General features: G+C 54.8%; 92 protein-coding genes, 2 tRNA genes, 3 rRNA genes and 2 pseudogenes (2 of these 99 running past the window's edge). 45 read left to right on the top strand and 54 right to left on the bottom strand.

Annotated features, from left to right (window positions below):
- From ACH518_RS10550 to ACH518_RS10580, 7 genes are all read left to right on the top strand, one after another.
- On the top strand, nt 1-7867 hold the 3' portion of the coding sequence (locus tag ACH518_RS10550; RefSeq protein WP_445372870.1) for a putative Ig domain-containing protein. It extends 3950 nt beyond the left edge of the window; only the last 7867 of its 11817 coding nucleotides appear in the window; the start codon falls outside the window, past its left edge; it ends in the stop codon at nt 7865-7867.
- Between the two features lie 339 nt (nt 7868-8206).
- Nucleotides 8207-10900: an EAL domain-containing protein gene (locus tag ACH518_RS10555; RefSeq protein WP_445372871.1), complete on the top strand. Its 2694-nt coding sequence runs from the start codon at nt 8207-8209 to the stop codon at nt 10898-10900.
- Nucleotides 10901-11369: 469 nt separating this feature from the next.
- Nucleotides 11370-12788: an esterase-like activity of phytase family protein gene (locus ACH518_RS10560; RefSeq protein WP_445372872.1), complete on the top strand. Its 1419-nt coding sequence runs from the start codon at nt 11370-11372 to the stop codon at nt 12786-12788.
- A gap of 227 nt (nt 12789-13015) precedes the next feature.
- Nucleotides 13016-14449 (top strand): glutamate--cysteine ligase, encoded by a 1434-nt coding sequence (locus ACH518_RS10565; protein ID WP_445372873.1) that lies wholly within the window; start codon nt 13016-13018, stop codon nt 14447-14449.
- 89 nt (nt 14450-14538) lie between these two features.
- Nucleotides 14539-15576, top strand: a complete 1038-nt coding sequence (locus ACH518_RS10570) for a M14 family metallopeptidase (RefSeq protein WP_445372874.1) — start codon at nt 14539-14541, stop codon at nt 15574-15576.
- Nucleotides 15577-15691: 115 nt separating this feature from the next.
- Nucleotides 15692-17056, top strand: a complete 1365-nt coding sequence (locus tag ACH518_RS10575; RefSeq protein WP_445372875.1) for a hypothetical protein — start codon at nt 15692-15694, stop codon at nt 17054-17056.
- Nucleotides 17057-17066: 10 nt separating this feature from the next.
- Nucleotides 17067-18533: an N-acetylmuramoyl-L-alanine amidase gene (locus ACH518_RS10580; RefSeq protein ID WP_445372876.1), complete on the top strand. Its 1467-nt coding sequence runs from the start codon at nt 17067-17069 to the stop codon at nt 18531-18533.
- 27 nt (nt 18534-18560) lie between these two features.
- On the opposite strand, the gene ureG is transcribed toward ACH518_RS10580, so the two are convergent.
- The 9 genes from ureG to ureA all read right to left on the bottom strand — a co-directional run bounded on the left by ureG (nt 18561) and on the right by ureA (nt 25190).
- Nucleotides 18561-19178, bottom strand: a complete 618-nt coding sequence (ureG, locus tag ACH518_RS10585; RefSeq protein ID WP_140914399.1) for an urease accessory protein UreG — start codon at nt 19176-19178, stop codon at nt 18561-18563.
- Between the two features lie 88 nt (nt 19179-19266).
- On the bottom strand, nt 19267-19941 hold the full coding sequence (locus ACH518_RS10590) for an urease accessory protein UreF (protein WP_445372877.1): 675 nt from the start codon (nt 19939-19941) through the stop codon (nt 19267-19269).
- Nucleotides 19931-20362 carry an urease accessory protein UreE gene (gene ureE, locus ACH518_RS10595; protein ID WP_445372878.1) on the bottom strand — a complete coding sequence of 144 codons (432 nt, stop codon included), beginning with the start codon at nt 20360-20362 and terminating at the stop codon, nt 19931-19933. Before ureE ends, ACH518_RS10590 begins: the two co-directional genes overlap by 11 nt.
- Nucleotides 20363-20371: 9 nt before the next feature.
- Nucleotides 20372-20596 (bottom strand): hypothetical protein, encoded by a 225-nt coding sequence (locus ACH518_RS10600; protein WP_445372879.1) that lies wholly within the window; start codon nt 20594-20596, stop codon nt 20372-20374.
- 188 nt (nt 20597-20784) lie between these two features.
- Complete coding sequence (locus ACH518_RS10605; protein ID WP_445372880.1) at nt 20785-21315, bottom strand: REP-associated tyrosine transposase; 531 nt, start codon at nt 21313-21315, stop codon at nt 20785-20787.
- An 88-nt stretch (nt 21316-21403) separates the two neighbouring features.
- Nucleotides 21404-22333, bottom strand: a complete 930-nt coding sequence (locus tag ACH518_RS10610) for a hypothetical protein (protein WP_445372881.1) — start codon at nt 22331-22333, stop codon at nt 21404-21406.
- Nucleotides 22334-22740: 407 nt separating this feature from the next.
- Entirely contained in the window at nt 22741-24444 is a 1704-nt protein-coding gene (gene ureC, locus ACH518_RS10615) for an urease subunit alpha (RefSeq protein WP_445372882.1), read from the bottom strand.
- Nucleotides 24441-24758, bottom strand: a complete 318-nt coding sequence (locus tag ACH518_RS10620; RefSeq protein ID WP_445372883.1) for an urease subunit beta — start codon at nt 24756-24758, stop codon at nt 24441-24443. The genes ureC and ACH518_RS10620 overlap by 4 nt, the downstream gene beginning before the upstream one ends.
- A 129-nt stretch (nt 24759-24887) precedes the next feature.
- Nucleotides 24888-25190: an urease subunit gamma gene (gene ureA, locus ACH518_RS10625; protein WP_278212652.1), complete on the bottom strand. Its 303-nt coding sequence runs from the start codon at nt 25188-25190 to the stop codon at nt 24888-24890.
- A 129-nt stretch (nt 25191-25319) separates the two neighbouring features.
- Here ureA and ACH518_RS10630 point away from each other — a divergent pair, with 129 nt between their 5' ends.
- Nucleotides 25320-25571 carry a type II toxin-antitoxin system Phd/YefM family antitoxin gene (locus tag ACH518_RS10630; protein WP_071155240.1) on the top strand — a complete coding sequence of 84 codons (252 nt, stop codon included), beginning with the start codon at nt 25320-25322 and terminating at the stop codon, nt 25569-25571.
- The gene (locus ACH518_RS10635; RefSeq protein WP_064028910.1) at nt 25568-25828 is read left to right on the top strand and encodes a Txe/YoeB family addiction module toxin; all 261 of its coding nucleotides are present in this window, start codon (nt 25568-25570) and stop codon (nt 25826-25828) included. Before ACH518_RS10630 ends, ACH518_RS10635 begins: the two co-directional genes overlap by 4 nt.
- A gap of 405 nt (nt 25829-26233) precedes the next feature.
- Here ACH518_RS10635 and ACH518_RS10640 read toward each other — a convergent pair.
- The 11 genes and pseudogenes from ACH518_RS10640 to ACH518_RS10690 form a co-directional block, all read right to left on the bottom strand.
- A pseudogene (locus ACH518_RS10640) lies at nt 26234-26764 on the bottom strand (REP-associated tyrosine transposase).
- A 1474-nt stretch (nt 26765-28238) separates the two neighbouring features.
- The gene (locus tag ACH518_RS10645) at nt 28239-28505 is read right to left on the bottom strand and encodes a type II toxin-antitoxin system RelE family toxin (protein WP_445372884.1); all 267 of its coding nucleotides are present in this window, start codon (nt 28503-28505) and stop codon (nt 28239-28241) included.
- Nucleotides 28505-28699: a hypothetical protein gene (locus ACH518_RS10650; protein ID WP_445372885.1), complete on the bottom strand. Its 195-nt coding sequence runs from the start codon at nt 28697-28699 to the stop codon at nt 28505-28507. Before ACH518_RS10650 ends, ACH518_RS10645 begins: the two co-directional genes overlap by 1 nt.
- Before the next feature lie 63 nt (nt 28700-28762).
- Nucleotides 28763-29614, bottom strand: coding sequence for an urease accessory protein UreD (locus tag ACH518_RS10655; protein WP_445372886.1), 852 nt, complete (start codon nt 29612-29614; stop codon nt 28763-28765).
- 18 nt (nt 29615-29632) lie between these two features.
- Complete coding sequence (locus tag ACH518_RS10660) at nt 29633-29935, bottom strand: hypothetical protein (protein WP_445372887.1); 303 nt, start codon at nt 29933-29935, stop codon at nt 29633-29635.
- Nucleotides 29936-30026: 91 nt separating this feature from the next.
- On the bottom strand, nt 30027-30800 hold the full coding sequence (locus ACH518_RS10665) for an ABC transporter ATP-binding protein (protein WP_445372888.1): 774 nt from the start codon (nt 30798-30800) through the stop codon (nt 30027-30029).
- Nucleotides 30800-31609, bottom strand: a complete 810-nt coding sequence (gene urtD / locus ACH518_RS10670; protein ID WP_445372889.1) for an urea ABC transporter ATP-binding protein UrtD — start codon at nt 31607-31609, stop codon at nt 30800-30802. The genes ACH518_RS10665 and urtD overlap by 1 nt, the downstream gene beginning before the upstream one ends.
- Nucleotides 31606-32724, bottom strand: a complete 1119-nt coding sequence (gene urtC, locus ACH518_RS10675) for an urea ABC transporter permease subunit UrtC (protein ID WP_445372890.1) — start codon at nt 32722-32724, stop codon at nt 31606-31608. Before urtC ends, urtD begins: the two co-directional genes overlap by 4 nt.
- A gap of 1050 nt (nt 32725-33774) precedes the next feature.
- The gene (urtB, locus tag ACH518_RS10680; protein ID WP_445372891.1) at nt 33775-35340 is read right to left on the bottom strand and encodes an urea ABC transporter permease subunit UrtB; all 1566 of its coding nucleotides are present in this window, start codon (nt 35338-35340) and stop codon (nt 33775-33777) included.
- Nucleotides 35341-35705: 365 nt separating this feature from the next.
- A complete protein-coding gene (gene urtA / locus ACH518_RS10685) occupies nt 35706-37007 on the bottom strand; it encodes an urea ABC transporter substrate-binding protein (protein ID WP_445372892.1) in 1302 nt (433 codons plus the stop codon).
- Nucleotides 37008-37033: 26 nt separating this feature from the next.
- Entirely contained in the window at nt 37034-38290 is a 1257-nt protein-coding gene (locus tag ACH518_RS10690) for a hypothetical protein (protein WP_445372893.1), read from the bottom strand.
- A gap of 179 nt (nt 38291-38469) precedes the next feature.
- On the opposite strand from ACH518_RS10690, the gene ACH518_RS10695 reads away from it, so the two are divergent.
- From ACH518_RS10695 to ACH518_RS10710, 4 genes are all read left to right on the top strand, one after another.
- Nucleotides 38470-39192, top strand: a complete 723-nt coding sequence (locus ACH518_RS10695) for a hypothetical protein (protein WP_445372894.1) — start codon at nt 38470-38472, stop codon at nt 39190-39192.
- Nucleotides 39193-39786: 594 nt separating this feature from the next.
- Nucleotides 39787-40809: a ParA family protein gene (locus ACH518_RS10700; RefSeq protein WP_445372895.1), complete on the top strand. Its 1023-nt coding sequence runs from the start codon at nt 39787-39789 to the stop codon at nt 40807-40809.
- Nucleotides 40810-41373: 564 nt separating this feature from the next.
- Nucleotides 41374-44745 (top strand): hybrid sensor histidine kinase/response regulator, encoded by a 3372-nt coding sequence (locus ACH518_RS10705; protein WP_445372896.1) that lies wholly within the window; start codon nt 41374-41376, stop codon nt 44743-44745.
- Complete coding sequence (locus tag ACH518_RS10710; RefSeq protein ID WP_445372897.1) at nt 44742-45671, top strand: response regulator; 930 nt, start codon at nt 44742-44744, stop codon at nt 45669-45671. The genes ACH518_RS10705 and ACH518_RS10710 overlap by 4 nt, the downstream gene beginning before the upstream one ends.
- 79 nt (nt 45672-45750) lie before the next feature.
- Here ACH518_RS10710 and fabG read toward each other — a convergent pair whose 3' ends face one another.
- From fabG to ACH518_RS10740, 6 genes are all read right to left on the bottom strand, one after another.
- The gene (gene fabG, locus ACH518_RS10715) at nt 45751-46479 is read right to left on the bottom strand and encodes a 3-oxoacyl-ACP reductase FabG (RefSeq protein ID WP_445372898.1); all 729 of its coding nucleotides are present in this window, start codon (nt 46477-46479) and stop codon (nt 45751-45753) included.
- On the bottom strand, nt 46472-47422 hold the full coding sequence (gene fabD, locus ACH518_RS10720) for an ACP S-malonyltransferase (protein ID WP_445372991.1): 951 nt from the start codon (nt 47420-47422) through the stop codon (nt 46472-46474). The genes fabG and fabD overlap by 8 nt, the downstream gene beginning before the upstream one ends.
- Before the next feature lie 8 nt (nt 47423-47430).
- A complete protein-coding gene (locus tag ACH518_RS10725; protein ID WP_278212634.1) occupies nt 47431-48399 on the bottom strand; it encodes a beta-ketoacyl-ACP synthase III in 969 nt (322 codons plus the stop codon).
- Nucleotides 48396-49424, bottom strand: coding sequence for a phosphate acyltransferase PlsX (gene plsX / locus ACH518_RS10730; protein ID WP_260839273.1), 1029 nt, complete (start codon nt 49422-49424; stop codon nt 48396-48398). The genes ACH518_RS10725 and plsX overlap by 4 nt, the downstream gene beginning before the upstream one ends.
- A 202-nt stretch (nt 49425-49626) precedes the next feature.
- Nucleotides 49627-49809 carry a 50S ribosomal protein L32 gene (rpmF, locus tag ACH518_RS10735; protein ID WP_054763470.1) on the bottom strand — a complete coding sequence of 61 codons (183 nt, stop codon included), beginning with the start codon at nt 49807-49809 and terminating at the stop codon, nt 49627-49629.
- 1 nt (nt 49810) lies between these two features.
- Nucleotides 49811-50329 (bottom strand): YceD family protein, encoded by a 519-nt coding sequence (locus ACH518_RS10740; RefSeq protein WP_278212630.1) that lies wholly within the window; start codon nt 50327-50329, stop codon nt 49811-49813.
- 57 nt (nt 50330-50386) lie between these two features.
- Here ACH518_RS10740 and ACH518_RS10745 point away from each other — a divergent pair, with 57 nt between their 5' ends.
- Nucleotides 50387-50989, top strand: coding sequence for a Maf family protein (locus ACH518_RS10745; RefSeq protein WP_140912152.1), 603 nt, complete (start codon nt 50387-50389; stop codon nt 50987-50989).
- Here ACH518_RS10745 and ACH518_RS10750 read toward each other — a convergent pair.
- Genes ACH518_RS10750 through dusA form a run of 7 tightly spaced genes read right to left on the bottom strand, consistent with a single transcriptional unit; the run spans nt 50986 to nt 57813 of the window.
- Complete coding sequence (locus ACH518_RS10750) at nt 50986-51834, bottom strand: HDOD domain-containing protein (protein ID WP_445372899.1); 849 nt, start codon at nt 51832-51834, stop codon at nt 50986-50988. The genes ACH518_RS10745 and ACH518_RS10750 overlap by 4 nt on opposite strands.
- Nucleotides 51835-52410: a lytic transglycosylase domain-containing protein gene (locus ACH518_RS10755; protein WP_140912154.1), complete on the bottom strand. Its 576-nt coding sequence runs from the start codon at nt 52408-52410 to the stop codon at nt 51835-51837.
- 25 nt (nt 52411-52435) lie between these two features.
- The gene (gene purT / locus ACH518_RS10760; RefSeq protein ID WP_445372900.1) at nt 52436-53632 is read right to left on the bottom strand and encodes a formate-dependent phosphoribosylglycinamide formyltransferase; all 1197 of its coding nucleotides are present in this window, start codon (nt 53630-53632) and stop codon (nt 52436-52438) included.
- The gene (locus ACH518_RS10765; protein WP_445372901.1) at nt 53629-55221 is read right to left on the bottom strand and encodes a MutS-related protein; all 1593 of its coding nucleotides are present in this window, start codon (nt 55219-55221) and stop codon (nt 53629-53631) included. Before ACH518_RS10765 ends, purT begins: the two co-directional genes overlap by 4 nt.
- A gap of 32 nt (nt 55222-55253) precedes the next feature.
- Entirely contained in the window at nt 55254-56231 is a 978-nt protein-coding gene (hemH, locus tag ACH518_RS10770; protein WP_445372902.1) for a ferrochelatase, read from the bottom strand.
- A gap of 4 nt (nt 56232-56235) precedes the next feature.
- On the bottom strand, nt 56236-56781 hold the full coding sequence (folE, locus tag ACH518_RS10775) for a GTP cyclohydrolase I FolE (RefSeq protein WP_140912158.1): 546 nt from the start codon (nt 56779-56781) through the stop codon (nt 56236-56238).
- Between the two features lie 39 nt (nt 56782-56820).
- Complete coding sequence (dusA, locus tag ACH518_RS10780; RefSeq protein ID WP_140912159.1) at nt 56821-57813, bottom strand: tRNA dihydrouridine(20/20a) synthase DusA; 993 nt, start codon at nt 57811-57813, stop codon at nt 56821-56823.
- 430 nt (nt 57814-58243) lie between these two features.
- Here dusA and ACH518_RS10785 point away from each other — a divergent pair, with 430 nt between their 5' ends.
- Entirely contained in the window at nt 58244-62095 is a 3852-nt protein-coding gene (locus tag ACH518_RS10785; protein ID WP_445372903.1) for a DUF1631 family protein, read from the top strand.
- A gap of 60 nt (nt 62096-62155) precedes the next feature.
- Here ACH518_RS10785 and ACH518_RS10790 read toward each other — a convergent pair whose 3' ends face one another.
- The 3 genes from ACH518_RS10790 to ylqF form a co-directional block, all read right to left on the bottom strand.
- On the bottom strand, nt 62156-64147 hold the full coding sequence (locus tag ACH518_RS10790; protein WP_445372904.1) for a HAMP domain-containing methyl-accepting chemotaxis protein: 1992 nt from the start codon (nt 64145-64147) through the stop codon (nt 62156-62158).
- Between the two features lie 258 nt (nt 64148-64405).
- On the bottom strand, nt 64406-65047 hold the full coding sequence (locus ACH518_RS10795) for a DUF2076 domain-containing protein (protein ID WP_445372905.1): 642 nt from the start codon (nt 65045-65047) through the stop codon (nt 64406-64408).
- 153 nt (nt 65048-65200) lie between these two features.
- Complete coding sequence (gene ylqF, locus ACH518_RS10800; protein WP_445372906.1) at nt 65201-66109, bottom strand: ribosome biogenesis GTPase YlqF; 909 nt, start codon at nt 66107-66109, stop codon at nt 65201-65203.
- A 190-nt stretch (nt 66110-66299) separates the two neighbouring features.
- Here ylqF and gap point away from each other — a divergent pair, with 190 nt between their 5' ends.
- The 3 genes from gap (at nt 66300) to ACH518_RS10815 (ending at nt 70593) form a co-directional block, all read left to right on the top strand.
- Nucleotides 66300-67313, top strand: a complete 1014-nt coding sequence (gap, locus tag ACH518_RS10805; protein WP_140912164.1) for a type I glyceraldehyde-3-phosphate dehydrogenase — start codon at nt 66300-66302, stop codon at nt 67311-67313.
- A gap of 9 nt (nt 67314-67322) precedes the next feature.
- Nucleotides 67323-68756, top strand: coding sequence for a pyruvate kinase (gene pyk / locus ACH518_RS10810; protein ID WP_140912165.1), 1434 nt, complete (start codon nt 67323-67325; stop codon nt 68754-68756).
- A gap of 409 nt (nt 68757-69165) precedes the next feature.
- Nucleotides 69166-70593, top strand: a complete 1428-nt coding sequence (locus tag ACH518_RS10815; RefSeq protein ID WP_445372907.1) for a tyrosinase family protein — start codon at nt 69166-69168, stop codon at nt 70591-70593.
- 95 nt (nt 70594-70688) lie between these two features.
- Here the strand turns inward: ACH518_RS10815 and uvrD are convergent, their stop codons facing one another.
- On the bottom strand, nt 70689-72851 hold the full coding sequence (gene uvrD / locus ACH518_RS10820) for a DNA helicase II (protein ID WP_445372908.1): 2163 nt from the start codon (nt 72849-72851) through the stop codon (nt 70689-70691).
- A gap of 103 nt (nt 72852-72954) precedes the next feature.
- On the opposite strand from uvrD, the gene ACH518_RS10825 reads away from it, so the two are divergent.
- Nucleotides 72955-73209, top strand: a complete 255-nt coding sequence (locus tag ACH518_RS10825) for a YgaP family membrane protein (RefSeq protein WP_140912168.1) — start codon at nt 72955-72957, stop codon at nt 73207-73209.
- Between the two features lie 51 nt (nt 73210-73260).
- On the opposite strand, the gene ACH518_RS10830 is transcribed toward ACH518_RS10825, so the two are convergent.
- Nucleotides 73261-73698, bottom strand: a complete 438-nt coding sequence (locus tag ACH518_RS10830) for an FxsA family protein (RefSeq protein ID WP_445372909.1) — start codon at nt 73696-73698, stop codon at nt 73261-73263.
- 70 nt (nt 73699-73768) lie between these two features.
- Between ACH518_RS10830 and cutA the strand changes: the two genes are divergently transcribed.
- The 19 genes and pseudogenes from cutA (at nt 73769) to rrf (ending at nt 92487) form a co-directional block, all read left to right on the top strand.
- A complete protein-coding gene (gene cutA, locus ACH518_RS10835) occupies nt 73769-74086 on the top strand; it encodes a divalent-cation tolerance protein CutA (RefSeq protein WP_445372910.1) in 318 nt (105 codons plus the stop codon).
- Nucleotides 74068-76293: a protein-disulfide reductase DsbD gene (locus ACH518_RS10840; protein WP_445372911.1), complete on the top strand. Its 2226-nt coding sequence runs from the start codon at nt 74068-74070 to the stop codon at nt 76291-76293. Before cutA ends, ACH518_RS10840 begins: the two co-directional genes overlap by 19 nt.
- Nucleotides 76290-76820 (top strand): TlpA family protein disulfide reductase, encoded by a 531-nt coding sequence (locus tag ACH518_RS10845; RefSeq protein ID WP_445372912.1) that lies wholly within the window; start codon nt 76290-76292, stop codon nt 76818-76820. The genes ACH518_RS10840 and ACH518_RS10845 overlap by 4 nt, the downstream gene beginning before the upstream one ends.
- A gap of 114 nt (nt 76821-76934) precedes the next feature.
- Nucleotides 76935-77396: a type II 3-dehydroquinate dehydratase gene (gene aroQ, locus ACH518_RS10850; RefSeq protein WP_140912173.1), complete on the top strand. Its 462-nt coding sequence runs from the start codon at nt 76935-76937 to the stop codon at nt 77394-77396.
- Complete coding sequence (gene accB, locus ACH518_RS10855; protein ID WP_445372913.1) at nt 77386-77829, top strand: acetyl-CoA carboxylase biotin carboxyl carrier protein; 444 nt, start codon at nt 77386-77388, stop codon at nt 77827-77829. Before aroQ ends, accB begins: the two co-directional genes overlap by 11 nt.
- Before the next feature lie 20 nt (nt 77830-77849).
- Nucleotides 77850-79193: an acetyl-CoA carboxylase biotin carboxylase subunit gene (gene accC, locus ACH518_RS10860; RefSeq protein WP_140912175.1), complete on the top strand. Its 1344-nt coding sequence runs from the start codon at nt 77850-77852 to the stop codon at nt 79191-79193.
- Between the two features lie 57 nt (nt 79194-79250).
- Complete coding sequence (gene prmA / locus ACH518_RS10865; RefSeq protein ID WP_445372914.1) at nt 79251-80135, top strand: 50S ribosomal protein L11 methyltransferase; 885 nt, start codon at nt 79251-79253, stop codon at nt 80133-80135.
- Nucleotides 80136-80138: 3 nt separating this feature from the next.
- Nucleotides 80139-80237 (top strand): annotated as a pseudogene (locus tag ACH518_RS10870) (zinc-ribbon domain-containing protein); the annotation flags it as partial.
- A gap of 126 nt (nt 80238-80363) precedes the next feature.
- Entirely contained in the window at nt 80364-80777 is a 414-nt protein-coding gene (locus tag ACH518_RS10875; RefSeq protein WP_445372992.1) for a DUF3426 domain-containing protein, read from the top strand.
- 6 nt (nt 80778-80783) lie between these two features.
- The gene (locus tag ACH518_RS10880) at nt 80784-81980 is read left to right on the top strand and encodes a class I SAM-dependent rRNA methyltransferase (protein ID WP_445372915.1); all 1197 of its coding nucleotides are present in this window, start codon (nt 80784-80786) and stop codon (nt 81978-81980) included.
- 177 nt (nt 81981-82157) lie between these two features.
- Nucleotides 82158-82703, top strand: a complete 546-nt coding sequence (locus tag ACH518_RS10885; protein ID WP_445372916.1) for a hypothetical protein — start codon at nt 82158-82160, stop codon at nt 82701-82703.
- 186 nt (nt 82704-82889) lie between these two features.
- Nucleotides 82890-84497, top strand: a complete 1608-nt coding sequence (xrtD, locus tag ACH518_RS10890) for a VPLPA-CTERM-specific exosortase XrtD (RefSeq protein ID WP_445372917.1) — start codon at nt 82890-82892, stop codon at nt 84495-84497.
- 86 nt (nt 84498-84583) lie between these two features.
- Nucleotides 84584-85705, top strand: a complete 1122-nt coding sequence (gene gmd / locus ACH518_RS10895; protein ID WP_445372918.1) for a GDP-mannose 4,6-dehydratase — start codon at nt 84584-84586, stop codon at nt 85703-85705.
- A 7-nt stretch (nt 85706-85712) separates the two neighbouring features.
- Complete coding sequence (fcl, locus tag ACH518_RS10900; protein ID WP_445372919.1) at nt 85713-86684, top strand: GDP-L-fucose synthase; 972 nt, start codon at nt 85713-85715, stop codon at nt 86682-86684.
- A gap of 434 nt (nt 86685-87118) precedes the next feature.
- Nucleotides 87119-88654: ribosomal RNA gene (locus tag ACH518_RS10905) — 16S ribosomal RNA — on the top strand.
- A 60-nt stretch (nt 88655-88714) separates the two neighbouring features.
- Nucleotides 88715-88791, top strand: a tRNA-Ile gene (locus ACH518_RS10910).
- A 108-nt stretch (nt 88792-88899) separates the two neighbouring features.
- Nucleotides 88900-88975: transfer RNA gene (locus ACH518_RS10915), tRNA-Ala, on the top strand.
- A 341-nt stretch (nt 88976-89316) separates the two neighbouring features.
- Nucleotides 89317-92210, top strand: a 23S ribosomal RNA gene (locus ACH518_RS10920).
- A gap of 161 nt (nt 92211-92371) precedes the next feature.
- Nucleotides 92372-92487: ribosomal RNA gene (gene rrf, locus ACH518_RS10925) — 5S ribosomal RNA — on the top strand.
- Together the 16S, 23S and 5S rRNA genes with 2 tRNA genes alongside form the textbook arrangement of a ribosomal RNA operon.
- 91 nt (nt 92488-92578) lie before the next feature.
- Here the strand turns inward: rrf and ACH518_RS10930 are convergent.
- Nucleotides 92579-93139 (bottom strand): DUF1415 domain-containing protein, encoded by a 561-nt coding sequence (locus ACH518_RS10930; RefSeq protein WP_445372920.1) that lies wholly within the window; start codon nt 93137-93139, stop codon nt 92579-92581.
- 42 nt (nt 93140-93181) lie between these two features.
- Here ACH518_RS10930 and ACH518_RS10935 point away from each other — a divergent pair, with 42 nt between their 5' ends.
- The gene (locus ACH518_RS10935) at nt 93182-93979 is read left to right on the top strand and encodes a thermonuclease family protein (RefSeq protein WP_445372921.1); all 798 of its coding nucleotides are present in this window, start codon (nt 93182-93184) and stop codon (nt 93977-93979) included.
- 2 nt (nt 93980-93981) lie between these two features.
- On the opposite strand, the gene ACH518_RS10940 is transcribed toward ACH518_RS10935, so the two are convergent.
- The 14 genes from ACH518_RS10940 to queF all read right to left on the bottom strand — a co-directional run bounded on the left by ACH518_RS10940 (nt 93982) and on the right by queF (nt 106070).
- Nucleotides 93982-94290: a hypothetical protein gene (locus ACH518_RS10940; protein WP_140912407.1), complete on the bottom strand. Its 309-nt coding sequence runs from the start codon at nt 94288-94290 to the stop codon at nt 93982-93984.
- 301 nt (nt 94291-94591) lie between these two features.
- Complete coding sequence (tpx, locus tag ACH518_RS10945) at nt 94592-95089, bottom strand: thiol peroxidase (RefSeq protein WP_445372922.1); 498 nt, start codon at nt 95087-95089, stop codon at nt 94592-94594.
- 27 nt (nt 95090-95116) lie between these two features.
- Nucleotides 95117-96508: a ribosome biogenesis GTPase Der gene (gene der, locus ACH518_RS10950; RefSeq protein WP_278212587.1), complete on the bottom strand. Its 1392-nt coding sequence runs from the start codon at nt 96506-96508 to the stop codon at nt 95117-95119.
- Between the two features lie 4 nt (nt 96509-96512).
- Entirely contained in the window at nt 96513-97724 is a 1212-nt protein-coding gene (gene bamB, locus ACH518_RS10955) for an outer membrane protein assembly factor BamB (RefSeq protein ID WP_140912404.1), read from the bottom strand.
- Between the two features lie 28 nt (nt 97725-97752).
- Nucleotides 97753-98406 carry a YfgM family protein gene (locus tag ACH518_RS10960; protein ID WP_445372923.1) on the bottom strand — a complete coding sequence of 218 codons (654 nt, stop codon included), beginning with the start codon at nt 98404-98406 and terminating at the stop codon, nt 97753-97755.
- Nucleotides 98407-98430: 24 nt separating this feature from the next.
- On the bottom strand, nt 98431-99726 hold the full coding sequence (gene hisS / locus ACH518_RS10965) for a histidine--tRNA ligase (RefSeq protein ID WP_445372924.1): 1296 nt from the start codon (nt 99724-99726) through the stop codon (nt 98431-98433).
- A gap of 15 nt (nt 99727-99741) precedes the next feature.
- Complete coding sequence (gene pilW / locus ACH518_RS10970; RefSeq protein ID WP_445372925.1) at nt 99742-100500, bottom strand: type IV pilus biogenesis/stability protein PilW; 759 nt, start codon at nt 100498-100500, stop codon at nt 99742-99744.
- Nucleotides 100490-101602, bottom strand: a complete 1113-nt coding sequence (gene rlmN / locus ACH518_RS10975) for a 23S rRNA (adenine(2503)-C(2))-methyltransferase RlmN (RefSeq protein ID WP_140912400.1) — start codon at nt 101600-101602, stop codon at nt 100490-100492. Before rlmN ends, pilW begins: the two co-directional genes overlap by 11 nt.
- Nucleotides 101577-102008, bottom strand: a complete 432-nt coding sequence (gene ndk, locus ACH518_RS10980) for a nucleoside-diphosphate kinase (protein WP_140912399.1) — start codon at nt 102006-102008, stop codon at nt 101577-101579. The genes rlmN and ndk overlap by 26 nt, the downstream gene beginning before the upstream one ends.
- 135 nt (nt 102009-102143) lie before the next feature.
- Complete coding sequence (gene secD, locus ACH518_RS10985) at nt 102144-103991, bottom strand: protein translocase subunit SecD (RefSeq protein WP_445372926.1); 1848 nt, start codon at nt 103989-103991, stop codon at nt 102144-102146.
- A 76-nt stretch (nt 103992-104067) separates the two neighbouring features.
- The gene (yajC, locus tag ACH518_RS10990; RefSeq protein WP_140912397.1) at nt 104068-104412 is read right to left on the bottom strand and encodes a preprotein translocase subunit YajC; all 345 of its coding nucleotides are present in this window, start codon (nt 104410-104412) and stop codon (nt 104068-104070) included.
- A gap of 115 nt (nt 104413-104527) precedes the next feature.
- Nucleotides 104528-105388, bottom strand: coding sequence for an archaetidylserine decarboxylase (gene asd / locus ACH518_RS10995; RefSeq protein WP_445372927.1), 861 nt, complete (start codon nt 105386-105388; stop codon nt 104528-104530).
- Nucleotides 105385-105669, bottom strand: a complete 285-nt coding sequence (locus tag ACH518_RS11000) for an EscU/YscU/HrcU family type III secretion system export apparatus switch protein (RefSeq protein ID WP_140912395.1) — start codon at nt 105667-105669, stop codon at nt 105385-105387. The genes asd and ACH518_RS11000 overlap by 4 nt, the downstream gene beginning before the upstream one ends.
- An 11-nt stretch (nt 105670-105680) precedes the next feature.
- Nucleotides 105681-106070, bottom strand: coding sequence for a preQ(1) synthase (queF, locus tag ACH518_RS11005; protein WP_140912394.1), 390 nt, complete (start codon nt 106068-106070; stop codon nt 105681-105683).
- Nucleotides 106071-106344: 274 nt separating this feature from the next.
- On the opposite strand from queF, the gene ACH518_RS11010 reads away from it, so the two are divergent.
- A complete protein-coding gene (locus ACH518_RS11010) occupies nt 106345-106701 on the top strand; it encodes a hypothetical protein (protein ID WP_445372928.1) in 357 nt (118 codons plus the stop codon).
- Nucleotides 106702-106796: 95 nt separating this feature from the next.
- Here the strand turns inward: ACH518_RS11010 and ACH518_RS11015 are convergent, their stop codons facing one another.
- Complete coding sequence (locus ACH518_RS11015; protein ID WP_445372929.1) at nt 106797-107981, bottom strand: GGDEF domain-containing protein; 1185 nt, start codon at nt 107979-107981, stop codon at nt 106797-106799.
- 218 nt (nt 107982-108199) lie between these two features.
- Here ACH518_RS11015 and smc point away from each other — a divergent pair, with 218 nt between their 5' ends.
- The 5 genes from smc to ACH518_RS11040 all read left to right on the top strand — a co-directional run.
- Entirely contained in the window at nt 108200-111700 is a 3501-nt protein-coding gene (gene smc / locus ACH518_RS11020) for a chromosome segregation protein SMC (protein WP_445372930.1), read from the top strand.
- Nucleotides 111700-112431 (top strand): cell division protein ZipA C-terminal FtsZ-binding domain-containing protein, encoded by a 732-nt coding sequence (locus ACH518_RS11025; protein ID WP_445372931.1) that lies wholly within the window; start codon nt 111700-111702, stop codon nt 112429-112431. Before smc ends, ACH518_RS11025 begins: the two co-directional genes overlap by 1 nt.
- 67 nt (nt 112432-112498) lie before the next feature.
- Complete coding sequence (gene lepA / locus ACH518_RS11030; protein WP_278212566.1) at nt 112499-114298, top strand: translation elongation factor 4; 1800 nt, start codon at nt 112499-112501, stop codon at nt 114296-114298.
- 12 nt (nt 114299-114310) lie between these two features.
- A complete protein-coding gene (gene lepB / locus ACH518_RS11035; protein WP_278212564.1) occupies nt 114311-115087 on the top strand; it encodes a signal peptidase I in 777 nt (258 codons plus the stop codon).
- A 78-nt stretch (nt 115088-115165) separates the two neighbouring features.
- Nucleotides 115166-115343, top strand: the 5' end (the start) of a protein-coding gene (locus ACH518_RS11040) for a DUF4845 domain-containing protein (RefSeq protein ID WP_140912387.1). The gene runs 200 nt beyond the window's last position; 178 of the gene's 378 nt are visible here — the first part of the coding sequence; its start codon is at nt 115166-115168; the stop codon falls past the right edge of the window.

The raw sequence follows: 115343 nt of genomic DNA on the forward strand, positions 1-115343 counted from the left end.
CGAACAAATCAGCCTGACCCTGCACGGCACGGGGCTGAGTATCGCGGATGTCGATGCCGGTAGTTCCAGCGTGCAGGCAACCCTATCGGTGGTATCCGGCACGTTGACGGCCGGCGCCGGCACGACGGGGGTGACCGTGTCCGGCTCCGGCACCGGTTCAATCACTTTGACCGGCAGCCTAAGCCAAATCAACAATCTGCTGGCCGGTAATGCCAGTGGTTCGTTGAGCTATATCATCAATTCCGATACGCCACCCGCCACCGATACCTTAACTCTGAGCGTTAACGACCAGGGTAACACCGGCTCGGGCGGTGTGCTGACTGGTTTTGATGTCGCCACGATTAACATCACGGCGGTCAATGACGCGCCCAAGCTTGATGCAGGTAGCAGCCCCGCGCTGAATCCTCAAACCGAGGACGCCGGTTATCCGGCGGGTGCCGTCGGCACGCTGGTGTCCGACCTCGTCGACTTCGCATCGCCAGCGGGACAGGTCGACAACGTGTTCGATGCAGACGCCGGTGCCAAAACCGGTATCGCCATTACCGCTGCGGACACAACCAATGGGCTTTGGTTTTATTCGACTGACAATGGAACAACATGGAATGCCCTTGGTGCGGTAAGCGGCTCGAACGCGCTGTTGCTGGCGGCCGATTCAGCCACACGGCTTTACTTTCAGCCCAACGCCAACTTTACCGGCACCATTGCCCAAGCAATTACCTTTCACGCCTGGGATCAAACAACGGGGATCAACGGAGGCAGAACGAATATTGCCGACGGCACCGCGTCCGATCAATTCAGCACCGTTTCATACAGCAACAACAATGGCACAACCCAATGGCGCAGCAATTGGGTCGAAACGGACAGCAATGGTGGCGGAGCATCTGGTGGTCGAATTTTGGTGCGCTCGGCGGGTGATCTGGAAATCCGCGCACGTACGGTTGGTGACAATATTTATCGTGAAGTCGATCTCAGTGGAGCCAGTTCAGCATTACTGAGATTCGATTACGTCAACTCACTCGGAAGTGGCGACACGATCGTCGTGCAAGTCTCCAGTAATGGTGGCAGTAGCTATACGACACTGGCTGGAGGGACGTTCTCGTCATCTTTGAATTCCGGAAGTGGAACATTCAGCCTTGATATTTCAGCCCATGCAGTCTCCAATACCAGAGTTCGTTTTTACGTCTCCGCTACCGGCGACGAAAATCGGCTTTATATAGACAATGTACAGGTGTTGACCCCTAGCAATGATACGGGCGGCACCACCGCCTTCAGTGTGGACTCGGATACAGCGGCGATCACGGTCAATGCTGTCAACGATGCACCGACGGTCGTCAATCCCATCGCCGACCAAAGCGCCAGCGAGGACAGTGCCTTCTCGTTCCAGGTCCCGGCCAACAGCTTCGCCGATGTTGATGTCGGCGATGCGCTGAGCTATACCGCGACTTTAGCCGATGGTTCGGCGCTGCCGGCTTGGCTGTCGTTCAATGCAGCCACGCGGACCTTCTCCGGCACACCCGCCAATGCCGACGTGGGCTCGCTCAGTGTCCGCGTCACCGCTACTGACAGCAACGGTGCCACGGTTTACGACGATTTCGCCCTTAGCGTGGCCAATGTCAACGATGCGCCAGTGCTATCGGCCATCGAAGCCACGACATTGAGCTATACCGAGAACGGTAACGCCACGGTGATAACCGCGACCCTGGCTTTGAACGATGCCGACAACGCCAACCTGACCGGCGCCACGGTGCAAATCACCGGCAATTACGCGTCCGGACAAGACGTGCTGGCATTCAGCGATCAAAACGGCATCACCGGCAGTTGGAATGCTACTACCGGCACGCTGACCTTATCCGGAACGGCCACCGTCGCTCAATATCAGACCGCACTGCGTTCGGTGACCTATCAAAACACCAGCGATGCGCCGTCCACCGCCAGCCGTACCGTGAGTTTCAGTGTCACCGACGGCACGACATCAAGCAACACCGCAACGCGCAACGTCTCGGTGGCGGCGGTCAACGACGCGCCGACGGCAACGATCACTCCGAGCAACTACAGCGCTACCGAACAAACCAGCCTAACTCTACACGGTACCGGGCTGAGTATCGCCGATGTCGATGCCGGTAGTTCCAGCGTGCAGGCAACCCTATCGGTGGTATCCGGCACCTTGACAGCCAGCGCCGGCACGACGGGGGTGACCGTGTCCGGCTCCGGCACCAGTTCAATCACTTTGACCGGCAGCCTCAGCCAAATCAACAATCTGCTGGCCGGGAATGCCAGCGGATCGCTGAGCTATATCATCAATTCCGATACCCCGCCGGCCACCGATACCTTGACCCTGAGCGTCAACGACCAGGGCAACACCGGCTCAGGCGGCGCACTGACCGGTTTTGATGTAGCCACGATCAACATCACGGCGGTCAACGATGCACCGGTCAATACCGTTTACGGCGATGGCACCATTGTGCCTGAAGACTCGGTGATTCAATTGCTGGGCTCGGTGGTGATCGCCGATGCCGACAGCGGCTCGGGTACCATGACGACCACTCTATCGGTCAGCGCCGGCGCCGGTGTGCTTTCCGCAACCTCCGCCTCCGGTGTGACGGTAAGCGGTAGCGGCACCAATACTTTGGTATTGTCCGGCGATGTGGCGTCGATCAACGCCTATTTTGCCTCGGCGGCCACCGCGCCGGTGTTCACCGCAACGGCTGACTATAACGGCGCGGTTTCTTTTACCGTCGTGACCACGGACAACGGCAATTCCGGCAGCGGCGGCGCCTTGTCGGATAGCGATACCATCAGCGGTTCAATCTCGGCCGTTGCCGATATCGTTAACGACAGCGTTACCACCAATGAAGATACCCCGGTGACCTTCAACCCGCTGGCTAACGATACCTTTGAAAATGCCGGCCGCTATATTTCGGCTATCGACGGCACCAGCGTCAGTAGCGGCCAAACGCTCGCCATCACCGGCGGCAGCGTCGCACTTAATGCCAACGGCACCTTGACCTTCACGCCCACCACCAACAGCAACGGCGCGACCAGCTTCAGCTATACCGTGACATCCGGGGTTACCACCGAGACCGCGACCGTTGCGCTGACGGTTAATCCGGTCAACGATGCCCCGGTGTTGACCAGCGCCAGCCTCACCTTGAACGAGGGCCAAACCGTCACCCTGACGGCGGCCAACTTCGGCGTGACCGATCCGGATAACAGCAGTTTTACCTACACGCTCAGCAGCATCTCGGGTGGCTATTTCCAGCTGAAAACCAATCCCGGCGTCGCCGTTACCAGTTTCACCACCGCCCAACTCGGCGCTGGACAAGTCCAGTTCGTCGATGACGGCAACGAAGTCGCGCCTAGTTTCAGCGTGACCGCGAGTGATGGCGTTTTGGATTCCAACACCCTGGCAGCCACGGTGAACTACACCTCTGTCAACGACGCGCCTCATGTCACCTGGGCAGGTAATTATCCGTTCGGCACCGATGAAGACACCGCTTCCGCAGGGATTAGCGTCAATACCTTAATCATGAACGGACCTGTCGGTTCAGTCGGATATAGTGATGCGGATGGCAGTTCTGTGAAGGGTATGGCGGTCATCGCGAAGACGGGTAGTGGCAGTTGGGAGTATTCGACTGACGGCGTAAGCTGGAACGACTTTGGTGCGGTATCCAACACCCATGCCTTGCTCTTGGAAAGTAATACCCAAGTTCGGTATGTCCCGAACGGTTCCGGTGCAGAGGTAGCCCAACTTCAAATTCGCGGCTGGGATCAAACGACGGATACTGCATCCTCAAATCTTGCCGCATCCTATGGCAATGCATCGATCAACGATTACGATCATGCCTATTCCTATGAAATTGCAACGGTGACATGCACGGTTTCAAGCATCAACGACGCACCGACCCTAGCGAACGCCATCGCCGATCAGAACGTCACCGAAGACAGCGCCTTCTCGTTCCAGGTTCCGGCCAATAGCTTTGCCGATATCGATGCGGGAGATAGCTTGAGCTACAGCGCCACGCTGGCGGATGGCTCCGCGCTGCCGAGTTGGCTCGCCTTCAACCCGGTTAACCGAACCTTCAGCGGCACACCGTTGAACGCTGACGTCGGCAGCATCAGCGTCCGCGTCACCGTCACCGACAGCAGCAACGCCAGCGTGTTCGATGACTTCACGATTACCGTCGCCAACAGCAACGACGCACCAACCGTGGCCAACCCCATCGCCGATCAGAACGCCAGCGAAGACAGCGCCTTCTCGTTCCAGGTTTCGGCCAACACCTTCGCCGATGTCGATGTCGGCGATGCACTGAGCTATACCGCGACCTTGGCCGATGGCTCGGCACTGCCGAACTGGCTGACGTTCAATGCAGCCACGCAGACTTTCTCCGGCACTCCCGCCAATGCCGACGTGGGCTCGATCAGCGTACGCGTCACGGCTACCGACAACAACGGTGCCACGGTTTACGACGATTTCACCCTGACCGTGACTAATGTCAACGATGCGCCGGTTCTGAATCTGACTAACACCGTATTTAATTTTGTGGAGGGGGCCTCCCATGTCAGGATTGGCAGCAGCGCCACGCTGGCTGATGTTGACTCGTCCGATTTCGCTGGCGGGACCTTGACAGCGACTATATCGGGCAATGGCACAGCGGATGACCGACTCTTTTTAGTCACCCAAGGAAGCGGCCCCGGCCAGGTCCAAGTCGTCAACGCCAATGTTTTCATTGATGGAAATTTGGTTGCTACCACGGTGGGCGGAGCAGGGGCAGGAAGCTCGTTGGTGGTATCATTTACCGCGAATGCCGATGCGTCCGCCGTGCAGGCGGTCGCGAATCGTGTGAGTTTCCGCAATGTCAGCGAGAACCCCAGCGGCTTACAACGCACGGTGGAGATGGTGGTGACCGATGGTGATGGCGGCACCAGTAATACCGATTCGGTGCTGATCAACGTCACCCCAGTCAACGACGCACCAGTCATTACCGGTGCATCGCTCACACTGAACGAAGGCCAGACCGTCACGCTGACAGGTGCCAACTTCAGCATCAGCGATCCTGACAACACCAGCTTCATCTACACGGTCAGCGGTGTTACAGGCGGTTACTTCCAGTTGAGCGGCAATGCCGGTGTCAGTGTCACCAGATTCAGCAGCGCGGATCTGACCGGCGGTCTGGTGCAGTTCGTTGACGATGGCAACGAGGTCGCGCCGAGTTTCAGTGTCACGGTCAATGATGGCGCCCTCGACTCCAATACTCTGGCCGCTACGATCAATTACACGGCCGTCAACGACAATACCCCGGTGATCAGCTCCGGCAGCAGCGCCAGCGTGAATGAGAACAGCACCGTCAACACGGTGGTTTACACCGCCAGCGGCAGCGATGCCGACGGGGATAGCCTGAGCTGGAGTCTGAGTGGAGCTGACGCGGCCTTGCTGAGCATCGACGCCACCACCGGCGAAGTGACCCTCAACGCCGCGGCGGATTACGAAAGCAAAACCAGCTACAGTTTCAACGTCGTGGCCAGCGACGGCACGTTCAGCAGCAGTCAGGCCGCTACTTTGACGGTCATCAACCTAAACGACAACACTGTCAGCACCATCACTGATAGCAACGCCACGGTCAACAGCGTGACTGAAAACGCCGCCAACGGCACGGTCGTCGGCGTTACGGCTCTGGCGACCGACGCCGACAGCGGCGCGACCATCAGTTACAGCCTCAGCGACGATGCCGGCGGCCGCTTTGCCATCGACAGCAGCACCGGTGTCGTCACCGTGGCCGACGGCAGCTTGCTGGATTACGAGACCGCCACCAGCCACAGCATCACGGTGCTGGCGACCAGTTCGGATGGTTCGACCAATACTGAAAGCTTTACGATCAATCTCAGCAACCTCAACGACAACCCGGTCGGCACCCTCACGGACAGCAACGCCACGATCAACAGCGTGGCGGAGAACGCCGCCAACGGCACCGTGGTCGGCATCACCGCCCTGGCGACCGATGCCGATAGTGGCACCACCATCAGCTACAGCCTGACCGACGATGCCGGCGGCCGCTTCGCCATCGACAGCAGCACGGGTGTCGTCACCGTCGCCGACGGCAGTTTGTTGGATTACGAAACGGCGACCAGCCACAGCATTACGATACTGGCAACCAGTTCGGACGGTTCCACCAACAGTCAGACCTTCAGCATCGCCGTGACCAATGTCAACGACAATCCGGTCAGCATCATCACCGACAGCGATACTGCTCTCAATACAATCAGTGAGAACGCCGCCAATGGCACGGTCGTCGGCATTACCGCCCTGGCGAGCGATGCCGATGCCGGTGCCTCGATCAGTTACAGCCTCAGCGACAATGCCGGCGGCCGCTTCGCCATCGACAGCACGACCGGTGTCGTCACCGTGGCCGACGGCAGCTTGCTGGATTACGAGACCGCCACCAGCCATAGCATCACGGTGCTGGCGACCAGTTCGGATGGCTCGACCAACAGTCAGACCTTCAGCATTGCCGTGACCAATGTCAACGACAATGCCCCGGTTCTAAGCAGTGCCGATATGACGTTAAGCGAAGGTCAGACTGTGACTCTTGCTGTATCCAACTTTGGCGTCAGTGATCCGGATAACACCAGTTTTAGCTATATTGTGAGCAATGTTAGCGGCGGTTATTTCCAAATAGCCAGTAATCCAGGTGTCGCCATCACCAGCTTCACAACCGCCCAGCTAGCCTCCGCTCAAATTCAGTTTGTCGACGATGGCAATGAAGTGGCGCCGAGCTTCAGTGTTACGGTCAATGATGGCGCGTTGGAATCCAATACCGTGGCCGCGACGATCAACTATACCGGCGTCAACGATGCGCCAGTCATCGGTAGCGCGACACTGACCTTGAGCCAAGGCCAGACCGTTACGCTGAGTGCCGCCAATTTCGGCGTCAGCGACCCTGATAGCGCCAGCTTCACTTACACAGTCTCCAGCGTCAGCGGCGGTTACTTCCAATTGACCGGTAACCCCGGTGCCAGCGTCACCAGCTTCAGTAGCGTCCAGTTGGCTGCCGGCCAAGTGCAATTTGTCGACGACGGCAATGAGGTGGTTCCGAATTTCAGCGTCACCGTCAACGATGGCGGCGCGAGTTCTAACCTGGTGAATGCCGAAATTACCTACTCAAGTAGTGACGATAACACAAACGGTTTTCGTGAAATAATTAGATACAATCAGACAAATGGTTCGGATCGTAAAGATCAAACCGAGCAGTCTGTAGGCGATAAAGTTCTAAGTTCCGTCGCTATTTTCGATCAAGTTAATAATGTTTTTGGCGAAAGTGTTGCTGTTAGTCAAATAGTCAATAACGAGATTGAAGGGATAAATAATGTTGATATTTTAGTTTCGGTGGATCAAGGCTCATCGGAAGTTGACAAAAGTAATGTCAAGTTATCAGGTTATGTGCCGGATAATCTATTGCAGGAACAGCGTCGCGATAGCGTCAGAAAACAGAACTTTCAATTAAAAAACGCCGCTTTGGAGCAATACAGCATCGATACCGAATCTGTCCTGTCCGAACAAGAGGAAATAGAGTTTTGGAATAGATTGGATCACATTCGCCAGCAGATGAGCGATCCTGACGCCGTTGCGGATGCTAACCCGGTAAACGTTAAAATCATACTGGGTACTAGCGCGAGCCTGACTGCCGGTTTTGTGAGCTGGATACTACGCGCAGGATCGCTGATGGCGAGCTTTATGTCTACCGTGCCGTTGTTAAAACGGTTTGATCCTTTGCCGGTTCTAAGATCCGCCAGGAAAGATTCGGATTCTGTAGCCGGAAGCAAAAAAGATCAATCATCAAACCCGGCCGACTCGGAAGATAGCGATAAATAAGTATCGATTTATTTGGGTTTAGTATTTTGCCGTAGTTTTTTTAATATCATGGATTCAGTAAAAAATACCATTGGCGTTTTGTTGCCGGCAATGCGAATAAGTTTTGCATTGGTAATGCTGGCAATCTGCTTGTTATTTGCAGCGGAAATGCTGGGGTTTATGCCTGATAAGTCTAAATTTCTATTAGAATCGCGCAAGCATGTTAGCGAGTCTTTGGCGATTCAGTTTTCCACTTTGGCTGCTGATCAAGATCCTCAAAAAATAGAGAGGATGCTCAATTTATTGATTAAGCGTAATTCCGATATTTTATCTTCCGGTATTCGGCTCCAGAATGGAGAATTGATTTTTCAAACTGGGGGCCATAGTCAGGAGTGGCGCGATTACGATAGTCAAAAATCGACCTCGACTTATTTGGTGGTTCCAATTTATCGAAATTCTGAAAAGTGGGGCGAAATCGAATTTAAATTTGTACCGATATCCGGTGAGTCGTTATCGGATTTTCTTGAACACCCCAGCTTTAAAATAGCGATATTTTTTCTGGTCGTCGGCTTCTTTATTTATCTGGCGTTCATGCTCAGAACTTTAAAAATGCTTGATCCGAGTGCCGTGATTCCGGATCGGGTCAACGCGGCTTTCGATACGCTGGCAGAGGGGGTCATTATCATCGACGAGCGGCAGCAAATTGTTCTGGCGAATCGCTCGCTGCTGCAGAAGATCGGCAGTCCTATCGGTGCCTTACTCGGCAAAAATGCTTCCAAACTGAATTGGAAAAGTGCGGATGAAACCGACTCCGAGGTTTATTTACCTTGGCAAACCGTGCTGAAATCAGGGAAAAGTTCCAAAGGCGCTCATCTGAAGTTGGTGAATCCCAACGGCGAAAGCTTTAAATTTGCGATCAACGCCTCGCCGATTTGGGGTGGGAACGATACCGCGCAAGGCGTGTTGATAACACTCGACGATATTACGGAGTTGGAGGAGCGTAACAGTCGACTACAGACCATGGTCAACAGGCTTGAAGAGAGTCAGGCGCAAGTCCAACAGCAGAATAAGGAATTGCATTTTCTCGCGACCCGCGATTCGCTGACTGGCTGCTTGAACCGTCGCGCTTTTTTCGAACTTTTCGATAAATCCTTTAACGAAGCCTTACAAAACGACCTTGAGCTGTCTTGCGTCATGGTGGACATTGATCACTTCAAGGCGGTAAACGACAACTACGGCCATGCGACCGGAGATGTGGTCATCAAGCTGCTGGCCGAGGTGCTGACCACCAATACCCGCAAGGTCGACTTGGTGGGGCGCTATGGCGGCGAGGAATTTTGCCTGGTGTTGCCCGGTTTGAGCGTGCAGGAGGCCGTTACGGTTGCAGAGCGTATTCGTCTGCGGATTAAGGCTGAATCGGCCGCCCGTTTCGAAAATGGACCCTGGGTTACCGCCAGCCTGGGGGTGGCCGGCATTGTCGATAAACCGATCGATCCGGCGGAATTGAACAAGTTTGCCGACGAGGCGCTCTATGTTGCCAAGGAATCCGGTAGAAACAGAGTCGTGCGCTGGCAGTTAAAAAATCAGTTTTCCGAAAATGCGAAACCGGAAACGCCTCTCCCAGAGAGCCAGCCGGCTACCGGCAACGATACCGCTTTAACAAGCGGCACCGTTTCCGAGTTGCAATCCCGTGTCGACGAACTGGAACTGATCGCGTCGCAGATTTCCAGCGAACTCGATTATTCCAAGCACTATGACCAACTGACCGGTTTGCCCAATCAGGTTTTGTTCTACGACCGGGTGCGCCAAGTCATCGAGCGGGGGCAACGCTATAGTCATTTGGCGGCGATATTCGTGGTCGATATCGGTATGTTCGGCATGATTAACGCATCCTTGGGGAATGTTGCCGGCGACCATATTTTGCAAGAAGTTGCCAATCGGCTGAATTCTACCTTCAGAAAAAGCGATGACATCTCGCGGCTAACGCTCTCTCGGATCGGTGGGGACGTGTTTGCGGTCTTGATCCCCGAGTTGCCCAATAAAGAGGTCATCACTTGGATGGTCGAGCGCTTGATGGCGGCCTTGGCGACGGCGATCGAAGTCGATCAAACCAGTATTTACCTTACCAGTCACGTCGGCATCAGCGTATATCCCGCCGATGCCAGTACGGTAGACAGCTTAATCAACAACGCGATTGTCGCGAAAACCTTTTGCAAAAAGACAACATCCGAAACCGGTTTCCAGTTTTTCGACAACCACATGCAGGATTTGTCGATCCGGCATTTGCGTCTGGATAAGGAGATACGCAACGCGATTCAAAACCAGGAATGGGAGTTGTTCTATCAACCGAAAATGGACATCGCCAACAAAACCATTGTCGGGGTGGAAGCTTTGATTCGTTGGCGGCACCCTAGCCGTGGGCTATTGGCGCCGTTCGAGTTTATCGATTTTGCCGAGCAGCGGGGTTTGATTGTCGCGATTGGAGAATGGGTGATCCGAGCCGCGTGCGAAAAGTTGAAGTATTGGAGCGAACTGGGATATTCGGACCTTTGTATTGCGGTGAATTTATCCCCGGTGCAACTAAAGCAAGACGATTTTGTTGACAGGGTTTTTGCCATCATTGCGGAGTATCAGATTTCGCCGCGGCAACTGGAATTAGAAGTAACCGAAACTACCCTGATGAGTAACTTTCAGGCGGCATTGACCTCGCTAAAGCGGCTCAGCAGTAGAGGAATTGCAATATCGATTGATGATTTTGGCACGGGTTATTCCTCTCTCAGCTATCTGAAAAATTTGCCGGTCGATAACCTCAAAATCGATCGCTCTTTTATCAAAGATCTATGCCACGACGAGAATGATCAAAAAATCGTCAAGATGTTGATTAACATTGCCCACTCAATGAGTATGATCGTGATTGCCGAAGGCGTGGAAACACAGGGCCAGTTCGATATTCTGGCCGACTACGGTTGCGACGAAATTCAGGGATATTTGCTCAGCCAACCAGTACCTGCCGGGGAAGTGATACACATGTTGGCTAAAGGACGGCCCAAGTAGGCACCTGATTTCACCGGCTAACATCGCTCGGCCGCTCTGGACAACAGACGACGTTCAAAATCGGCGATTGGCCCGGATTGAACGAGCGCTTATCTCGGTGCCCATGAGTTCCTTACCCGACCCTGTTTCAACACTGGATTCCGTTGGGCTGCATGGGGCCAAGCCCTGAGGCCAATGTCGTTAAGTTAAGCCGCTCGTGGTGAACTTGTCGAACCATGAATGGCTTAACCATTCGCCCTTCGACGGGCTCAGGTCGAACGGTTAAACCTAAACTTAACGACATTGGTCCTGAGGGGGCGTCTTTCGACAGGTTTAGCCTCCGCAAAAGCGCAAAGGCAATCAGTATTCCGGGCCGGGTGAATCGTGAGCCAAGCGCAGTCGGGGGACGGAAACCGTCACGCCGATGTAACAAACGCCGGATAAAGTTGAGAATCCGATCACAAGATTTTCAACCATTCAGGAATCCGTTATGCGTGTTACACCCAGTTTGCTGATGGCCGGTTTGCTGCTGGCCGATACCGTTTCCGCCGCGCCGACCTTTGTCAACGGTTTGGCAATTTCCGGCGCTACCGCCGACCAGTTCGGCAGCAGCGTCAACGACGGCCGGGTCGGCTTCTTTTCCGACATTTATTACGACACCCACCGTAACGAGTGGTGGGGCCTGTCCGATCGCGGTCCGGGCGGCGGCAGCTTGAACTACGAAACTCGGGTGCAGCGCTTCACGCTGGACATCAATCCGGTATCCGGTGCGATTTCGAACTTCCAGATTGCGCAGACTTTGAAACTCAGCAAAAACGGTGCTGCCCTGAACGGCTTGGCGCCCAATCCGACCAACGCACTGGGTAACGCTTTCGATCCGGAAGGCATTGTGGTCAATCCCAAAAACGGCAATTTACTGGTGTCCGACGAGTACGGCCCGTCGCTGTACGAAATCGACCGCAATAGCGGCGCCGTCGTCAAAACCTACGCCACACCGACCAATCTGATGCCGCGCAATGCCGCCAGCGGCGTCGCCAATTACGCCGCCGATACCGGCAACAACGCCGGCAAACGCACCAATCGCGGCTTCGAAGGCTTGGCCGTCAGCCCGGACGGCAAATATGCGTTTGCAATGTTGCAAAGTGCGATTTTGGACGAAGGCGCCAGCAGCGGTTCCGTTAACCGTATCGTCAAATTCGATACCGCGACCGGCGAGGCCGTAGCGCAATACGCCTACCAAATGAAACGCTCCGGCCAAGGCCAGGGCGTGTCGGCGCTGGTGGCCCTGAACGACCACGAGTTTTTGGTGTTGGAACGTAACAACCGCGGCATCGGCGTCGGCGCCGATCTGGCGACCGCCGACAAGGAAGTTTATAAAATCGATCTGGCCGGAGCCACCGATGTGTCCGGTATCGATCTGGATGCGGTCGGCGCGGTTTACACCAAGGTCGCCAAATCCAGCCAATTCCTGGACCTGGACGCCAATACCCTGGCCGAACTGGGCAATAAGTCTCCGGAAAAATGGGAAGGCCTGGCGATCGGGCCGAAACTGGCCGACGGCAGCTACCTGTTGCTGGCCGGCACCGACAACGATTACAGCGTCACCCAAAATGCCGGCGGCACCCAGTTCGACGTCTATTTCCGCTTCAGCGATGCCGACCCTTACGCCGGCTCGATTCAATGCCCGTTGGGCCAGACCGAGGCCTGCGTCTGGACCGCAAACGGCAGCGCGGCGACGCTGAGCGCCGAGTACCAACTGCTGCCCGGCGTGCTGCATGCTTATAAAGTATCCGCGGCCGACTTGGGCAATTACGCGGCGCCAGTGCCGGTCCCGGCGGCGGTGTGGTTGTTCGGCAGCGGTGTGCTGGGCATGTTGCGCCTGACCGCCAAACGTAAAGTCGCCGCGTAACGGCTGTACCCCGAGCCTTGCGCGCCGCCGGTCAAACCCGCGGCCGCAAGCTTAAGCTCAGCGAACTGTGGCGCTGAGTACAGCTTTGGTGACGCGATTTACAAGGATGTGTTATTCGCACCGTATTAGACCAGTCGCCCGCACCCCTAACGCGGCTCGAGAAGATTGACCGGCGCGAGCCGGGGCCTTTACTATCTGTATCTTCCGCCACACCGCCGGACTTAACTATGGGCCAAGAAACCCGCGCCGCTGCGTATCAGGAAGCCGATTTCGACCGGTTTTGCCGGCGTTTGCAGACCGAGACCGAATTGCTCGGTCGTTTGATCCGCGACAAAGCCTGTGCGGAAGCTGCGCCGGTGGCCGGTTTCGAGATAGAAGCTTGGTTGTTGGACGGCGATATGCGGCCGGCGCCGGCTAACCAGACGTATTTGCAATCCTTCGGTCAGCCGCTGCTGGCCGGTCCGGAGCTGGCCAAGTTCAATATCGAACTGAACACGCCGCCGCAAGCCTTGACCGGCGCTGCGTTCGGCGCGATGCACAAGCAATTGCAACAGACTTGGCAAGACGCGGCCGGGCATGCCCGGCAAATGGATTTGCACCTATTGGCGATCGGTACGCTGCCGACCTTGGAACAGTGCGATTTGCATCTGGGCAATATGTCGGACATGAACCGTTACCGGGCTTTGAACCAGCAGATTTTGCAAAACCGCGGCCGGCCGATTTGTCTGGATATATGCGGTCACGAGCATCTGAAACTGGAACACCACGACGTGATGCTGGAAGCGGCCACTACCTCGCTGCAGTTGCATATCCAGTGTCCGCTTAGTCAGGCCCACCACATTTACAACGCCTCCATCATTGCCTCGGCGGCGATGGTGGCGCTGGCGGCGAATGCGCCGTATCTGTTCGGCAAGGATTTATGGGCCGAGACCCGGATTCCGATGTTCGAGCAGGCCATCGCTGCCGGCGGTTATAGCGGTGCGGCGGACGGGCCACTGCACCGGGTCGGTTTCGGTTCGGATTACGCCCGGCACTCGATCCAGGAATGTTTTATCGAGAATTTGCAGCATTTTCCGGTGCTGTTGCCGGAACAATTCGACGATGCGCCGGAGGCGTTTCGCTATCTGCGCCTGCACAACGGTACCATCTGGCGCTGGAACCGGCCGCTGGTGGGGTTCGACGCCGACGGCACGCCGCATATCCGTATCGAACACCGCACGCCGGCAGCGGGGCCGACCGTGATCGATATGGTCGCCAATGCCGCGTTTTTCTATGGGCTGGTGAAGAATCTGGCCGACGAACGGGCGGAGGGCGGGGCGGCATTGCCTTTCGCTCAAGCCAAGGACAATTTCTATCAGGCCGCCCGCCACGGGCTGGATTGCCATGTGGTCTGGTTCGGCAACCGCAAGCAGCGGCTGGCCAAGCTGATCGAACAGGAATTGCTGCCGCGCGCCGGCCTGGGGCTGGACGCGCTCGGCATCCGCAACCGCGACGCGTTGGACTACCTTGGCATCGTCCGCCGCCGTGTCGCCAGCCGGCAAACCGGCAGCCAGTGGCAGCGGCGCTTTATCGAAGCCCATCCCGGCGAATTTAGCGCAATGACGCGGGAGTATTTGCTGCGCCAGCTCGGCGGCGAGCCGGTCTCGGGCTGGGGGCTCTGAGCGTCCGCCGCCGAACGGCGCATTGCGGTTGCTCTCGGCCGACTATTCAGGCATGTTGAGTCGCTGAACGGACTTTGGACACCTCGGCCATGCAATCGAACCTCTCCGCACATTCTGCTCTGAAACAATTCGACGCCCTGCCGCCGGGTTTGCTGGACATTCCGGTCGAAGCCCTGCATACCCTGGTGCCGGAACCGGCCTTGTTCCATCTGCCCGGCAAGCGGCCGGAGACGCTGTTCGTGTCGGTGCTGCTGCACGGCAACGAATCGACCGGCTTTCTGGCCGTGCAACAGTTATTGCGCAAATACCAAGGCCAAAATTTGCCGCGCGGGCTGACCCTGTTTTTTGGGAATACCCAGGCCGCCCGCCACAATCTGCGCCGACTGGACGGCCAGCCCGACTTCAACCGGATCTGGCCGGGTAGCGGCCTGGCACCGTCGCCGGAAACGGCTTGGGCGGCGCAGATTTGCGAGATCATGCGCCGGCGCGGCGTGTTCGCCAGCGTCGACGTGCATAACAATACCGGCCGCAACCCGCATTACGCCTGCATCAACAAACTGGACCGGGAGTTTCTGCATCTGGGGGCCTTGTTCGGCCGCTTGCTGGTCTACTTTACCCACCCCAAAGGCATCCAATCCGGCGCGTTCGCCGAGTTTTGCCCGGCCGTGACGCTGGAATGCGGCCGTCCCGGCCAGCCGCACGGCACCGAACATGCGCTCGAGTTTTTGGATAGCTGTCTGCACTTACACGAATTTCCGGCGCATCCGGTCGCCCGCCAGGACGTGGACATCTACCACACCGTGGCCCAGGTCTGTATCGCCGAGGATGCCAGTTTCAGCTTTACCGAGCGCAGCGCCGATTTGCTGCTGGACAGCGGGTTGGAGCGATTGAACTTCACCGAAATTGCCGTCGGCACCGCGTTCGGTAACATCTCGACGGCGCGCGTGCCGGTGGTCGCCAGGGATAACGCCGGGATACCGGTCACCGAGCGGTTTTTCGAAATTCGGGACGGGCAGTTGGTGTTGAAGCGGCCGACGATGCCGTCGATGTTGACCTTGGACGAACGGGTGATCCGCCAGGATTGCCTGTGCTACTTGATGGAGCGGCTGCCGCTGGAGGGCGTCTGATTTTGGCGATTGGGCCGAATGGTCTAAGCTTTACGGTTTATGCTGCGGGCTGCTGCCGACCAAAGCTTCGGTTGCGGTTGCAGCGGACCGTCTAACGGGGTAGGGGAGAAAACTGATGTTGAAGTCCTTGGATATATTGCTGGGCTTGTCGGTGGTGATGCTGATCGCCAGCATGGCCGTTACGCTGATCAGCCAGGCCATACTCAAGCTGCTCGCCAGCCGCGGCCGTAACCTGCACCACGGTTTGACCGATCTGCTGGAAGTGCTGGACCCGCGTTTGGCGCGGACCGACGCGGCAGCGATCGCCGGTAAAGTGTTGAGCCAACAGACCATTGGCGGCCGGTTTCGCAGTTGGCTGCCGCCGCGGCTGCGTTTCTTGTCTTATGGCGAGGTGATCCACCGCGAAGAATTCGTCAAAAGCCTGCTGGAATTGGCCGCAGCCTACGATGCCGGCATCAAAGCCGAATTCGACCGGGTCAACGCCGAATTGGCGAACGGGGCGATTACCGTCAACGTCGGCTTGGCGGCACTGGAGAACAAGTTGCGCGAGTATCCGGCGTTTTTGAAGAGCCTGGAAGCCGGCCGGCTGATCCAGCAGGTCAAGACCGAAACCGGCGTCAATAAACAAAAGCGGCTTTATCAAAAATTGAAAGGCATCATCGCCAAGCACATCGATTTGGCGGAAAAGCTGGGGCAGGCATTGGGCAGCAATGGGGTCGAGAACCCGACCGCGACGTTGAAAAACGTGAGAATGCTGGCACTGCAATTCGAAAAATCCAATCCGGAACTGGCGCAGGACGTGCGGGAAGCCAACGCCTTGCTGCAAGAGGCCGCCAGCGAGTTTTTGGCGGTGATCCACATGAATTTCGACAATTTGCTGGATCGGGTCGCGGTGCGTTTCTCGTCGACGGCGCGCACGGTCAGCGTATTCAGTGCGGCTTTGCTGGCGGTCGGATTACAACTGGATGCGCTCGTCATCATCAATCGCTTGGCCATGGACGAACAAATGCGCAGCGCCTTCGTGCAATTGGCGCCGACCTTTGCCCAGGACGAGACCATCAAAGCCAAGGTGATGGCGGACGCCAAGAGCCAGCCCAAAACCGGAGCAAGCAGTGATGCGTCGGCCGAACCGGTCAAATCCGCCGCCGGCATCGAAACCGAAAAATATTACTTGAACGTGCTGGCCGACCGCGGCCTGATCACCTGGCCCAAGGATTGGCAAGCCTGGCGGGACAATTGGCAGCAGAATGCCAGTGTCCCCGGCGTGGTGTTGTCGATGTTTCTGTTAAGCATGGGCGGGCCGTTTTGGTACAACGTGTTGAGCAAACTGTTGCAGTTGCGTTCCGGTCTGGCGCGCAAGGACGACGAGCAAAAAGCCATCCGTCAAAGCTCCCAGCTTGCGGCGACTGCGGATGCGTTGTCGCCGACTGCCGCCAACCCGTTGCAGGGCGAGCGCGGCGATTTGAAGGCGTTGGGCTGAGGAGGGCGGTATGCAAATCGACTGGATAGGCTGCGCCGCCGACAATTTCCGCCCCGGTCGGCCCGGCGGATTCAAGCCGGATGCGATCGTGTTGCACAGCGTCGCCGATCTGGCCCAGGCCGAAACCGGTTATCGCAGCGGCGGCAGCTTGGTCTCGACCCACTATGCGATCGCCGGCGACGGCCGGGTCAGGCAGTACGTCGACGAGAAAGACACCGCCTTTCACGCCGGCTTGGTGGTCAATCCCAGCGCGGCCTTGGTCCAACAGCGGCCGAACAGCAACCCGAACTATTATTCGATCGGCATCGTGTTGGAGATGGCCGCCGGCCAAGGCTTCCCGGCCGGGCAGCAGGCGGTTTGCGCCCGGCTGTTGCGCGAGATTGCCGACCGCTGGCGCATCGAGCTGGATACCGAGCACGTGTTGCCGCACAGTGCCATCCGGGCCTCGGCAGCTTGTCCGGCGACGGCGTTGAATCTGACCGAACTGCTGGCGGCAGCGGTACCGGAACCTGAGTTTGCCGGCCTGAGCGGCAAGCAAATCGGCCTGCTGGTGAACGTCAAATTGCGGGAAAGCCCGGCCTTGAGCGGCGCGCTGGTCAAAGTATTGCCGGCCGGCAGCCGGGTGGAGATCAGTGGCTTTGCGGTTGGCGAAACGGTATCCGGCAATAGTTTCTGGTACCGCGATTTGGACGGGCATTTTTTCTGGGCCGGCGCCAGCGAACGGCCCAATCCGCGGGCGCTGTTGGCTACCGATCCGGCCGGACTCAGCACCGATACGATGCCGCCAGCGACAACAGTAAGTGCCGCACCGGCGTTGGCGATCAACCGCAGCCGCTTCCGGTTGCCGGCCGGGCAATATTACAGCGACCGGCCGCACAAGGATTTGATCGTGCTGCATTTTACCGCCGGCTCCAGCGCCAAATCGGCCTTCGATACCTGGAACGGCGACGCCGGCCGTATCGGCGCGGCCTATCTGGTGGATGTGGACGGTACGGTGTACGAAGTATTCGACCCGGCGCAATGGGCCTACCATCTTGGAGTCCAGGGCAGCGGCGGTCGCCACGACAAGCGCTCGATTGCGATCGAAATCGCCAACGTCGGCCCGTTGCGGCCGGCGGCGGATAATCCGGATATTTTGAACTGGTGGCCGCCGAAGCGGGGCGACACCGCGCCGTTCGGCACCCGCTACTGCGAACTGAGTCAGACCGAAAAATACCGGAAACTAAGCTTCCGCGGCGAGCATTATTTCGCCGCCTTTCCGGCCGGGCAAACCGAATCGATCCGGCTGTTGATGCAGGACTTGTGCGCCCGCTTCAATATCCCGCGCACCTTGCCGCCGACGGCGAAACAATTCGAACGCGATCCGGATTTCTTCCAGAACTACAGCGGCATCGCCAGCCACATCAATTTTCGGCAGGATAAGTGGGATATCGGGCCGGCCTTCGATTGGCCGGCCTTGCAAATCCCGAATGCCTGAGGCGGTTTAACCTGGGTTTGCGCCGGCTCAGGCTGCGGCCAGCATGCCTTGGCGGACGATGAAGTCGATAATCCGCTCCAAGCCGTGGCCGGTTTTGATGTTGCTGAACACGAACGGCCGCTCGCCGCGCATCTTTTTCGCATCCCGGTCCATCACGTCCAGCGACGCGCCGACATAAGGTGCCAAGTCGATCTTGTTAATCACCAGCAAATCCGATTTGGTGATGCCGGGGCCGCCCTTGCGCGGAATCTTGTCGCCGGCCGAGACGTCGATCACGTAAAGCGTCAGATCGGCGAGTTCCGGGCTGAAGGTGGCACTGAGATTGTCGCCGCCGCTTTCCACCAACACAAAGTCCAGTTCCGGGAAACGCTCGCACAACTCGTCGACCGCCGCCAGATTCATCGATGCATCTTCGCGGATCGCGGTATGCGGGCAGCCGCCGGTTTCCACGCCCAGAATTCGCTCTTCCGGCAAGGCCTGGCTACGAATCAAAAACTGCTGGTCTTCGCGGGTGTAAATGTCGTTGGTCACGACGCCGATTTGGTAATCGTCGCGCATGCGTTTACACAAGGCATCCACCAGCGCGGTTTTGCCGGAGCCTACCGGGCCGCCGACGCCGATTCTCAATACGTGTTTGTCGTTCATGTTTTCTCCAGTAGTCCGGATGCCATCCGGGGTTAAGGTTGCTCAAACCTCGATTGCGCTTGCGCTGCATCGAGGCATTATTGTTATTTCACGATCGGAACAGCCGCGAATACTGCATCTCATGCCGGCTGCTGGCCAGGGCCAGCCCGAAACAACTGCCGCCGATCTGGTCGTCGGTCATGATCAGGGTTTGCCCAACCAAAGCCGGCAATTCGCCGGCCAGACGCTGTAATAATTGCTGCCCGGCGACTTGCCCCAACGGCACCAATTTGATCGCGCCCAGCACCTGGTTTTCCAGCCAGCCCCACAGGTAACCGCTCACCGTGTCGGCCTTGTCGATTTGCCAACGCACCGCCGCCAAGCCAAACAAAGTCGCCAGGGTCGCGTCCGGCCGTTTCTGCCAAGCCTGCGCTTCCGGCATCTCCAGATTGACCAGCAAACGCGCCAAGGCTTGGCCGGTCTGCTTGTCCTCGGCGCGCAATTCGGCGGTTTCCCGATAGGCATTAAGAGTCTGGCTCCAGTGCTCGACGGCTTGCATATCGCCAGCTTGCCAGGCATCGTACAACCGCGCCAGCAGTGGCGCATCGACCTTGCCCAAAGCGTTGTGCAGCAAACCGCGCAGCCAGTCGCCGGTTTGCTCGGCGTTGGTCACCCAACCGTCCTGCACCGCAGTTTCCAGCCCCTGCGAATAGCTGTACATGCCAATCGGCAAACTGGGGCTGACCAGTTGCAGGAGCCGCAGCAACGACAGATTAGTGACCATGGCTGTGGTACGCGCCGGCTTCCGGTTCGAACGGCAGGGTGTGATGTTCGACGGTCAACCCCAAACCGACCAACATTTGATCGAGTACATGATCGGCCAGATAACGCAGTTCGTCCGGCAGAATTTGCAGGGCGATGTGGCGGTTGCCCAGGTGGTAGCAGGCGCGGGCAAATAACAGCGGGTCGCTGCATTTGACGACCGATAATTGTTCCGGCGCCGCATCGATGCGCACTTTAAAGCCTTGGCCGTTGGTCAGGATTGCGCCGTGTTTCAGGGTTTGGCCCCTGGGTAAAAATACGCCGACTTGGATGCCGCCTTTGGTAGTCGCCGGTTGGCGAGATTTTTGGCGGGCGTCGTAAGGCAAGGTCAGGGTGTCGTCTGGCTGGTCTTCGGTGTTAGTGGTTTCGGTGAGTTTTAGCATTGTTTTATTTTATGTAGGTTGGGTTAGTGAAGCGTAACCCAACACGACGGCTTTTGGATTATTTGATGTCTTTTGGTTTTGTTGTGTCGCTGTCGCGACGGGTGTTTTCAATGTCGGTTCGCGGACCGACAACCGCGATACTTTCTTTTGCGTGGCGAGCCACAAGGATGTGGCGAATGCCGAAAACGCAGGAGCAATTTTCTGCCAAAAGAAAGTATCCAAAGAAAAGGCCACCCGACATTCCGCCTTAATCCTGCCCCTCCGAAAACGAGCGGCATCCCTGTCGCTCCCCTGCGGGCTATTCTCGCCAAAAGCTCCGATACTCGGGGCGGAATAACGGGAGGAAAACCACCTCCAATTTTAAAAGGTACTACAAAAATCTCTTTCGTAGGTCCGATTAGCGAAGCGTAATCGGACGCATGTTAATCATCTCCATCCACGGTTATATCCAAATCCCCTCCCCAATGCGCCGGATAAACACCCTTTTCAACATAGCGATGAAAACTGGAATACGGCCAATCCTTAACTCTGGTAACTAACCCATGTTTAAGCGGATTAACGTGCACGTAATCGACATGGCGTTCAAAATCTTGCTCGTCACGAATGCAATGCTCCCAAAGATGCCGCTGCCAGATTCCACGCTCACCCGCCATCTTTCGAACATTCGACCGATACTCTGTTTTCGGCAAGGCCCGCGAAAATCCGCTTTTTATCAATCGCCAACGCTTGCTGAAATCCGCATCACCGGGTGGCAATGTCCAGACGGCATGCATATGTTCCGGCAACACTACCCACGCGTCGATTTGGAATGGGTAGCGATTTCGTACCGCCCGAATAGTTGCCCGCAGCAAATCGATTTCGCGAACCAACAAATCGTTGTTTTTACGCTCCAGCAAATTCACCGTAAAAAACCATGTGCCACCGGGAATAAATGAGCGTCGGTAATTGGGCATGGCTTATTGCGATTTTTAAATATCGTTTGGTCACCTTCGTCCGATTACGCTGCGCTAATCGGACCTACGCCGGCTCAATGTTTATAATTTAGAACGGAATGTCATCATCAAATTCATCAACGTACGGATTAAAGCTTTTTCCATAGCCTAACTCATCGAGCTCTATTTCATCTGAAATACGTAAGCCGCAAAATTCGCAACGAATGAGCCTTACAAATTCCCCAGCGACCAATTTTTCGGCATTTTCCAAATCAACTATATAGTCAGCCTCTGCAAAAAGCACAGCACTCTGATTACAGGCTGGGCAAGTAGTTTCGTACCTACGAACAGACTCCAAAAGCTCATCGGTTCTAGCTCTCATTTGATTGATTATTTCTTGGTTTCGGCTGATAGAATTCCATTTCTTTTCATATTCTTCTAGCTTTATTCTGAGGAGATTCGCTCTGTCTTCTTGGTATAACTTTGAGATTTCTCTTATTCTATCCTCGTTATTACCAAAAAGATCCTTTCTTGGAATGCCAATCTCATCTGAAAAATCAAGCAAGATAAAATAGAAATCTCTTTTCATTAATAAGCTAGCTTTGGCTTTATCTATCCAGTCTAAGTCGTTATGTACAATAATATCTCTGAGGTTAGACAGGCCGAATAAACGGTTTTTATTTTTCTGAGTCGCTCTAGAAATTTCAGCAGCTCTTAGTAATGAATTTTTAAAAGTTATTACGTCAGCAGTTGGTGTGTTTGCTAAGATAGAATCTCTTTCATTGTTGTTAATGATTTTGTCTTTGTATAAAACTCTTAAGGAATGGTTAAATTCAGGAGTAACAAGTATATAGGTAGGATTTATGCTAAAAATTATCCCTTTAAGTAAACGTTCCATACCGATCGCAAAATTTAATACGGACTGAAAAATATCCATATTTGTCATTTTCTCGTTTATCCGAATTGCGCTTTCTTGAAAAAAGAGATGTGCACTTTCCGTATATTGATTTTTTGCTGTCTGTAACATTTTATGTTTCACTGAAATAGGCTTTGGTGACACCGACCCTAGGCATGGTTTTAAACGTAAAACCCAGCAATATGGCTAAATTACCTTTGCTACACGAAATAACCGTTGGAGCAAGCATTCCCGTTATTCCGCCCCGAGCATCGCAGCTTTTGGCGAGATCGGCCCACAGGGGAGCGGCAAGGATGCCGCTCGTTTTCGGAGGGGCAGGAAGCCCCTTCCGAAAACCCTCGCCAAAAGCTAGAAGCGCAGGATTAAGGCGGAATGTCGGGTGGCCTTTTCTTTGGATACTTTCTTTTGGCAGAAAATTGCTCCTGCATTTTCGGCATTCGCCACATCCTTGTGGCTCGCCACGCAAAAGAAAGTATCTCGGCTGTCGGGCCGAGACCCGACTTCAAATAAACCGCGCCAGCGACACCAAACTAAAACAAAAAATACCGCTGCGCCATCGGCAACACCACCGCCGGCTCGCACGTCAACAACACCCCGTCCGCCCTGACCTGATACGTCTGCGGACAAACCTCCATCACCGGCTGGTAGTCGTTCAGCTTCATATCGGATTTACCGATGTTGCGTGTATTCCGAACCGTGCCCACCCGCTTTTGCAAACCCAATTGTCCCGCCACGCCGGTAGATACGGCGGCTTGCGGCAGGAAGATCATCGAGGTATTGGCGGCGGTGCGGCCAAAACTGCCGAACATGGGGCGGTAATGCACCGGTTGCGGGGTGGGTATCGAGGCATTGGCGTCGCCCATCGGCGCGGCGGCGATCAGGCCGCCTTTGATAACCAGGCTGGGTTTGACGCCGAAAAAAGCCGGTTGCCACAGGACCAGGTCGGCCAGTTTGCCGGCTTCGATGGAGCCCACTTCGTGAGAAATGCCGTGGCTGATCGCCGGGTTGATGGTGTATTTGGCGATGTAGCGTTTGATGCGCTGGTTGTCGCTGGTGGCCGGGTCGCCGGCCAGCGCGCCGCGTTGCACCTTCATTTTGTGCGCGGTCTGCCAAGTGCGGATGATCACTTCACCGACCCTGCCCATGGCTTGCGAGTCGGACGAGATCATCGAAAACGCGCCCAGGTCTTGCAGAATGTCCTCGGCGGCGATGGTTTCGCGGCGGATGCGCGATTCGGCAAAGGCCACGTCTTCCGGGATGCTGGGGTCGAGGTGGTGGCAGACCATTAGCATGTCCAGATGCTCGTCGACGGTGTTGATCGTGTAGGGCCGGGTCGGGTTGGTCGACGACGGCAGCACGTTGTTCAGGCCGCAGGCTTTGATGATATCCGGGGCGTGGCCGCCGCCGGCGCCTTCGGTGTGGTAAGTGTGGATGGTGCGGCCCTTGAAGGCGGCGATGGTGTCTTCCACGAAACCAGATTCATTCAGCGTGTCGGTGTGAATGGCAATCTGCACGTCGAAACGCTCGGCCACGCTCAGGCAACAATCGATCGCCGCCGGCGTGGTGCCCCAGTCTTCGTGCAGTTTCAAGCCCATCACCCCGGCCTGGATTTGCTCATCCAAGGCGCCGGGCAGGCTGGCGTTGCCTTTGCCGAGCAAACCAAAGTTCATCGGCAAACCGTCCAGCGCTTTCAGCATTTGTTGGATATGCCACGGCCCCGGTGTGCAGGTGGTGGCGTTGGTACCGGTGGCTGGGCCGGTGCCGCCACCGACCATCGTCGTCACGCCGGAACACAGCGCTTCTTCGATTTGCTGCGGGCAGATGAAATGGATGTGGGCGTCGATGCCGCCGGCGGTGAGAATCTGGCCTTCGCCGGCAATGACTTCGGTGCCGGGGCCGACGATGATGTCGACGCCGGGCTGCACGTCCGGGTTGCCGGCCTTGCCAATTTTAAAGATGCGGCCGTCCTTCACGCCGACGTCGGCCTTGACGATACCCCAGTAATCGATGATCAGCGCATTGGTAATCACCAAATCCACGGCCTGATCGTTACCCAGCTGACTTTGGCCCATGCCGTCGCGAATCACCTTGCCGCCGCCGAATTTCACTTCGTCGCCGTAGACGGTGTAATCGGCTTCCACTTCCAGGATCAAATCGGTGTCGGCCAGCCGTAGCCGGTCGCCGGTGGTGGGGCCGAACATGTCGGCATAGGCTTGTCTGCTGATTTTGCTCATGCGCTTTTCTCCAACGGGCCCATCACTTCCCCGCGAAAGCCATAGACTTTACGTTCGCCGGCAAACGCCACCAACTGCACCTCGCGCTGTTGGCCTGGCTCGAAACGCACGGCGGTGCCGGCCGGAATATCCAGCCGAAAGCCCAGAGCCACGCTACGGTCGAAATGCAAGGCCGGGTTGGTTTCGTAAAAATGGTAATGCGAGCCGACCTGAATCGGCCGGTCGCCGCTATTGGCGACCAGGACTTTGAACGTGGCGCGGCCGGCGTTGAGTTCGATGTCGCCAGCGGCGGGGAAGATTTCTCCGGGGATCATGGGGGCTCCTGTTAAATTTGGTTTTCCGCGTGGGCACGATAAATCGTGTCCACCCTACATGTTGGATTTTCTTTGCTTTCTGACAGATTTTCGTAGGGTGGGCACGTGCTTTTTGTGCCCACGCGATGACTATACAATTGGGTCATGCACTGTTACCAATTTGGTGCCATCCGGAAACGTTGCCTCCACCTGCACGTCGGGAATCATTTCCGCCACGCCGTCCATCACGTCGTCGATGCTCAATAGCGTCCGACCATAAGCCATCAACTCGGCCACGGTCTGGCCGTCACGAGCACCTTCCATGATCGCGGCGGAGATATAAGCCACGGCTTCCGGGTAATTGAGTTTCAAACCTCTGGCTTTGCGGCGCTCGGCGAGGAGGGCGGCAGTGAAGAGGAGGAGTTTGTCTTTTTCTCTGGGGGTTAATTGCATAGTCGTTTCGTTAATGTGACGTTTTCGTAGGGTGGGCACGTTTAATCGTGCCCACGCGTGTTTCCAATTTGCAGTAGCCAACCGTCGACGTTAAGCTATCGTACACTTTTTTGTACAACAGGAGCATCAATGGACGCCATCAGTTACAGCGCCGCTCGCGCCAATTTGGCTAAAACCATGGACAAGGTTTGCGCCGACCATGCCCCCATCATCATCACCCGCAAAAGCGAATCCCCGGTGGTAATGCTGTCTCTGGAAGACTACCAAGCCATGGAGGAAACCGCCTACCTGCTACGTTCCCCAGCTAACGCCCGCCGCTTGCTGGAATCCATCGCCGAGCTGGAATCCGGCCAAGGCACGGAGCGCGAATTAATCGAGTGAAAATCACTTTTTCCTCCGACGCCTGGGATAGCTATCTCTACTGGCAAGCCACCGACAAGGCCATTCTTAAGCGTATCAACCAACTGATCAAGGAAATCCAGCGCCAGCCATTCGAGGGCATCGGTAAGCCGGAACCTTTGAAACACGGCTTGTCCGGCTATTGGTCGCGGCGGATTAACGACGAGCATCGGATCGTTTATAAAGTTGCCGGGGATACCTTGTTGATTGCGCAGTTGCGGTTTCATTATGAGTATTGAGCTTGTTTTGTGTCGCTATCGCGACGGTTGTTTTTAATGTCGGGTCTCGGCCCGACAGCCGAGGTACTTTTCTTTGGACGGCCAAAGAAAAGTACCCAAAAGAAAGGCCGCCCCATGCCGCTTTTATCCTGCGCTCCGAAGGGTTTGAACGGGGTTTTCGGAAGGGCTATCCATAGCCCTCCGAAAACGCGATGCATCCCTGCATCGCCCCTGCGGGCTGCTCACTCGGTACATCCATTTACCTCGCCCTTCGGGTGCTGCGCATGCAAATCGGCTATCCTGCCGATTTGTCCGTCCAAACCCTTCGGTGCTCGGCGCGGCATCAGGGGATCAAAACCATCCCGAAATTAAAGGTTCAAAATCAATCTCGGTAGGTCCGATTAGCGAAGCGTAATCGGACGCATGTTAATCATCCCCTTCCACCGCCAAATCCAAATTTCCACCCCAACTTGGCGGATAAATTCCCTTTTCCACATATCGATGGAAACTCGAATACGGCCACTCGACGGCTTTGGCGACATGCCCATGTTTAACCGGATTGATATGCACATAATCAACATGGCGTTCAAAATCTGTTTCGTCGCGTATCGAATGTTCCTAAAAATGTCGCTGCCAGATTCCACGTTCGCCAGCCATCTTTCGAACATTCGACCGGTACTCGGTTTTTGGCAATGCCCGAGAAAATCCGCTTTTGATCAATCGCCAGCGTTTGCTGAAATCCGCATCACCCGGCGGCAACGTCCAAACCGCGTGCATATGTTCCGGTAATACCACCCAGGCATCAATTTGAAAGGAGTAACGCTTCCGCACCGCCCGCACCGTGTCTCGCAATAAATCGATTTCCCGGAGCAACAAATCGTTATTCTTTCTCACCAACAAATTCACCGTAAAAAACCAGGTGCCACCCGGAATAAAAGCGCGTCGGTAATTGGGCATGGTTTTTTAGTGTTTTAAGAGTTTGAGTGTTTTTTAGGTTTAAACATTCGTCCGATTACGCTTCGCTAATCGGACCTACGGCCTTCGGTACATCCATGTACCTCGCCCTTCGGGTGCTGCGCATGCAAATCGGCAATCCTGCCGATTTGTCCGTCCAAACCCTTCGGTGCTCGGCGCGGCATCAGGGAATAAAACCATCCTGATATTTTCAGCACATCAATATTTGGAAATCAATTGGCTGGGTTTCATTTCATTTACGCCAGCCTATTGGGCTTTCGTCTACCATAAATTGCGCCACATAAGTGAATGCTATCTGGTTCCATACCATTGGAATCATAATAAGCAGACCTTACTTTATTATTAACTCTATCAATATATTTAACATGAATAAACGTTAATCCAAATCGGGGGTTTCTAATTTCTCGACATGAAACTATATTTTTCAATTCTATTTCTGTCTTGAAAAAATACCCATTAACTCTAAGGCTTTCTCTAGACAAAATGAAACGTGGTGTCATTTTAAATAGCTGTGACAACGAATAAAAGAACAAACAACCGTTAACGACTGATAAACCTATATTTATCGCATCATACAAAATTCCGAGCTGTACTCGACTGAAAACAAGAAAAATCAAAAAGCCTATAAAACCGCATAAGCTTAAAAGAAAATATCCAACTCGACCATTAAGCGAAATATTAAATGTGACGGGCTTAATTAATGAATACATCAAATTGAACCTATGCTTTTGTCGTAATAGCCGAAGCCACACCAATGTTACCGTCAACGATGTAATACTCTTTTGCCTCCTGCCCACGCAGCACGTAGGATGTGCTGAGCCAAAGTGAAGCGCATCGTTCGCGACAGATGCGCCTCCTATCGTCGGCAGCATCCTACAATAGAACTCGAAACCTAAAACACAAATTTATCTAATAAATTTTCTTCGCGCGAGGGGTTCTCTTCCCCTTTTGCCGCGCAGAGCACCGGAGGGTTTGGGCGGACAAATCGGCAGGATTGCCGATTTGCATGCGCAGCACCCGCAGGGCGAGGTACATGGATGTATCGAGTGAACAGCCCGTAGGGGCGATGCAGGGATGCATCGCGTTTTCGGAGGGCTATGGATAGCCCTTCCGAAAACCCCGTTCAAACCCTTCGGCGCGCAGGATCAAAGCGGCATGGGGTAGCCTGCTGACTCGCGCCGTCCGGGCGCTCGCACTTCGTGCGCCGTTGGCGTCCAAATCCGCTCCCGGCGGATTTGTCTTTGGATACTTTCTTTTGGCCGAAAATTGCTCCTGCATTTTCGGCATTCGCCACATCCATGTGGCTTGCCAAACAAAAGAAAGTATCTCGGCTGTCGGGCTGACAAATCGGCAGGATTGCCGATTTGCATGCGCAGCACCCGCAGGGCGAAACACATGGATGTGTTTCGTGAAACCGACATTAAAAAAGCCGTCTCGGCAGCGACACCAATTTGACTTAAGGAAAGAATTTATATATTTCCTTCCTATGCATCACCGTCGCCACAACCACTAAATCATCCTTAACAATCAATCCCACCCGATAATCGCCAAACCGTACTTTATAAAACCCAACATAACCCTGCATTTTCTCGATTTTTCCCAATTCAAAAATGCTATTTGCTTGGGCTAAGTCCTCAAATACAAATTGCTCAATTTTCGGTCGAACCGAGGCCGGCAAATCGGCCAATTGCTTTAAAAACTTTTTGCGATATTCAACCTGCATCAAGCCTTATCCAGGCTGGCGTAATACTTTTTAGCATCCGCGATATTTAATGTTTCGCTGTCGTCGGCATTTATTAATTGCACCAAGGCGTAATTTTCCAGAACATTTTCAATCTTTTCGAAGGTGTCAATATCCAGCTGTACAGCGACTCTTTGGCTGTCTTCGTTAACGATATATTGCCTTTTAAATTCCATAACTGTCTCCCAGGAAAGGTGAGTGGTCACGATACCCATCCACTAGAGAAAAATCAAACTGGCTTAGGTCGCCCAAATTCTCGGCGCACAAACCGCTTTCCCAATAACATCCCCCCGCACCAATCCCCAAACCGCCTCAAAAAACGATTTCAACAAATCCGCCCGTCTATCTAAACCCCGACAAATCAACAAACCCTCAATAAAAGTCACCCCACGATTAGCCTCATCGCCAATCAGTTCCTGCACCGCCGCCAACTGCAAAGCCGAAGCTGGATATACAAACATCGTCCCGCAAGCCGAATGCCCGAATAAACCCCAGCGGGCCTGAAACGCTTCGGCATCCAGGCGCAAGCGTTCCAGGTAAAACAAACGCCCGGCGCGGCTGATGTGCCAATTCAAGGTGGCGGTGCCGTTGGCAAAGCCCTCGCCGGCCGCCGGGCGACCTAGAGCCAAGATTTCCCAGCCGATGAAGCGGGCGTGCTCGGCCAACTCGATATGCATGCTGGAATTTAAGCGCGCGCCTTCGTAAACGATGGTTTCCTGCGGCAACCATTCCAGGCCGGCGTGTTCTGAAACCTTGAGATTGACGGTTTGCCGGGCTTCGCCGCCGCCGCTGCGGTAAAACTTGCCGGCGGCGGGCGTGGTGATGAGTGCTTGGGCTGTGGTGTCCACAGCGGCAGTAATGCTCAACTGATCGCCGGCCACCACGCCGCCGGGCGGATGCAGCAGATAGACGTGGCAGACACCGCCTTCCGGGTAGAAGGGTCGCTGCACGGTCAAAGGCCCGCGGTGCTCGCTGTTAGCCAAGACGGTTTTGTCGCCGCGTTGGCTAAAGCCCAGCCTTAACTCGGCCTCCCATGCTGCTGGTTCTGAGGTGGCATCGGGAATGGATGAAACGGCGAGGTTTACAGGCATGGATGAGCGGCAGCGTTATCAGTTTTTGGATTTCGGCGTGATCGCCGATTTTTCCGACAACAGCGGTGGCTCAGATTTTTGAGCGTGCCGTTGCCGGGCGAGGTGCAATATAACCGGGCCAAATACAAATCCCAAAATTAATACGCTAATCAACAAAGCGGGTAAATTGGGGATTTCGAAAAAGGGATGCAGGGCGGCATGGGTCAACTGCATCAGGTTGCCGCCTGCCATCACGGCTTCGTAACTGCCATGCGCCTCGCTCCGCATCGACCAAACCAATAACAATGCCCCGACCGCCAGCCAATATTGTTCGGATTTCATGTCTATTTCTCCTTGATCCTGCTGTGAGTTTGAATGATGGCCGATGCCCGTTTTTGCCCAAGTCCCTTTTTTTGAAAGGGGCTTGGTTGGGTCACACCGTCAAATACCGTTTCACCATGTCATCCGCCAATTCGTCCATCGCGCCCACCGCCACATGCCGCCCCCGGTCCATGATGCAGAATTGATTGGCCACCTTGCGCGCAAACGGTAGTTTTTGTTCGACCAGCAATACCGTCACGCCCAGTTCTTTGTGGATGCGATCGATGGCTTGATGGATTTCGCCGGTTTCCGGTTTGGGCACGGCGACAGGTTGGCCGCGCGACTTGTTCAGACGAATAATCACATCGCCGATTTCGCTGACGATGTTGGGCTGGATGCCTTCGGTGGGTTCGTCCAGGATCAGCAGGCGTGGGTTCAGCACCAGCGCCCGGCCAATGGCTAATTGCTGTTGCTGGCCGCCGGACAGGTCGCCGCCGCGGCGTTTCAGCATTTGTTTCAGTACCGGAAAAATCTCGAAGATGCTGTCGGGGATTTTTTTGATGCCGTGTTTGTTGGCCGCGCGTAGGCCGGTTTTCAGGTTTTCTTCCACAGTTAATAAGGGAAAGATTTCCCGGCCTTGCGGCACGTAACCGATGCCCAGTTCGGCGCGAGACTCTGCCTTGGCCTTGGCCAGTTCCACGCCGTCGAATTGGATGCTGCCGTCGGCCACCGGCAGCAGGCCCATGATGGCTTTCAGCAAAGTGGTTTTACCGACGCCGTTACGGCCCATCAGACAGACGCAAGACCCGGCGGGTACGTTTAAATCCAGGTCCCACAGGGTGTGGCTGGCGCCGTAGTATTGTTGCAATGCGCTGATATTTAACATTATCCCCCCAGGTAAACTTGGATCACGCGAGTATCGTTTTGGACTTCGTCCATCGTGCCTTCGGTCAGCACAGAGCCTTCGTGCAACACGGTGACCTTGCGAGCGATGCTACGCACGAATTCCATATCGTGCTCGACCACCACGATGGAGTGTTTGCCTTGCAGGGACAGCAATAGTTCGGCGGTGCGTTCCACTTCTTGATGGGTCATGCCGGCGATGGGTTCGTCGACCAGCATCACTTTCGGATCTTGCATCAGCAGCATGCCGATCTCCAGCCATTGCTTTTGCCCGTGCGACAGCGCGCCGGCCAGTTGCCGTTGTTGGGCGGGCAGGGCGATGGTTTGCAATACATCCTGGATGCGGTCGCGCTGCTCGCCGGTTAATTTATGAAACAAGGTCGGCCAGGTGCGTTTGTCGGTTTTTAAGGCCAGTTCCAGGTTCTCGAACACGGTCAAAGCATCGAACACGCTGGGTTTTTGAAATTTGCGGCAGATGCCGGCCTGGGCGATGGCCGGTTCATCCAATTCCAGCAGGTCGATGGTCTGGCCGAAAAACACCGAACCGCTGTCGGGCTTGGTTTTGCCGGTGATGACGTCCATCAGCGTGGTTTTGCCGGCACCGTTGGGGCCGATCAGGCAGCGCAGTTCGCCGTCGTCGATGTACAACGACAGATGGTTCAGCGCGCGGAAGCCGTCGAAGCTGACGCTGACGTCTTCCATGTACAGAATCGGGCCGTGGCGGGCGTCGATTTCCCCGACCAGCGGCAGGCTGGCGCCGCCTTCGGTGGTGGTTGCAGCCGAGATCATCATGCCGGTTGTCCTCCGGTAGCGTTAAGAGTGGGTTTGGGTTTAATCCGCCGGCGCAGCAGGCCGACGATGCCGTCTGGCATTAATAGAGTGACCAAGACAAACGCGCCGCCCAAACAAAACAGCCAGGCGTCCGGCATCAATCCGGTCAAAACGGTTTTCGCGTAATTGACCAGCACCGCGCCGATGATGGCGCCATATAAAGTGCCGCGACCGCCGACCGCGACCCAGATAACGATTTCCAGCGAGTTGAGCGGCGAGAATTCGCTGGGGTTGATAATGCCGACCTGCGGCACGTACAGCGCGCCCGCAAGTCCGGCCAACATCGCCGCGAATACGAACACCCAGAGTTTGAACAATTCCACCCGGTAACCCAGAAAGCGTACCCGCGATTCCTGGTCGCGAACCGCCGTGACCACCCGGCCCAACTTGCTATTCACAATCCAGCGGCACAGCAGTAGTGCGCCGATCAGGCACAGGCCGGTCATCAGTAATAGAACCGAACGGACTGCTTCGGATTGGATGTTGAAACCGAGGATGTCTTTGAAATCGGTGAGGCCATTATTGCCGCCAAAGCCCATTTCGTTGCGGAAAAAGGCTAGCAACAGCGCGTAAGTTAATGCTTGGGTGATGATGGATAAGTAAACGCCGGTCACCCGAGACCGAAACGCCAGCCAACCGAACACGAAAGCCAGCAAGCCGGGGGCGAGGAACACCATCAGCATCGCGAAACCGAAATTCTCGAAGCCGTACCAGTACCAGGGTAGTTCGGTCCAGTTCAGGAATACCATGAAGTCGGGTAGTTCGGCGTTGCCGTAGACGCCGCGAGTGCCGATTTGCCGCATCAGGTACATGCCCATCGCGTAGCCGCCCAAGGAAAAGAAAGCGCCTTGGCCGAGGACCAGAATCCCGGCGTAGCCCCAGACTATGTCGAGTGATAAGCCGAGGAGGGCGAAGGTCAGGTATTTGCCTATCAGGGAGACTGAGTAGGCGGAGAAGTGCAAGGCCGAATCTTCGGGGAAGATTAGGTTGCAGAGGGGGATTAATAGGGTGACGCTGACTAGGGCTACTAGCACGGTAGTGTAGGTTTTGTCTTGGGTCAGATTAGCGATATTCATTTTTTCACTTCCGTCTGTTTTAAAGTGTCGCTGTCGCGACGGCTTTTTTGGAGTCGGGTCTCGGCCCGACAGCCGAGATACTTTCTTTTGCTCCGCCAAAAGAAAGTATCCAAAGAAAAGGCGGCCCGGATGCCGCTTTGATCCTGCGCGCCGAAGTTTTTGAATGGGGTTGCCGGAAGGGGCTTCCTGCCCCTCCGTCAACGCGATGCATCCCTGCATCGCCCCTGCGGGCTATTCCATTCAAAAACTCCGGTGCTCGGCGCGGCATACGGGACACCCCCTCAGCCGCCCGTATTTGCTTAGCGTGGGTAACTTTGCCCACCGTTGGCTGTCGTTTCGCGTGGGCACTCAATCGTGCCCACCCTACGACTACTTTGCCTACTTGTGGCTAACGCTTTCGGTGATGCAAGTACCAAAGTAAGCAAACAGTCATAATTCCAAAAAATATCCAAAACCATTGCCGCAACCCCCATTCTTCTGAATTAAGAGGCGGCAAACCTCTGGACCATTTCATGCCGAATAGGAAAAGATCGAAGATAAATTCCAGGCCGCCACCGGTCGATATCCTAAACACGTTTATTTCTCCTTAAGAAATGGGCTTACAAAATGGCTCAAATCTTAGGACACATTTCCGAGATGTTTCGGCGCTGTTAATTCCGCAAACTTAAAACTACGACCGAAATTCAGCGTGTTGCTTTTGATTTCGTGACGGGTTTTCTCCCGTTATTCCGCCCCGAGCATCGCAGCTTTTGGCGAGATCAGCCCGCAGGGGAGCGGCAGGGATGCCGCTCGTTTTCGGAGGGGCAGGAAGCCCCTTCCGAAAACCCTCGCCAAAAGCGAGAAGCGCAGGATTGAGGCGGAATTCCGGGTGGCCTTTCTTTTGGTGACTTTTCTTTGGCCAAACAAAGAAAAGTCACTCGGCTGTCGGGCCGAGACCCGACTTCTAAACAACCTGTCGCGGTAGCGACACAACAAAAACCAAAGCCATCAAATAATCCAAAAGCCTTCGTGTTGGGTTACGCTTCGCTAACCCAACCTACGCGAATCACATTAAGACTCGGCAGCTCTCCCCTTCTGCGGAAACAACCCCCTAGGCTTCTTCTGAATAAATAAAATAATAAACACCAGCACTAAAATCTTCGCCAACACCGCACCCGCATAAGGCTCCAACACCTTGTTGGCAATCCCCAACGAAAACCCAGCTACCAAGGTGCCGAACAAATTACCGACCCCGCCAAACACCACAACCATGAACGAATCAACGATGTAAGCCTGACCCAGATTCGGTCCGACGTTGGTGATTTGGCTCAATGCCACGCCTGCGACGCCGGCAATACCGGAACCCAAGCCAAAGGTCATCGCGTCGACCCGTGCGGTGGGGATGCCCATCGCCCTAGCCATGCCGCGATTTTGCGCAACCGCGCGGACTTCCAATCCCAATTTTGTCCGTTTCAAAATTTGCAGTAAGGCGGTAAATACCAATAAGCAAAAGATCAGGATGTAAAAGCGATTCCAGGTCAGTGAGAGAAAGTCGTTAATCTGCCAAGAGCCGCTCATCCACTCCGGGGTGGAGACGCTGCGGTTCAGCGGCGAGAAGATGGAACGGACGGCTTGTTGCAAAAACAAACTAACGCCGAAAGTCGCCAACAGGGTTTCCAGCGGCCGGCCGTATAAAAAGCGGATGATGCCGCGTTCGATGGCGATACCCACCAAAGCGGCGACGATAAACGCCACTGGAATGGAGACGATCAGCGCCGTGCCCAAGTAATTGGGCATAATTTGTTGCATCACGTAGGTGGTGTACGCGCCTAGCATCATCAGTTCGCCGTGGGCCATGTTGATCACGCCCATCACCCCGAAGGTGATGGCCAAACCGATGGCTGACAAGACCAGCACCGCGCCCAAGCTCAAGCCAAAAAACACGGTCTCGGCAACTGCATAGGCTTGCATGCGCTCGCGAATTTTGATCAATGCCGCTTCCGCCAGGTTACGCACGTCGCTGTCCGCTTCCAGAAAATTACCGTCGCCGTCCTTGTCGATCAGGGCTTGTAACTTGTTGACCACATCTTGGCTATCCAAGTCTCTTAGAGCGGTGATAGCGGCTATGCGTTGGTCTTTTTCCGGGCTGTTGATGTCTTGCAATAACAGCATCTTGTTAATCGCGGTTTTGATGTCGGCGTCGGTTTCGTTGATCAGATGATCGCGTAATAAAATCACCGCTTTGTCGTCTATTTCATTGGCTAATGCTTGCACTGCAATCAGGCGCAGCACCGGATCGGCGTCGTTCAATTGCAGTTGCGCGATGGTTTTACGCAGCACGCCGCGCAATTTGTTGTTTAAGCTGATTTTGCCTACCGCGCTACGCTCCACATCCGCCAAGGCTGCACCGCTAAGCGGGTCGCTGAGTTGATAGCCGAGCGGGCTTTCCTGGCCGATAACCAATTTGGACTCGGCTTTGAAATCGAATAGCTTGCCATCTTGCAGGGCTTGCAGAAGCTTGAGGTTATTGCTGTCGTTACCCAGCGTTTCGATGGCTTGCTCTCTATCCTGCATGCTGCCTTGTCTGAGCTGATCCAGGGAGCTGCCGGCGTCTTGGGCCATGACCGGCTGAGTCATGACAAACATCAGCGATAGTAACCAAGCTGCAAGACGTGGAAGCCATTTAAAAACGCCGCCAGCTGACAATCCGGCCTGAGTAGAAGCTGTAGTCAGCAGGCTCAAGAGATTGTCCTTGGGGGAACGGTAAGCCGGGTGCGCAGCAGACGGCGTTTTCGAATGGGTTCTATCGGTTGGGCCCTTGACCGTTCGCTCTGCGCTGGTCGAAGGGCTTGCCCTACTCGGGTTCGACAAGCGGATCCCGAGCGGGACACCGGTGTTATGCAGGGTGAGGTTAATAAAACGGGGGATATACATGCTCTGTCCTATTGTGGGGGGCGAGGCCCGCGGCATCCTGCCGTGGGCCTCGCTGGTAACATCCGCTGTTAGTAGTTCTGTCCTGAACACTTTTTGGTTTTGGTGTTGTAGTTGCCGCAACTGATCGGTGCGGTCCAGTCGGCGATAATCGGTTTGCTGTCCGGCAAGAAATCGGACCAAGCATCGCCGTCGACGACTTTGTTGGTTTGCCAGACGGTGACGAATTGGCCGTCGTCTTGGATCTCGCCAATCAACACCGGTTTGCTGATGTGATGGTTAGGCAGCATTTTCGACATGCCGCCGGTCAGGTTCGGGAACTCTACGCCGATGAGGGCTTTTTGTACTGCGTCAGGATCGGTGGTGCCGGCTTTCTCGACCGCTTTCACCCACATGTTAAAGCCGATGTAATGCGCTTCCATCGGATCGTTGGTGACGCGTTTCGGATTTTTGATGTAGTCCTTCCATTGTTGGATAAAGGCGGCGTTTTTGGTGGTATCGACGCTCATGAAGTAGTTCCAGGCTGCCAAGTGACCAACCAACGGTTTGGTATCCATACCGGAAAGTTCTTCCTCACCCACAGAGAAGGCGATGACCGGGATTTTCTCGGCGGAGATGCCTTGGTTGCCCAACTCTTTATAGAACGGGATGTTAGCGTCGCCGTTGATAGTAGAAACCACAGCGGTTTTCTTGCCGGCTGAGCCGAATTTTTTGATGTCGGAGACGATGCTTTGCCAATCAGAATGACCGAATGGGGTGTAGTTGATCATGATGTCCGCCGGTTTAACCCCTTTGGATTTCAAGTACGCTTCCAGGATTTTGTTGGTGGTGCGGGGGTAGACGTAGTCGGTACCGGCCAACACCCAACGCTGAACTTTCAAGTCGTTCATCAAATAATCGACCGCCGGAATCGCTTGTTGGTTAGGCGCGGCGCCGGTATAGAACACGTTTTTAGAGGACTCTTCCCCTTCGTATTGCACGGGGTAGAACAGGATGCTGTTTAACTCTTCGATGACCGGCAATACCGATTTCCGGGAAACGGATGTCCAGCAGCCGAAGATGGACGCCACTTTATCCTTGGTGATCAGCTCGCGGGCTTTTTCCGCAAATAACGGCCAGTTGGAAGCAGGGTCGACGACCACCGCTTCCAGTTTCTTGCCGAGCAAGCCGCCTTTTTTGTTTTGCTCGTCGATCAGCATCAACATGGTGTCTTTCAGAGTGGTCTCGGAAATCGCCATCGTGCCGGACAGGGAGTGCAGCACGCCGACTTTGATGGTGTCTTCGGCGTGCGCGGAGGTCGCGGTGCCGAACAGTGCAGCCGATAGGGCCGCAGCGGTCGCCAGTTTGCGGAAGGTGTGATTCAATAAATTCATCGTGATTGTCCTCTGTTATAAGATTCTTATATTTGCCATTGGAAGCCAACCATGATCTGGCTGGCGTTCTCACCGGAGGCGGTGGATTTGTAATTCAAGCCTTTGGTCAACAAATCACCGTATTGGTAGCTCGCGAAAATTTTGGCGTTGTGGCCGTCGATGATGTAGTTGACGCCGCCTTCATACACTTCGCGGTTGGGGCTGTTATCGGGCGATACATTCACGTAGCGCAAATAAGGTTGGAACTGGCCGATGCCGATTTTTTGCGGGAATAGATACATACCGCTGACGTCGTAAGCGTTGCCTTCGAACATCGAGAACTGCGCCGGTGCGCCGACGGAGCCTTCCGCGTCGCGAATGGTTTGGCTATACGGGCCGGTAATGCCGTAGTTTTTGTACTCGCCGTTGAAGGTAACCACGCCGCCACCCGGCAACACTTTTTCCATCAACACGTCGGCGGTGGTGCCACGGAAGCTGCCAGGCGAACCCAAGGCACCCGCACCGTCTTCCTGATATTGATTGGCTACGCCGACGGTCAAAATGTCGCCGCCTTTGCCGTAGTAAGTGCCCGAGGTGTAATAGCCAGGATTTTTTTCTACGTCCCAAAAGTTATAGGCAAAGCGTTGTGCGTACATGATGTTGTCATCGACGTTCGCACCGCCGCGCAGGCCGCGGAAAAAACCGACCGCGTATTGGAAGCGACCATCGAAAACCGCACCCCAGAAAGTCGCACCGTCGTCACGGCCAAAAGAACCTGCCGAGGTGCCGTCGGATTTGATGGTCAGGTTGTAGTCGGATGGTTCGAATGGTGTGCCGGCCGAGAAGATGTTGTAAACCGCGCTGTAGAACGGACCGTTCATCTCGCGGCGCTCCGCAGGTACTAACATCCGGCCTACCCACAAGTTGGCGTAGGGCGTAACCTCAAACTTACCGATGGCATCCAGTACCCGTACCTCGCCGCCATTGCCGCAGGTTTGGCAGTCGGTATTGAATTCGACTTTCAGATATTTATGAATCTGACCGTTGATGTACAAACGGATATTGTCCAGGTTGAAATCGTTGCTCCACTTGTCTGCGTTAGCGCCGACGGAGCCTTCCTGAGCGCGGAAGCTGGTCCGCAAACCGGCACCGACGCTGACCCATTTGGTGTCGTCGATCTTGAAGGTGGCGCCGGCTGTCGCTTCCGGCGCCTGGCTCAGGCCGATGGCACCCAAGGCCATACCGCTCAGCAAGCCGATGGCCCGGCTGCCGGTTTTTTGTCGATTAAAACCCGTCATTTGCATTCCCCTATCTAGTTAAAACTTGCCAGAGCCGGCGGCCGTGGCGCTCGTAAACTTCGGGGAAATTTTTAAATTTTGCGCGGTCCTGCCACAATCGGGCGAATGACTCATCAGTCATTTGACGTATGGCCGGCAACTCGCGGCGTCCGTAGAGTGGCAAGCAACTTGGGAGAGAGAAGACTATGAAAAACTTTTTTGTTTTGGCTGTCGCCGCACTGGGTTTTGCCGGTGCGGCAGGCGCGGCCGAGCCGGAACCGGTCAAGCCGCTGCAAGCGGTTGCATTCGAACTGGCCGACGATAATCTGAGCCAGTTCGGCATTGGATTGGACCCGGCGAATCTGGCTGAGCGGGTACGGAACAATCTGGCGGAATGGCAGTTTCCGCTCAGCGCCAGCGGGCCGTTCAGCCACCGGTTGCAGGCCAGGCTGGGTAAAGTGGCGCGGCGGGAAACCCCGGTCGGCTTTTCCTTTTCCTCCGGCAACTCCGACCCGCGCGCCGTCGATTTCCAAAAAGCCGACGTATTGCCCGTGACCTGCAGTTTGCGCGATGCCGGCAATCAGGCGGTTTTGGTCGAACGCGAATCGACTTTCAGCGCCCATGCTTTAGACAAAGACGTTGCCCCGGCGCGGATCGCCGACAAACTGGTCGACCAAATCGGCACCGCCTGCCTGGACGTGCTGGAGCAAGCACCGCTGCCGAAGCAACCCGGCCGAGTCAGAACCGAGTTGTTCAAACCGAAATGGATGCCGGACGTGCGGGTGGAGGTTCGGGAGATTCCGGCGGCCGGCTCCGGTGCCAGCGGGTCGGCGCAACCGGCGGCGATAGGCGACGAGCCGAAGAAGGAGGTGATTATTCATAATCAGGGCAATCCGGTGATTTTTCAGTTTGGGCATGAGAGGAAGTGATGGGTTGTCTTGCTCGCGGGGAGGCGGGGGTCTAGGTCTAGGGTCAGGGATGGTGGCTTTGGTTGATGTGTCGCTACCGCGACGGGTTTTGTTGAAGTCGGGTCTCGGCCCGACAGCCGAGATACTCTCGCTACGAAAACCATCCATGGTTTTCGCCCTGCGGGCCAGCCTATCGGCTGTTCAAATTCGCTCCAGGCGAATTTGTGCTTGGCCAAAAGAAAGTATCCAAAGACAAATCCGCCGGGAGCGCATTTGGACGCCAACGGCGCACGAAGTGCGAGCGCCCGGACGGCGCGAATCAGCAGGCCACCCCGATGCCGTGTTAATCCTGCGCTCCGAAGGGTTTGAGCGGGGTTTTCGGAAGGGCTGTCCTAGCCCTCCGAAAACGCGCGGCATCCGTGCCGCGCCCCTATCGGGCTGTTCCGCCCAAACCCTTCGGTGCTCGGCGCGGCAAAAGGGATTAGCCCGTCGCTAAAAGGGTAACGATCTTTTGGACATTGTTATGTATTTTTTTGACAAAATAATGTCCATATTGGACATATCGGTGTTTTTTTGGTACATTGCTCTCTGGTTCAATCTTTGAGGGATTTTTTTATGGCCATAAAATATTCATTTTGGAACAACAAAGGTGGCACAGGTAAAACTAGTTTAGCCTTTCAAGCAATTACCCGTTATGCAGAAGTAAATACAGATAAGCGAGTTTTGGCCGTAGATGTTTGTCCGCAGGCAAATTTATCTGAACTGTTACTTGGTGGATTGGATAACAAGGGTAGTGAGAAATTGTTGGAGAGACATGGTCAAGTTCCTCGTTGTAGCATCGGAGGGTATTTCCAACTGCGGCTACCATCTCCTTACACGCCCCCGACATTCGATGCCCATGATTTTATTACCAACCCAAACGATTACAACAAAGAAATTCCGAAAAATCTTGATTTAGTTTGTGGGGATCCATTGCTTGAGTTGCAGGCAAATGCGGTTAATACACTTGCTAATAACCAAATTCCGGGAACGAACCCGTGGATAGCGGTAATAGATTGGTTAAATGATTTTCTCACTCAGGTGTCTGGATATTACGATACGGTATTCTTTGATTGTAATCCGAGTTTTTCGCTATATACCCAAATAGCATTAGCTACCAGTGACCTGATCGTATTACCAGTTATGGCTGATGATTCATCAAGAAGAGCAATTCAAAATGCTTTTTCACTAATCTACGGATTGAAACTTCCGTCGGAAATTTATACTGCGTATGCTTTTGCAACCAAACTAAAAAACTCTGGTCGGGCGTTACCTAGAGTGCATTTGTTAGTTAAAAATCGACTTACTCAGTATATGGGAGCAGCTTCGGCTTATGCCGCTGTATTGCATGCTATAGAAAATGACGTCAATAAATTATTAATTTCAAATCCTGAGATTTTTAATTTTGACTCTGTCTATGAAGGATTTGTAGAAGTTCGAGATTTTCAAACAACAGGTGTCGTTGCGTTTGCTAAAGGTCTACCTTTTTCCAAATTGCAAACAGGTAAGAAATCAATCAATGGGCATAGAGTTCAGGTTAAAGATGAGTATCTGAAAAATGCAAAAGATGCAATCAATACATTAGTTGGAAGATTGTGATGTTGCGCTTTTTGGGTTTAATCAAGCCATGTAGGCCGGAATAAGCGTTAGCGTTTCCTGCAAACGTTGAACGCCAGAAACGCCTAGCGGCTTATTCTGGCCTACGAATTTGTTTTCGTTGATTGGACCCAATACGTTTTGATAGCGGGATGGTTTTCGTCCCGTTATTCCGCCCCGAGCATCGCAGCTTTTGGTGAGAATAGCCCGATAGGGGAGCGGCAGGGATGCCGCTCGTTTTCGGAGGGCCGAGGATGGCCCTTCCGAAAACCCTCACCAAAAGCGACAAATTTGCCTGGAGCAAATTTGAACAGCCGATAGGCTGACCCGCAGGGCGAAAACCACGGATGGTTTTCGTAAAGCGGAGGATTGAGGCGGAATGTCGGGTGGCCTTTCTTTTGGTGACTTTTCTTTGGCCACGCACAAATTCGTCTGGAACGAATTTGAACAGCCGAAAGGCTGGCCCGTAGGGCGAAAACCAGGGATGGTTTTCGTAGCAAAAGTCACTCGGCTGTCGGGCCGAGACCCGACTTCAAATAAACCCCGTCGCGGCAGCGACACAACCAAATGAAAACCATCCACCAAAACATCACCAAAATCCGCCGCGACTACAACGCCCTGGTCGCCAACGAAACCCTGGAAGACTACGCGTTACGCTATGCGCCGCGCAGCTTTCGCAAATGGTCTGAATTCCAGGTCGCCAATACTGCGTTTGGCTCGACCTCGTTTTTAGTTCTTGAAGCCATCGGCGGGTTTTTGTCGATCAACTACGGCTTTACCAACGCTTTCTGGGCCATCATCGCCGTCGGCATCGTCATTTTCATCACCTCGTTGCCGATCAGCTATTACGCCGCCCGCTTTCATATCGACATCGATCTGTTGACCCGTGCCGCCGGTTTCGGCTACATCGGCTCCACCGTTACCTCGCTGATTTACGCTTCGTTCACCTTCACGCTGTTTGCGTTGGAAGCGTCGATCATGTCGCTGGCGCTGGAATTGTATTTCCAGATTCCGTTGGCTTACGCCCATGTGGTCAGCGCGGTCATCGTGGTGCCGTTGGTCACCTTCGGCATTACCACCATCAGCCGGATGCAGCTTTGGACCCAGCCGGTCTGGCTGTTGTTGTTGATCGCGCCGTATGTCGCGGTGGCGCGGGCCGAGCCGGAGGCGTTAATGACGTTGGAAACCTATTTCTGGATTGCCGGCAGCGGCCAGGGTTTCGATTGGTTGCTGTTCGGCAGCGCGGCGACGGTGGCCTGTTCGATGGTGGCGCAGATCGGCGAGCAGGTCGATTTTCTGCGCTTCTTGCCGGATAAAACCGAGCAAAACAAATGGCGCTGGTGGGCGGCGATGTTGGCGGCCGGACCGGGTTGGGTGGTGTTCGGCGTGGTGCGGCAGTTGTTGGGGGCGTTGTTGGCGCACTTGGCGATCCGCCACGGCATTCCCGCCGAGCATGCCCACGAGCCGACCCAGATGTATCTGGTGGCGTACAACGAGCTATTCGACAATCCGGAATGGGCGTTGGCTGCCACCACCTTGTTCGTGGTGCTGAGCCAGCTCAAGATCAACGTCACCAACGCCTATGCCGGCTCGCTGGCCTGGTCCAATTTTTTCTCGCGTCTGACTCACAGCCATCCGGGACGGGTAGTATGGTTGTTGTTCAACGTGCTGATCGCGCTGCTGTTGATGGAATTCGGTGTGTTCGGCGCGCTGGAGAAAGTGCTGGGTTTGTTTTCGAATATGTCGATCGCCTGGATCAGCACCGTCGCCGCCGAATTGATGATCAACAAGCCCTTGGGCTTGAGTCCGAAGGAAATCGAGTTCAAACGGGCTTATCTGTCCGATTTGAATCCGGTCGGTATGGTCTCGACTTTCGTCGCGTCGCTGGTATCGATTCTGGCTTATGTCGGTCTGTTCGGCGAGTGGCCCAAAGCCTTCTCGGCTTTGATCGCGCTGGGCTTGGCCTTTGCGCTGGCGCCGGCGCTGGCTTGGTTCAGCCAGGGCAAGCATTATCTGGCGCGCGACCGCGACGAGCGCAACCGCTACGCCCGTAACACCTGTTCGATTTGCGAGAACGAGTTCGAGCACGACGACGTGGCTTATTGCCCGGCTTACGGCGGCAGTATCTGTTCGCTGTGCTGCACGCTGGACGCCCGCTGCCTGGATAGCTGCAAGGTCGGATTCCGCTTCGACGATTACCTGGAACGGATGGCCAAATACGGCCTGCCCGAATTTCTGAGTCTGCATGCGCGGATGCGTTTGTTGCGTTTCGGTTTACTGTTCGGCTTTCTGGCGGTGTTGACCGGCATTTTCATCAGCATCATTTATTACCAGGATTTGCTCAGCATCCGCCGCGACGCCGGTGCGTTTCAATTGCTACTGCATAATTTTCTGAAGATCTACGCCTCGCTGTTGGTCTTCATCGGCCTGTGCACCTGGTGGCTGATTCTGAACGGCGAAAGCCGGCGCGTCGCCCACGAGGAGACTGCGAAACAAACCCAGTTGTTGTTGCAGGAAATCGACGAGCACAAGAAGACCGACAGCAAGTTGCAACAGGCGATGAAGCTGGCCGACAGCGCGAATCAGGCCAAAAGCCGCTTCCTGAGCAGCATGAGCCACGAGATCCGCTCGCCGCTGAACAGCATCATCGGCTACGCCCATATTCTGCATCAGGACCCGGAGATTCCGCCGCACCGCAAACAGGCCGTCGAAACCTTGAAGCGCAGCGGCGAGCATTTGTGCGCGCTGGTCGAGGACATCCTGGACATCGCCCGGATCGAGGCGCGCAAGTTCGAATTGAAATATCAAACCTTCAATTTCCCGGAGTTTATCGAGCATTTGGTGCATACCTATCGGGTCCAGGCCGAGGATAAGGGTCTGAGTTTCAATTGCCAGATCGGCAACCAGTTGCCGCAGCGCGTACGCGGCGACGAAAAGCGGGTGGGGCAGATTCTGATCAATCTGCTGGGTAATGCGGTCAAGTTCACCGAGCGAGGCGAGATCGTGTTTCGCATCGGTTATAGCGGCGGCGTCGCCAGTTTTCAGGTCATCGACAGCGGTGCCGGGATTGATGAGGAACATTTGCAGAATATCTTCCAGCCGTTTACCCGCGTCAGCCAGCCGACTGGCAACGCCGTGGCCGGTGCCGGGCTGGGCTTGACCATCAGTAAAATCCTGACCGAAGTGATGGGCGGGGAATTGACCGTGAAAAGCCAGGTGGGACAGGGCTCGACCTTTACCGTGCGCTTGCTGCTGCCCAGTCAGGGTGCCGATACCGAGCCGGATCAAGCCGCCGCGATCGCTGGCTACCGGGGCGCCAGACGCAGAATCATGGTGGTCGACGACCAGCGCGAGCACCGCGAGTTGTTGCTGGACATGCTGGAGCCGCTGGGTTTTTATCTGAGCGAAGCCGATTCCGGCGAGCAATGTCTGGAAAAAGTGGCCGAAGAGCGGCCGGATTTGATCTTGCTGGATATTTCGATGCGCGGCATGAACGGCATCGAAACCGCGATGCTGTTGCGGGAAGGCGGTTGCAGTATGCCGATCGTGATCCTGAGCGCGAATGCCTACGCCAGCGACCGGATGGCGGCGCTAAATGCCGGCTGCAACGATTTTCTGGCCAAGCCGATCCAGGTGCGGGAACTGATGCACAAGCTGAAGCTCTATCTGGCCTTGACTTGGCTGTATCGCGACGAAGCGGTGCCGGCCGCCGATGCCGAGCGGGCGCTAGCGGTGCCGCCGGCGGAATTGCTGGCCGACTGCATCGACTGCGTGCGGATCGGCGATTTGATGGGCCTGAAAAAGGTGTTGCAACGTCTGTCGGTGCAACAACCGCAATATGCGTTGTTTTTTGCCAAGTTGCTGAATCTGGCCAACGAATTCAAGTTGGGCCAAATTCGGCAATTGTTGAATATGAACAAACAGGAGGCAGGGCGATGATGGAAGCGGCTCTCAGCAACGGCACGGTATTGATCGTCGACGATACGCCGGGTAATTTGGCTTTGCTGTCCGATACGCTGTCGGAAGCCAATTACCGGGTGCTGGTCGCTACCGACGGCAGTTCGGCGCTGGAACAAATCCAATACGTCAAACCCGACATCATTTTGCTGGACGTGATGATGCCGGGCATCGACGGTTTCGAAACCTGTAGCCGGTTGAAAGCCGATCCGGCCACGGCGGCGATTCCGGTACTGTTCATGACCGGCCTCAGCGAATTGGAAAACTTGCTGCGCGGCTTCGGCGAAGGCGCGCTGGATTACATCGTCAAGCCGATCCGGCCGGCCGAAGTCTTGGCGCGGATCGAAGTGCATCTGACCCAGACCCGCAACCTGCTCCGAGCCGAACAATTGCTGAACCACGGCGAGTTTGCCGCGCTGGCGGTCGATGCCGGCGGCCAAATCCATTGGCGGACGCCGGCCGGGGCGCAATGGCTGGCGGATTTCAAGGCATTCCAGGGTCTGGACTTAGCGCTTGCCGGCGACAGTGTCTTGCCGGAGGGCATGCTGGGCTGGTTTCAACGCTGGTTGCGCCAGTCCGGCCGGACTGAGGCCGACTCGGAACCGCATCGGCTGGTGCCGGGATTTGCGGTCACAGTCAATGCCTGCGAACAGCCGGGGGAGTACCTGCTGCTGTTGCAGCGCGACGATGCGCAGTGGAGTCCGCAGACGCTACGTGAAAAACTGAAGCTGACTTTTCGCGAAGCCGAAATTCTGATGTGGATCGCCCGCGGCAAGACCAACAAGGAGATCGGCATCATTCTCAGTACCAGTCCCCGCACCGTGAACAAACACCTGGAGCATATCTTCGAAAAACTGGGCGTGTCGACCAGGGCGGCGGCGGTGGCGATGGCGATGCAGCAAGGTTGAGATGTTCGGCCGACGGGCAATAAAAAGGCCTGAAGCCTTTTCGGCGACAGGCCTTTTTGTCAGGCTTGACCGGCTGCTGTTAAGGCATGTACATGCCGCCGTTGACGTGCAGGGTCTCGCCGGTAATGTAGGAGGCTTGCTCGGAGGCCAGGAAGGATACAGCGTGGGCGATTTCGTCCGGTTGGCCGAGGCGGCCCAGCGCGATTGAGCCGAGCAGGGCGGTTTTGATCTCTTCCGACAATTCTTTGGTCATGTCGGTGTCGATGAAACCCGGCGCAACGGTGTTGACGGTGATGCCGCGCGAACCAACTTCCTTCGCCATCGATTTGGCGAAGCCGACCATGCCGGCCTTGGCTGCGGCATAGTTGGTCTGGCCGGCGTTGCCGGTCGAACCGACGACGGACGAGATATTGATGATGCGGCCGTAACGGGCTTTCATCATGCCGCGTAACACGGCTTTGCTCATCCGGAAGATCGAAGTCAGGTTGGTGTTGATGATGTCGTCCCATTCCTCGTCTTTCATCCGCATCAACAGGTTGTCGCGGGTGATGCCGGCGTTGTTGACCAGAACCGCTGGCGTGCCGTAGGCGTCACCGGTGGTCTTGATAAAGGCTTCGATGTCGGCGGCGTCGGCCACGTTCAGTTTATAGCCTTTGCCGTTGTCGCCCAGGTAGGCGGAAATAGCCTCGGCACCGCTGTCGGAGGTGGCGGTGCCCAGTACGTAAAAGCCGTCTGCGACCAGTCTTTCGGCAATGGCCCGGCCGATGCCGCGGCTGGCGCCGGTAACGATGGCGGTTTTCTTATCCACGGAGTTGCTCCACAACGTTGTTGATGGTTTCGATGTCGTACAAGGTGAAGTGGGCGGCATCGGCGGCGATGCGCTTGTTCAAGCCCATCAGCACTTTACCGGGGCCGCACTCGACGAAGGCGGTAACGCCTTGCTCGTGCATGAATTTGATGCTTTCCACCCAGCGCACCGGTTTGAATAATTGTTCCTTCAGCGCGTAGCGAATCACTTCCGGCGAGCCGTGCGATTTGACGTCGGCATTGTGAATCAGCGTGGTATTGGGCATGTCGACGTTCAGGCCTTGCAGAATCTCGTTGAGCTGGTCGGAGGCCGCTTCCATCAAGGCGCAATGCGACGGTACGCTGACCGGCAGTTTCAAGGCGCGCTTGGCGCCCAGGGCTTTCAAGGCCTCAATGGCGCGGTCGACGGCGGCGGTTTGGCCGGCGATGACGACTTGGCCGGGCGCGTTGAAGTTGGCGGCGGCGACGATCTCGCCGTGGGCGACTTCAGTGCAAGTGTTGACCACTTGGTGGTCTTCCAGGCCCAGGATGGCGGCCATTGCACCTTCGCCGGCCGGTACCGCTTCCTGCATCAAGCGGCCGCGGGCGGCAACTAATTTGATTGCGTCGTCGAAGCCCAGTGCGCCGGAACACACCAGGGCGGTATATTCGCCCAAGCTGTGGCCGGCCATCCAGGCAGGGCGGATCGCCGATAGCTCGCACCAAGCCCGCCAGACGGCCACGCCGGCCGCCAGCATGGCCGGTTGGGTATTGTGAGTTTGATTGAGATCGGCTTCCGGGCCGTTGGCGACCAGATTCCACAAATCGAAACCCAGCGCGTCGGACGCTTGTTCGAAGGTTCGTTTCACCACCGGGGTGGCTTCCGCCAACGCGCCGAGCATGCCGACGGCTTGCGAGCCCTGGCCGGGAAAGACGAAGGCCAGGTTGTAACTTTGTTCGTTGATTGTCATCGTTAGTACCTCAGTAATGCGGAGCCCCAGGTGAAACCGGCGCCGAATGCTTCCATCAGCACGGTCTGGCCGCGTTGGATGCGGCCGTCGCGCACGCCTTCGTTAAAGGCGAGTAGCACCGATGCCGAGGAGGTATTGCCCTGGTTTTCCAAGGTCAGAATCACTTGATCCATCGACATGCCGAGTTTTTTCGCGGTGGCGGCAATGATGCGGGTATTGGCCTGATGGGGCACCAGCCAGTCGATATCGCTTTGCTGCAAGCCGTTTGCGGCCAGGGTTTCATCGACAATCCGGCCCAGCGTGTTGACCGCAACTTTGAACACTTCGTTACCGCGCATACTGATGAAGGCCGGCTCTTGCTGTTTGGCTTCGGCTGCCACTTGCGGGTTCGGGCAATACAACAGGTCTTCGTAACCACCGTCGGAGTGAATATGAGTGGACAATATGCCGGGCTCCGCGCTGGCCGTCAGCAGGATCGCGCCGGCGCCGTCGCCGAACAGAATGCAGGTGCTGCGGTCGCTCCAGTCGACAATCCGCGAGCAGATTTCACTGCCGACCACCAGGACGTTTTTGGCGAAGCCGGTTTTGATGTATTGGTCGGCGATGCTGAGGCCGTAAACCGAACCGGAGCAGGCGGCCTGAATATCGAAGCCAACGCAGTGTTTGATGCCCAGCCGTTCCTGCAGCAGGCAGGCGGTGCTGGGATAGACCCGCTCCGGCGTGCCGGTGGCGACGACGATCATATCGATGTCGGTCGCGGCGATACCGGCCATGGCTATGGCCTGGCGGGCGGCGATTTCGGCCATGCTGGAGGCGGTTTCCTCCGGGCCGGCGATGCGACGGCTTTTGATGCCGGTACGTTCGTAAATCCAGCTGTCGGAGGTGTCGACCATGTTGGAGATATCGTCGTTGGTGCGGACGATCGGCGGCAGATAGCCGCCGGTGCCGATTACCTTGGTCCAGCGGCTCATGAGGCGACCTTCTGCGCGAGCGCGACTTCCAGTTTTTCGCTGATTTTACGGATAACGCCTTGCGCCACTTCCAGTTCGGCCAGATGAATGGCAGTCTCGAAGGCCAGGGCGTCGGCGCCGCCGTGGCTTTTGATCACCAGTCCGCGCAAGCCGATGAAGCTGGCGCCGTTGTAGAGGCGCGGATCGATGCTGTCTTTGAATTGTTTCAGAACCGGGTAGGCCGCCAGACCGGCCAGTTTGGTCAGCCAGTTTTTCGAGAAACTGTCTTTCAATTTGGAACCGATCATTTTTGCGGCGCCTTCGATCGATTTTAAGGCGACATTGCCGACGAAGCCGTCGGTGACGATCAAATCGACTTTGACGTTGCCGGCGTTGATCGAGTTACCTTCCACGTAGCCGATGTAATTTAGCGAGGAATTTTCCAGTAATTTGGCGGCAGCTTTGACTTGCTCGTTGCCTTTCATGTCTTCCTCGCCAATATTCAGCAAGCCGATACGCGGCCGCTCGATGTTCTCCACCGCTTTGACGACTTCCTCGCCCATCACGGCGAATTGATAGAGATGTTCGGCGCTGGAATCGACGTTGCCGCCCAAGTCCAGCATGTGGGTATGGCCGAAGGTCGAAGGCAGGGTGGAAATAATCGCGGGACGATCGATACCGGGGATCATTTTCAGCACGAAACGGGCGGTTGCCATCAGGGCTCCGGTGTTGCCGGCGCTGACGCAAGCGTCGGCTTTGCCTTCCTGAACCAGGTTGATCGCTACCCGCATCGAAGAATCTTTTTTGTTCTTCAGCGCTTTTTGCGGCGTTTCGTCCATTTCCACGACTTGTGAGGCGTGTTGAATGCTGATCCGGCCGTCAAATTCGGCAAGCGCCGGTTCCAGCAGTTTGCGCAGAACCGCCTCGTCGCCAACCATGATGAGATTCAGATCCGGATTTTTTCTTAAACAGGCCAGAGAGGCGGGAACCGTTACTTGCGGACCGAAATCCCCGCCCATGGCGTCGATTGAGAGAGTTGAGCTCACGCTTATGACTAACCCCATAAGTTAAAAGAAGCCAACTGTTGCCGAACAACAAGTTGGCTTTACCCAGAGACTATCGTGCTGCCGAAATGCGCCGTTTGTTTCCCCGGCCGCCGAGACCGAAAGCGCCGGTCCCGGTTTGCGGACCGGAGCGGTTTATTCGGCATAAATCCGGCGCGGGTCGATACCCGGCGGAGCGCTACGATTAATCTTCTTCGTGTGCGCCGACGATTTGACGGCCTTTGAAATAACCGTCGGGTGTCATGTGGTGGCGCAGATGGGTTTCGCCGGTCAATGGATCCTGGGCCAGGGTTTTGCCGACCAATGCATCGTGTGAACGACGTTGACCGCGTCTGGAACGCGATACTTTGCTCTTTTGTACTGCCATTTCAATCTCCAGTTTTTTTAAGTTTTGCTAAAACAGAAAAAGGGTTGTTCGCCTTGATCTGACTATCGGTCGCGCCGTATTCGGCGTCTTCGGAACGGTTGCGTTCGATGCAGTCGAACGGGTGTCGCGGATAATCCGGCAACGCCAGTAGAATTTCGTCCTCGACCAAGGCGGTTAACGAAATCGTATCGCCGTCCAGCATTAACGGCTCGGAATCGTCCAGTTGCTTGGCTTCCTGTAGCGAAGACACAACAGACAATTTAAAGCTGATATCTACAGGCCATGCCAGCGCCTGCAGGCAGGATTGACACTCCAATTGGAGGTCGCCCCCTATATGGCCGGACACGGTAACCCGTTTACCCTCTTTGCCGAACTCGATGCGGACGGCCAAGACACCGCTACGGTCAACTACGCTATCGGCCAAGCGTTCGAGCGTAGCGATATTCAATTCTCCGGCCAATACGCTACGTCTTTCAGCGAACAGCAGAGGATCAATATGGTCGGGAAACTTATCTGACATAACTGTACAATGATACAGATATCAGACTGTTGCGTCAAACTGACAACTTGCTATTCCATGACCGAGACTAGTTCCATCGTGCTGGCATCCAGCTCCGCGTACCGTCGAGAGCTATTGAAAAAATTGGCTGTCGACTTCAATTGTTGCCCGGCGAACGTCGACGAAACGCCCCGGCCAAACGAGCCGCCAACGGATTTGGCGCTGCGTTTATCCGTCGAAAAAGCGCTGGCAGTTGGCAGTATCCATCCCGCACATCTGGTGATCGGCTCAGACCAGGTGGCAGCGTTCGACGGCGAAATCCTGGGAAAGCCGGGGAATCGGGAGCGGGCAGTTGCCCAACTGCAGCGCCAATCGGGCAGAGTGGTGTCTTTCTACACCGGGCTTTGCGTATTGGATAGCGCCAGCGGACAGTATTTTACCGATCTGGTCGAGTGTGAGGTGCACTTCAAATCCTTAAGCCTGCAGCAGATCGAATATTACTTGGACATCGACCGTCCCTACGATTGCGCCGGCAGCTTCAAATCCGAATCCCTGGGTATCGCCTTGTTCGATAAAATTTGCGGCGAAGATCCGAATGCCTTGGTTGGCTTGCCCTTGATTAAATTGGCCGGTTTGCTGAAGAAATTCGGCGTCGACGTGCTGAACCCGGCGGCGGGTTAGGGCGGGCTGAATAAATCCAGCATTTGCGCTAAGTCCTGGTCGACTTGGTCGGCGATTTCCAGAATCTGTTCGCGGCTAATCCGGACCAAGACCAGCGTTTGCTTCGCAAAACCGGCCGCAGTGGCTTGACGTTCGGCGGCCGATTTGCAGTCGGCCAGTCGGCAAGCAATGTGCAGTAGGTGCGCGTCCAGCTTGTGCAGTAAAGCTTGCTCCGGTTCCAGGTAACAGCCTACTGTCTCGTACAGGGATTCGGGCAGGCCCCAGTTCTTCAATAATTCGCGGCCAACCTCGGCATGGGTGAAGCCGAGCAGGGTTTGTTCGAGGCCGGGAACCAAACGGCGGTCGCCGTTGGCGGCCAGCAGCGCCTGGCGGCTGGGTTCCGCCAAGCGGTGATAGAGCAGCAGCGAGCCGATATCGTGCAGCAGGCCGGCGATAAACAGCCGTTCGGCGTGCAAAACCGCGCAGCGCTTGGCCAAGGCCCGCACCAAAATCGCACAGTGGATGCTGCGGCGCCAGAAACTGGCCATGTCCACCAATTCGCCCGGTATTTGCCGGAACCGGTCGGCGATGCAGGTTGCCACGACCAGACTGTACAGGTCGTCGACGCCGATTACGGTAATGGCTCGCGACAATGTGTCTATCCGGGCCTGGAAGCCGTAGAAAGGACTATTGACGACGCGTAGCAGCCGCGCCGCAAGTACGGGGTCTTTTGCGATCACCGCGCCGATGTCGGCTGGCGAATACCGCGAGTCCCGGATCATTTCATTCAGTTGGAAATAGATGTCGGGCAACGAGAACAGGTTTGTCGCGTCGGCGACCAGTTGCCTGATTGCGGCGACCTTCACTCAGCTTTTCCGATATAGCGACAGTACGTGCTGTACGTAGTTGCGGGTTTCCGGGTAGGGCGGCACGGCGTTGCCGTATTTCATCACCGCACCCTCGCCGGCGTTGTAACCGGCTACGGCCAAGGTCAAATTCGAGTTGAACATGGCCAGCAGGTCTTTCAAATAACGGGTGCCGCCGTCGACGTTCTGTTCGGCGTCGCGCCGGTCGGTGACGCCGTAGCGACGGGCCGTGTCAGGCATCAGCTGCATCAAGCCCACTGCGCCGGCAGAAGATACTGCGTGCGGGTTGTAGGCCGATTCCGCTTGAATTACGGCGTGCAGCAGTTTCGGGTCCATTTGGTGTTTGGCTGCGGCTTTGGCAATCAAATCGTTGAATTTGAGTTTGTTGCCGGACATGTACTTCAAGTCGCGGCTATAGGTGCGCGGCCGGGTGCGGATGATCAGGCGGTAATCGAAGCCTTTTTTCGGCTCGTCGGTGTAATAAACCCGGCCGTCCGGGTCAACATATTTATAGATATCCGCCCCGGAGTCGGCGATTGGCGCGAAGGATAAGATGGCGATCAGCAGGCGTTTCATCGCGTTACCCTCCCGAAATATCAGATCATTGCTCAACCGCGACCGAGCTGGCGGCCTGTACGGCCTTGGCCCGCGCCGCTTCGACCGTCTCGCCGGTCGCCAGCGCGACGCCCATGCGCCGGGCGGCGAAGGCTTCCGGTTTTCCGAACAGGCGGACATCGGTATCCGGTATTGCCAAGGCTCGCTCTAATCCCTGGTAGCTAACTGCTTTGGCGTCGATGCCGCCCAGAATCACGGCGCTGGCAGCGGTTCTGTCCAGCGCTGTATTGACCGGTAAACCCAAAATCGCCCGGGCATGCAGATCGAATTCGCTCTGGCGTTGGCTGGCCATTGTGACCATGCCGGTATCGTGCGGCCGCGGGCTGACTTCACTGAACCAGACCTGGTCGCCGGCGACGAACAGTTCCACACCGAACAGGCCGAGTCCACCCAAGGCATCGGTGACTTTGCCGGCGATTTGTTGCGCCAGCGCGATGGCATTTTCGCTCATGGCTTGCGGTTGCCAGCTCTCCCGGTAGTCACCGTGTTCCTGACGGTGGCCGATCGGTTCGCAAAAATAAGTCTGCACCCGGCCTTCTGCATCCAGCGCCCGTACCGTCAATAAGGTGATTTCGAAGTCGAAGTCGATTTTGGCTTCGACGATGACTTTGCCGGTATCGGTGCGGCCGCCGGCTTTGGCGTAATCCCAAGCCGCTTGCAATTGGTCTGCGCTTTTCACCATCGACTGGCCCTTGCCCGATGATGACATGGTCGGTTTGACGAAACAAGGGTAACCGATGCCGCTATCCACGGCGGCTTGCAGTTGGGCGAAGGATTCGGCAAAGGCGTATTTCGAGGTAGGCAAGCCCAATTCCGCGGCTGCCAGTTGGCGGATGCCTTCCCGGTTCATCGTCAATTGGATGGCGCGGGCATTTGGTACCACCGTGGTGTGCCCGGTTCGCTCAATTTCGGCTAGTGCATCGGTGGCGATCGCTTCCAGTTCCGGCACGATGAAGTGCGGTTGCTCCTGCGCGATCAAGGCCTTGACCGCCGCGGCATCGGTCATGTCGATCACATGGCGGCGGTGGGCCACCTGCATTGCCGGGGCGCCGGGGTAGCGGTCGACCGCTATCACTTCCACCCCGTAACGCTGCAGCGAGATCGCGATTTCCTTGCCCAGTTCGCCGCTACCGAGCAGCAGGGCTTTGGTGGCGGAGGCAGTGTCGGGTGTACCTATGTTCATGAATTGGCTAGATAGTTATCGATATCTTGTTTGGAAAAGCCGATTTTCTTTGCTACCCGATCGGCATGGCTGACGCGGGAAATGCCGTCCATCAGCTTGAAGGTCGGCATGTCGTCGGCGAATTCCACTTGTTTCGGCGTCGCCACCCGCCGATTGACGAACACGTCGACCAATTGGTGGTTATGCGTAATCAGGATGGTGCTGTTCCCTTTGCGGTAAAAGCCGTCCAGCACGTCGATCGACGATTGCATTTTCTCTTCAAAAGTAGTGCCTTCCGCCATTTCGTCAAGCACGACCAGGCTGTTGCTGCTGGCTGCCAGGAAAATGTCGCGGGTGCGTTTCAACTCGGTGCCGAAGCGGCCTTCGCCGTCGTCGAGATGGCTGATTTCCGGCGCCTGGTAAAAAATCCGATCCGCTACTGTCATTTTGGCGGCCCGGGCCGGCACGTAGCAGCCGATTTGCGCCAGCAATTGAATTTGAGTGACGGTTTTGCAGAAGGCGGTTTTACCGCCGCTATTCGGCCCGGTGACGCAGACCAGCCGTTCCTCGCTCATGCTGAAATCGTTGTCGACGTAGTTTGGATTTTTGTGGCCGAGCACCGGATTCTTCGCGTCGTGCAATTCAATCGAGTGGCGGTCTCCCGCGGTCAAGTCGGGCAATACGGTTTCGCTGCCGTAGTTCTCGGCATACTTGATAAAGGCTAACAGTTCGTCGAGCTGACCCAGGCCGTCCAGCAATTCGCCGAGCGCGGCAGAGTTTTTGTAGATCTCGCGTAGCGGAATGATGCAGTTGTCGCGGTCGTAGCCGCCGACCACCGGAATGTAAGCCAAGGCCAACGGCAGGAAGAATACCGAGGCTACAGACAGGCCGTCGCGGGTGACCTGGAACATGTCGCTGGGGAAAATCCGGGTCAAGCCCCAAATTGCGGCAACCAACATTGCGATCAGTAACGGTTTGAATAGTGTGGGCCGGAAAATCGTGGCCGGAGCAAACGAGTTTTTACGTTGTTCCTTGCTTTGCAGGCCTTTTTCGCTGTTGTAGACCGGGCCGACCATCAGCGAGTATTCGTTGCTTTGGGCGAAATTACCGATTTTGTCGAATACGCTTTGCAGATAAGGGCTTTGCGGCCGGCCGGAATTGTAAATGGCGCCGACCAGATTCAGCACCACGCGAATCCCGCGCACGTATTGTTTGTAGCCGTAGCCCTCGATCTGATTGTCTTCGCGGGCGGTGCCAAAACCGCCCAGGAATTCGCCGAACAGTAGCAGATACAAGCGGTTTTCGCCGGCGGCGGCATTGGCGACGATATTCTCGATGTTTTCCCGGACCGCAGGGTTGTCGCGAATTTCGCGCACGGCGTCCTGTTTGGCGGCAATGGCTTCGCGGTCGTGCATGGGCTGGGCCAGCGAACGGTAAAGCACGGCTTGGCCGGCCAGGGTGCTGGCGTAATTGACATTGTCGAACAGTTCGTCGACCTCGATCGTATTGAAGGCGCCCGGGTCGATCACTCCGGCACCGGTTGCCAGCGGTTCGGTAGAGCGGGCCTTCGGCCATTCGCCGTTCCAACTTTGTAGAATGTTCTGTTGCATGCTGCCTCCCCCGTTTTTTATCGGCCGCAACGTCAGCGTGCGGTTCTTATTAACTCTAGCATCAGCTCGACGTGGGCGTCGCTGTCGTTCAGGCACGGAATGTAGCGGTAGCTTTCGCCGCCGGCTTCCAGAAACAGTTCGCGATTAGCGATTGCGATTTCTTCCAGCGTTTCCAGGCAGTCTACCGAAAATCCGGGACAGATCATGTCAATTTGGCGGATACCTTGTTTGGGTAATTCCTCCAGCACTTCTACGCAATAGGGTTTCAACCATTCCGCACGACCGAATCGCGACTGAAACACCAGTTTCCATTGCGTTTCGGTCAGGCCCAATTGCTCGGCAATCAAGCGGGCGCTGGTCTGGCATTGGTAATAGTAAGGGTCGCCCCATTCGGTCAATTTGGCCGGCAAGCCGTGAAAGGACATTACCAGCAATTGCGCTTGGCCATTTTCCTGCCAATGTTGTTGCACCGACGCGGCGACAGCAGTGATATAAGCCGGGTGCTGGTGAAAATCGCTGATAAAACGCAGGCCGGGCATATGCCGCCAGTCGACGAATTCGTCGGCGACGATGTCGAAAATCGAGGCCGTGGTAGTCGAAGAATACTGGGGGTAGAGCGGTAATACCACGATTTCGGTGACGCCTTGTTTTTTCAGATCCCTTAATTTGTCCCGCAAGGCCGGTTTGCCGTAGCGCATCGCGCAGTCGATGGCTAGCGACGGTCCGCCGTAACGCGCTTTCAGTTTTTCGGTCAATTGCTGGCTGAACACGATCAGCGGCGAACCTTGCTCGGTCCAGATCGATTGGTAGGCATGGGCGGATTTGCGCGGCCGAAACGGCAGCACGAACAGATTCAATATCAGCCACCACAGCGGCCGCGGCAGGTTGACGACCCGTGGGTCGCCCAGGAACTCGCGCAGGAAACGCCTGACGTCTCCGGTTTTCGGCGAAGCCGGCGAACCGAGATTGACCAGCAAGACGCCGGTTTTGTTGGCAGGAGTTTCGCTCATCGGGCTATTTTCGGTTGATCAGATTGAGGAACTCGGAGCGGGTGCTGATTTCCTGGCGGAAAATGCCGCTCATCACCGAGGTGGTCATCACCGAGTTTTGTTTTTCGACGCCGCGCATCATCATGCATAAATGTTTGGCTTCGATCACGACCGCGACGCCACGGGCGTCGATAGCGGTTTCCACCGCGTCGGCGATTTGCCGGGTCAGTTGTTCCTGGATCTGTAGCCGGCGGGCGTACATGTCGACGATGCGCGCCAATTTCGACAAGCCCAGTACCTTGCCTTGTGGCAGGTAACCGATGTGGCATTTGCCGATGAAGGGCAGCAGATGGTGTTCGCACAGCGAATAGAGTTCGATGTCCTTGACGATGACCATGTCTTCGGTATCGGCTTGAAAAATGGCCCCGTTCAAGACGTCGTCCAGGTTTTTTTCGTAACCGTTGTTCAGGAACTTAAAGGCTTTCGCGGCCCGTTTCGGCGTATCGCGCAAACCTTCCCGGTTCACGTCTTCGCCTATTGCCTGAATGATTTTGGAGAAATATTCTTCCATCGCCGCCCCTGGGTAAAAAAATGCCGTGAGTATACAGGATCAAAAAGTAAATGCCAGAGCGTCCAAAATCACCTCAAAACCGGCGCCGGGTTTGCCGGCATTCTCGCTCAGATGCCGGCGCCAGGCCCGGGCCCCGTCCACGCCGTGGAACAAGCCGAGCATATGCCGGGTGATGTTATGCAGACGTTGGCCTGACCGAATTTGCTGTTCTATGTAATCCTGCATCGCCATCACGATCTGCTGCCGGCTGGGTAGCGGCCGTTCATCCCGGAAAATCCGAGCGTCGACCTGCACCAGCAGGAACGGGTTATGGTAAACCTCGCGGCCGAGCATGATGCCGTCGACTTGGCTCAATAAGGCTTCGGCCGCATCCAGAGTATTAATGCCACCATTTATCACAATCTCAAGTTCCGGAAAATCTTGCTTCAACTGGAACACCACGTCATAACGCAAGGGCGGAATCTCGCGGTTTTCTTTCGGCGACAGCCCGGACAGCCAAGCCTTGCGGGCATGGACGATGAAGGTTTTACATCCGGCACGGGCGACTGTCGCGATGAAATCGACCAATTCGGTATAGGAGTCGCGGTCGTCGATGCCGATGCGGGATTTGACCGTCACCGGAATCGAAACCGCATCGCGCATGGCCGCGACACAGTCGGCGACCAGTTGCGGTTCGGCCATCAGGCAGGCGCCGAAGCGGCCGTTTTGCACCCGGTCGCTGGGGCAGCCGACGTTTAGATTGATTTCATCATAGCCATAGCGGGCGCCAATTTTGGCGCATTGCGCCAGTTCCTGTGGATTGCTGCCGCCCAATTGCAAGGCAACCGGGTGTTCGGCTGCGTCGAATTGCAAATGCCGTTCGGCATTACCTTGCAATATTGCGCCGGTGGTCACCATTTCGCTATACAGCAGAGCATGCCGGCTTAATAAGCGGTGAAAATAACGGCAATGGCGATCGGTCCAGTCCAACATCGGCGCGACGCTGAACCGGGATGCCGCAAACGGCGGCGGGACGGACGGGGTATTTGTCATACTGTGTTTGGTTAATTTCGGCTGGAATCAGGGTTTGCTCCAGCGGGCGGCGGGGTCGTTTCGGCTAAATTTTTACAAAGGCATTCCTGCGGCTACCGACTATTATTGTACACAGTAGATACGGGATTTTTTGGGTTAAGATCGATGCATGACGGAGCGATGGGCCCACTTGTGGTGCCGGGTTAAGTCTTTAGGCTTAGCCATGAGGAGGCGTTTTTGTGCGGCTTTGCCCCCATTTGTGCGTTCCGGAGAGCTGATGTAGTATTCGATTTTAGAGTTAGCGCCCTTGTTAGACGCTTTACCCCGGCTGGTCCAGTATCGCTCGAGTCCGGTACCTGGTGCAGTCAGCCCGGACGGGGTGCCCAAGTCGATCTTGTTCGATCCCCGCGGCGGATTTTCGCGATCGATAGAATTTCAATTTTCGCTTTACATGCCTACCAACATTAATAAACAAAAACAGCGCAGGTACATTCGCTATCCGATCGAGCTGGAGGCCGTGTTGGTGGTCGATAACCGTTTGCAGTTCGACGCGGTGATTTTGGATTTTTGCTTGGGCGGATTTTTCTTGGCGCTGAAGGCGCCCGAGCAAATACCATTGGACAAAGCGGTGAAAATCCAGTTTTCCCTGGATTCGGCGGTCAACGGCGAGAAATATCGGATCGATGCCCGCGCCTTACATGTTGCCGGCGGTGGCATCGGCGTCGCGGTCGAGGATATGCCGCGGGATACGTTTAATGCATTGAAAAAATATGCCAGCGCGCCATTGAATGCGTTGTTGGCGCCCGGCAACCAGATCCAGCCCGGCAAGTTGGATCAGGAGAAGTTGAGAAATCTGTTCAAGGTGTTCTTGATCGAAAACCTGCCGCCGGTGCTGAACCACTATTACGAGATGGTGGGCAACTATATCGCCGACTCCAGTCAATACAGCGAATGCTTTACCAATCAGTCGATGCTCGACGATTTAATCACGGTATTGAAAACCGGGCGGGAAACGTTTATCAGCGAATTCTGTACTTCGGTATTGTCCCATGTCGACGGCATTGCCCGGAACGAGCCGGATAAAGAGCGTTTGATTCCCGACTACAACGTGCTTTCCCTAGTCGAGAAAGAAGACTTCGAAGACTGGCTGAATATGTCGTTGATCATCAGAAAGCTGGCTAACCATTACGACGAGCAAATCAATCTGGTCGCCGGCGAGATCGGCCGGATATTCGGTTTCAGCGAGAGTGGCGTCGTTAACCCCCTCAGCCCAGCGGTGTTGTGCGACAGTTTTCGCGAGTTGGTGATCCAGCTGGATTTGACGCGGAAAATCAATAGTCTGGTCTATAGCGCATTCGGCAAGGTGCTGTTCAATGACTTGAACGGCGTTTACCAGAAAACTTACATGTTTTTGTCGCGGAACCAATCTGCGGACAAGAGAACTCCGCGGCAGTCGCATTGGAGCGATATCGGCAAATCCAGGGGGCTTGGCGGCGGGAACGTCGCCGACCGCTCAGGGCTCGGCGAACAGCAAACGCCCACTGAATTGAGCCAGGTAATGGGAGGCGGCGACACGCGGGAACGGCGGCCGCTAGGCCAGGTCGCGGCGACGTTGCTGGATTTGTTGACCGAGACCGGCATCGACTATCCCGAGCTTGCCGCACCTGCCGCGACCGCGCGCCAGGCGTCGGCCGCGGCGCTGTTCGACCGCGACGAAATTGCCACGGCCATCGCCCGGTTGCAGGAAAATCTGGCCGGAGAACCCAAGTTGCACTGGGATGCGTCGCTGCTGAAAAAACGCTTGCAGGATACGCTGAGCGGCTTGGGGCTGGGGGCGAAATCGATTTCCGCGTCCGATATGCAACATCTGGATCTCTATGGCCGGTTTTTCGAAACCTTGTTCAACGACGTGGCGCCCGAGTCCGAGATCAAACCGGCGCTGGAACGTATCCACTTGCCTTTACTGTCTCTTGCATTGCGCGGCGACGATTTTTTAAACGCCGATTTACATCCGGTAAAAAGCATTTTGAACCAATTGTCGGTATTGGAGCCGGCGGTCAAAAGTAATCGGGTGGTAAAAAATATCAATATTAAAACCGCGGTAGACGATATTGTTGCCCGGATCAATAGCGAATCTCAAACCAACCCCGAGGTCTTCAAGCAAGCCGAGCGCGAGTTGGGCGAACTTACCCGGCAAGTGACCCGATCGGTCGATACCAATGTCAAACGCATCATAGAAACTTACGAAGGCCAACAGAAGCTGGAAAAGGCCCGGCATTCGGTACAGGACGAAATCGACAAGCGTATTGCCGGCCGGGTGGTGCCTAAAGTCATCCCGGAATTATTGCAATACGGCTGGCAACACCTGCTGCTGATCGCCGAATTGAACTGCGAACGTAAACCCGAGGAAAAACGCACCTATTTGAAGGTGTTCGACGATCTATTGTTCTGGCTGTTCGAACAGGATTCGATGCTGAAAATTCAGGCGGCGACGATCCAGACCACGCTGGATTACGTCAAGGAGCAGTTGACCTCGGTATGTACCAACGTGTTTTTACTGGACAGTGTGGTCGATGAATTGACCGCGTTGTTGCTGGGTAGCGGCGACCCGAAGGTACGCAAACCGGTCGAGACGGTCAGAATTCCGCCGGCCGATACCGGAAGTCATAAAGAACGCCCGCTCAAGGAAGACGCCTGGATGGCGCAGGTCGAGCAGCTCAGTGTTGGCGATTGGTTTACCTTGCTGCGCGACGGCCAAGGCTTCGAATCGATGAAATTGGTGTGGGTCGGTGATTTGTTGCAATTGTATGTGTTCGTTAATCGAGACGGGCTGAATAAATTGGAGTTGAGCCGGGAGGAGCTGGCCGACCTGATGCGTAAAGGCGAAGCCATAAAAATGGAAAGTCTGGATTCGCCCTTGGTCGACAGAACGACCAATTTGATGCTGCAGAAGATGCATGAAAAACTGCTGTTCAATGCCACGCACGATCCGGTGACCGAACTGTTTACCAGGGACGAGTTCAGTAAGCAGCTCAAAAACGAGACCGCCAGAATCGGTGAAGCCCACCATATGCTGTGTCATATGGAAGTCTTGGATTTGCGGGTGATCGCCAATATTTGCGGCACTGCCGGGGTCGAGCAATTGTTGAAGAGTTTGGCGGCAACGCTATCGCAACACGTCGAACACAACGATTTGCTGGCGCGGTTGGGCGATGAATCGTTCGCGATTTTGTTCAAAAACTGTTCCGCGGCGGAGGGTTTGGCGTCGGCGCGTAAGCTGGTGAAAGTGGTTAACGAGGCACATTTTCAATGGCAGGAAAGCAGCTTTTCGATCAGCGTCAGCCTGGGTTTGGTGCCGTTCGCCGCCGAATGCTACGACGTACAGGAATTGCTGCGGCGGGCGGATTCAGCCAGCATGTCGGCCGAACGCTCAGGGCCGAACAATGTATTGGTGTTTTCCAGCGACGACGAGAATTTGCGTTATCAGGAAAAACTGCACGAATGGATCGGCCGGATCGACAAAGTTTTTGCCGAAAACCGTTTGTTTGCCCGTTGCCAGATGATCGCAGGCACCGATCCCGTCACCGCCAGCCATTTGCATTACGAGATATTGCTTGGCGTCACCGGCGAGGACGGCAACGTCATTGCCCCCGACCATTTCATCCCTGCGGTGGAACGTTGTCAGCGCATGCCGGAAATCGATCAATGGGTGGTCAGCAATGTATTCGACTGGATCGGTAACAATCGCGAGTTATTCAATAGAATCGACGGTTTCTCGATCAATCTGTCCGGGCAGTCGATCAATAGCGAGGATTTTCTGGAGTTTCTGAAATCGGTGTTGGCGGCAGGCAGCGTACCTTGCGAAAAAATCACGTTCGAAATCACTGAAACCGTGGCGGCGGAGAATTTGGGATTTACCAAGAAATTTATCGGCGCGATCAAACAGTTCGGCTGTAAATTTTCGCTCGACGATTTCGGTTCCGGATACTCGTCCTATTCCTACCTGAAAAATCTCAACGTCGATTATCTGAAGATAGACGGCGCTTTTGTCAAAGACATGCATAACAACAAGGCCGATGTTGCCATTGTCAAGTCGATGAACGAAATTGCTCATTCCATGGGCTTGCAAACTATCGCCGAATACGTCGAGAACGACGAAATCAGGACGCTATTGAAAGGGATAGGGGTGGACTTTTGCCAGGGCTACGGCATCGAAAAGCCGATCCGGCTGCTGGAATTGAGCGAAAAGCTGCCGCCCAGCGAGTCGTTTTCGTTCGAAAACGTCGAATTTTGGGGATTTTGATCGCTGTGAAATCCGCCAGTTACCGGCCGGCGGAACCCTGTCGCGGCCGGTAGTTCGGGCTTATACCTTGAATTGCGACACCGCTTGTTCCAGTTCCTTGGCCAGATCGGTCAATTCTATGCCGGATTTCAGCGAGGCCCTTGCGGTATCGACGCCGGTTTCGGCGATCTCGGTGATCTTGATCACGGTATGGCTGACTTCCTCGGTCACCGCATTTTGTTGCTCGGCAGAGGTGGCGATCTGGGTGTTCATCGTGCTGATGGTCGCCACCGACTGGGTAATTGCGCCCAGGGCCTGACCCGATGCCTGAGCTTTTTCCACGCTCTGTTCGGCCAGTGTTCGGCTGGCATTCATCGCGACGACGGCTTGTTTCGAGCCTGATTGCAGCTTTTCTATCATGCTCTGGATTTCGCTGGTCGATGACTGCGTGCGACTGGCCAGCGTACGCACTTCGTCGGCGACCACGGCGAAGCCGCGGCCATGTTCTCCGGCCCGGGCCGCTTCGATCGCCGCGTTTAGCGCCAGCAGATTGGTTTGTTCGGAAACGCTGCGGATCACGTCCAGAATGCTGCTGATGTCGTTGACGTGGCTTTCCAGATTGCTGACCGTTCCCGCCGCATCGGCAATTTCTCGGGCCAATGCGTTTATCGAACCGACTGCCTGCTGCACCACAGATTGCCCGGCGCGGGCTTGGCGGTCTGTTTCCGCTGCAGCTCCGGCCGCCTGCGACGCATTGCGTGCCACCGCTTGCACCGCTGCAGCCATTTCCCTCATGGCCGACGCCACCTGTTCGATATATTCTTTTTGCGACTGGGCCCCGGCTGAGTTGTTCTCTACGGCCCGCAGCAGTACTTCGGCATTCCGTTGTAAGGTTTGCGAGTAGCCGCTGACCTTGCCGACAATTTTGTGAATACTTTCTGCGGCGTGGTCGAAGTCTTGTGCCATGACGCCGATTTCGTCGCTGGGCGAGAACCGGGTGCGGACGGTGAGGTTGCCGGTGCCGAAGGCTTTGGCGAATTTGCTGAGCGCATTGATCGAGTTGACTATGTTAGTCGGCACGGTGAACGCCATGCCGACACCGATGACAATGCCCAAGATCAGACACACCACGATGATGGTATTGGCCTGGCCCACCAGCGCCACGGTTTTGCCGGCGATTTCCTGAGCTTTACTCCAGCCGTCCTGTTCCGCGGCGGCGGCCGATTGTCGGGCGCTGGCGGCGATTTGGTCCATTTTGGCGACGATTTGTTTCAGGCGGGTGTCGTTGTCGATCCATTGCGCCGCGGCGTTTTGGTATTTTGCGGTTTCGGCCCGAGCTTTATCGATGCGTTCGTGTTCGGTCGGTTCCGGCGTAATTGCGGCGAGTTTGTCGTACAACACCATCAATGCCGGTAATTCCTGCTGCATTTGTTGGTAATACTGGCGATCCTTGTACAGCCGTTCTTCCTTTTCGTGTTGAATGATGGTCTGCGCCAGCGACTTGATGCGGTTGACCAGAATGTATTTTTGTACCTTGCCGTTCAGTTCGGTCTGGCTGGCGCCGTTTTCCAAGAGTTTGGCATATTCCGTTTCTTGCTTTTCGGCAAAGGCGTCGGCTTCGGCAAGTACCGCTCTGCCGCTGTTGACCATGGTGTCGACCGCTTGCCGATTGTTTTTCAATGCGGCGACGCCATTATCGTATAACTCGCGGAAATCTTTGACATTGTTGCGCACTGAGGCCGATTGTTCCAACAAGGCTTTATCGGAGAAGGTGTTGCCTATCCTGTCGACTTTGTTCAGGTTATCGTCCATGGTGTTCAACACCTGCTTGGCGCGGGTATAGGTTTCCTCGCGTTCGTAGAGCAGGTAATTGAGCTGTTCTATCGTCGCGTCGTAGGCGCCGGCGTGCACGTCGACGGCCAGTTTAACGGCCGGCACCTTCCATTCTGCGATTTCGTCGAGACTTGATCCCAACCGGCCGATATAGATCCAGGCTAACAGCCCGAATATGACTAAGATCAGGACCAGAGCCGAAAAGCTGGCGATCAATTTGTTCCGTATGGTTAGTTGCATTAAAGATTTTCCAAAGGTTGAAGGCGTATCAGACGGCTGCTAGGCTAGACAATTCGCCGGCTTGCGCCGGTTTTTCGAAAGTGTAGACCATATTTTTGGGGAAGTAAGGCGGTGACGCGCTCAGTCACAGCGAGCCTCCGCCTTGCTGGGAGTTGAGGGCGGAGCGAGGTTGGCGCTAGTGGTTTTGGGGCTTGGCAGGTGGCTGACGCGCTGGCCCGGGCCGATACTTCAAGGTTTCGGCTCGGGCCAGTGCATGGGTTAAATCCAGTCGGAGTCGTCGGAGCCGGCGGTATCGAAGTCGTTCGATCCGTCGCTGGCATAATCGTTCGGCTCGTCCGCGGTCGCGGCGGCAATCGCCTCGTCGCCGTAGTAGTTGTTGATGACCGTCGGTTCCGCCAAGCTATCGTGCGAGGGTTGGCTCCACAGCGATTGGCCGCCGCCGTGGTGGCCCAATAGGCTTTCGATGCCTTGATATAGAAACGATCCGGCGACGACGCCGGCGGCAGTGGTGGCGATGTTGCCCAGAAAGCTCGAGCCGCCGCCGAACGCGCTGGCTTGTGGCGGCATCGGCGCGTTGCGCGGAATTTGGTAATTGCCGGCGCCGGGTACGCCGCCGGCAGCCGGTGCTGGCGCCCACGGATCGTTGCTCAAAAATCCGCCGCGCGGTGCCGCCGCGGCGCTATTTTGCAATTGCTGTTGCAGGTCGGCGATCTGGCTTTTGGCGCTGTTCAACGCTTGTTCCAGTAACATGGCCCGTTGCACCAGCAGGTAGGCGGCATCGGGTTGTTTGGCGACGCCATCGGCAATCAACTGCGCGGCTTCCGCATCTTTGGCGCTGATTCTGGCCTCGGTCAATTGTTTTAAGAACAGGTTGAGTTGATCGCGTTCTTGAGGATTCATTCGAATGGCTCCGTTTTTGAGAATATTGGCCGCTCAGCGGTTGCGCAGCAGACCCCAGGGGTAGCTTAAAGGTTCCGGAACGATGTGGGGCAAGCTGCGCCGATTTTCAACGCCTGAACCGTCGGCCGCGGCCCGATTGCGCATTGGCGCCGGTCAGGAGCGCTGTCGGCGCGCTTCGCGCTCGGCGGCTTTTTCGGCCCGGATAGCGGCCAGTTCAGTCATTTCGGCTTCTATCATCTCCGGGGTTTCCAATGTGATTCGGCCTATGGTGCCGGCACGCAACTCGGTCAGCAGTAGTTTGGCCGCCTTGTCCAGTTCGACGATGCCGCCGGCGCGCAAGCAGCCGCGTTTGGCACCTATCGCTTCCAGCAAGGCCTGCGATTCTTCCGCTAGGGTTTCCATTCGATAGCGTTGGCGCATTAGTTCCGGATACACACGACGCAGGTAATCCAGCGTATACAAAGCAATATCGGCGTGTTCGAACGCGGTATCCTTGACGGCACCGGTGGCGGCCAGCCGGTAACCGCTGTGCCGGTTCTCGACGTTAGGCCACAGCACGCCCGGCGTGTCGGACAGCACGATATTCTTGCCCAGGTTGATGCGTTGTTGCTGTTTGGTCACGGCCGGCTCGTTGCCGGTCTTGGCGATGGTCCTGCCGGCCAGCACGTTGATGATGGTCGATTTGCCGACATTCGGGATGCCCATGATCATGGTTCTGACCACTTTGCCGGCGGCGGTTTTGTCCGGTAGCATTTTGCCGCACAGGTCTATGATCTGTTTGATTTTGTCGGGTTGTTGCGTGGTTACCGCCAGGGTTTTCACCGCTTGCTCGCGTTCCAGATACGCCTGCCACTGCTTGGTCAGTTCCGGATCGGCCAGGTCGGTTTTGTTCAATACCCGGATACAGGGTTTGCTGCCGCGCAGTCTGGCCAGCATCGGGTTTTGACTGCTGTAAGGGATGCGGGCGTCGAGGATTTCGATCAGCAGATCGATCTCAGGCAGCGCATATTTGATTTCTTTGCTGGCCTTGTGCATATGGCCGGGGTACCACTGGATTTGCATGAGCGGTTGTCTGCGGTCGGGAATGGAGCGCAATTGTAACGTAGTTGCGTAGGTGCGGCAGCGGCGAGCGGCGCTAATCCGGTCTCGGCGGTAGACGTTGTTTGCCAGGGTTTGCTACAATCTGCCGAATTTTTGGTGCTTTCGGCACATCTCAACCCCAGTCCTTCACAATCATCCCGGAGAAAATTCTATGGCAATTAAAGTTGCAATTAACGGTTACGGCCGTATCGGTCGCAATGTTCTGCGCGCACTGTACGAGGCCGGTCGCACCAACGAAATTCAAGTGGTTGCGATCAACGATTTGGGCGATTCCAAAACCAATGCGCATTTGACCAAATACGACACCGTTCATGGCAAATTCCCGTTTGATGTGACAGTGGATGGCGATTACATTGTGGTTAATGGCGACCGCATCCGGGTTTTCGCCGAGCGCGATCCGGCTAAATTGCCTTGGGGTGAACTGGGCATCGACGTCGTGCACGAGTGCACCGGTTTCTTTACCAGCAAAGCCAAAGCCTCCGCGCACATTTCTGCCGGCGCCAAAAAAGTCATCATTTCCGCTCCGGGCGGTAACGACGTCGACGCCACCGTGGTTTACGGCGTCAACCACCAAACCCTGAAAGCGTCCGACACCGTGATTTCCAACGCGTCTTGCACCACCAACTGCTTGGCACCGCTGGTTAAACCGTTGATGGACACCATCGGTGTCGACCACGGTTTGATGACCACGATCCACTCGTACACCAACGACCAAGTGCTGACCGACGTTTATCACAGCGATTTGCACCGCGCCCGTTCTGCGACCCAGTCCATGATCCCGACCAAAACCGGCGCCGCTGCCGCAGTGGGTTTGGTATTACCGGAAATGAAAGGCAAACTGGACGGTTTCGCCATGCGGGTTCCGACCATCAACGTTTCCGTGGTCGATTTGTGCTTCCAGGCCTCGCGCAACACCACCAAGGAAGAAATCGACAGCATTCTGCGCGAAGCGGCTAACGGTTCTTTGAAAGGCATTTTGGCGATCAACGATGAGCCGTTGGTGTCTTCCGATTTCAACCACAATCCGCACTCGTCGATTTACGAAGCGGGTCTGACCAAAGTGACCGGCGGTAACTTCGTTAAAGTCTTGTCCTGGTACGACAACGAGTGGGGTTTCTCCAACCGTATGTTGGACACCACCATTGCGCTGCATAACGCCAAATAAAGGGATTACATGCTGTTACGAAGAACCAAAATCCTGGCGACGCTGGGACCCTCCACGGACAAGCCGGGCGTACTCGAGGAATTGTTCGACGCGGGTATCGATGTCGTCCGTTTGAATTTCTCGCACGGTTCCGCTCAGGATCATATCGACCGTGCCAACCGCGTGCGGGAACTGAGCAAGAAAACCGGCCGCAGGGTCGGTATTCTGGCCGACCTGCAAGGCCCGAAAATCCGGATCGAGCGTTTCAAGGAAAACAAAGTCTGGCTGGACGAAGGCCAAGACTTTGCCCTGGACATCAATCTTGGTAAATACGACGGCGACCATACTCAGGTCGGTATCAGCTACGAGCCGCTGGCGCGCGAAGTCAAGCCGGGCACTCGCCTGCTGCTGGACGACGGTCGGGTGGTGCTGGACGTGGTCAACGTCGAGAACGGCACCCGCGTCAACACCAAAGTGGTGGTCGGCGGCGACTTGTCCAACAACAAGGGCATCAACCTGCTGGGCGGTGGTTTGTCGGCGGCGGCGTTGACCGACAAGGACAAAGAAGACATCAAAACCATCGCGGTGATTCAGGCCGACTACGTGGCGATTTCGTTCCCGCGCACCGCCGACGACATGCACGAAGCCCGTGCCTTGTTGGAAGCGGCCGGCTCCTATGCCGGTTTGGTGGCGAAAATCGAACGGGCCGAAGCCATGGACGTGATCGATGAGATCATCATGGCCTCCGACGCGATCATGGTCGCCCGCGGCGACTTGGGTGTGGAAATCGGTGACGCCAACTTGCCGGCGGCGCAAAAGCACTTGATCAAACGTTCGCGCGAATTGAACCGGGCCGTGATTACTGCAACGCAGATGATGGAGTCGATGATCGAAAACCCGATCCCGACCCGCGCCGAGGTGTTCGACGTTGCCAACGCGATTGTCGACGGTACCGATGCGATCATGCTGTCGGCGGAAACCGCTTCCGGCAAGCATCCGGTGAAAACCGTGCAAGCCATGGTGCGTATCTGCTGGGAGACCGAAAAGCAACCGAGCGTGACTCATTCACATCACCGCATGACCGATAGCTTCTCGGCGATCGACGAAGCCATCGCGATGTCGGCGATGTACATGGCCAACCACACCAAGATCAGCGGCGTGGCCTCGTTGACCGAGTCCGGCTCGACCCCGTTGTGGATGTCGCGGATCAACTCCAACATCCCCATTTATGCGTTCAGCAGCCACGAAAAAACGCTGGGCCGGGTGACGTTGTACCGCGGCGTATTCCCGATTCCGTTCAGCCGTGAATCGATGGAAAAAGCCGAAGTCAACAAAGCCATCATCGATAAGCTGCGTACCCGCGGTGTGGTCAACAAAGGCGATACCTACATCATCACCAAAGGCGACGCGACCGGCCATCAAGGCGGTACCAACTCGCTGAAAGTGGTCACCGTAGAAGACTGATCGGTTTTTGCCCTAAATCAAAACGCGGCGTTCCGGCTTCGGCCGGGCGCCGCGTTTTTTGTTTGTGGGATCGGCGAGCGGGAGTGTGGGGATTGGATTTTTCTATGAACCATTAACTCGGTACTTAAATACCGGTTGCCCTGCACGTGTCGAAGATCACGTCTCCGCTGGTTTCGATCAGCTTAGCCCGAACGGAATTCCAGGATAAATTCGGCGAATCATTACAGCTTGGCAAATTATTCACTGGCCAGACCGAGGCACGAACCACCGAATATCGCGTTGTAAGTTCATAGATTTACCAGGTAATTTCGTACCGGTACGCGGGTGTCATGACAAGTCGCGACGATTGTTTTACAGTGACCATGCTCAAAATGTGAGCTTACCGTAGTTACTCAGAGGAGGATCTGCCATGGGTATCCGAAAAAATCACACCACATTAACGCCGGACGAAAAGGCGCGTTTCATTGCCGCTCTTTTGCAACTCAAAGCTAACGGCGTCTACGACCGATATGTGCGTCATCACCGTGAGCTATTCAACAGTGGGATTCATCGCAGCGTGTTGTTTTTGCCATGGCACCGGGAGTTTTTGCGGCGACTTGAACTTGACCTGCAGGCTATTGACGCCTCAGTAAGCTTACCCTATTGGGATTGGACTACCGACCGTAACGCCAACTCGAGTCTTTGGGATGATGATTTCATGGGCGGCAACGGCGTTCCGCGCGGCGGCGCAGTGCAAAACGGCCCGTTTGCATTCGGTAGCGGTCGGTGGCCGTTGACTGAGCGCGATTCCCCCAGCGATCCCGTCGAACTTACTCGCGACCTGCAACTCAGTCAGTTACCCACCGCCAATACAGTGCGTGCCGTATTGGCTAGCGTGCCTTATCGAGTATTCGTGCGTAACGCGGAGAACCAAAGCCATAACACGGTGCATACGTCGGTCGGCGGTGCCGCGGGTACCGCCAGTTCGCCCAACGATCCGATCTTTTTTCTTTTGCATTGCAATGTAGACCGGCTTTGGGCGCTGTGGCAACGCCAACACCCGGATCAGGCAGCGTTCCAAGGCGATGCCAATTTCAATTTGAACACGCCGCTAGAGCCCTGGCAAAATGAAGTTTCGCCACCGACGCCGGGGAGTGTTATTAACCATACGACCCTGGGATACAGCTACGACGACGAATTGGCGCAACCTCAGCAAATTATCGATTTGACGGTGGGGGCGGCTCCGCGGCCGGCCAATATCGGACTCGCCAGCGAGCGCGACTGGTATCGCTTTTTGGCGCCGACAGCCGGGATCTATACGCTGGAAACAAGTGGGCCAACCGATGTATTCATGTCGCTATTCGGGCCTAACAATCAGACCGATCTGGTTACCAGCGACGACGATAGCGGCCCTGAAACCAATGCTCTAATCGAAACCCAGTTATCGGCAGGTACCTATTTTATCGAGGTGCGCCATTATCAGGCTGGCGGCACCGGTCCATACGGCGTTGCAGTGGGTGGCAATGTATCGCCCAATCCGCCGCCTGGGTTGCCGGAAATCTTGGTCAACGGCCCGGTGGTGCAAGGCAATATCGCCGCTGCGAACGAAAGCGATGTATATACCTTTATGGTTTCCGCTGCCGTCAGCCATACGATTACGACATCCGGTTCGACAGATACCTTTATCAGCCTGTATGGACCCAACAGCCAAACCAGTTTTGTGACGCAAGACGACGATAGCGGACCCGGCACTAATTCGCAAATTGTTCGGGTCCTGCTGCCCGGTCAGTATTTCGTTAGGGTGCGTCATTACAGTCCAACCGGTACCGGGGCTTACGGAATTTCGGTGACTCACTAGCGAGAGCGGAATTGGAAAGGTACCGATGCCGGAATTAACGCTTCTTCCGAACTAAAATTGACCAGGCGTTGGCATCAATTCTGCGGCAAAATCGCTTATAGCCTGTCTAATTTGGCATAAGCCAACATCAGCCACTTCAAGCCGGCGTTGCGGAAGTTGATTTGTACCCGCTCTTGATCGCCTTCGCCTTCGGTTTGCAGCACGACGCCTTCACCGAATTTCTCGTGGCGGACGGTTTGGCCGAGTTTGAAGCTGCCGCCGCCCAGAGTGGCGGATGCCGACGGCGCAGCGGCGGCAGGGCGGGTGACGTTGGCGCGCAAGCGGATTTCCTGTATCGATTCCTGCGGCAGTTCGCGCAAAAAGCGCGAGGCCCGCGGATAGCTGTCTTTGCCGTACAGGCGGCGCGATTCGGCGTGGGTCAAATAGAGTTGTTGCATGGCGCGGGTGATGCCGACATAGCATAGTCTGCGTTCTTCCTGTAACCGGCCGGGATCGTCCAGTGCCTGTTGCGACGGAAACAGGCCTTCTTCCATGCCGACCAGAAACACCAGCTTGAACTCCAGGCCCTTGGCGGAATGCAGCGTCATCAACTGCACGCAATCCTCGTCGGCTTCGCCTTGCATTTCGCCGGCTTCCAGCGCGGCGTGGGCCAGAAACATGTCCAGCTCAGACAGGTTTTCCGCATTCTCGCGATCATAGTCGAACAATCGGGCGGCGTTGACCAACTCTTCCAGGTTTTCCACCCGGGCTTCGCCTTTATCCTGCTTTTCCTTTTTATACAGTTCGATCAGGCCGCTGGTTTCGACGATATGTTTGACGGTTTCGTGCAGACTCCAATCTTGTGTAGCCCGGCCCAGCTCAAGCACCAGATTCATGAAGCCGCGCAGCGCGTTGGCGGCACGGGCCGGCAACTGGTTTTGTTCCAGAATGGCCTGCGCCGCCTGCCACAAGGACAATTGCTTTTCGCGGGCCAGGAGTCGCATGTCGTCCAGGGTTTTGGCGCCGATGCCGCGGGTCGGCGTATTGACGACCCGTTCGAACGAGGCGTCGTCGTGCGGGTTGCTGGACAAACGCAGATAGGCGAGGGCGTTCTTGATCTCCATCCGTTCGAAAAAGCGCAGGCCGCCGTAAACCCGGTATGGGGTGGCGGTGGTCATCAAACGTTCTTCGAACTGGCGGGATTGGGCGTTGGAACGGTACAAAATCGCCGTTTCGCTGCGTAGGCCGCCGTCGCGCACCCATTGCCGGATTTTTTCGACGACGAAATAGGCTTCGTCCTGTTCGTTGAACGCCGAGTACAAGGCCAGAGCGTGGCCGTCGCCGGCGTCGGTCCACAGTTCCTTGCCCATCCGGTTGTCGTTGTTGGCGATCAGCGTGTTGGCGGCTTTCAGAATATGGCCGCTGGAGCGGTAGTTCTGTTCCAGGCGGATCACGCCGTGTTGCGGATAGTGTTTTTGGAAGGCGTAGATATTTTCGATTTTGGCGCCGCGCCAGCCGTAAATCGATTGATCGTCGTCGCCGACCACGAACAGGTTGTTGTTGCCTTCGGTCAACAACCGCAGCCAGGCGTATTGGATGGTGTTGGTGTCCTGAAACTCGTCGACGTGGACTTGCTGGAACCGCTCGCGGTAAAAGCTCAATAAATCGGCATTGTCGCGCAGCAGTTCGTGGGCGCGGAGCAGCAGTTCGGCGAAATCGACCAAGCCGGAGCGATCGCACAATTCCTCGTAAGCCAAATAGATCTGGCGCATCTGCCTCAGGTAAAAATCGCCGCTGTCCTGCATGTGGCGGGCGCGGATGCCTTCGTCCTTTTGCCCATTGATGAACCATTGCGCTTGTTTCGGCGGCCATTTGCTGTCGTCCAGGTTCAGATTCTTGATCAGGCGTTTGACGATGCGCAATTGGTCGTCGCTGTCCATCACTTGAAACGTTTCCGGCAGTTTGGCTTGCTTGGCATGTTGCCTGAGTAATCGGTGGGCCAGACCGTGAAAAGTGCCGATCCACATCGAGCGGGCAGAGGTGTTCAGCAAATCCTCGATCCGGCCGCGCATCTCGTTGGCGGCCTTGTTGGTAAAGGTTACCGCCAGGATGTGGTAGGGCGAGACGTGGTTGATCTTGATATGCCAGGCGATGCGGTGCACCAGCACCCGGGTTTTGCCGCTACCGGCGCCGGCCAGCACCAGCATGGCTTGGGAAGGGGCCGAAACGGCCAGACGTTGCTGGTCGTTTAACGGGGCAATGATAGAAGAGACATCCATTTTTTATAGCTTGCAGATTTCGGGGAGCTGTGTATATTTGCTTGCCTTTAAAGGGAGAGCCTTGCGTCAGGACTAAATAAATACAACACAGAGAGGATTGGAAATGAGCTTCGATTATAAACGTTTGGTCAAGTTTGAGCACAACATCGGCGATAAAGACAAAAAAGTGCGCATGGTTTCAGGAGTGGTTTTGCTGAGCGTGTCTTTGTTTACCGCCAGCGTGTTAATGCTGCTGGTCGGTTTGGTGTTGGTCGCCACCAGCTACTCCGGCTGGTGCCCGGCGTATTCAGGTTTTGGAAAAAACACGCTGAGCGGCGGTTTTGCCGCCACCGATGCCAGCACCGACAACGGCCAATAAATGCGGGGCAGCCTGAATTCGCGATAGCGAGAATTCAGGCTGCTGTCATTTTTAGTGTTTCTCGTATTCGCCGTCAATCACAGACCGGTCGCGGGTAGTGTGTCGGAATATCGAACCAGCCTGGGTGGTGGATAAATGCCGCTCGATCAGATAATCGGCTATTTTTCGCCGGACCGCCGGAATCAAGCAGGCGAAGCCGCATAAGTCGGTAAAGAATCCCGGCGTCAGTAATAAGGCCCCACCGACCAACAAGACCGGGCCCTCCACCATTTCATAAGCCGGAATTTCTCCTTGTCTCAAACCGTTCTGGAACCGGTTCCAGGTTGCAAAGCCTTGTTGCCGTAATAGCCATGCTCCCAAGGTCGCGGTCAACACCACCAAAAGCACGGTCGGAAAGGTGCCTATGACGCTACCGACCTGCAACAACAGGTAAATCTCCACAAACGGTACGATCAGAAAAGTCAGAAACAGGGCGTGCATGATTTTCATGGTGAGCTGGCCGGGAAAAAAGCGGCTAATACTAAGAGCATCCCAGTAGAAATTCCAGGATAATATCGCGATGTACCAATTGATACTCTGTACCTGTCCCAATGCGGATTGCGCCGAAAATTTGGCGCATGCGCTCATCGCCGAAAAGCTGGCGGCTTGCGTCAACATCGTGCCCGGCGTCCGTTCGGTTTACCAATGGCAAGGCCAAATAGAAACCGCTCAGGAACATTTGCTGCTGATCAAGAGTCGGCAGGACCGTTATCCGGCGATCGAAGCTGCCGTGAAAAAACTCCACCCCTATGAAGTTCCGGAAATTATCGCGCTCGACATTGAACGCGGGTCTCAGGATTATTTGCAATGGATAAATTCATGTTTGATTGGCGTTTGATTTTTTTCTGGGTTTTAGTCGCGTTGTCATCGCTGGTCGCGGCTGAAGACAGCCAGGATTTTTTGCCGGCGGAGCAGGCGTTTAAATTAAGCGCAAGCGCTCAAAGCGGCAATAGTATCGAGCTTAACTGGCAGATCGCCGACGGTTACCACCTGTACCGGGACAAGACCAAGTTTCAGTCGCAGACCGAGGGCATCGTGCTGGGTCAGGCGCAAATGCCCGAAGGTGCTAGTGAACACGATCCGAGCCTGGGCGATGTCGTGGTCTACCGCAATTCGTTGCAGGTAGGGTTGCCGCTGGTAAACGACAAGGGTTTGCCTCAGCTCAAACTGCTGGTGAAGTATCAAGGCTGTGCCGACGTCGGCGTTTGTTACCCGCCGCAAAAAGTGGTGCTGGATATCGGTTTGCCGGCAGCGCCAACGGCGGCGGTCGTCGGCGGCGAAACGGTGCAACAATTCGTCAAGGGCTTGAAAGGTTTGACGGCCAATGTATTTTCCGCAGACTTGTTGCCGGCCGAACAAGCCTTCAGGTTTTTTGCCAGCGTCAAGGATGGGCATACCCTGCAGGCCTCGTGGCTGATTGCGGACGGTTATTACCTGTACAAGGACAAATTGTCGTTGGCGCTACAGGTGCCGACGACGGCGCAATTGGGCAAACTCCCGCTGCCGGAAGGCGATGCCTACCACGATGCCGAATTCGGCCAGGTGCAGATCTACCGTAACCAGGTGAATGTCGATGTGCCGTTAATACGCGGCCAATCGGCGGCCGAAACCGTCCAATTGCTGGCAAAATTTCAGGGCTGCGCCGACCGCGGCGTCTGTTATCCACCGATGCAGCAGACGGTCAGTCTGGATTTGCCGGAGGCGGGTTCGTTACCGGTTGAACCGGCGGCAGCCAATCCGCCGGAGTCGGAGCAAGACCGGATCGTCAATGCTTTGCGCCACGACAGTCTGGCGTTAACCTTGCTCAGCTTTTTCGGCTTCGGTTTACTGCTGGCTTTTACCCCGTGCGTGTTTCCGATGATCCCGATTTTGTCCGGGATTATCGTTGGCCACGGCCATCAGGTCGGCGTCCGCAAAGGGTTTTTGTTGTCGCTGAGTTACGTCCTAGCCTCGGCGTTGATGTACACCGCATTCGGCATCCTGGCCGCGCTGTTCGGCAGCAATTTGCAGGCAACTTTTCAAGAGCCCTGGGTGCTTGCGACCTTCTCCGGCTTGTTTGTGTTGCTGGCCTTGTCGATGTTCGGTTTTTACAATTTGGAAGTGCCCAAGTCGATTCAAACCATGCTGCATCGCTCTAGCGATCGCCATCGAGACGGTTCTTATTGGGGGGCGGCAATCATGGGCGCTTTGTCGTCGCTGATCGTCGGGCCGTGTGTGGCGGCGCCGTTGGCAGCGGCATTGATTTACATCGGCCAGACCGGCGATGCGGTGCTGGGCGGAGCGGCCTTGTTCGCGATGGGCTTGGGCATGGGGGCGCCGTTGTTGTTGCTTGGTGCGTCGGCGGGCAAGTTGTTACCTAAATCCGGCAGTTGGCTGAATTCGACCAAGGCCGTGTTCGGTGTGGTGATGTTGGCGGTGGCGGTCTGGATGCTGTCGCGTATTTTGCCGGCCTCCGTGGCGATGCTGTTGTGGGCTTTGCTGTTGGTGATTCCGGCTATCTATCTAGGCGCGATTGAGCCATTGCCGGAAGCCGCCGGCGGTTGGCGCAAGTTATGGAAAGGCCTGGGTTTGGTCATGCTGGTGTTCGGCATTTTGCAACTGATCGGCTTGAGCGCCGGCAATTCCAATCCATTGCAGCCGCTGCAAGGCTTGGCTGGGGGTGGTGGCTCGAAGTCCGAACCGGAGGGGCTGCACTTTGAGCGAGTGGCGAACCTGCCGGAACTCGAGCAGCGGATTCAGCAAGCCGCTGCCAGCGGCCGTAGCGTGATGTTGGATTTTTATGCGGACTGGTGCGTGTCCTGTAAAGAGATGGAAGCTTATACCTTCACCGATCCGCGCGTAAAACAACGCTTGGCCAATACCGTGTTGTTGCAGGCCGATGTCACAGCCAACAACGAAGCGGACCAGGCCTTGTTGAAACGTTTTGATCTGATCGGGCCGCCCGGCATTATCTTCTTCGGCGCAGATGGCCATGAGCGTAGCGGCATGCGCGTGATCGGCTATCAGGATGCCGCCACTTTTTTGAACACTTTGCAGCAATTATGAAGCGGAAAATACTGGTTTTTTGTTTGGTCGCGTTAATGGCCGTCGTCGCGGGTATCGCCTTTTACGGGTACCGGGAGCAAGCCCCGGCTGCAACAACCGAGCCCGGACCGGAGTTGAATTTCAGCCTGCCGGATTTGCAGGACGTGCCGCAGTCGATAGCGCAATGGCGCGGCAAGATTTTGCTGGTCAATTTTTGGGCGACCTGGTGTCCTCCCTGTTTGAAGGAGATCCCCGAGTTCGTTAAATTGCAGGCCGAATATCAAGATCGCGGCGTGCAATTTGTCGGTATTGCCCTGGAAGATAAGCAGCCGGTGTTGGACTACCAGAGTCGGGTGAAGGTCAATTATCCGCTGCTGATCGGCGGCGAGGACGCGGCGATGTTGGCGCAGCGCTTGGGTAACTTGATCAATACCGTGCCGTTTACCGTGATTGTCGATCCGCAAGGCAAAATCGTGCACCGCCAATTAGGCGAATTGTCCAGGGAAAAAATCCTGGAAGTCATTGAGCCGCTACTGCCGCCTAATTAACGCCAAATACAGGGAAAGCGTTGCTTAGACGGCTAGAAAGCGGTTTATCTGGACAAAAACCTGCGAATTAGGCAGAATTTCGCTTTATTTGATTCTTTCTTGTTCGATATTTTCATGGCGATCCTTACCGTTCTGAACGGACCCAATTTAAATATGTTAGGCGTTCGGGAACCGGGGTTATACGGCAGCAAAACTTTGCAGGATATCCAGGGCAGCGTTGAGAGTTTGGCGCGGTCGTTGGGGCATCAGCTGAGTTTTTGGCAGAGCAACGCCGAACACGAAATCGTCGAACAGATTCATCAAGCTTACCGGCAAGGTGTGGATTTCATCATCATCAATCCTGCTGCGTTTACCCATACCAGCGTGGCGATTCGCGATGCCCTGCTGGCTACCAAGATTGCATTCATAGAAGTTCATTTATCGAACGTGCATGCCCGTGAGCCTTTCAGAAGACATTCTTATTTTTCGGATATCGCCGTCGGCGTTATCTGCGGATTAGGGGCTACCGGTTACGAATTGGCTGTCCAAGCCGCTCATCAGTTATTACAAGAGAGAACTCAGAACGATGGATATTAGAAAAATAAAAAAATTAATCGATCTTATCGAAGAATCCGATATTGCTGAGATAGAAATTAGCGAAGGCGAAGAGTCGGTACGCATCAGCCGCTACTCCGCGGCTGCGCCGATGCAATATGCAGCTCCGGCGCCGGTAGCGGCTACACCGGCTCCTGCAGCGGCAGCGCCCGCTGCGGTTCCGGCGGAAGAGAAAATCAGCGGCCACGCCGTCAAATCGCCGATGGTCGGCACGTTCTACCGTTCCGCTTCGCCCGGATCGGCTGCGTTTGTCGAAGTCGGTCAAAGCGTTAGCGTTGGTCAAACCCTGTGTATCATTGAAGCGATGAAAATTCTAAATCAGATCGAAGCCGACAAAAGCGGCAAGGTTAAGCAGATTCTGGTGGAGAACGGTCATCCGGTCGAGTACGGCCAGCCTCTATTCATTATCGAATAACCTGTTTCGAGGCTTGGCTTATGTTTGAAAAAATTGTTATCGCCAATCGTGGCGAGATTGCATTGCGCATTTTGCGGGCTTGCCGCGAGTTGGGTATCAAAACTGTGGCGGTCTATTCCGAAGCGGACCGCGACCTGAAGCATGTGCGTCTGGCCGACGAAGCGGTTTGCATCGGCCCGGCGGCTTCTTCCGGCAGCTATTTGAACATCCCGGCCATCATCAGTGCTGCCGAAGTCACCGACGCCGAAGCGATCCATCCTGGATACGGATTCCTGTCGGAAAACGCCGATTTTTCCGAAAAAGTCAGTCAGAGCGGATTTGTATTTATCGGGCCCAAGCCGGATACCATTCGGATGATGGGCGATAAAATCTCTGCGAAGAAAGCGATGCAAGCGGCCGGTATTCCATGCGTTCCCGGTAATGGCGACCCATTGGGCGACGACGACGAAACCAACCTAAAAATGGCGCGGGAAATCGGTTATCCGGTGATTATCAAGGCTGCGGGCGGCGGCGGTGGCCGGGGCATGCGTACAGTGCATACCGAAAGCACCTTGTTGAACGCGATTGCGATGACCAAGGCCGAAGCCGGTACCGCATTTGGCAACAGTACGGTGTATATGGAGAAGTTTTTGGAGGATCCGCGCCACATCGAGTTTCAAGTGCTGGCTGATTCGCACGGCAATGCCATCCATTTGGGCGAACGCGATTGCTCGATGCAGCGCCGCCACCAAAAGGTAGTCGAAGAAGCGCCGGCGCCGGGCATCACCGAGGAACAGCGTCAGCTGATGGGCGAACGTTGTGCCAAGGCTTGCCGGGAAATCGGTTATTTGGGGGCCGGAACTTTCGAGTTTCTGTACGAAAAAGGCCAATTTTATTTCATCGAGATGAATACCAGGGTCCAGGTCGAACATCCGGTCACCGAGATGATTACCGGTTTCGACATCGTCAAGGAGCAGTTGCGAATTGCCGCCGGCGAGCCTTTGTCTATCACTCAGGAGCAGGTTACGTTCACCGGCCATGCCATCGAGTGTCGCTTGAACGCCGAAGATCCGAAAACCTTTATGCCGAGTCCGGGCCTGATCGAGCAATTCCATATGCCGGGCGGTCCTGGCATTCGTTGCGAGACCCATATTTATAACGGGTATCGGGTACCGCCGTATTACGACTCGATGATCGGTAAACTGATCGCGCACGGCGATGATCGAGCCAGCGCAATTGCCCGGATGAAGACGGCGCTGAGCGAAATGGTGATCGACGGCATCAAAACCAATATTCCGCTACAGCAAAGCATCATGGCAGATGCGGCATTTGCTCAGGGCGGACAAAATATCCATTATTTGGAAAAGAAACTGGGCATCCACTAAGCCGTAAATGGCCAAGGCAAAGCGTACGCCGTTTAATTCTCCAGTCAGGGCTTGTTTATGGCATGGCATCAGCTTTCGGTCGTAACCGACGAAACCACCGCTCCGGAAATCTCGGACTTCTTTTCCGAATTGGGAGCGGTTTCGGTAACCTATAGCGATGCGGAAGACGAGCCGGTTTACGAACCGGCTATCGACCAAACCAAAGTTTGGAGCCGTACGCGGGTGACGGCACTGTTCGAATTGGACTCGGATCCGGATATCGTGCAGTCACTGTTGTTCAATCAATTCATCGGTCAACCTTTGCAGGAGTGGTCGGCGGAAGTGTTGCAGGATCAGGCTTGGGAAAGGGCGTGGATGGAGCATTTTCAGCCGATGAAGTTCGGCGGCAAGCTTTGGATTTGTCCCAGTGGGCAGGAGAGAGCGGAGCCGGATACGGTATGCATGACCTTGGACCCGGGGTTGGCTTTCGGGACCGGAACCCACCCGACCACGGCCTTGTGCCTGGAATGGCTGGCTAGTCACGAATCTAACGGCAAAGTCTTGATCGATTTTGGTTGCGGTTCCGGCATATTGGCGGTAGCGGGCTTGTTATTGGGCGCAGGATACGCGCACGCCATCGATATCGATCCGCAGGCCTTGACTGCCAGCCGTTACAATGCCGAGAAGAACGGGGTGCAAGACCGGATCAGCTATTATCTGCCGGAACAGTTCTCGGCGTTTGCCGCGGATGTGGTGCTCGCCAATATTCTGGCCAAACCGTTAGTCGAATTGGCGCCTGTGATCGCCGAGTTGGTCAAACCCGGCGGCCAACTGGTGTTATCGGGGATTTTGAACGAACAGGCCGAAGTGGTGGCCGGCGCCTACCGCGCGCTCGGTTTGTCGGTTGCCGAACCGGTGAGTCGTGAAGATTGGTGTCGGCTGGACGTTTGCAAGCCCGGTTGACGAATGTTCACCCTTTGTCCGAATTGCCAAGCACCACAAGCCGTAACGGTCCGGCAATTGCGTCGGCAGCGAGGATTGTTGACCTGCCCGAGTTGCGGTCAGCGTTTCGACGGTCTGGCAGAGTTAAGCGAGGACGGCAGCGAAGCGTCGGATTTTTCTAGAGAGCCAAATGGGATCGTTGCGAAACCAGGACAGTCAAGTTTCAAGGGCTGGCGATGGGCTGGCGCGATGGCATTCGCTGTATTGATCGCTCAAGTTTTTTATTTCGAAGGCGAAAAACTCTACCGCTTGCCTACCGTTGCCGCGAATTGGCAGCGATTGTGCGGAATGGTCGGTTGCCGACCTCCCGGTTATAACAATGACCTTGAGTTATCGGTATCGCATACCGATTTACAGCGCCAAGCCGACAATAGTTACGTTTTCAGCGCGGCAATCACCAATCATGCCGTTTTGTCGCAGGAAGGTACGATGTTAAGGTTGACTCTGCTCGGCTTTAACGGCCAAGCGATTGCGGAGCGGGCTTTTTCATTGTCGCAACTGGCCGGTGTCGCTGCGCTAAAGCCGGACCAGACATTGCCGATTCGATTGCATATCGCCGCACCTGCGGCTCAGGTGGGCGGTTATGTTTTTAAGTTATCGTAAATAAGCATGAGTTATCCCGAACTGTTTCTGAAAAAGAACGAAGACAAGCGTTTGCGCCAAGGCCATTTATGGGTGTTCAGCAATGAGGTCGATTGCCGGCGTTCTCCGTTGGAGCAATTTAGTCCGGGCGACTTGGCTACCGTATGCGATGCCGAGGCTAAGCCGATCGGACTAGCCTATGTCAATCCCAATGCTTTGATTTGCACGCGGTTGTTGACGCGTAAAAGCAATCTGAAAATCGGCGAGAGTTTTTTCAAATCCCGGCTAAGCCAGGCGCTGAATCTGCGTCAGCGTTTGTTCGACAAACCGTTTTACCGGTGGGTGTTCGGCGAAAGCGATGGGCTGCCTGGTTTGGTGGTGGACCGGTTCGGTTCGGTATTGTCGGTGCAAATCACCACGGCCGGCATGGAGCGACACAAAGATTTAGTGGTCAAGGTTTTATGCGAGTTGGCTGAGCCGACAGCGGTACTGTTGAAAAATGATACCGGCCAACGGCAGCTTGAAAACTTGTCTCTGGTGCCGGAGTTGGTTTTTGGGGAATTGCCGGAGCATTTGGTGGTCGAGGAAAACGGTTCCCGATTTTTGGTGAATGTTGTCGAGGGTCAAAAGACGGGCTGGTTTTACGATCACCGGGAGAACCGTGCCCGGCTGGCAAAGTTGGTGGGCGGGATGCGAGTGCTGGATTTGTTCAGTTACGCCGGGGCCTGGGGCATTCCGGCAGCAATGGGCGGGGCGGCCGAAGTCTGTTGCGTCGATAGCTCTGAAAGCGCGTTGAAACTGGCCGAAGCCAGCGCCGAGTTAAACGGTGTCGCCGGTAAAATGCGTTTTGTGCGCAGCGATGTGTTTGAGTTTTTAAAGCAGGCTCGAGAGCAACGTGAACAGTTCGACGTCATCATATTGGATCCGCCAGCCCTGATAAAACGCAAGAAAGATTTCAAATCCGGTTATGAAGCTTATCGACGCTTGAACCATTTGGCGTTACAGGTCTTGTCCGGCAGCGGTATTTTGGTTTCGGCGTCTTGTTCTCACCATTTGAGTCGGGAAAATCTGCAAGAAATTTTGCGATCGTCGGCACGGCATATTGATCGGCATTTGGTGTTTTTTGCCGCCGGTGGCCAAGGCCCGGACCATCCGATACATCCGGCGATGGCCGAAACCGAATATTTGAAAGCGTTCTTTTGCGCGGTTAGCGCACGTATCTGACCAGATGCCGGCGCAGAAATCGGGCTGCGATCTGTGCGGGCAGCCGGTGTTGATTGGCGGATTCAAGTTGAATACCGTGCAAGGGCCGAAAAAATTCTGCTGCGAGGGCTGTCGCAGCATTTTTCAATTGCTCAATGCCGAGCAAATAATAATAACGACAACAGAGGAGAAACAAACATGACTACCCAAGGGGGCATAAAAGCCTGCGAATCGTGTACAGACCGCGTCAATATCGGTTGCCATCATAAACAGATGCCGGTGTGGTCCAGGGCGCTCGGTTTGTTGTTCATCTACTTACCGATTCTGACTTTGCCTTTTGTCATTGCCAGTGCTTATCTCACCTACTTCAGTCTGAAATTGGTCGGTGCGCAAAATGTCAAAACCTGGGGCGATTTTTTGCCGGCCAGATCGAGTCATCGCTATGATCTGAAAAGCCAGATTACGATGGACGGCTCGTTCAAGTTGAGTATGTCGCAGTCCAAGCTATTTTGGATTTTAAATTGCACCTGGTATTGCCCTTACAGCGTGGGTTTGTTTGAATGGCATGCCTACATGGTGAAAGTGGTGGAAAATTGGTGGTGCCCGTTTACCCATGATCGTAAAAACAGCTACACCCAAGGCGCGATTGACCAGTCTTTTTGGCACATTTACCCGGAGGAGAAGGCCAAGTTGCATGAAGAGGATAAAAACAATCCGATTTTTACCGCCGACCCGGATGCCTAGTGATTCCGCGATTGTCACAGTGCCTTAATCCGGCCCAGGGATAATGGCGGGTCGGTCTGGTGCTGGGGTTATATAGTTTTTCGGCACTTGACCGGGATGGGGGCTCGAGAAGGCTGGTTAAATTCATTAGCCGCAAATTCTCATAACCTACAGAGTCTAAAAACCAATTCTTATTGTCGACACGGAATGAATACAGAGAATACTAAAGCGGCCGTTGTGTGGTCTTGTTGGGGTGCAGCTTTTCTGCTGCTGTGTTTGGTCTTTCGCGATAGCTTGGGCGAAATGGTTAACACCTGGATTGGGTTAGAGGAATATAGCCATGGCTTTTTCATTCCGTGTATCACGGTTTATCTGATCTGGATGCGGCGTAGCGAGCTGAGCTTGGCGCAAAACTTCAGAGAGTCGGCGCCCGGGTTGGCTGTCATTGTTTTGGGCCTACTGATTTTTATACTGGGTGGTCTGGCGACAATCAAGACGATGGAGCAATACGCGTTCTTGATTGTATTGACCGGCATGTTTGTGTGTGCACTCGGTCTAACAGGGTTAAAGACTGCCTCTGTACCTTTATTGTTTTTGGTTTTTATGGTGCCTTTCCCGGCATTTATTCTGAATAATTTGTCATCAAAATTGCAGCTAATATCCTCTTGGCTCGGTGTTGAATTTATTCGGGCTTGTGACATCATGGTGTACCTTGAAGGTAACGTGATCGACTTGGGCAATTATAAGTTGCAGGTGGTTGATGCCTGTAGTGGTTTGCGCTATCTGTTCCCCCTGGCCAGTTTGGCGTTCTTGTGCGCCTATCTGTTTAAAGGGCCGTTTTGGCAGAAGCTGCTGATTTTTTTGTCGGCCATGCCGTTGACTATCCTCATGAACAGTTTTCGTATCGGCGTGATTGGTGTGTTGGTCGATAATTGGGGTACTGAGATGGCGGAAGGCTTTTTGCACGATTTTGAGGGTTGGGCTGTATTTCTGCTGTGCATGGTGCTGTTGTTCATCGAGATGTGGATTTTTAGTCGGATCAGCGGCAGAAAGCTGGCATTTGGTGAATTGGTGCAGATCCCCGCTGAATGGGGGAAGGCTCCGGTCATTGGCTCTTCCGTCGGGCAATTGAATCGGTCGGTATTTGTAGTTGCAATATTGCTTGTTACCGGAGCCAGTGTCGCGGAAATGTCCAAAGGTAGGGAAGATGTAATTCCGCAGCGTAAAGCGTTCTTAAATTTTCCGACTAAGCTAGGCGATTGGCAGGGCCGCAACGATTATTTAAGCCAGTTCTATTTGAACGAGTTGAAGTTGACCGACTATGTGATTATTAATTTCAACCAATTGGGTACCCAAAACAGCGTCAATTTTTACAGCGCTTACTATCAGTCTCAGCGTAAAGGCGCTGCGGTGCATTCGCCGCGCAGTTGTATCCCGGGCGACGGTTGGCAAATTACTAGCTACAGTCAGAAAGAGTTTCCTGAATTTGCCTTGGACGGCCATTCGCTTGAATTGAACCGGGCTGTTATTCAAAAAGGCGACAGTCGCCAGTTGGTGTATTTCTGGTTTCAACAACGGGGTAGAACGATAACTAACGAATACATGGTCAAATGGTATTTGTTTTACGATGCTATTATGATGAATCGGACGGACGGGGCGTTGGTAAGATTAGTCACTCCGGTGAATAAGGCTGAAGACATAGCGTTGGCCGACAGTCGCTTGCAAAGTTTTTTGCGCGATTTATTACCTGAGTTAGGAAATTATTTGCCTGGGAAAACGATAGTTCCAGCTACAGATGTTTCTACTTCAGGTTGATTGAGCAAGAACAGCCGCGTCGGTTCTAAAGTGGCTGAGTCTAAATTGGATTTTTCGAATGTTGTCCTACAGAAAAGGAGCTTTAAGTGAGTACTAAAAAAGCGTTGATTACCGGAATTACCGGCCAGGACGGGTCGTATCTGGCTGAGTTTTTATTGGAAAAGGGTTATGAGGTGCACGGTATCAAGCGACGGTCTTCGCTTTTTAACACTGAGCGCGTCGATCATATTTACCAAGATCCTCATATCAGGGATCCGAAGTTTTTTTTGCATTATGGCGACTTAACCGATACTTCGAATTTGACGCGGATTCTCAGCGAGATCCGTCCCGACGAAGTCTACAACTTGGGGGCGATGAGCCATGTTGCTGTATCGTTCGAGTCTCCCGAATATACGGCCGACGTCGATGCAATAGGTACCCTGAGGTTGTTGGAAGCTATTCGATTTTTGGGATTGGAGAAAACTACTCGGTTTTACCAAGCATCGACTTCCGAGTTATATGGCTTGGTCCAAGAAATCCCGCAGAGAGAAACGACGCCGTTTTATCCTCGTTCGCCCTATGCGGTGGCTAAGCTGTATGCTTATTGGATTACTGTCAATTACCGCGAAGCCTATGGTATGTATGCTTGCAACGGTATTCTGTTCAATCATGAGTCGCCACGTCGTGGCGAAACGTTTGTAACTCGGAAAATTACCCGAGGTCTCAGCAATATAGCCATTGGTTTGGATCAATGCTTGTACATGGGCAATATGGACTCTCTGCGTGACTGGGGGCATGCTAAGGACTATGTGCGGATGCAGTGGATGATGCTGCAGCAGGAACAGCCGGAAGATTTTGTAATCGCTACCGGCGTGCAATATTCGGTGCGACAATTCATCGAAATGTCAGCTAAAGAATTAGGGGTAACCGTTCGCTGGGAGGGTAAAGGCGTTAGCGAAAAAGGGTTTGTCGAGACTATTACCGGCGACAAAGCCCCGGCAATGACGGTCGGCCAAAACATCGTGGCGATAGATCCCCGTTATTTCAGACCGGCAGAAGTTGAAACCTTGTTGGGCGATCCAGCTAACGCCAAAAACAAGTTGGGCTGGGTGCCGCAAATTACGCTGCAAGAAATGGTCGCGGAAATGGTCGCGTATGATCTGGAGCAGGCGCAGAAGCATGCCTTACTCAAAAAGCAAGGGTATAGTGTAGCCGTCAGTAGGGAGTAAGTTTGTAATGGATAAAAATTCGAAAATTTATCTGGCAGGTCATCGCGGTATGGTTGGATCGGCCATATATCGCCAGTTTTCGGATGCCGGCTATCAGAATATTGTGGTTCGAACCCATGCGGAATTGGATTTGACTGATCAAGCCGCTGTTCGCGAGTTTTTGGCGTCCGAGAAACCCGATTGGGTGGTATTAGCTGCCGCCAAGGTTGGCGGTATTCATGCCAACAACGAGTATCCGGCTGAATTCATATACCAGAATTTGATGATTGAGGCTAATGTCGTCCATGCCGCTTGGTTGGCGAATTGTCGTAAGCTTTTGTTTTTAGGTAGTTCTTGCATATATCCGAAGTTTGCGGAGCAGCCTATGCGGGAGGAGGCGTTGCTAACCGGAGTGCTGGAGTCGACTAACGAACCTTACGCGGTTGCCAAAATCGCTGGGATCAAATTGTGCGAATCGTACAACCGCCAATATGGCGTTGATTACCGTTCGGTCATGCCGACCAACCTATACGGCGAGAATGATAATTTTCATTTGGAGAATAGCCACGTTATTCCGGCCTTGGTCAGGAAATTTCACGACGCAAAAATAAACAATGCTCAGATGGTCGAGGTGTGGGGAACTGGCAAGGCTATGCGCGAGTTTTTACACGTCGATGATATGGCGGCGGCTTGTATACACGTCATGGGCTTATCCGAGGCGGAATACAAGTCTTGCACCGAGCCTATGTTGTCGCATTTGAATGTTGGCACTGGGACGGATGTGACTATTCGAGAACTGGCAGAGACTATCGGTCGAGTCGTCGGTTTTCAGGGCGAAATTAGTTGGAACACAAGTAAGCCTGACGGTACGCCGCGTAAGTTGATGGATGTATCCAAACTGAAGTCTTTGGGGTGGGAGCCCAAGATTGGTTTGGAAGAAGGTCTAAGCAGTACCTATAAATGGTTTTTGGCTCATCAGGGGCACTTTAAGAGTCATTAGCCGTCTCTCGCCGCACCTTAACGGCTAAAATTAAGTTAAGTGTTGACAGGGTGGAGAGGTGTGGTTAGAATGAGCGGCTCTTCACTGCTGACGGTTTTGGGATTTGAAGGTTGAATCCTGGTTTGGTGGTGGCTTTGCTGGCTCTGTTGTTTTGGGGTCGGTAAGTTGGCGATTTCGATTTGGGGAGTTTGAATCGAAAGCCGCTGAAAAAGTGGTTGACATGATTTCTGATTGCTGTAGAATATGTCGGCTCAACAGGGCGAAATGCTCTGGCTCTTTAACAAACTGAATCGAAATAATTTGTGTGGGTATGTGTAGCGATCGATTTCTGTTAGAAATTATCGGTACAGACCACGTCAATTTAAGCTTATAAATTACGTTCTGTAATCGAGTCAAGATTGGTCGCTAATCTTTCTTAGCGACAAACCAAAATTAAACTGAAGAGTTTGATCATGGCTCAGATTGAACGCTGGCGGTATGCTTAACACATGCAAGTCGAACGCTGATAAGGTGCTTGCACCTTTGATGAGTGGCGGACGGGTGAGTAATGCATAGGAATCTGCCTATTAGTGGGGGACAACGTGGGGAAACTCACGCTAATACCGCATACGATCTACGGATGAAAGCAGGGGACCTTCGGGCCTTGCGCTAATAGATGAGCCTATGTCGGATTAGCTAGTTGGTGGGGTAAAGGCCTACCAAGGCGACGATCCGTAGCTGGTCTGAGAGGATGATCAGCCACACTGGGACTGAGACACGGCCCAGACTCCTACGGGAGGCAGCAGTGGGGAATATTGGACAATGGGCGAAAGCCTGATCCAGCAATACCGCGTGTGTGAAGAAGGCCTGAGGGTTGTAAAGCACTTTCAATGGGAAGGAATACCTATCGGTTAATACCCGGTAGACTGACATTACCCATACAAGAAGCACCGGCTAACTCCGTGCCAGCAGCCGCGGTAATACGGAGGGTGCAAGCGTTAATCGGAATTACTGGGCGTAAAGCGTGCGTAGGCGGTTGTTTAAGTCAGATGTGAAAGCCCCGGGCTTAACCTGGGAACTGCATTTGATACTGGATAACTAGAGTTGAGTAGAGGAGAGTGGAATTTCAGGTGTAGCGGTGAAATGCGTAGAGATCTGAAGGAACACCAGTGGCGAAGGCGGCTCTCTGGACTCAAACTGACGCTGAGGTACGAAAGCGTGGGTAGCAAACAGGATTAGATACCCTGGTAGTCCACGCCGTAAACGATGTCAACTAACTGTTGGGTTCTTAAAGAACTTAGTAGTGGAGCTAACGTATTAAGTTGACCGCCTGGGGAGTACGGCCGCAAGGCTAAAACTCAAATGAATTGACGGGGGCCCGCACAAGCGGTGGAGCATGTGGTTTAATTCGATGCAACGCGAAGAACCTTACCTACCCTTGACATCCTCGGAACTTGTCAGAGATGACTTGGTGCCTTCGGGAACCGAGAGACAGGTGCTGCATGGCTGTCGTCAGCTCGTGTTGTGAAATGTTGGGTTAAGTCCCGTAACGAGCGCAACCCTTATCCTTAGTTGCCAGCGAGTAATGTCGGGAACTCTAGGGAGACTGCCGGTGATAAACCGGAGGAAGGTGGGGACGACGTCAAGTCATCATGGCCCTTATGGGTAGGGCTACACACGTGCTACAATGGCCGGTACAGAGGGCAGCGAAACCGTGAGGTCAAGCAAATCCCACAAAGCCGGTCCCAGTCCGGATCGCAGTCTGCAACTCGACTGCGTGAAGTCGGAATCGCTAGTAATCGCGGATCAGAATGCCGCGGTGAATACGTTCCCGGGCCTTGTACACACCGCCCGTCACACCATGGGAGTGGGTTGCAAAAGAAGTAGGTAGTTTAACCTTCGGGAGGGCGCTTACCACTTTGTGATTCATGACTGGGGTGAAGTCGTAACAAGGTAGCCCTAGGGGAACCTGGGGCTGGATCACCTCCTTACAAAGACAGAATCCCGTTACACGTATCCACAACAAATTATTTCGATTGAAAGACGCACCTGGGTCTGTAGCTCAGTTGGTTAGAGCGCACCCCTGATAAGGGTGAGGTCGGAGGTTCAAATCCTCCCAGACCCACCAACGCGAAAAGCAAGACGAAAGCAACAAGGCAACTGAACACGCAAAAGACATTCGTCGGATTGCTGTTTTGATCTTGACGATTTCGGCTTTAGTCTTTTGACTGTTTTCGGGGCCATAGCTCAGCTGGGAGAGCGCCTGCCTTGCACGCAGGAGGTCGGGAGTTCGATCCTCCCTGGCTCCACCACTCGCCAGAGGCAAGCCAAGTGCCCGGGTCCAACGTATCCGTGAAGGCGATCAGCTCTATAATGCTTGAATACAGGCTTTATAGAATTGATCCTTAGATCAATACGCTCTTTAACAATATGGAAATCTGTAACCAAGTCTTGATCGGAAACGATCAAAACTGAAACGAGTTGCGGTTTATCGGAAGTGATTATCGAAAGATAAGCGCCGAAAGTAAATAGCAAGTCGTTCTCAAGCAACATCAGCGAACATGTCAGCTGACAAATAACTTAAATCGTAAGCCTAACAAAGCCGAAGATGAAAATCGGAAGCGAAGTAAAAGCAGACGTATTCGGGTTATATGGTCAAGTGAATAAGCGCATACGGTGGATGCCTAGGCAGTAAGAGGCGATGAAAGACGTGGTAGCCTGCGAAAAGCTTCGGGGAGGCGGCAAACAGCCTGTGATCCGGAGATGTCTGAATGGGGAAACCCGGCGAGGATAACCTCGTCATCTTTGAGTGAATACATAGCTCACTGAAGCGAACCCGGAGAACTGAAACATCTAAGTACCCGGAGGAAAAGAAATCAACCGAGATTCCCTTAGTAGTGGCGAGCGAACGGGGACCAGCCCTTAAGTGTTGATGACGTTAGTGGAACGGTCTGGAAAGTCCGGCGATACAGGGTGATAGCCCCGTACACGAAAACGTCTTCAGCATGAAATCGAGTAGGTCGGCGCACGTGAAACGTTGACTGAATATGGGGGGACCATCCTCCAAGGCTAAATACTCCTTACTGACCGATAGTGAACCAGTACCGTGAGGGAAAGGCGAAAAGAACCGCGGAGAGCGGAGTGAAATAGAACCTGAAACCGTATGCGTACAAGCAGTGGGAGCCCCTTCGTGGGGTGACTGCGTACCTTTTGTATAATGGGTCAGCGACTTACATTTTGTGGCAAGCTTAACCGAATAGGGGAGGCGTAGGGAAACCGAGTCTTAATAGGGCGTTTAGTCGCAAGGTGTAGACCCGAAACCGGGCGATCTATCCATGACCAGGTTGAAGGTGTGGTAACACACACTGGAGGACCGAACCCACTCCCGTTGAAAAGGTAGGGGATGAGTTGTGGATCGGAGTGAAAGGCTAATCAAGCTCGGAGATAGCTGGTTCTCCTCGAAAGCTATTTAGGTAGCGCCTCGTGTATAACTGCTGGGGGTAGAGCACTGTTTCGGCTAGGGGGTCATCCCGACTTACCAACCCGATGCAAACTCCGAATACCAGCAAGTTTCAGCACGGGAGACACACGGCGGGTGATAAGGTCCGTCGTGAAAAGGGAAACAGCCCAGACCGTCAGCTAAGGTCCCCAAATCTATGCTCAGTGGGAAACGATGTGGAAAGGCACAGACAGCCAGGAGGTTGGCTTAGAAGCAGCCACCCTTTAAAGAAAGCGTAATAGCTCACTGGTCGAGTCGGTCTGCGCGGAAGATTCACCGGGGCTAAGCATAGTACCGAAGCTACGGATTCACGCTTTGCGTGAGTGGTAGAGGAGCGTTCCGTACGCCTGCGAAGGTCGATTGAGAAGTCGGCTGGAGGTATCGGAAGTGCGAATGCTGACATAAGTAACGATAAAGGGGGTGAAAAACCCCCTCGCCGTAAACCCAAGGTTTCCTGCGCAACGTTAATCGACGCAGGGTTAGTCGGCACCTAAGGCGAGGCAGAAATGCGTAGTCGATGGAAAACAGGTTAATATTCCTGTACCAGTAGTAACTGCGATGGGGTGACGGAGAAGGCTATATCAGCGGTCGGTTGGAAGTGGCCGTTTAAGCAAGTAGGCATGTACCTTAGGCAAATCCGGGGTGCTCTATGCTGAGATGTGATGACGAGTGTCTCGAAAGAAACGCGAAGTGATAGATGCCCTGCTTCCAGGAAAAACCTCTAAGCTTCAGGTTACTAGTGGCCGTACCCTAAACCGACACAGGTGGGTGGGATGAAAATTCTAAGGCGCTTGAGAGAACCCAGGTGAAGGAACTAGGCAAAATGATACCGTAACTTCGGGAGAAGGTATGCCGTTGATAAGTGAAGTCCCTCGCGGATGGAGCGTAAGGCGGTTGCAAAAAATCGGTGGCTGCGACTGTTTAGCAAAAACATAGCACTCTGCAAACACGAAAGTGGACGTATAGGGTGTGACGCCTGCCCGGTGCTGGAAGGTTAATTGATGGGGTTATCTTCGGAGAAGCTCTTGATCGAAGCCCCAGTAAACGGCGGCCGTAACTATAACGGTCCTAAGGTAGCGAAATTCCTTGTCGGGTAAGTTCCGACCTGCACGAATGGCGTAACGATGGCCACACTGTCTCCACCTGGGACTCAGTGAAATTGAAATCGCTGTGAAGATGCAGTGTACCCGCGGCTAGACGGAAAGACCCCGTGCACCTTTACTATAGCTTGACACTGGACTTTGAACCTACTTGTGTAGGATAGGTGGGAGGCTGTGAAGCAGGAACGCCAGTTCTTGTGGAGCCATCCTTGAAATACCACCCTGGTATGTTTGGAGTTCTAACCTCGATCCATTATCTGGATTAGGGACAGTGTCTGGTGGGTAGTTTGACTGGGGCGGTCTCCTCCCAAAGAGTAACGGAGGAGCACGAAGGTACCCTCAGCCTGGTCGGAAATCAGGCAATGAGTGCAAAGGCATAAGGGTGCTTGACTGCGAGACGGACAAGTCGAGCAGGTACGAAAGTAGGTCTTAGTGATCCGGTGGTTCTGTATGGAAGGGCCATCGCTCAACGGATAAAAGGTACGCCGGGGATAACAGGCTGATACCGCCCAAGAGTTCATATCGACGGCGGTGTTTGGCACCTCGATGTCGGCTCATCACATCCTGGGGCTGAAGCAGGTCCCAAGGGTATGGCTGTTCGCCATTTAAAGTGGTACGCGAGCTGGGTTCAGAACGTCGTGAGACAGTTCGGTCCCTATCTGCCGTGGGCGTTTGAGATTTGAGGGAAGCTGCTTCTAGTACGAGAGGACCGAAGTGGACGAACCTCTGGTGTTCCGGTTGTCATGCCAATGGCATTGCCGGGTAGCCACGTTCGGACAGGATAACCGCTGAAAGCATCTAAGCGGGAAGCCCCTCCCAAGATGAGATCTCACTGGGACTTTAAGTCCCCTGAAGGGCCGTTGGAGACGACGACGTTGATAGGCACGGTGTGGAAGTCCAGTAATGGGCGTAGCTAACGTGTACTAATTGCCCGTGAGGCTTGACCATATAACACCCAATGCGTTTGGGTAGCAGTTGACTGCTGATAACAAACTGAGAACGACAAACTCGCTACAGATTTCCATGAAAACAGGTCAAGCGGCAAAGCCCGCGAAGCCATACGCTTCGAACCTGTGCATGACGGCTGCAACAACAGCCTAACCAGTTTGCTTGGTGAACATAGCAAGCGTGAACCACCCGATCCCATCCCGAACTCGGAAGTGAAACCGCTTAGCGCCGATGATAGTGTGGCAGGTTGCCATGTGAAAGTAGGTCATCGCCAAGCTCTTAAACACAAAGCCCGTCTCAGACGGGCTTTTTTTTTGCCTAGACTCTTCTCACACAATTCTACTGTAACACTTGGCACTTTCTGCGGCTCATTCCGAAGTAGTTGATTCAAGGCAGTCGCGAAGAATGTTTTGCAGTTTCTTTAGGCCTAATTGTCTAGTCAACTTCACATTCCGTTCCGGTATGCTTGCCGGATCAGGATATGACGCTAAGGCGCTTTCGATGCTGCTTTCTCGAATTAGATGCAACATTGGGTACGGTGATCGATTCGTATAGTTATCGGGATCGTTTTCGCCGCTATCGGCAAACCGATAATGCGGGTGAAAACTGGCTATTTGATAAATTCCCTCGTATCCTTGATCAATCAATAATTGCTCGGCAATTGCCAATACGTCCAGATAGTCGTAAAAGTTGTCGAACTGTCTGGTGATAATTAGCAAGGTTGTTTCTGTCTCTGGGTGAGTATCGAGATGCATGCATTCTTCTATAACCGCGTTCAGGCAAGATTCGACGTTATTGCCATTTTCTACTCGATAACGAATGCTGTTACGCTGCCGCTCGCGATTTGCAAAGGGACAAATGTTGTAGGCTATTACGAATGATTTAATCCACGCTTCAGTCGCAGCGATTATCTGTTGGTTAGTAGACATATCCATAGTATGCGTAAAACAATAAAAATTAGGTGTTGGTCCGTGCTCGCGTTACTGGTGCCAGTAATTGCTGGCGCCGAAGTCTATCGTTGGACAGATGTTCACGGCCGTAGCCATTTCTCGGATCGGCATCATGAAGATGCCCAAGTAATGCATATTGATCCGGGGATAAGCTACTACCGGGTTGAGAAGGTGTTTGATGGCGATACTATTCTATTAGATGACGGCCGCAAAGTTAGGCTGTTAGGTATAAATACGCCGGAAATCGCTGGCCGCATCAAATCCGCGGAAGCTGGAGGTGAGCAGGCTAAACAATGGTTGCGGCTTAAGCTGGAGCAACGAAAGGTATTTCTGCAGGGCGATGTGGAAAAACAGGATAAATATCAACGTACCCTGGCTTATGTATTTAACGAAAATAAACAATTGATCAACGTCGAGTTGGTGAAGCAGGGATTAGCAACTGTCAATATTCACCCGCCAAACCTGAGATATGTTAACGAATTGCTGGCCGCGCAGGAGGATGCGGAACGCGGCAATATTGGTCTATGGTCCGATGCGGCCTATAGCCCAACTCCCGCTGAGCGGTTGGATCAGTCAAATTACCAAGGATGGAAACGGGTAACCGGCAAGATAATTTCGCTCAAACAAACGGTAAAGCATAGTTATTTGTTATTCAGCGATAAGGTCTCGGTCTCCATCGAGCCAAGTTCCTTGCCGTTATTTACAGCCTTGGAAAGTTATATTGGAAAAAACGTCGAGGTGCGTGGCTGGGTAAAGCGTTCCAGAGACCGCTTCTACGTGATTGTCAGGCATCCTGCCGACATTCGAGCCGCGCCATAGCACTATTCCTCCTCCGCAAACAATTCCTGGATCATTTGTTTCTCATCGTCGTTCAGGATGGTTTCCGCGGAAAACCAGCGGGTACGCTGGAAAATGACGTCTTCAGATTCCTTTCGCAATCCTGCTCGGCGGTCGGTCTCGCGTCTTTCGGCAACCCGGCGTTCGCCCATACGGCGTTCGTACTTGGGCCACAGTAAATATTGTTGCTGAATGAAGGCAATCCATTCTTCCGAATTGAATGGGTACGGATTGGTTCGTCGTTCCTGTTGGCGGCGTACTGTTCGACGCCGAGCCGAGAATTCGCTATTCATTGCTAGCACTACCTTGGGTTCCTCGAGCCGCAACTACTTTTTTGGCAGTGCGCTCCATAGGGAAAAACAGTAATCGATAAGCCCGTTGAGTTATTTCGTCCTTAGTTTGATGGCAACGATTGGTACAGTGTGTCTTCAAATATCCGAAACAAAGCCGCACGGATATCTTGGCTTGAGATAAATCTGAGAAAGATAAAGTTCCGTTCTAAACCTTAAGTTAACAATATTGGGCTTAGGCTACCGAATTTTAATGAATTGCGATAGTTCTTTGAAATTTCCCATGGGCCGCTTTTTAAAGCTTCTAATTTAGGGTTGCCAGCGCCGCGGAGTAATCGGGTTCGTCGGCAATTTCGTTGACCAGCTGGGTGTAAATGACCGTGTTATGTTCGTCGATAATGACAATTGCGCGTGCCGTTAGTCCGGCCAAAATGCTATCCAACAACTCGACGCCGTAGTCGTGGGCGAAACTGGAGCGAAACGTGGACAGCGGCACCACATGTTTGATGCCTTCAATTTCGCAGAATCGGACTTGAGCGAACGGCAGGTCTGCCGATACGGCCAGCACCACGGTATTCGGTAAATGAGCCGCTTTTTCGTTGAACTTGCGGGTAGAGGCGGCGCAAGTCGGCGTGTCCAGGCTCGGTACGATATTCAATACCTTGCGTTTGCCGGCAAATTCGGCCAAGCCGACATCCTGCATTTTCCGGTTGGTAAGCAGAAAGTCCGGGGCGGGACTGCCGACGGCGGGTAAATCGCCTACGGTGTTGATGGGTTTGCCTTGGAAGGTGATGGTTGCCATTCTGGGCTCCTGTAGCGGTTACTATTTTTATTTCTTTCGCTTGCTGAAGTCGATCAAACGCTTACGTTTTTTGATCTGCCGGTCGCTGAGCGGGTTTTTTCGGCCTTGAAACGGATTTTCCGGCGATTTGAATACCAAGCGCACCGGCGTTCCTTTCAATTGCAGTTGGTCGCGGAAATAGTTCATCAAATAGCGTTTGTAGGCGCCGGGCAGGGCATCGGTCTGTACGCCGTGAATCACTACCACCGGTGGATTGCGCCCGCCTTGGTGGGCGTATTTCAATTTGATTCGACGGCCGCCGACCAGCGGCGGTTGATGCGCCGCCAGCGCGTCGGTCAGGATTCGGGTCAATAACGGCGTCGACATATCGACCATCGCCGAGTCGTACAGGCTGTGCACGACATCGAACAATTTGCCGACGCCGCTGCCGTGCAAGGCCGAAATCGGATGCTTTTCGGCAAAGTCCAGAAACGACAGCTTCATTTCGATTTGCTTTTTGACGAACTCGCGGTGCTCGGCGTTAAGGCCATCCCATTTATTCAGTCCGATAATCAATGCGCGGCCAGCTTCCAATACCAACCCCAGAATATGCGCATCCTGGTCGGTAACGCCTTCGCGGGCGTCGATCAAATAGATCACGACATGGGCTTTTTCGATCGCTTGCAGTGATTTAATGATGCTGAACTTTTCCACGGTCAACGCCACTCGGGAGCGGCGGCGCATGCCGGCGGTGTCGATCAGCGTGAATTTCTTGCCGTCGCGTTCGAATGGGATGTAAATGCTATCGCGAGTGGTGCCGGCTTCGTCGAACACCACGACGCGTTCTTCGCCGAGTAAACGGTTGACCAGCGTCGATTTGCCGACGTTGGGCCGGCCGACGATGGCGATGGCGATGCCGGGATCTTCTTCCTGAATCTCGTCAGCTTGGGGCGGCAACAACTCGTCGATCCGGCCCAACAATTCGTGCACGTTGCGGCCGTGGCTGGCGGCAATCGGTACCGGTTCGCCGAGCGCCAGGCTGTAAAAATCGTGGGTGACCGTATTGCTGTCGATACCGTCGATTTTGTTGACGACCAATACCACCGGTTTGCCGAGCTTGCGCAGCATATCGGCGATAGCTTCGTCGGAGGCATTGATGCCGTCGCGGGCGTCGACCATGAAGAACACGACGTCGGCTTCCTGCAATGCAATTTCGACCTGCTTCTTGGCGAAGGCGTCGATACCTTCCTGGTCGTCGGTGATACCGCCGGTGTCGACTACCAGGCAATCGCGCTCGCCGCGTTTGACCCGGCCGTATTGGCGGTCCCGGGTCAAGCCCGGATAATCGGCCACCAGCGCCTCGCGGCTACGGGTCAGGTAATTGAACAGGGTGGATTTGCCGACGTTGGGTCGGCCTACTAGAGCAATAACGGGTAACATCGAATTATCGGGCCTTTAACGCAGCGAGGGTGCCGTCTTTGGCATATATGTAAACAGTGTCGTCCACGACTACCGGTTTGGCCTCAATCGCCGCTTTGCTGACTTGGGTTCGCGCCAATTGGCGCCCGTCTGTCACCGACAGCCAATGGACGTAGCCTTCGAAATCGCCGACCACGACATAACTTTGGTAAGCCGCCGGTGCGGTAAGGTGACGGTTATGCAGATCCTTTTGTTTCCACAACGAAGCGCCGCTGCGTTGGTCTAGCTGCCAAACGTCGCCTTGGGTATCGCTGACATAAATGTATCGGTAATCCAGGCTGAGTCCGGTATAGGACGATACGGCTTCATTGCGCCACAATACGTCGCCGTCGATTTCGGAAACCGAGGAAGCGCCGCCGGTAAAACTGGCGACATAGATTGCACCGCGGCTGGCGGCCGGATCGGCGTCGAGATCGACCAATCGTTCGACTTCGGAGCGGCCGCTGGGAATCGCAATGGTGGCTTCCCAGACCGCTTTGCCGTCTGTGAGTTGTAAGGCTTGTAGTTTGCCGTTAGCAGCGCCGGCAATGACGTTGCCGTCAATGATAAGCGGCGTACCGGCTCCGCGAATGCTCAAAGCGGGAACGCTGTGTTCGGAAGTCCAAAGCAATCCGCCGTCGCTTTCGCGCAAAGCCATGATTTTACCGTCGGTGGTACGGATAATCACCGTGCCGCGGCTGACTACCGGAGTGGCTTGGACTTCGCTGGGCACGTCGGTTTTCCAGCGCTGTTCGCCGCTGGCTCGGTCGAAGCCGATGACTTCGCCGGTGTTGGTGCCCATCACCACAGTATTCACGCCCAAGCCGGGCCCTGCGGAGAAACTGTATTCGGTATCGGTTTCCCAGGCCAGATTGCCGCTGGCGGCGTTTCGCGCCTGCAGATGGCCTTTATAATCGGCGGCGTAAACCGTACCGTCGGCCACAGCAGGGATCAACTTCAGATACTTTTCGTCGGCGCCGGTACCCACCGATTCCTTCCAGACCGTTTCCAGTTGCAGTTCCGGGGTGTATTCCTGCAGTGCGGCCGGCGGATCGGCGTTATCGTCGTCGCCCATTACATAGTCCGTTATCCCGGAGATGAAATCCCGACCGGCATCCAGGCCGGCGCATCCGCCCAATACCAGCGGGCCGGCGAGCAGGGTGGCGATGGTCAGGTATCTGGCTTTCCTTATTTGCATGGCCTAAACGAAACCGTGTTCAACAGCGTTAATTGGCGGCAGTCGGCGCAACCGCAGGCGCGGCGACGTCGTCCAATTTGAATTGAGTCAGCGGCGTGGCTTGGCCGGTTCTGATCGCACTTTGGTAAGCGCTACGCGCTTCGTCGATACGGTCCAATGCGACGTACAGATCGCCCTGCAATTCGTCGTAGCTGGCCGAGAAGCCTTCGGCTTTGGCCGGGTCGACTTCGGCGATCAGTTGCAGTCCTTGCTCGTATTGGCCGGTGGCCAGCATCAGCTGGATCAAACGCAGGCGGGCTACGTGTTTCAGCGGTTCGCTGTCCGCGGTCTGGATTGCCTGTTTCAGAACGGCTTTAGCGCCTTCGAGATCGCCTTTCTGCACTTTGACTTTGGCCAGTTGCAGGTGGGCGTAATTGGCGTAGGCAGTGGAAGCAAACTCGGTCGGCAGGCGTTCTGCCAGTTTTTCAGTTGATTCGCTATTGTCCTTGGCGGCGCTTTCCAGCATCTGCTGGTACATTTGCGACGCCTGACTGCGCTGGCTGGTCTGATGGTTTTGCCACATATTCCAGCCGGCGACCAATACCAGCGCCGTGACCACGCCGGCGATGAGTGATGTTTGGTTGGCCTCCCACCATTTTTTCAACTGCTCCAGTTGTTCTTCTTCAGTATCGTAAATTGCCACGGTGCTTTCTCTTATCTTTCCAGGTTACAGGGATTTGGGTTGATGCCAGTCCCGCAGAGCTTGCAGGAGTTGGTTATGGTCGAGCGTGCGTTGTTCCTGATCGGCGCGCAAGGGTTTCAACGCCACTTCGCCGCGGGCGGCCTCGTCGTCGCCAATGACGATGGCGTACTCCGCTCCGGATTTGTCGGCTTTTTTGAATTGACTTTTAAAGCTGCCGCCGCCGCAATTGACTTGTAACTTCAAATGCGGCAACTGATCGCGGATGGATTCCGCCAGGCGCATGCCGGCGGCTTCGGCCTCACCGCCGACCCGGATCATGTAGACGTCGACGCTGGCTTCCACCGGAACCGTTTCCAGCAACTCCAATAGGGCCAGTATGCGTTCCATACCCATCGCAAAACCGATCGCGTGGTTGGCTTTGCCGCCCAATTGCTCGATCAATCCGTCGTAGCGGCCGCCGGCGCAGATGGTGCCTTGCGAGCCGAGCCGTTCGGTGACCCATTCGAAAACGGTTTTGCCGTAATAATCCAGGCCGCGCACCAGTCGGGTATTGATGGTGTAGGCGATACCCAAGTCGTCCAGCGTTGCTTTCAGGCTGTCGAAATGGGCCAGGCTTTCCGCACCCAAATGTTCCAGTAATACCGGCGCTTGTTGCAGCATCGACTGCATTTCCGGATTCTTGCTGTCCAGGATGCGCAGTGGGTTGGTCTCCAGCCGGCGCAGGCTGTCTTCGTCCAGCAGGCTTAAATGTTGTTTGAAATATTCGACTAGTGTGCCGCGGTAAGCCAATCGCTCCTCGCTGGTGCCCAACGAGTTGATTTGCAACTCCACCATGTCGCGAATACCCAGGCGTTTCCACAAACGGTCGGTCAACAATACCATTTCGGCATCGATATCCGGGCCCGGCATGCCGTAAGTCTCGACACCCAATTGGTAAAACTGGCGGTAGCGGCCTTTTTGCGGGCGCTCGTGGCGGAACATCGGGCCGTAATACCACAAGCGGTGGCTTTGATTGTGCAACAGGCCGTGTTCGAGGCAGGCGCGCAGACAGCCAGCGGTGCCTTCCGGGCGTAATGTCAACGAATCGCCGTTACGGTCTTCGAAGGTATACATTTCCTTTTCGACGATGTCGGTGACTTCGCCGATCGAGCGTTTGAATAATTCGGTTTTTTCGACGATGGGCAGACGAATTTCCTGGTAGCCGTATCCGGCCAATACCTGGCGAGCCTGGCCTTCGAGCCATTGCCAGTAAGGCGATTGCTCGGGAAGAATGTCGTGCATGCCGCGGATGGCCTGAATGGCCTGTTGTTGTTTTGCCATGGGTTTACTGCGGGACTATTTGCTGATCGCGGTTTTAACTTGTTGTGCTTCTTTGGAAGCGGGGAACGAGCCGAGTAGTTGCTCGCGGTATTCTTCGGCCAGCTTGCCGTTGCCGAGCGCGCGTTCGGTTTGGAATGCTAGCCAGAGGCTTTCCGGTGTGTGCTTGGCGACGCCCAAATAGCGTTCCATGAAGGCTCTAGCCGACATGAACTGCTGGTTCTGGTAGCTGATACGCTGCATTTCCAACAATGCCGGCGCATAGTCCGGCTGGGTTTGTAACGCTTGACGGAAACAGGTTTCGGCTTGACGAAAGTCGTTCTGTTTGACATGACATAAACCCAAATTGGTCAATGCAAACCAGGGCCGGTTGTTCATCGGCGATTCCAAAGAGTTGTTCAGTAACTCGAATCCCTGGTCGTATTTGCCCCGGTCACACAAAAAGCGTCCGTAATTGCTTTTGATGCTGAAACTTTCCGGATCCTTGCGCATTGCGTTACGGTAACTGTCGTCGGCTGCGTCGTAGTCCTTGATGCGTTCGTAAAATACTGCCAGCGTGTTATGGATTTCAGCATTGCTTGAGTCGAGGCGGACTGCGGTTTCCAGCTTTTCTCTGGCTACATCGAGCATGCCCATGTCCAGATAACGGGCACCCATCTGTAAATTCAGCTTGGCCTTGTCGGCGGAGCTCATGGTTTCGCGGCTGGTCGGCAGCAGGCCGCAACCGCCGGCTACCATCAGCCAGAGGACTGCACCCGCCAGAGACTTAACTGACATGCGCGGCTTCCTGGGCTTGCAGTTTCAGATGGCGGCGGCTCTTGTCTTGCACTTGTCCCACCAGCTGGCCGCAGGCCGCATCGATATCCTCGCCCCGGGTTTTGCGGATCGTGGTGACGATGCCGGCGTTGTGCAGAATATCGCGAAACTTCAAAATTGTGCTTTGTGCCGAGCAGCGATAATGGGATTGCGGAAACGGATTGAACGGAATCAGGTTTAATTTGGACGGTACGTCTTTCAGCAATTTGACCAGTGTATGCGCATCGGCTTCGCTGTCGTTGATGCCGTCCAGCATGACGTATTCGAACGTGATGTGTTTGCGCGGCCCGGTCTTGGCGTAGGCTCGGCAGGCTTCCATCAGTTCTTTCAGCGGGTATTTGACGTTGATCGGCACCAACTGGTCGCGCAATGCGTCATTCGGCGCGTGCAGGGAAACCGCCATGCTGACGTCGCATACCGCATTCAAACGTTGCATTGCCGGCACGATACCGGAGGTGCTGATCGTTACCCGGCGTTTGGACAGTCCGTAGCAGAAATCGTCCATCATCAGATTCATCGCTGCCACGACGTTGTCGAAATTCAATAGTGGCTCGCCCATGCCCATCATCACCACGTTGGTGATACGGCGTTCCGGCCCGAGGCGTTGTTGTGCCAAATAAAGCTGACCGATGATTTCGGCGGTCGACAGATTGCGATTGAAACCTTGTTTGGCGGTGGAGCAGAAGGTGCACGCCAGTGCGCAACCGACTTGCGACGAGATGCACAACGTGGCTCGGCGTTCTTCCGGAATGTACACGGTTTCGACCCGGTTGCCGCACTGCATTTGCATCGCCCATTTGCAGGTGCCGTCGCTAGCCAATTGTTCGGCGACGATCTGCGGCGCTTTGATTTGGCAGTGCTCGCTGAGGTAAGCGCGCAAGGGCTTGCTCAGGTTGGTCATTTCATCGAAATTGGAGATGCCTTCCTGATAAATCCATTTCAACACCTGGGTGGCGCGAAACGGCTTTTCGCCGAGTCCGACAAAAAAGGCCTGCAGGCCCTTTCTGTCGAAATCGAGCAAATTGATCGGATCCGGTTTAGCGGATACGGTCGCAGAGTTCATTGGCGGAGAAGAAGTAAGCGATTTCTCTTGCTGCTGATTCCGGCGCATCGGAGCCATGTACTGCGTTTTCGTCGATGCTGACCGCGAAGTCGGCGCGGATGGTGCCTGGCGCGGCTTCTTTCGGGTTGGTGGCACCCATCAGCTCGCGGTTTTTCAACACGGCGTTTTCGCCTTCCAGCACTTGCACGATTACCGGGCCGGAGGTCATAAAGCTGACCAGGTCTTTGAAGAAACCGCGTTCCTTATGTTCGGCGTAGAAGCCTTCGGCTTGTTCTTGGCTCAGTTGCAGCATTTTGGATGCAACGATGCGCAGACCGTTTTTTTCGAAACGGCTGACAATTTCCCCAATCACGTTTTTAGCGACCGCATCAGGCTTGATGATTGAGAAAGTACGTTCGATTGCCATTGTTTAACTCCCGTAGGCTAATGTTAAGAAAATATTTTCGTATTATATCGCGTCCGGCAGGGGTTGAATAACGCCCTGCCGAATAATGCGGCCAGGACTGCTCTCGGCAGTCCGAGCTCTATATCTGTGGATCGCTTAGATGGATACTCTGCCGTCGCGGCGGTCGCCGCCATAAAACCAGTTGACCAACATGCGGGTGCCGGTCACGGCGGTGAATACCGAAGTGGCGATGCCTATCATCAGCACCAGCGCAAAACCTTTCACCGGACCGGTGCCGAAACCGAACAGCAGCACCGCAACAATAAAATGGGTAACGTTGGAGTCGAGAATTGTGGCGAAAGCTTTTTCGTAACCGGTAAAGATACTGGCTTGCAGGCTCAAACCGTTACGCAGTTCTTCCCGAATCCGTTCGTTGATCAAGACGTTGGCGTCGACCGCCATACCGACTGTCAACACGATGCCGGCCATGCCGGGCAAGGTCAGCGTCGCTTGCAGCACCGACATGATCGCGATCAGCAACACCACGTTGAAAAGCAATGCGAAATTGGCGATCAAACCGAATGCGCGGTAGTAACCGATCATGAAAAATACCACCAGGAGGAAGCCGGCGGTGATCGACATCATGCCCTGGTCGATGTTTTCCTGACCCAGACTCGGACCGACCGTGCGTTCTTCGACGATTTCGACCGGAGCCGCCAGTGCGCCGGCTCTAAGCAACAGTGCCAGCGTGCGGGCTTCTTCCGGGCTGTCGAGGCCGGTGGTCTGGAAACGCTTGCTGAAGCTGTCGCGGATGGTGGCAACGCTGATGACTTTCTCGACTTTTTCCTTGTGCTGGACTTTTTCGCCGTTAACCACTCGGGTTTCGGATTTGTACTCGATAAACACCACGGCCATCGGCTTGCCGATATTTTCCTGGGTCATCTTGCCCATTTTCTTGGCGCCGGCGCCGTCCAAGGTAATGAACACTGCGGCCTGGCCGTCCTGATCCAGACCCGACGAAGCGTCGGTGATCTGGTCGCCGGTGACGATGACGGCTCGTTTCAACAACACCGGATTGCCGTTTTTATCTTTATATAGGCGGCTGCCGGCCGGTTCGTGTCCGCTCAAAGCCGATTGCACGTCGTGTTCGACGTCGACTAAACGGTATTCCAGGGTCGCCGTAGTGCCCAGCAACTCTTTGGCGCGGGTGGTGTCTTGTACGCCCGGCAATTGAACGACGATACGGCTGTCGCCCTGTTGCTGAATGATCGGTTCGGCTACGCCCAATTCGTTAACCCGGTTACGCAGCGTGGTGATGTTTTGGCCCAGGGCGGATTTTTTGATCTCGCGCAGGTCGCGTTCCGGAATGGAGAGAGTGAATTCGTTCGGCCCGCTTTCCACCAATGCCAGATTGCGGAAATCCTTGTTCAACACTGCAGCCGCTGCAACCCGCGATTCTTCGTTCGGAAGCATGACTTTGATGCCTTGATCTTCTTTAGTCACCGACTGGTAACGAACTTTGGCGTCGCGGAACGCGGTACGGATGTCGTTGGTGTAACGTTCTTCCGCCTGCTTCAAGGCGCTGTCCATGTCCACTTCCAACAGGAAATGCACGCCGCCGCGCAAGTCCAGGCCCAGATGCATCGGATTCGCACCCAGTGCGCGCAGCCAGTCCGGCGTAGCGGGGGCCAGATTCAACGCCACGGTGGCTTTGTCCGCCAATTGCTCGCGCAACAGATCGGCGGCTTTCATTTGCTCGTCGGTGTTGTTAAACCGGGCCAGGATTTTGCCGTTCTCGAATTCGAACGCTTTCAGCGTGAAACCCGCGTTTTTAATCGTTGCGGCAACATCGTCGGCCTGGTTCTGCTGCAACGGTGCCGAAGTGGAGGACGCCAGTTGCACTGCCGGGTCGTTACCGTAGATATTGGGTAACGCGTAAATCGTACCGATCAGCAAGATGATCAGCACCAGAGTGTTTTTCCAGACAGGGAAATGATTTTGCATGGTTATTCCGTTAAAGCAGTAACAGCCGGACTGTTGCGGGTAAGAGCGGGAAGTAAACGGGTTGCGGCGGTCGGGTTTAGGATTTTTTGTTGTTCAAGGTTTTGTAAGTGCCTTTGGGCATCATGCTGGCAATGGCGTGGCGTTGCACTTGGATGAAACTATTGTCGGAGACTTCCAGTTTGACGAAGTTATCGTCCAATTCCGCAACTTTGCCAAGAATACCGCCGCTGGTGACCACCTCGGCGCCTTTGGTCAGTGCCGCCAGCATTTGTTTCTGCTCTTTATTGCGTTTGGCTTGGGGGCGTATGAACAGAAAATAGAAAAATATCAAAATGCCCAGCGGAAACAGCATGCCCTCGAAACCCGGTTGTTGCATGGCAGGTGCAGTCTGAGCCATTGCGTCGGAAATCAAAAAACTCATATTTATCCTCGTGTTGTTGTCGTTGTTTTAATGGTCCGGCTCGGCGGACAAGCGGCCATTATGCCACATTAGGCGGGCTAAACCCATGCCGGCAGGCAATTGCGAACCTTGCGGCTTATTTCAAAACGCGGCCGATAGCTTCACCGAGCTTAACGGCGCGGCCGGCCTGTAACTCGCCGTTCCAAGCGGTAACGTCTTTGCCGAATAAGACGATGATGGTCGATCCCATATTGAAGCGGCCCATTTCGGCGCCTTTGTCGATCATCGGCGGCTTGTCCGGATATTGCCAAGTCCGCGGCGCGCTGATCGACGGCGGGGTGACCACGCCATGCCAGACCGTCTCGACGCTGGATACGAAAATTGCTCCGACCAGTACCAACGCCATCGGTCCGGCCTCGGTTTCGAACAAGCAGGCTACGCGCTCGTTGCGGGCGAACAAATTGGGTACGGTCTCCACCGTGGCGTTGTTGACGCTGAACAGGCGGCCCGGTATGTGTACCATTTCCGTTAGCGTTCCGCTCAAAGGCATGTGCAGTCGATGGTAGTCCTTGGGCGACAAATAAATCGTCGCGAAGCTGCCGTGTTCGAAAGCGGCTGCGCGCTCCGCGTCGCCGCCGAGCAATTCCAAGGCAGAATATTCGTGACCTTTGGCCTGGAAAATACGGCCATCCTGAATTGTGCCGACTTGGCTAATTACGCCGTCGGCCGGGCAGGCGATTGCATCTGCCGCGGCCGCGATCGGCCGGATGCCGTCTTTCAATTCGCGGGTGAAAAATTCGTTGAAGTTGGCGTAGTGGTCAAGATTGGGATATTTGGCCTCTTCCAGGTTGACGCCGTATGCCCGGCTGATGGCTTGAATGAACAGATTTTTCCAGGTTTTGTTGCGGCAGTGGGTCAATTTGGCCATCCAGCCTGAAAGCAAGTGATGGGGGAGGGCGTATTGAGGCAGGACGGTGCAAATCTGTTTTAAGCTCATGGTTCGGGATCGGGTAATTTGCCGCTGAGAAAGTAAGCGAAAGCAATGACTTCGGCAACGGCGACGTAAAGTTGTTGGGGGATTTCTTCGCCCAGCGGAATCTGCGCCAATATCCGCGCCAATTCCGGTTGGTTTTGCAACGGGACGCCGTGCTTTTCGGCGATGGCCAAGATTTGCTGAGCGGTAATGCCTTCGCCTTTGGCGGTGACTCTGGGCGCGTTTTTGCCGTCGTACTTGAGGGCGACGGCAATGTCGGCGTTGTAAAAGGTTCTGCCGCTCACGAGGCCTCAGGCTAAGGCAATGCTACCGGCGCCGGCGCTTGCCAATTCGGGTTGCGATGTTCGGCGACTACCGTGGTGTAAATGCCGCCGCGCACGTTGAACTCGGCGCGCAGGCGCATGAAGTTGGGCGAAATCGCTGCGACGATGTGGTCGAGAATTTCGTTGGTGACGGCCTCATGAAACGCACCGCGTTCGCGAAAGGTCCACATGTAAAGTTTCAGGGATTTCAACTCCACACAGAGTCGATCCGGCACGTATTCTATCGTCAGTTTGGCGAAATCCGGCTGGCCGGTCATCGGGCACAGGCAGGTGAATTCCGGAATGTCGATCCGGATCGTGAAATCTCGGGCCGGACGCGGGTTTTCGAAAGTGGTCAAATCTGAGCTGGGTCGGGTGGTCATCGTGTCTTTTACTCGGGTAATGAAAATTTGCCGCGCACAATCTGCCGCAAAGGCGAAATTTTACCAGTTAAGAAGGCGGACTAATAACCTTTTCGTCAGTACTTAACTCAGGGGCGCTGAACACCGTTTTATGTATGCCGTGGCAATCGCTACTGTTTCTTGAAAACTCCGAAACAAAATAGTCAGCAAAGTCCTGGGCTTGAGTTAGAATCTAAAGTCTGGCAGCCAGAAGCTCTGTTTTGGTCGATATTTATTCAGTTACGTGGAGGCGATTATGGAAATTAATCCCAGTCATTCCCAGCAAAACGTTGCATTGAACCAGGTGGCGGCTTCGCGCAGAACGGTAGCCGATGAACTCGCCGAGCGGCGCAAAACAAGCGAACCGAACGTGCCGCCGCAAAAAAATCAAGCGGTATCCGGCGATACGCTGGTGCTGTCGGAGGAGTCTTTAAAACGGTCGCAGGCCTCATTTGCCCAGATTCCTGAGAGCGAACGTCCGCAAATCGCCAGTCGAGATCAGGCCCAGCAAGCGCTAGGAGACTTGATTTCGGGGATCAGCCGCGAACCTGGGCAAGTCTTAGCCGCCCACGGTAATACCTCCGCCGACCGCGTGCGCACATTGTTGAATTGATCTTCGTATCCGGAAGCAACCGGCTAGCGAAAAGCCGGTTGCTTCGTCCTTGCCGCGCTGGCATCAATCGCCGGTCCGGGCCGATATTGGCCGAGCTACTCGCCCAAGTCTAACAACGAAATATCCGAGAAATTGGCCACCCTGTTGCGTCCGGCTTGCTTGGCGCGATACAAGGCTGTGTCGGCAGCCTGCAACAACGCGGAAAAATTCAAGCCGATGTTGTCCGAACCGGCAATCCCGATGCTGATGGTGCTGGTTATGGTTTGTCCTTGCCACTGCGTCGGTTGGGTGGCGTGGCTTTGCCGCAGTCTTTCCGCTAGACAGTGGGCTTCCTTTTCGTTGGTGCAGGGCAGGATCAGGCAGAACTCCTCGCCGCCGTAGCGCGCCAGATAATCCTCGCCACGAATCTGGCGCTTGGCGTTTTCTATCAATTGTCTCAAGACTTGATCGCCGGCTTGGTGGCCGTGAGCATCGTTAATGTTTTTAAAATAGTCGACATCCAGCATCAAAACGGCCAAGGCTTCTTTGCGCCGCGCGCTTCGCGCTAGCAGGCGTTGGCATTCCAGATCCAGGCTGCGCCGGTTCCAGGCGCCGGTCAGGGCGTCAATCGCGGCCAGGTTTTCCAGTTCGGCCGCCATCCGGTAGTTCACCATTAGGACAAAGCCGAAGCTGAGAAACAACTGGATGACGCTGCCGGCAAAAAACATGACCGGATTAAGCGGCATTGGATTGAACAGGCCGTAATCTGCTGCCGGGGAGGAAAATATCGACACCGCCCTGGCGACATAAACCAAACCCAGCGCCGCGAAAGAGGCACCCGTCAACCAATGCGCGGTTCTCTGATAGGAAGCGAGCGGAATCAGCAACGAGCGAGCACAGGCGAAATTGATCCCGGCGAAAATCAGGGAATTGGCGCTGGCGCGTAATTGGGTATTGGGTTCGAACAAGGTAAACCAAGCGCTGACGCCGATCACCGATGCTACTGCCGCGAATAGCAAACCGCATCGGCAGGACCGGTTTTTGAAGGCTTGAATTCCGAGAAATTGCAAGGCCGAGCCGATGACCAGAAACGATGCGCCGGCAACGATGTTCCAGCCCGGTTGCGGAGTCAGTGCCGGATAAGCAAGGCCGGCGCCGAAACTGATGAACAGGCTGGCCATTGACCAGTGCCTCAAGCCCCTTATGCCGCGAGCATGCAGACTGGCGACCAATAGCAGGATGGAGAGTAAAAAGCTGAGCACGGCAATCATCACCATCATCGTGCGCAGGTCGAGGTTCATCAAAGCAATCCGTTAGTGGCCGGTTAACAATGCTTCGGCCGTGAAACTGGGCGGCCGGAGGACTGCTAAAATTTTCGCACGTGAAGCGATAAAACCCATAGCGCGATTCGATTGCAATGCTGATGCAACACTTCGGGCGGTAAAATCCATTCCAATCGTCGCCCCATTTCGGGGATAATGCGGGGTTTTGTAGCCGGTCTTGCACGCGCCAACCAGTCATGAAACTGGAGAAAATCAAACTTTCTGGATTCAAATCCTTCGTCGATCCCACCACGATTCCGATCAACGGCAATCTGACCGCGATCGTCGGGCCTAACGGTTGCGGCAAGTCTAATATCATCGACGCGGTGCGCTGGGTCATGGGCGAGAGTTCGGCCAAGCACTTGCGCGGCGGCAATATGGCCGACGTCATTTTCAACGGTTCGTCCGGCCGCAAGCCGGTCAGCGTGGCTGCGGTGGAACTGGTATTCGACAATAGCGAAGGCAAGGCCGGCGGCGAATATGCCAAATATGCGACGATTTCGATCAAGCGCCAAGTCAGCCGCGACGGCCAGTCGTTGTTCATGCTCAACGGCTCCAAATGCCGGCGCAAAGACATCACCGATTTGTTTTTGGGCACCGGTCTGGGCTCGCGCAGTTACGCGATCATCGAGCAGGGCACGATCTCGCGGATGGTGGAAGCCAAGCCGGAAGATTTGCGCGTGCACATCGAAGAGGCTGCCGGTGTCTCCAAATATAAGGAACGCCGTTCGGAAACCGAAACCCGCATGCGTCACACCCGGGAAAATCTGGAGCGTTTGAACGATCTTCGCGACGAGGTGGAAAAGCAGATCAAAAACCTGGCTCGGCAAGCGGAAAAGGCCGAGAAATACACCGAATTGAAAAAACAGGAACGCCAGTTCAAACAGGAATTGCTGGCGATGCGCTGGCGCAGTTTTCAGCGTTCCGCGCAACAACTCGAAGCCAAGTTGCAAAGCGTGGCTGAAGAACACAATCGTTTGTTTGTGTTGTTGCGCGATACCGAGAAGGCGATGGAGCTGAAGCGGAGCGAACAAAAAGCTCAGCAGCAGCATCTGGACTCGACCCAAGCTGAATACACCACGCTGGTGGCCGAAGTCAGCCGTCTCGAGCAAACCATCAAACACAATCAGAAAAGCCACGAAGAAACCTTGGTCGAGATCGAGCGCTTGAAGCAGCAAGCGGAGCAAGCGCAGGTCGAATGCGAGCAGGATAGGCAACAACTCGAGGAGATCCGGCAGACACTATTGGAAGCCGAAGAAACCATGCTAGTTGCCAAGGAACGTGAAGAGGATTTGCTGGGTATCCAACAGGACGCACATCTGCAAAAACAGCAATGGCAACAGCAGTGGGAGGCTTTTCTGGCCGAAAACGCCGGTTACCGGGAGCAAGTCGAAGTGCAGCGGACCAAGCTGGTTCAGTTGGAAAACCAGAGTCGGCAATTGCAGGCAAGGCTCGATAAATTGCACAGCGAACGCCACGGTTTGACCGATACCCGGTTGCAGCTGGAATTGGAAACGCTGGACAGCAGCATCGAGCTGATCGAGACTGAGCGCCAGCAGCTGCAGCAGGATTTGGATGCTGTCCTGCAACGTATCGGCGAGTTGCGGCCGGAAATCAAGCAGATTCAGGAACAGTTGCACGCCGACCGCGCCGAATTGCAAAAGGTCAATGGCAAGATCAGTTCGCTGGAATTGTTGCAGCAACATGCGATGGGTAAGGATAAGAAAGAACTCGGCGTCTGGCTGGAGCAAATGGGCTTGGAACAGCAACCGCGGCTGGCGGAATTCGTCGAAGCCGACGAAGGCTGGGAAACGGCGGCCGAAACCGTGTTAGGCAGTTATCTGGAAGCAATCTGTATCGACAGCGCCGACGCGATTTTGGCCGAGCTGCAAGAGCTGAACAAGCAGTCGCTGATCGTGTTCGAAACTCACCCGGCTGCCGCGCCCGCATCGGTGGTGGCTGACACCTTGGCCGGCAAGGTCCGCAGCCGTTGGCGTCTGGACAGTTTTTTGAGCGGAATCTATTGCGCGGACTCGATGCGGCAGGCGCGGCAACTGCCGCTACAGGCGCACGAGTCGGTGGTGCTGCCGGACGGCACCTGGCTGGGCCGCGACTGGATCAAGGTCAGCCGCGGCAGCGATAGCAAGGCCGGCGTGTTGCACCGGGAAAAAGAATTGCGCGAGTTGAAATTGCGGCAAGCCGAATTGCAAATGGCGATTGCCGAACAAGAACAGCAATTGGAACATTGCGAACACGACTTGAAGGCCGCGGAAGGCCATCGCGAGCAATATCAGCAGAAAGAAAAATTGTTGAGTGCCGAGTTTTCGGCAAAAAGCGCCGAATACAGCGCCCAGGCCGCGCGTTTCGAACAACAAAAGCGTCGTCTGGAACAGTTGGACCATGAAGTCGAGGAGATCGGCCAGCATTTAGCCGAGGTGGTCGAGAGCATCTCGGAAGCGGAATTGGCCAAACAGGACGCTGAACAAGCTTTGGGCGATTTGGGCGACCGTAAGACCGAGTTGGAGCGACTCAGTCAGGAATTGCAGGCTCGGCAGCAGAACACCGACGCTTCGGTCGATGAAGCTCGCCGGCATTTGCATCGTTTGCATGCCCAGATCGAATCCTTGAAATCCTCGGAAATCCTGACTGCCAAACAGATCGAGCGCCTGCAAGTGCAGCATCAGCAAGCGGCCGACCGGATCGTCGAGTTGGAAAACAAATTGCACTATGCGCTGGCGCCGTTGGACGAGGAGCGTATGCAGTTGGAAGAGTTGTTGGAAAAAAAACAACAATTCGAGGATGGCCTGCGCGCCGAACGCCAAGTGCAACAGGCTAGCGAACAATCCGTCAGCCAGTTGGCCGAACAATATTCGCAAACCCAGCGTGCGTTGGAGAAGCAAAAGGAAGCGCTGGATCAAATTCGTTTCGAGCAGCAGGACAGTAAGGTCAGGCAGCAAACCGTGGCTGAACAATTGGCTGAAGTGGATGCCGATCCGGAGGTGATACTGGCCAACTTGCGCGAGAGCGCCAGCGAGAGTCAATGGAAGCGCGAGGTCGACGATCTGGCCGAACAGATCGAACGTTTGGGTTCGATCAACTTGACGGCGATCGAGGAATACAAAACCCAGTCGGAGCGGATGAAGTTCCTGAACGAGCAGCATGACGATCTGGTCGACGCACTGAATACCTTGGACCAGGCGATCAGCAAGATCGACCGCGAGAGCCGGCAGCGTTTCAAGGAAACCTTCGACAAGATCAACAACGGTCTCAAAGAAAAATTTCCGCGCTTGTTCGGCGGCGGTCAGGCCTATCTGGAATTGACCGAAGACGATTTGCTGGAAGCCGGCGTCAACATTATTGCCCGGCCGCCCGGAAAGCGGAACAGTTCCATCCATTTGTTGTCCGGCGGCGAAAAAGCGCTGACCGCGGTGGCTTTGGTTTTCTCCATTTTCGAGCTGAATCCGGCGCCGTTCTGCTTGCTGGATGAAGTCGACGCGCCGCTCGACGATGCCAATGTCGTGCGGTTTTCGAAGATGGTGGAAGACATGTCGGCAACCGTCCAATTTTTGTACATTTCACACAACAAAGTCACAATGGAAATTGCAAAACATCTGGCAGGTGTTACCATGAGGGAGCCCGGGGTATCCCGAATGGTGGCGGTGGATATTGATGAAGCGGTAAGCATGGCGGAAAACTGATGGATAAAGAATTATTAAGAGTCGTGATTATTTTGATCGGCGTGCTGGTGATGATCGGCATGGTGTTGTGGCATTTCGTCAAATCGTTGCGTTATAAACGCGCCGCCGACGATTACTACGACGAAGACTCTTACGACGACAGAACTGTGGACGAATTTGCCGTTGAGGACGAGGAAGACGGCCTCGGCGTGTTTGCTTTGGGAGACGACTTGGTTGATGGAGATGCGTTGTTAGATGACAAAGCTATCAAGCCGTCGCCGAAAGCCGCGGTTGCCGCGCGGCGGGAACCGGAAAAAGCGGTTGCTGTTCCCGCGCCCGCTGCCAGCCGCACCCATTTGCCGATTCTGATCGAATTCAGCATCGTCGCTCGCGCCGATCAGGGGTTCAACGGCGAAGACTTGTTCGACGCCTTCGAACGGGTCGGTTTGCGTTACGGTAGCGTCAGAGTGTTCGAGCGAGTGGACGCGAATCGGATGGTGGATTTTGCGGTGGCCAGCATGGTCGATCCCGGTACCTTTCCCGACACCGGGTTGGACGATTTCTATTGTCCCGGCATTGTCTTTTTTATGCAGCCGCGCGAAGTCGACAATCCGTTGGCCGTATTCGACGATTTCATGGAAACCATCGATACCCTGGCCGACGCCCTCGACGGCGTGGTTTGGGATAATCAACGGCAACCGCTGACCGCCGAAACCGTTGCCCAATTCCGGGAAATATTGGCTACTGCCTGAACCCGCCATCCGGCGGCAGGGCAGCCGCCGTAAGTTATTGCAACCCAACGTATTATCAAGAAGCTAAGTGGATCAAAAACATATCAGAAATTTCTCCATCATCGCCCATATCGACCACGGGAAATCGACATTGGCGGACCGGTTCATTCAAATTTGCGGCGGACTCAGCGACCGGGAGATGGAGGCTCAAGTACTGGATTCTATGGATCTGGAGCGGGAACGCGGCATTACCATCAAAGCGCAGAGCGTTACGCTGGATTACAAGGCCGGCGACGGCGAAACCTACCAACTGAATTTCATCGATACTCCGGGCCATGTCGATTTTTCCTACGAAGTGTCGCGTTCCTTGGCTGCCTGCGAAGGTGCCTTGCTGGTCGTCGATGCCGCTCAAGGTGTAGAGGCGCAGAGTGTCGCCAACTGCTACACCGCGATTGAGCAGGGACTCGAAGTGGTGCCGGTATTGAACAAGATCGATCTGCCCTCGGCCGAGCCGGAGCGGGTGATGGCCGAGATCGAAGACGTCATCGGCATTCCGGCCGACGACGCCTGTCAGATCAGCGCCAAGACCGGCCTGAATGTAGAGTCGGTGCTGGAACAACTGATCCAAAAAATTCCGCCGCCAAGCGGTAACGAAGCCGGGCCGCTGCAGGCCTTAATCATCGATTCCTGGTTCGACAACTACCTTGGTGTGGTGTCGTTGGTACGCATTGTCAACGGTTCGTTGAGGCGTAAACAAAAGATCACCGTGATGTCGACCGGCAAGTCTTATCCCGTCGACAAACTGGGCGTGTTCACGCCCAAGCAGTTGGAAAAGCCAGAGCTGGCAACGGGTGAGGTGGGTTTTATCGTCGCCGGTATCAAGGACATTTTCGGTGCCCCGGTCGGCGATACCATTACCGCGACCGACAATCCGGCCGGCGAAGTCTTGCCCGGTTTCGAAAAGGTGCAGCCGCGGGTATTTGCCGGCCTGTATCCGGTCAGTTCCGACGATTTCGGCGCCATGCGCGAGGCTTTGGACAAATTACGGCTGAACGATTCGGCATTGAATTACGAAGCCGAAACGTCGCAGGCGCTGGGATTCGGCTTTCGTTGCGGCTTTCTCGGCATGTTGCACATGGAAATCGTGCAGGAAAGGCTGGAGCGCGAATACAACATTGACCTGATTACGACCGCGCCGACCGTGGTCTATGAAGTCGAGACCCACAACGGCGAAGTGATGATGGTCGATAACCCGGCGAAGTTGCCGGATCCCGGCACCATCGAAGAGGTTCGCGAGCCCATCATTTTGGCTAACATTTTGGTACCGCAGACCTACTTGGGCAGCGTGATCAATCTATGCGTCGAAAAGCGCGGCAACCAAAAGAACATGCAGTATGTCGGCGGTCAGGTTTCGTTGAATTACGAGTTGCCGATGAGCGAAGTGGTATTGGATTTCTTCGATCGCTTGAAGTCGGTCAGCCGCGGTTACGCTTCGTTCGATTACGAATTTCTCCGCTTCGAGCCGGCGCCGTTGGTGAAACTGGACGTTTTGATCAACAGCGACAAAGTCGACGCGTTGTCGATTATCGTCCACCGCGACCAGGCGCAAAATCGCGGCCGCGATTTGGTCGAAAAAATGAAGGATTTGATTCCGCGCCAAATGTACGAAGTCGCGATCCAAGCCGCGATCGGTTCCAAAATCATCGCCCGCTCCACGGTCAAGGCCATGCGTAAGAACGTGACGGCCAAATGTTACGGCGGCGATATCACGCGGAAGAAAAAACTGCTGGAAAAGCAGAAAGCCGGTAAGAAACGGATGAAGCAGGTCGGTAGTATCGAGATTCCGCAGGAGGCGTTTCTGGCGGTGTTGCAAGTCAATAAAGAGTAACGGCAATAGTTTATGGATTACGATTTTTCATTTTTTTTGGTCGCCGCCACGTTTGTCACCGGTATCGTCTGGGGTGGCTACAGCCTGTATTTGAAGCGCGCCGGTTTGCCGTATCCAACCGAAAAGGAACCGGTGTTGGTCGAATACGCCCGTTCGTTTTTTCCGGTGGTCTTGATCGTGCTATTGCTGCGTTCGTTTTTGGTCGAGCCGTTCCGGATTCCGTCCGGGTCGATGATGCCGACGCTGCTGGTCGGCGATTTCATCCTGGTCAACAAATTCAGTTACGGTATCCGCTTGCCGGTATTGAATACCAAAGTCGTTGAAATGGGTGAGCCGAAACGCGGCGACATCGTCGTATTCCGTTACCCGAAGCAACCGGAAGTCGATTACATCAAACGGGTGATCGGTTTGCCCGGCGATAGAATCGCCTATTTCGACAAGAAACTTTACGTAAACGGTACTCCGATTAAACAAGTTTCGTTAGGACGCTACCAGGGTGTCGGTCAAGGCGCCAATATGACCGGTGCCGAGCGCTTGGAAGAAGATTTGACCGGCGTGCAACATTCCATCCTGGTGGCGCCTGGAGCTTCCACGGTTGAAGACGTCTTTGTGGTACCGCCCGGACAGTACTTCATGATGGGCGACAACCGCGACAATAGTAACGACAGCCGTTACTGGGGCTATGTACCCGAAGCCAATCTGGTCGGTAAAGCGTTCTTTATCTGGATGAATTGGGATTGGCAAAATAACGGCATCGATTTCGGCCGTCTGGGGACAGTACTGCAGTAATCCGGGCTTACCGGACGGTTTAGCGGTGTGCATTGATGCCAGATATGCGCCCGTTGTTTAAGCTTTTAGGAGGACGCGATGCGCTCTTTACCCCGAAAACAGCAAGGCCTGACCTTTTTGTCGATAGCCTTCATTTTGGCATTGATCGGTTTCTTTACGCTGTTGATACTGAAGATTGCGCCGATTTATATCAATCACAGCCGTGTGGTCAATGCGATCAAGGCGATCGAAAACACGACCGATATCGTCACCAAGT

The organism is Methylomonas sp. HW2-6 (assembly GCF_052474525.1).

What these genes read in the sequence shown, in the direction of transcription:
- ACH518_RS10590 (WP_445372877.1), bottom strand. Translation starts at nt 19,941, where the DNA reads ATGGTCACTAATCTGTCGTTGCTGCGGCTCCTGCAACTGGTCAGCCCC.
- purT (WP_445372900.1), bottom strand. Translation starts at nt 53,632, where the DNA reads ATGAACATAGGTACACCCGACACTGCCTCCGCCACCAAAGCCCTGCTG.
- asd (WP_445372927.1), bottom strand. Translation starts at nt 105,388, where the DNA reads ATGAGCTTAAAACAGATTTGCACCGTCCTGCCTCAATACGCCCTCCCC.
- gap (WP_140912164.1), top strand. Translation starts at nt 66,300, where the DNA reads ATGGCAATTAAAGTTGCAATTAACGGTTACGGCCGTATCGGTCGCAAT.
- ACH518_RS10605 (WP_445372880.1), bottom strand. Translation starts at nt 21,315, where the DNA reads ATGCCCAATTACCGACGCTCATTTATTCCCGGTGGCACATGGTTTTTT.
- ACH518_RS10710 (WP_445372897.1), top strand. Translation starts at nt 44,742, where the DNA reads ATGATGGAAGCGGCTCTCAGCAACGGCACGGTATTGATCGTCGACGAT.
- ACH518_RS10690 (WP_445372893.1), bottom strand. Translation starts at nt 38,290, where the DNA reads ATGCAAATGACGGGTTTTAATCGACAAAAAACCGGCAGCCGGGCCATC.
- ACH518_RS10940 (WP_140912407.1), bottom strand. Translation starts at nt 94,290, where the DNA reads ATGAATAGCGAATTCTCGGCTCGGCGTCGAACAGTACGCCGCCAACAG.
- ACH518_RS10630 (WP_071155240.1), top strand. Translation starts at nt 25,320, where the DNA reads ATGGACGCCATCAGTTACAGCGCCGCTCGCGCCAATTTGGCTAAAACC.
- ndk (WP_140912399.1), bottom strand. Translation starts at nt 102,008, where the DNA reads ATGGCAATCGAACGTACTTTCTCAATCATCAAGCCTGATGCGGTCGCT.
- ACH518_RS11015 (WP_445372929.1), bottom strand. Translation starts at nt 107,981, where the DNA reads ATGAACCTCGACCTGCGCACGATGATGGTGATGATTGCCGTGCTCAGC.
- ACH518_RS10880 (WP_445372915.1), top strand. Translation starts at nt 80,784, where the DNA reads ATGAGTTATCCCGAACTGTTTCTGAAAAAGAACGAAGACAAGCGTTTG.
- ACH518_RS10725 (WP_278212634.1), bottom strand. Translation starts at nt 48,399, where the DNA reads ATGAGCCGCTGGACCAAGGTAATCGGCACCGGCGGCTATCTGCCGCCG.
- ACH518_RS10795 (WP_445372905.1), bottom strand. Translation starts at nt 65,047, where the DNA reads ATGAATCCTCAAGAACGCGATCAACTCAACCTGTTCTTAAAACAATTG.
- prmA (WP_445372914.1), top strand. Translation starts at nt 79,251, where the DNA reads ATGGCATGGCATCAGCTTTCGGTCGTAACCGACGAAACCACCGCTCCG.
- ACH518_RS10875 (WP_445372992.1), top strand. Translation starts at nt 80,364, where the DNA reads ATGGCATTCGCTGTATTGATCGCTCAAGTTTTTTATTTCGAAGGCGAA.
- ACH518_RS10830 (WP_445372909.1), bottom strand. Translation starts at nt 73,698, where the DNA reads ATGAAAATCATGCACGCCCTGTTTCTGACTTTTCTGATCGTACCGTTT.
- ACH518_RS10665 (WP_445372888.1), bottom strand. Translation starts at nt 30,800, where the DNA reads ATGTTAAATATCAGCGCATTGCAACAATACTACGGCGCCAGCCACACC.
- aroQ (WP_140912173.1), top strand. Translation starts at nt 76,935, where the DNA reads ATGGCGATCCTTACCGTTCTGAACGGACCCAATTTAAATATGTTAGGC.
- yajC (WP_140912397.1), bottom strand. Translation starts at nt 104,412, where the DNA reads ATGAGTTTTTTGATTTCCGACGCAATGGCTCAGACTGCACCTGCCATG.
- ACH518_RS11010 (WP_445372928.1), top strand. Translation starts at nt 106,345, where the DNA reads ATGGAAATTAATCCCAGTCATTCCCAGCAAAACGTTGCATTGAACCAG.
- ACH518_RS10705 (WP_445372896.1), top strand. Translation starts at nt 41,374, where the DNA reads ATGAAAACCATCCACCAAAACATCACCAAAATCCGCCGCGACTACAAC.
- ACH518_RS10565 (WP_445372873.1), top strand. Translation starts at nt 13,016, where the DNA reads ATGGGCCAAGAAACCCGCGCCGCTGCGTATCAGGAAGCCGATTTCGAC.
- ACH518_RS10700 (WP_445372895.1), top strand. Translation starts at nt 39,787, where the DNA reads ATGGCCATAAAATATTCATTTTGGAACAACAAAGGTGGCACAGGTAAA.
- ACH518_RS10930 (WP_445372920.1), bottom strand. Translation starts at nt 93,139, where the DNA reads ATGTCTACTAACCAACAGATAATCGCTGCGACTGAAGCGTGGATTAAA.
- ACH518_RS10695 (WP_445372894.1), top strand. Translation starts at nt 38,470, where the DNA reads ATGAAAAACTTTTTTGTTTTGGCTGTCGCCGCACTGGGTTTTGCCGGT.
- queF (WP_140912394.1), bottom strand. Translation starts at nt 106,070, where the DNA reads ATGACCACCCGACCCAGCTCAGATTTGACCACTTTCGAAAACCCGCGT.
- uvrD (WP_445372908.1), bottom strand. Translation starts at nt 72,851, where the DNA reads ATGGATGTCTCTTCTATCATTGCCCCGTTAAACGACCAGCAACGTCTG.
- ACH518_RS10840 (WP_445372911.1), top strand. Translation starts at nt 74,068, where the DNA reads ATGTTTGATTGGCGTTTGATTTTTTTCTGGGTTTTAGTCGCGTTGTCA.
- fcl (WP_445372919.1), top strand. Translation starts at nt 85,713, where the DNA reads ATGGATAAAAATTCGAAAATTTATCTGGCAGGTCATCGCGGTATGGTT.
- accC (WP_140912175.1), top strand. Translation starts at nt 77,850, where the DNA reads ATGTTTGAAAAAATTGTTATCGCCAATCGTGGCGAGATTGCATTGCGC.
- ACH518_RS10765 (WP_445372901.1), bottom strand. Translation starts at nt 55,221, where the DNA reads ATGCAACAGAACATTCTACAAAGTTGGAACGGCGAATGGCCGAAGGCC.
- ureE (WP_445372878.1), bottom strand. Translation starts at nt 20,362, where the DNA reads ATGCTAAAACTCACCGAAACCACTAACACCGAAGACCAGCCAGACGAC.
- urtD (WP_445372889.1), bottom strand. Translation starts at nt 31,609, where the DNA reads ATGATGATCTCGGCTGCAACCACCACCGAAGGCGGCGCCAGCCTGCCG.
- ACH518_RS10790 (WP_445372904.1), bottom strand. Translation starts at nt 64,147, where the DNA reads ATGCAACTAACCATACGGAACAAATTGATCGCCAGCTTTTCGGCTCTG.
- bamB (WP_140912404.1), bottom strand. Translation starts at nt 97,724, where the DNA reads ATGCAAATAAGGAAAGCCAGATACCTGACCATCGCCACCCTGCTCGCC.
- ureA (WP_278212652.1), bottom strand. Translation starts at nt 25,190, where the DNA reads ATGCAATTAACCCCCAGAGAAAAAGACAAACTCCTCCTCTTCACTGCC.
- ACH518_RS10825 (WP_140912168.1), top strand. Translation starts at nt 72,955, where the DNA reads ATGAGCTTCGATTATAAACGTTTGGTCAAGTTTGAGCACAACATCGGC.
- ACH518_RS10745 (WP_140912152.1), top strand. Translation starts at nt 50,387, where the DNA reads ATGACCGAGACTAGTTCCATCGTGCTGGCATCCAGCTCCGCGTACCGT.
- ureG (WP_140914399.1), bottom strand. Translation starts at nt 19,178, where the DNA reads ATGAACGACAAACACGTATTGAGAATCGGCGTCGGCGGCCCGGTAGGC.
- hemH (WP_445372902.1), bottom strand. Translation starts at nt 56,231, where the DNA reads ATGAGCGAAACTCCTGCCAACAAAACCGGCGTCTTGCTGGTCAATCTC.
- accB (WP_445372913.1), top strand. Translation starts at nt 77,386, where the DNA reads ATGGATATTAGAAAAATAAAAAAATTAATCGATCTTATCGAAGAATCC.
- secD (WP_445372926.1), bottom strand. Translation starts at nt 103,991, where the DNA reads ATGCAAAATCATTTCCCTGTCTGGAAAAACACTCTGGTGCTGATCATC.
- folE (WP_140912158.1), bottom strand. Translation starts at nt 56,781, where the DNA reads ATGGAAGAATATTTCTCCAAAATCATTCAGGCAATAGGCGAAGACGTG.
- rpmF (WP_054763470.1), bottom strand. Translation starts at nt 49,809, where the DNA reads ATGGCAGTACAAAAGAGCAAAGTATCGCGTTCCAGACGCGGTCAACGT.
- ACH518_RS10575 (WP_445372875.1), top strand. Translation starts at nt 15,692, where the DNA reads ATGTTGAAGTCCTTGGATATATTGCTGGGCTTGTCGGTGGTGATGCTG.
- ylqF (WP_445372906.1), bottom strand. Translation starts at nt 66,109, where the DNA reads ATGCAAATCCAGTGGTACCCCGGCCATATGCACAAGGCCAGCAAAGAA.
- pyk (WP_140912165.1), top strand. Translation starts at nt 67,323, where the DNA reads ATGCTGTTACGAAGAACCAAAATCCTGGCGACGCTGGGACCCTCCACG.
- ACH518_RS10655 (WP_445372886.1), bottom strand. Translation starts at nt 29,614, where the DNA reads ATGCCTGTAAACCTCGCCGTTTCATCCATTCCCGATGCCACCTCAGAA.
- hisS (WP_445372924.1), bottom strand. Translation starts at nt 99,726, where the DNA reads ATGGCAAAACAACAACAGGCCATTCAGGCCATCCGCGGCATGCACGAC.
- tpx (WP_445372922.1), bottom strand. Translation starts at nt 95,089, where the DNA reads ATGGCAACCATCACCTTCCAAGGCAAACCCATCAACACCGTAGGCGAT.
- rlmN (WP_140912400.1), bottom strand. Translation starts at nt 101,602, where the DNA reads ATGAACTCTGCGACCGTATCCGCTAAACCGGATCCGATCAATTTGCTC.
- ACH518_RS10845 (WP_445372912.1), top strand. Translation starts at nt 76,290, where the DNA reads ATGAAGCGGAAAATACTGGTTTTTTGTTTGGTCGCGTTAATGGCCGTC.
- lepB (WP_278212564.1), top strand. Translation starts at nt 114,311, where the DNA reads ATGGATTACGATTTTTCATTTTTTTTGGTCGCCGCCACGTTTGTCACC.
- ACH518_RS10785 (WP_445372903.1), top strand. Translation starts at nt 58,244, where the DNA reads ATGCCTACCAACATTAATAAACAAAAACAGCGCAGGTACATTCGCTAT.
- ACH518_RS10570 (WP_445372874.1), top strand. Translation starts at nt 14,539, where the DNA reads ATGCAATCGAACCTCTCCGCACATTCTGCTCTGAAACAATTCGACGCC.
- xrtD (WP_445372917.1), top strand. Translation starts at nt 82,890, where the DNA reads ATGAATACAGAGAATACTAAAGCGGCCGTTGTGTGGTCTTGTTGGGGT.
- ACH518_RS10560 (WP_445372872.1), top strand. Translation starts at nt 11,370, where the DNA reads ATGCGTGTTACACCCAGTTTGCTGATGGCCGGTTTGCTGCTGGCCGAT.
- ACH518_RS10660 (WP_445372887.1), bottom strand. Translation starts at nt 29,935, where the DNA reads ATGAAATCCGAACAATATTGGCTGGCGGTCGGGGCATTGTTATTGGTT.
- dusA (WP_140912159.1), bottom strand. Translation starts at nt 57,813, where the DNA reads ATGACAAATACCCCGTCCGTCCCGCCGCCGTTTGCGGCATCCCGGTTC.
- ACH518_RS10740 (WP_278212630.1), bottom strand. Translation starts at nt 50,329, where the DNA reads ATGTCAGATAAGTTTCCCGACCATATTGATCCTCTGCTGTTCGCTGAA.
- ACH518_RS11025 (WP_445372931.1), top strand. Translation starts at nt 111,700, where the DNA reads ATGGATAAAGAATTATTAAGAGTCGTGATTATTTTGATCGGCGTGCTG.
- der (WP_278212587.1), bottom strand. Translation starts at nt 96,508, where the DNA reads ATGTTACCCGTTATTGCTCTAGTAGGCCGACCCAACGTCGGCAAATCC.
- ACH518_RS10645 (WP_445372884.1), bottom strand. Translation starts at nt 28,505, where the DNA reads ATGCAGGTTGAATATCGCAAAAAGTTTTTAAAGCAATTGGCCGATTTG.
- cutA (WP_445372910.1), top strand. Translation starts at nt 73,769, where the DNA reads ATGTACCAATTGATACTCTGTACCTGTCCCAATGCGGATTGCGCCGAA.
- urtA (WP_445372892.1), bottom strand. Translation starts at nt 37,007, where the DNA reads ATGAATTTATTGAATCACACCTTCCGCAAACTGGCGACCGCTGCGGCC.
- ACH518_RS10650 (WP_445372885.1), bottom strand. Translation starts at nt 28,699, where the DNA reads ATGGAATTTAAAAGGCAATATATCGTTAACGAAGACAGCCAAAGAGTC.
- ACH518_RS10815 (WP_445372907.1), top strand. Translation starts at nt 69,166, where the DNA reads ATGGGTATCCGAAAAAATCACACCACATTAACGCCGGACGAAAAGGCG.
- ACH518_RS10580 (WP_445372876.1), top strand. Translation starts at nt 17,067, where the DNA reads ATGCAAATCGACTGGATAGGCTGCGCCGCCGACAATTTCCGCCCCGGT.
- ACH518_RS10755 (WP_140912154.1), bottom strand. Translation starts at nt 52,410, where the DNA reads ATGAAACGCCTGCTGATCGCCATCTTATCCTTCGCGCCAATCGCCGAC.
- urtB (WP_445372891.1), bottom strand. Translation starts at nt 35,340, where the DNA reads ATGACTCAGCCGGTCATGGCCCAAGACGCCGGCAGCTCCCTGGATCAG.
- ACH518_RS10885 (WP_445372916.1), top strand. Translation starts at nt 82,158, where the DNA reads ATGACTACCCAAGGGGGCATAAAAGCCTGCGAATCGTGTACAGACCGC.
- smc (WP_445372930.1), top strand. Translation starts at nt 108,200, where the DNA reads ATGAAACTGGAGAAAATCAAACTTTCTGGATTCAAATCCTTCGTCGAT.
- ureC (WP_445372882.1), bottom strand. Translation starts at nt 24,444, where the DNA reads ATGAGCAAAATCAGCAGACAAGCCTATGCCGACATGTTCGGCCCCACC.
- pilW (WP_445372925.1), bottom strand. Translation starts at nt 100,500, where the DNA reads ATGTCAGTTAAGTCTCTGGCGGGTGCAGTCCTCTGGCTGATGGTAGCC.
- urtC (WP_445372890.1), bottom strand. Translation starts at nt 32,724, where the DNA reads ATGAATATCGCTAATCTGACCCAAGACAAAACCTACACTACCGTGCTA.
- ACH518_RS10620 (WP_445372883.1), bottom strand. Translation starts at nt 24,758, where the DNA reads ATGATCCCCGGAGAAATCTTCCCCGCCGCTGGCGACATCGAACTCAAC.